The 112,651-nt window shown below is 63.6% G+C and carries 107 protein-coding genes, 1 tRNA gene and 4 pseudogenes (2 of these 112 only partly in view); 51 read left to right on the top strand and 61 right to left on the bottom strand.

The genetic code is table 11. The features are described from left to right. From uvrD to cfaB, 11 genes are all read left to right on the top strand, one after another. On the top strand, window positions 1-1,985 hold the 3' portion of the coding sequence (gene uvrD / locus BN1079_RS13385) for a DNA helicase II (protein WP_037025193.1). Its footprint begins 205 nt before the window's first position; the window shows 1,985 of its 2,190 coding nt (coding positions 206-2,190); its start codon lies off the left edge, out of view; its stop codon occupies window positions 1,983-1,985. A gap of 68 nt (window positions 1,986-2,053) precedes the next feature. Then, window positions 2,054-3,151, top strand: a complete 1,098-nt coding sequence (locus BN1079_RS13380) for a TRAP transporter substrate-binding protein (protein WP_037025190.1) — start codon at window positions 2,054-2,056, stop codon at window positions 3,149-3,151. A 113-nt stretch (window positions 3,152-3,264) separates the two neighbouring features. After that, window positions 3,265-4,113: a Tim44 domain-containing protein gene (locus BN1079_RS13375; protein ID WP_037025187.1), complete on the top strand. Its 849-nt coding sequence runs from the start codon at window positions 3,265-3,267 to the stop codon at window positions 4,111-4,113. A gap of 335 nt (window positions 4,114-4,448) precedes the next feature. After that, window positions 4,449-7,529 carry a formate dehydrogenase-N subunit alpha gene (gene fdnG / locus BN1079_RS13365; protein ID WP_139053061.1) on the top strand — a complete coding sequence of 1,027 codons (3,081 nt, stop codon included), beginning with the start codon at window positions 4,449-4,451 and terminating at the stop codon, window positions 7,527-7,529. Continuing rightward, window positions 7,529-8,452: a formate dehydrogenase subunit beta gene (fdxH, locus tag BN1079_RS13360; RefSeq protein WP_037025181.1), complete on the top strand. Its 924-nt coding sequence runs from the start codon at window positions 7,529-7,531 to the stop codon at window positions 8,450-8,452. The genes fdnG and fdxH overlap by 1 nt, the downstream gene beginning before the upstream one ends. A gap of 45 nt (window positions 8,453-8,497) precedes the next feature. Further along, a complete protein-coding gene (locus BN1079_RS13355) occupies window positions 8,498-9,127 on the top strand; it encodes a formate dehydrogenase subunit gamma (RefSeq protein WP_037025179.1) in 630 nt (209 codons plus the stop codon). Between the two features lie 204 nt (window positions 9,128-9,331). Next, window positions 9,332-10,255, top strand: coding sequence for a formate dehydrogenase accessory protein FdhE (gene fdhE, locus BN1079_RS13350; RefSeq protein ID WP_037025176.1), 924 nt, complete (start codon window positions 9,332-9,334; stop codon window positions 10,253-10,255). Between the two features lie 556 nt (window positions 10,256-10,811). After that, window positions 10,812-12,260, top strand: a complete 1,449-nt coding sequence (gene selA, locus BN1079_RS13345) for an L-seryl-tRNA(Sec) selenium transferase (protein WP_037025173.1) — start codon at window positions 10,812-10,814, stop codon at window positions 12,258-12,260. Continuing rightward, the gene (gene selB / locus BN1079_RS13340; RefSeq protein WP_037025171.1) at window positions 12,257-14,173 is read left to right on the top strand and encodes a selenocysteine-specific translation elongation factor; all 1,917 of its coding nucleotides are present in this window, start codon (window positions 12,257-12,259) and stop codon (window positions 14,171-14,173) included. Before selA ends, selB begins: the two co-directional genes overlap by 4 nt. A gap of 868 nt (window positions 14,174-15,041) precedes the next feature. Then, window positions 15,042-15,137 (top strand) — tRNA-Sec (locus BN1079_RS13330). A gap of 309 nt (window positions 15,138-15,446) precedes the next feature. Continuing rightward, complete coding sequence (cfaB, locus tag BN1079_RS13325) at window positions 15,447-16,628, top strand: C17 cyclopropane fatty acid synthase CfaB (RefSeq protein WP_037025167.1); 1,182 nt, start codon at window positions 15,447-15,449, stop codon at window positions 16,626-16,628. Between the two features lie 56 nt (window positions 16,629-16,684). Here cfaB and BN1079_RS13320 read toward each other — a convergent pair whose 3' ends face one another. After that, a complete protein-coding gene (locus BN1079_RS13320; RefSeq protein WP_037025165.1) occupies window positions 16,685-17,536 on the bottom strand; it encodes a universal stress protein in 852 nt (283 codons plus the stop codon). Between the two features lie 14 nt (window positions 17,537-17,550). Then, window positions 17,551-19,038 carry a SulP family inorganic anion transporter gene (locus BN1079_RS13315; RefSeq protein ID WP_037025163.1) on the bottom strand — a complete coding sequence of 496 codons (1,488 nt, stop codon included), beginning with the start codon at window positions 19,036-19,038 and terminating at the stop codon, window positions 17,551-17,553. Window positions 19,039-19,352: 314 nt separating this feature from the next. On the opposite strand from BN1079_RS13315, the gene BN1079_RS13310 reads away from it, so the two are divergent. Continuing rightward, window positions 19,353-21,140: an ATP-binding protein gene (locus tag BN1079_RS13310; RefSeq protein WP_037025161.1), complete on the top strand. Its 1,788-nt coding sequence runs from the start codon at window positions 19,353-19,355 to the stop codon at window positions 21,138-21,140. Next, window positions 21,137-22,489, top strand: coding sequence for a sigma-54-dependent transcriptional regulator (locus BN1079_RS13305; protein ID WP_037025158.1), 1,353 nt, complete (start codon window positions 21,137-21,139; stop codon window positions 22,487-22,489). Before BN1079_RS13310 ends, BN1079_RS13305 begins: the two co-directional genes overlap by 4 nt. Before the next feature lie 482 nt (window positions 22,490-22,971). On the opposite strand, the gene BN1079_RS13300 is transcribed toward BN1079_RS13305, so the two are convergent. The 3 genes from BN1079_RS13300 to BN1079_RS13290 form a co-directional block, all read right to left on the bottom strand. Further along, entirely contained in the window at window positions 22,972-24,210 is a 1,239-nt protein-coding gene (locus BN1079_RS13300) for an RNA polymerase sigma factor (protein ID WP_037025154.1), read from the bottom strand. Window position 24,211: 1 nt separating this feature from the next. Continuing rightward, a complete protein-coding gene (locus tag BN1079_RS13295) occupies window positions 24,212-24,568 on the bottom strand; it encodes a YciI family protein (RefSeq protein ID WP_037025152.1) in 357 nt (118 codons plus the stop codon). A 77-nt stretch (window positions 24,569-24,645) separates the two neighbouring features. Further along, a complete protein-coding gene (locus BN1079_RS13290; protein WP_037026960.1) occupies window positions 24,646-25,104 on the bottom strand; it encodes a YybH family protein in 459 nt (152 codons plus the stop codon). 222 nt (window positions 25,105-25,326) lie between these two features. On the opposite strand from BN1079_RS13290, the gene BN1079_RS13285 reads away from it, so the two are divergent. From BN1079_RS13285 to BN1079_RS13270, 4 genes are all read left to right on the top strand, one after another. Further along, complete coding sequence (locus BN1079_RS13285; RefSeq protein WP_037025150.1) at window positions 25,327-27,564, top strand: TonB-dependent receptor; 2,238 nt, start codon at window positions 25,327-25,329, stop codon at window positions 27,562-27,564. Then, window positions 27,564-28,691 (top strand): PepSY-associated TM helix domain-containing protein, encoded by a 1,128-nt coding sequence (locus BN1079_RS13280; RefSeq protein WP_037025148.1) that lies wholly within the window; start codon window positions 27,564-27,566, stop codon window positions 28,689-28,691. The genes BN1079_RS13285 and BN1079_RS13280 overlap by 1 nt, the downstream gene beginning before the upstream one ends. Next, entirely contained in the window at window positions 28,688-28,909 is a 222-nt protein-coding gene (locus tag BN1079_RS13275; RefSeq protein ID WP_037025146.1) for a hypothetical protein, read from the top strand. The genes BN1079_RS13280 and BN1079_RS13275 overlap by 4 nt, the downstream gene beginning before the upstream one ends. 145 nt (window positions 28,910-29,054) lie before the next feature. Beyond that, the gene (locus BN1079_RS13270; protein ID WP_414860267.1) at window positions 29,055-30,161 is read left to right on the top strand and encodes a lactonase family protein; all 1,107 of its coding nucleotides are present in this window, start codon (window positions 29,055-29,057) and stop codon (window positions 30,159-30,161) included. 6 nt (window positions 30,162-30,167) lie between these two features. Here BN1079_RS13270 and BN1079_RS13265 read toward each other — a convergent pair whose 3' ends face one another. The 12 genes from BN1079_RS13265 to flgB are packed head-to-tail and all read right to left on the bottom strand — an operon-like array spanning window position 30,168 to window position 40,622. Continuing rightward, window positions 30,168-31,199, bottom strand: a complete 1,032-nt coding sequence (locus BN1079_RS13265; protein WP_037025143.1) for a hypothetical protein — start codon at window positions 31,197-31,199, stop codon at window positions 30,168-30,170. Between the two features lie 15 nt (window positions 31,200-31,214). Then, a complete protein-coding gene (gene flgL, locus BN1079_RS13260; RefSeq protein WP_037025142.1) occupies window positions 31,215-32,123 on the bottom strand; it encodes a flagellar hook-associated protein FlgL in 909 nt (302 codons plus the stop codon). A 36-nt stretch (window positions 32,124-32,159) separates the two neighbouring features. Further along, window positions 32,160-33,539: a flagellar hook-associated protein FlgK gene (gene flgK / locus BN1079_RS13255; protein ID WP_037025140.1), complete on the bottom strand. Its 1,380-nt coding sequence runs from the start codon at window positions 33,537-33,539 to the stop codon at window positions 32,160-32,162. Next, window positions 33,536-34,561, bottom strand: coding sequence for a lytic transglycosylase domain-containing protein (locus tag BN1079_RS13250; RefSeq protein ID WP_037025138.1), 1,026 nt, complete (start codon window positions 34,559-34,561; stop codon window positions 33,536-33,538). Before BN1079_RS13250 ends, flgK begins: the two co-directional genes overlap by 4 nt. A 5-nt stretch (window positions 34,562-34,566) precedes the next feature. Continuing rightward, window positions 34,567-35,667: a flagellar basal body P-ring protein FlgI gene (locus tag BN1079_RS13245; RefSeq protein ID WP_037025137.1), complete on the bottom strand. Its 1,101-nt coding sequence runs from the start codon at window positions 35,665-35,667 to the stop codon at window positions 34,567-34,569. 24 nt (window positions 35,668-35,691) lie between these two features. Continuing rightward, a complete protein-coding gene (flgH, locus tag BN1079_RS13240; RefSeq protein ID WP_037025135.1) occupies window positions 35,692-36,357 on the bottom strand; it encodes a flagellar basal body L-ring protein FlgH in 666 nt (221 codons plus the stop codon). 5 nt (window positions 36,358-36,362) lie between these two features. Further along, window positions 36,363-37,148 (bottom strand): flagellar basal-body rod protein FlgG, encoded by a 786-nt coding sequence (flgG, locus tag BN1079_RS13235; RefSeq protein WP_037025134.1) that lies wholly within the window; start codon window positions 37,146-37,148, stop codon window positions 36,363-36,365. A 14-nt stretch (window positions 37,149-37,162) separates the two neighbouring features. Continuing rightward, entirely contained in the window at window positions 37,163-37,891 is a 729-nt protein-coding gene (gene flgF, locus BN1079_RS13230; RefSeq protein WP_037025130.1) for a flagellar basal-body rod protein FlgF, read from the bottom strand. A gap of 9 nt (window positions 37,892-37,900) precedes the next feature. Further along, complete coding sequence (gene flgE / locus BN1079_RS13225) at window positions 37,901-39,094, bottom strand: flagellar hook protein FlgE (protein WP_037025127.1); 1,194 nt, start codon at window positions 39,092-39,094, stop codon at window positions 37,901-37,903. A 50-nt stretch (window positions 39,095-39,144) separates the two neighbouring features. Continuing rightward, the gene (locus BN1079_RS13220; RefSeq protein ID WP_037025125.1) at window positions 39,145-39,825 is read right to left on the bottom strand and encodes a flagellar hook capping FlgD N-terminal domain-containing protein; all 681 of its coding nucleotides are present in this window, start codon (window positions 39,823-39,825) and stop codon (window positions 39,145-39,147) included. Next, window positions 39,825-40,253 (bottom strand): flagellar basal body rod protein FlgC, encoded by a 429-nt coding sequence (flgC, locus tag BN1079_RS13215; RefSeq protein ID WP_037025123.1) that lies wholly within the window; start codon window positions 40,251-40,253, stop codon window positions 39,825-39,827. Before flgC ends, BN1079_RS13220 begins: the two co-directional genes overlap by 1 nt. Before the next feature lie 3 nt (window positions 40,254-40,256). Continuing rightward, complete coding sequence (gene flgB, locus BN1079_RS13210; RefSeq protein ID WP_037025121.1) at window positions 40,257-40,622, bottom strand: flagellar basal body rod protein FlgB; 366 nt, start codon at window positions 40,620-40,622, stop codon at window positions 40,257-40,259. Window positions 40,623-40,920: 298 nt separating this feature from the next. On the opposite strand from flgB, the gene flgA reads away from it, so the two are divergent. The 4 genes from flgA (at window position 40,921) to BN1079_RS13190 (ending at window position 44,353) form a co-directional block, all read left to right on the top strand. After that, window positions 40,921-41,523, top strand: coding sequence for a flagellar basal body P-ring formation chaperone FlgA (gene flgA / locus BN1079_RS13205; protein ID WP_269450534.1), 603 nt, complete (start codon window positions 40,921-40,923; stop codon window positions 41,521-41,523). Between the two features lie 314 nt (window positions 41,524-41,837). Next, window positions 41,838-42,689, top strand: a complete 852-nt coding sequence (lafA, locus tag BN1079_RS13200) for a lateral flagellin LafA (RefSeq protein WP_037025119.1) — start codon at window positions 41,838-41,840, stop codon at window positions 42,687-42,689. A 291-nt stretch (window positions 42,690-42,980) separates the two neighbouring features. After that, window positions 42,981-43,871 carry a transcriptional regulator gene (locus BN1079_RS13195; RefSeq protein WP_037025118.1) on the top strand — a complete coding sequence of 297 codons (891 nt, stop codon included), beginning with the start codon at window positions 42,981-42,983 and terminating at the stop codon, window positions 43,869-43,871. Further along, window positions 43,868-44,353, top strand: a complete 486-nt coding sequence (locus BN1079_RS13190) for a hypothetical protein (protein WP_052114484.1) — start codon at window positions 43,868-43,870, stop codon at window positions 44,351-44,353. The genes BN1079_RS13195 and BN1079_RS13190 overlap by 4 nt, the downstream gene beginning before the upstream one ends. 22 nt (window positions 44,354-44,375) lie before the next feature. Here the strand turns inward: BN1079_RS13190 and BN1079_RS13185 are convergent, their stop codons facing one another. From BN1079_RS13185 to BN1079_RS13105, 17 genes are all read right to left on the bottom strand, one after another. After that, window positions 44,376-45,269, bottom strand: a complete 894-nt coding sequence (locus tag BN1079_RS13185) for an OmpA family protein (RefSeq protein ID WP_037025116.1) — start codon at window positions 45,267-45,269, stop codon at window positions 44,376-44,378. Then, window positions 45,266-46,138 carry a flagellar motor stator protein MotA gene (gene motA, locus BN1079_RS13180; RefSeq protein WP_037025115.1) on the bottom strand — a complete coding sequence of 291 codons (873 nt, stop codon included), beginning with the start codon at window positions 46,136-46,138 and terminating at the stop codon, window positions 45,266-45,268. The genes BN1079_RS13185 and motA overlap by 4 nt, the downstream gene beginning before the upstream one ends. Before the next feature lie 21 nt (window positions 46,139-46,159). Then, on the bottom strand, window positions 46,160-46,894 hold the full coding sequence (locus tag BN1079_RS13175) for a FliA/WhiG family RNA polymerase sigma factor (RefSeq protein ID WP_037025113.1): 735 nt from the start codon (window positions 46,892-46,894) through the stop codon (window positions 46,160-46,162). An 11-nt stretch (window positions 46,895-46,905) separates the two neighbouring features. Next, complete coding sequence (locus BN1079_RS13170; RefSeq protein ID WP_037025111.1) at window positions 46,906-47,364, bottom strand: flagellar basal body-associated FliL family protein; 459 nt, start codon at window positions 47,362-47,364, stop codon at window positions 46,906-46,908. 36 nt (window positions 47,365-47,400) lie between these two features. Further along, on the bottom strand, window positions 47,401-48,477 hold the full coding sequence (locus tag BN1079_RS17155; RefSeq protein WP_052114483.1) for a flagellar hook-length control protein FliK: 1,077 nt from the start codon (window positions 48,475-48,477) through the stop codon (window positions 47,401-47,403). A gap of 86 nt (window positions 48,478-48,563) precedes the next feature. Further along, window positions 48,564-48,887 (bottom strand): hypothetical protein, encoded by a 324-nt coding sequence (locus BN1079_RS13160; RefSeq protein ID WP_037025109.1) that lies wholly within the window; start codon window positions 48,885-48,887, stop codon window positions 48,564-48,566. Next, the gene (gene fliS / locus BN1079_RS13155) at window positions 48,871-49,269 is read right to left on the bottom strand and encodes a flagellar export chaperone FliS (protein ID WP_037025107.1); all 399 of its coding nucleotides are present in this window, start codon (window positions 49,267-49,269) and stop codon (window positions 48,871-48,873) included. Before fliS ends, BN1079_RS13160 begins: the two co-directional genes overlap by 17 nt. After that, window positions 49,269-50,612: a flagellar filament capping protein FliD gene (fliD, locus tag BN1079_RS13150; RefSeq protein WP_037025104.1), complete on the bottom strand. Its 1,344-nt coding sequence runs from the start codon at window positions 50,610-50,612 to the stop codon at window positions 49,269-49,271. The genes fliS and fliD overlap by 1 nt, the downstream gene beginning before the upstream one ends. 344 nt (window positions 50,613-50,956) lie before the next feature. Next, a complete protein-coding gene (gene flgN, locus BN1079_RS13145; protein ID WP_037025101.1) occupies window positions 50,957-51,397 on the bottom strand; it encodes a flagellar protein FlgN in 441 nt (146 codons plus the stop codon). After that, window positions 51,394-51,669 carry a flagellar biosynthesis anti-sigma factor FlgM gene (gene flgM, locus BN1079_RS13140; protein WP_037025099.1) on the bottom strand — a complete coding sequence of 92 codons (276 nt, stop codon included), beginning with the start codon at window positions 51,667-51,669 and terminating at the stop codon, window positions 51,394-51,396. The genes flgN and flgM overlap by 4 nt, the downstream gene beginning before the upstream one ends. A gap of 185 nt (window positions 51,670-51,854) precedes the next feature. Then, window positions 51,855-52,280: a flagellar FliJ family protein gene (locus BN1079_RS13135; protein WP_037025097.1), complete on the bottom strand. Its 426-nt coding sequence runs from the start codon at window positions 52,278-52,280 to the stop codon at window positions 51,855-51,857. Then, the gene (fliI, locus tag BN1079_RS13130) at window positions 52,277-53,608 is read right to left on the bottom strand and encodes a flagellar protein export ATPase FliI (protein WP_037025091.1); all 1,332 of its coding nucleotides are present in this window, start codon (window positions 53,606-53,608) and stop codon (window positions 52,277-52,279) included. The genes BN1079_RS13135 and fliI overlap by 4 nt, the downstream gene beginning before the upstream one ends. A gap of 1 nt (window position 53,609) precedes the next feature. Then, on the bottom strand, window positions 53,610-54,308 hold the full coding sequence (gene fliH / locus BN1079_RS13125; RefSeq protein ID WP_037025084.1) for a flagellar assembly protein FliH: 699 nt from the start codon (window positions 54,306-54,308) through the stop codon (window positions 53,610-53,612). 6 nt (window positions 54,309-54,314) lie between these two features. Further along, window positions 54,315-55,376 carry a FliG C-terminal domain-containing protein gene (locus tag BN1079_RS13120; RefSeq protein ID WP_037025078.1) on the bottom strand — a complete coding sequence of 354 codons (1,062 nt, stop codon included), beginning with the start codon at window positions 55,374-55,376 and terminating at the stop codon, window positions 54,315-54,317. Next, complete coding sequence (gene fliF, locus BN1079_RS13115; RefSeq protein ID WP_037025075.1) at window positions 55,348-57,012, bottom strand: flagellar basal-body MS-ring/collar protein FliF; 1,665 nt, start codon at window positions 57,010-57,012, stop codon at window positions 55,348-55,350. Before fliF ends, BN1079_RS13120 begins: the two co-directional genes overlap by 29 nt. A gap of 20 nt (window positions 57,013-57,032) precedes the next feature. Further along, the gene (locus BN1079_RS13110; protein WP_037025073.1) at window positions 57,033-57,353 is read right to left on the bottom strand and encodes a flagellar hook-basal body complex protein FliE; all 321 of its coding nucleotides are present in this window, start codon (window positions 57,351-57,353) and stop codon (window positions 57,033-57,035) included. Between the two features lie 19 nt (window positions 57,354-57,372). Continuing rightward, window positions 57,373-58,779, bottom strand: a complete 1,407-nt coding sequence (locus tag BN1079_RS13105; RefSeq protein WP_037025070.1) for a sigma-54 dependent transcriptional regulator — start codon at window positions 58,777-58,779, stop codon at window positions 57,373-57,375. A gap of 414 nt (window positions 58,780-59,193) precedes the next feature. On the opposite strand from BN1079_RS13105, the gene BN1079_RS13100 reads away from it, so the two are divergent. From BN1079_RS13100 to flhA, 7 genes are all read left to right on the top strand, one after another. Next, window positions 59,194-60,033 (top strand): FliM/FliN family flagellar motor switch protein, encoded by an 840-nt coding sequence (locus tag BN1079_RS13100; RefSeq protein WP_037025066.1) that lies wholly within the window; start codon window positions 59,194-59,196, stop codon window positions 60,031-60,033. Beyond that, window positions 60,030-60,398 (top strand): flagellar motor switch protein FliN, encoded by a 369-nt coding sequence (gene fliN / locus BN1079_RS13095; protein WP_037025059.1) that lies wholly within the window; start codon window positions 60,030-60,032, stop codon window positions 60,396-60,398. The genes BN1079_RS13100 and fliN overlap by 4 nt, the downstream gene beginning before the upstream one ends. Continuing rightward, window positions 60,395-61,150 carry a flagellar type III secretion system pore protein FliP gene (gene fliP / locus BN1079_RS13090; protein ID WP_037025054.1) on the top strand — a complete coding sequence of 252 codons (756 nt, stop codon included), beginning with the start codon at window positions 60,395-60,397 and terminating at the stop codon, window positions 61,148-61,150. Before fliN ends, fliP begins: the two co-directional genes overlap by 4 nt. 647 nt (window positions 61,151-61,797) lie before the next feature. Next, window positions 61,798-62,070, top strand: a complete 273-nt coding sequence (locus BN1079_RS13080) for a flagellar biosynthetic protein FliQ (protein WP_037025044.1) — start codon at window positions 61,798-61,800, stop codon at window positions 62,068-62,070. A 21-nt stretch (window positions 62,071-62,091) separates the two neighbouring features. Further along, on the top strand, window positions 62,092-62,871 hold the full coding sequence (gene fliR, locus BN1079_RS13075; RefSeq protein ID WP_037026953.1) for a flagellar biosynthetic protein FliR: 780 nt from the start codon (window positions 62,092-62,094) through the stop codon (window positions 62,869-62,871). Next, on the top strand, window positions 62,864-64,003 hold the full coding sequence (gene flhB / locus BN1079_RS13070; RefSeq protein WP_037025042.1) for a flagellar type III secretion system protein FlhB: 1,140 nt from the start codon (window positions 62,864-62,866) through the stop codon (window positions 64,001-64,003). Before fliR ends, flhB begins: the two co-directional genes overlap by 8 nt. Continuing rightward, window positions 64,000-66,096 carry a flagellar biosynthesis protein FlhA gene (flhA, locus tag BN1079_RS13065; RefSeq protein WP_037025041.1) on the top strand — a complete coding sequence of 699 codons (2,097 nt, stop codon included), beginning with the start codon at window positions 64,000-64,002 and terminating at the stop codon, window positions 66,094-66,096. The genes flhB and flhA overlap by 4 nt, the downstream gene beginning before the upstream one ends. 49 nt (window positions 66,097-66,145) lie before the next feature. Here flhA and BN1079_RS13060 read toward each other — a convergent pair whose 3' ends face one another. After that, on the bottom strand, window positions 66,146-66,478 hold the full coding sequence (locus BN1079_RS13060; RefSeq protein WP_037025040.1) for a PilZ domain-containing protein: 333 nt from the start codon (window positions 66,476-66,478) through the stop codon (window positions 66,146-66,148). Window positions 66,479-66,601: 123 nt separating this feature from the next. Further along, window positions 66,602-66,805, bottom strand: coding sequence for a hypothetical protein (locus BN1079_RS13055; RefSeq protein ID WP_037026951.1), 204 nt, complete (start codon window positions 66,803-66,805; stop codon window positions 66,602-66,604). Window positions 66,806-66,967: 162 nt separating this feature from the next. On the opposite strand from BN1079_RS13055, the gene BN1079_RS13050 reads away from it, so the two are divergent. Both BN1079_RS13050 and BN1079_RS13045 read left to right on the top strand, forming a co-directional pair. Next, window positions 66,968-68,380: an iron-containing redox enzyme family protein gene (locus tag BN1079_RS13050; RefSeq protein ID WP_037025039.1), complete on the top strand. Its 1,413-nt coding sequence runs from the start codon at window positions 66,968-66,970 to the stop codon at window positions 68,378-68,380. A gap of 24 nt (window positions 68,381-68,404) precedes the next feature. Beyond that, window positions 68,405-69,352, top strand: coding sequence for a methyltransferase (locus tag BN1079_RS13045; RefSeq protein WP_037025037.1), 948 nt, complete (start codon window positions 68,405-68,407; stop codon window positions 69,350-69,352). A 95-nt stretch (window positions 69,353-69,447) separates the two neighbouring features. On the opposite strand, the gene BN1079_RS13040 is transcribed toward BN1079_RS13045, so the two are convergent. The 4 genes from BN1079_RS13040 to BN1079_RS13025 form a co-directional block, all read right to left on the bottom strand. After that, window positions 69,448-70,380 carry an AEC family transporter gene (locus BN1079_RS13040; RefSeq protein WP_037025033.1) on the bottom strand — a complete coding sequence of 311 codons (933 nt, stop codon included), beginning with the start codon at window positions 70,378-70,380 and terminating at the stop codon, window positions 69,448-69,450. Window positions 70,381-70,569: 189 nt separating this feature from the next. After that, the gene (locus tag BN1079_RS13035) at window positions 70,570-71,088 is read right to left on the bottom strand and encodes a hypothetical protein (RefSeq protein WP_037025028.1); all 519 of its coding nucleotides are present in this window, start codon (window positions 71,086-71,088) and stop codon (window positions 70,570-70,572) included. 247 nt (window positions 71,089-71,335) lie between these two features. Further along, window positions 71,336-72,508 carry a zinc-dependent alcohol dehydrogenase gene (locus tag BN1079_RS13030; protein ID WP_037025023.1) on the bottom strand — a complete coding sequence of 391 codons (1,173 nt, stop codon included), beginning with the start codon at window positions 72,506-72,508 and terminating at the stop codon, window positions 71,336-71,338. 132 nt (window positions 72,509-72,640) lie between these two features. Further along, complete coding sequence (locus tag BN1079_RS13025) at window positions 72,641-73,501, bottom strand: NAD-dependent epimerase/dehydratase family protein (RefSeq protein ID WP_037025018.1); 861 nt, start codon at window positions 73,499-73,501, stop codon at window positions 72,641-72,643. 142 nt (window positions 73,502-73,643) lie between these two features. On the opposite strand from BN1079_RS13025, the gene BN1079_RS13020 reads away from it, so the two are divergent. The 3 genes from BN1079_RS13020 (at window position 73,644) to BN1079_RS13010 (ending at window position 78,294) form a co-directional block, all read left to right on the top strand. Next, entirely contained in the window at window positions 73,644-74,564 is a 921-nt protein-coding gene (locus tag BN1079_RS13020) for a hydrogen peroxide-inducible genes activator (RefSeq protein WP_037025013.1), read from the top strand. Window positions 74,565-74,568: 4 nt separating this feature from the next. Then, on the top strand, window positions 74,569-76,641 hold the full coding sequence (gene recG, locus BN1079_RS13015; protein ID WP_037025008.1) for an ATP-dependent DNA helicase RecG: 2,073 nt from the start codon (window positions 74,569-74,571) through the stop codon (window positions 76,639-76,641). A 249-nt stretch (window positions 76,642-76,890) separates the two neighbouring features. Then, window positions 76,891-78,294 (top strand): HDOD domain-containing protein, encoded by a 1,404-nt coding sequence (locus BN1079_RS13010; RefSeq protein ID WP_037025004.1) that lies wholly within the window; start codon window positions 76,891-76,893, stop codon window positions 78,292-78,294. Between the two features lie 62 nt (window positions 78,295-78,356). Here the strand turns inward: BN1079_RS13010 and BN1079_RS13005 are convergent, their stop codons facing one another. The 9 genes from BN1079_RS13005 to gspE all read right to left on the bottom strand — a co-directional run bounded on the left by BN1079_RS13005 (window position 78,357) and on the right by gspE (window position 86,090). Continuing rightward, window positions 78,357-78,872: a type II secretion system protein M gene (locus BN1079_RS13005; protein WP_037025002.1), complete on the bottom strand. Its 516-nt coding sequence runs from the start codon at window positions 78,870-78,872 to the stop codon at window positions 78,357-78,359. Beyond that, window positions 78,869-80,011, bottom strand: coding sequence for a type II secretion system protein GspL (gene gspL, locus BN1079_RS13000; RefSeq protein WP_037025000.1), 1,143 nt, complete (start codon window positions 80,009-80,011; stop codon window positions 78,869-78,871). The genes BN1079_RS13005 and gspL overlap by 4 nt, the downstream gene beginning before the upstream one ends. Before the next feature lie 3 nt (window positions 80,012-80,014). Further along, window positions 80,015-80,995 (bottom strand): type II secretion system minor pseudopilin GspK, encoded by a 981-nt coding sequence (gene gspK, locus BN1079_RS12995; protein WP_037024997.1) that lies wholly within the window; start codon window positions 80,993-80,995, stop codon window positions 80,015-80,017. Then, on the bottom strand, window positions 80,992-81,714 hold the full coding sequence (gspJ, locus tag BN1079_RS12990) for a type II secretion system minor pseudopilin GspJ (RefSeq protein WP_052114482.1): 723 nt from the start codon (window positions 81,712-81,714) through the stop codon (window positions 80,992-80,994). The genes gspK and gspJ overlap by 4 nt, the downstream gene beginning before the upstream one ends. Beyond that, the gene (gene gspI, locus BN1079_RS12985) at window positions 81,714-82,103 is read right to left on the bottom strand and encodes a type II secretion system minor pseudopilin GspI (RefSeq protein ID WP_037024994.1); all 390 of its coding nucleotides are present in this window, start codon (window positions 82,101-82,103) and stop codon (window positions 81,714-81,716) included. Before gspI ends, gspJ begins: the two co-directional genes overlap by 1 nt. After that, window positions 82,100-82,669 (bottom strand): type II secretion system minor pseudopilin GspH, encoded by a 570-nt coding sequence (gspH, locus tag BN1079_RS12980; RefSeq protein ID WP_037026947.1) that lies wholly within the window; start codon window positions 82,667-82,669, stop codon window positions 82,100-82,102. The genes gspI and gspH overlap by 4 nt, the downstream gene beginning before the upstream one ends. A gap of 6 nt (window positions 82,670-82,675) precedes the next feature. Further along, window positions 82,676-83,104 (bottom strand): type II secretion system major pseudopilin GspG, encoded by a 429-nt coding sequence (gene gspG / locus BN1079_RS12975; protein WP_037024991.1) that lies wholly within the window; start codon window positions 83,102-83,104, stop codon window positions 82,676-82,678. 3 nt (window positions 83,105-83,107) lie between these two features. Continuing rightward, window positions 83,108-84,322: a GspF family T2SS innner membrane protein variant XcpS gene (gene xcpS, locus BN1079_RS12970; protein ID WP_037024990.1), complete on the bottom strand. Its 1,215-nt coding sequence runs from the start codon at window positions 84,320-84,322 to the stop codon at window positions 83,108-83,110. A 175-nt stretch (window positions 84,323-84,497) separates the two neighbouring features. After that, the gene (gene gspE / locus BN1079_RS12960) at window positions 84,498-86,090 is read right to left on the bottom strand and encodes a type II secretion system ATPase GspE (RefSeq protein WP_052114481.1); all 1,593 of its coding nucleotides are present in this window, start codon (window positions 86,088-86,090) and stop codon (window positions 84,498-84,500) included. A gap of 525 nt (window positions 86,091-86,615) precedes the next feature. Between gspE and BN1079_RS12955 the strand changes: the two genes are divergently transcribed. The 9 genes from BN1079_RS12955 (at window position 86,616) to BN1079_RS12915 (ending at window position 93,585) form a co-directional block, all read left to right on the top strand. Beyond that, entirely contained in the window at window positions 86,616-87,737 is a 1,122-nt protein-coding gene (locus BN1079_RS12955) for a Re/Si-specific NAD(P)(+) transhydrogenase subunit alpha (RefSeq protein ID WP_037024988.1), read from the top strand. A gap of 13 nt (window positions 87,738-87,750) precedes the next feature. Then, window positions 87,751-88,068 carry an NAD(P) transhydrogenase subunit alpha part 2 gene (locus BN1079_RS12950; protein ID WP_037024986.1) on the top strand — a complete coding sequence of 106 codons (318 nt, stop codon included), beginning with the start codon at window positions 87,751-87,753 and terminating at the stop codon, window positions 88,066-88,068. Between the two features lie 3 nt (window positions 88,069-88,071). After that, a complete protein-coding gene (locus BN1079_RS12945; RefSeq protein ID WP_037024985.1) occupies window positions 88,072-89,508 on the top strand; it encodes an NAD(P)(+) transhydrogenase (Re/Si-specific) subunit beta in 1,437 nt (478 codons plus the stop codon). Between the two features lie 186 nt (window positions 89,509-89,694). After that, window positions 89,695-89,895, top strand: a complete 201-nt coding sequence (locus tag BN1079_RS12940) for a DUF1127 domain-containing protein (RefSeq protein WP_037024984.1) — start codon at window positions 89,695-89,697, stop codon at window positions 89,893-89,895. A 64-nt stretch (window positions 89,896-89,959) separates the two neighbouring features. Then, window positions 89,960-90,277 carry a DUF2388 domain-containing protein gene (locus tag BN1079_RS12935; RefSeq protein WP_037024983.1) on the top strand — a complete coding sequence of 106 codons (318 nt, stop codon included), beginning with the start codon at window positions 89,960-89,962 and terminating at the stop codon, window positions 90,275-90,277. Between the two features lie 80 nt (window positions 90,278-90,357). Continuing rightward, on the top strand, window positions 90,358-90,651 hold the full coding sequence (locus tag BN1079_RS12930; protein ID WP_037024982.1) for a DUF2388 domain-containing protein: 294 nt from the start codon (window positions 90,358-90,360) through the stop codon (window positions 90,649-90,651). A gap of 23 nt (window positions 90,652-90,674) precedes the next feature. Continuing rightward, window positions 90,675-90,992: a DUF2388 domain-containing protein gene (locus tag BN1079_RS12925; RefSeq protein WP_037024980.1), complete on the top strand. Its 318-nt coding sequence runs from the start codon at window positions 90,675-90,677 to the stop codon at window positions 90,990-90,992. Window positions 90,993-91,009: 17 nt separating this feature from the next. Beyond that, window positions 91,010-92,944 (top strand): DUF7844 domain-containing protein, encoded by a 1,935-nt coding sequence (locus tag BN1079_RS12920; protein WP_037024978.1) that lies wholly within the window; start codon window positions 91,010-91,012, stop codon window positions 92,942-92,944. A gap of 116 nt (window positions 92,945-93,060) precedes the next feature. Then, window positions 93,061-93,585, top strand: a complete 525-nt coding sequence (locus BN1079_RS12915) for a DUF3617 domain-containing protein (protein ID WP_037024976.1) — start codon at window positions 93,061-93,063, stop codon at window positions 93,583-93,585. A 33-nt stretch (window positions 93,586-93,618) separates the two neighbouring features. Here the strand turns inward: BN1079_RS12915 and BN1079_RS12910 are convergent, their stop codons facing one another. Next, window positions 93,619-93,972 (bottom strand): hypothetical protein, encoded by a 354-nt coding sequence (locus tag BN1079_RS12910; protein WP_037024974.1) that lies wholly within the window; start codon window positions 93,970-93,972, stop codon window positions 93,619-93,621. A 258-nt stretch (window positions 93,973-94,230) separates the two neighbouring features. Between BN1079_RS12910 and BN1079_RS12905 the strand changes: the two genes are divergently transcribed. Further along, window positions 94,231-95,211 (top strand): CobW family GTP-binding protein, encoded by a 981-nt coding sequence (locus BN1079_RS12905; protein WP_037024972.1) that lies wholly within the window; start codon window positions 94,231-94,233, stop codon window positions 95,209-95,211. 124 nt (window positions 95,212-95,335) lie between these two features. On the opposite strand, the gene BN1079_RS12900 is transcribed toward BN1079_RS12905, so the two are convergent. After that, the gene (locus tag BN1079_RS12900) at window positions 95,336-95,707 is read right to left on the bottom strand and encodes a DUF3301 domain-containing protein (RefSeq protein ID WP_037024970.1); all 372 of its coding nucleotides are present in this window, start codon (window positions 95,705-95,707) and stop codon (window positions 95,336-95,338) included. A gap of 126 nt (window positions 95,708-95,833) precedes the next feature. On the opposite strand from BN1079_RS12900, the gene BN1079_RS12895 reads away from it, so the two are divergent. Both BN1079_RS12895 and BN1079_RS12890 read left to right on the top strand, forming a co-directional pair. Then, the gene (locus tag BN1079_RS12895; protein ID WP_037024967.1) at window positions 95,834-96,244 is read left to right on the top strand and encodes an MbcA/ParS/Xre antitoxin family protein; all 411 of its coding nucleotides are present in this window, start codon (window positions 95,834-95,836) and stop codon (window positions 96,242-96,244) included. After that, the gene (locus tag BN1079_RS12890) at window positions 96,245-96,937 is read left to right on the top strand and encodes an RES family NAD+ phosphorylase (RefSeq protein ID WP_037024964.1); all 693 of its coding nucleotides are present in this window, start codon (window positions 96,245-96,247) and stop codon (window positions 96,935-96,937) included. 6 nt (window positions 96,938-96,943) lie between these two features. Here the strand turns inward: BN1079_RS12890 and BN1079_RS12885 are convergent, their stop codons facing one another. The 5 genes and pseudogenes from BN1079_RS12885 to cysT all read right to left on the bottom strand — a co-directional run bounded on the left by BN1079_RS12885 (window position 96,944) and on the right by cysT (window position 101,816). Next, window positions 96,944-97,351 carry an SMI1/KNR4 family protein gene (locus BN1079_RS12885; protein ID WP_037024963.1) on the bottom strand — a complete coding sequence of 136 codons (408 nt, stop codon included), beginning with the start codon at window positions 97,349-97,351 and terminating at the stop codon, window positions 96,944-96,946. A gap of 102 nt (window positions 97,352-97,453) precedes the next feature. Continuing rightward, complete coding sequence (locus tag BN1079_RS12880) at window positions 97,454-99,031, bottom strand: catalase (protein WP_037024961.1); 1,578 nt, start codon at window positions 99,029-99,031, stop codon at window positions 97,454-97,456. An 88-nt stretch (window positions 99,032-99,119) separates the two neighbouring features. Then, entirely contained in the window at window positions 99,120-100,109 is a 990-nt protein-coding gene (locus tag BN1079_RS12875) for a sulfate/molybdate ABC transporter ATP-binding protein (protein WP_037024958.1), read from the bottom strand. Between the two features lie 3 nt (window positions 100,110-100,112). Further along, window positions 100,113-100,988, bottom strand: coding sequence for a sulfate ABC transporter permease subunit CysW (gene cysW, locus BN1079_RS12870; RefSeq protein WP_037024956.1), 876 nt, complete (start codon window positions 100,986-100,988; stop codon window positions 100,113-100,115). A gap of 10 nt (window positions 100,989-100,998) precedes the next feature. After that, window positions 100,999-101,816 (bottom strand): annotated as a pseudogene (cysT, locus tag BN1079_RS12865) (sulfate ABC transporter permease subunit CysT). A gap of 97 nt (window positions 101,817-101,913) precedes the next feature. Here cysT and BN1079_RS12860 point away from each other — a divergent pair. Then, window positions 101,914-102,246 (top strand): annotated as a pseudogene (locus BN1079_RS12860) (ABC transporter permease); the annotation flags it as partial. 143 nt (window positions 102,247-102,389) lie between these two features. Here BN1079_RS12860 and BN1079_RS12855 read toward each other — a convergent pair. Together BN1079_RS12855 and BN1079_RS12850 are read right to left on the bottom strand one after the other, a co-directional pair. Further along, complete coding sequence (locus tag BN1079_RS12855) at window positions 102,390-103,679, bottom strand: HipA domain-containing protein (RefSeq protein WP_037024954.1); 1,290 nt, start codon at window positions 103,677-103,679, stop codon at window positions 102,390-102,392. Then, complete coding sequence (locus tag BN1079_RS12850) at window positions 103,676-103,927, bottom strand: helix-turn-helix domain-containing protein (RefSeq protein WP_037024953.1); 252 nt, start codon at window positions 103,925-103,927, stop codon at window positions 103,676-103,678. Before BN1079_RS12850 ends, BN1079_RS12855 begins: the two co-directional genes overlap by 4 nt. A 296-nt stretch (window positions 103,928-104,223) precedes the next feature. Between BN1079_RS12850 and BN1079_RS12845 the strand changes: the two are divergent. The 3 genes and pseudogenes from BN1079_RS12845 to epsC form a co-directional block, all read left to right on the top strand. Continuing rightward, window positions 104,224-104,403: pseudogene (locus BN1079_RS12845) on the top strand (MetQ/NlpA family ABC transporter substrate-binding protein); the annotation flags it as partial. 62 nt (window positions 104,404-104,465) lie between these two features. After that, the gene (locus tag BN1079_RS12840; protein ID WP_037024949.1) at window positions 104,466-105,656 is read left to right on the top strand and encodes a trans-sulfuration enzyme family protein; all 1,191 of its coding nucleotides are present in this window, start codon (window positions 104,466-104,468) and stop codon (window positions 105,654-105,656) included. Between the two features lie 168 nt (window positions 105,657-105,824). Continuing rightward, window positions 105,825-106,799 (top strand): serine O-acetyltransferase EpsC, encoded by a 975-nt coding sequence (gene epsC, locus BN1079_RS12835; RefSeq protein ID WP_052114480.1) that lies wholly within the window; start codon window positions 105,825-105,827, stop codon window positions 106,797-106,799. 40 nt (window positions 106,800-106,839) lie between these two features. On the opposite strand, the gene BN1079_RS12830 is transcribed toward epsC, so the two are convergent. Beyond that, window positions 106,840-108,162 carry an amidohydrolase gene (locus tag BN1079_RS12830; RefSeq protein ID WP_081950832.1) on the bottom strand — a complete coding sequence of 441 codons (1,323 nt, stop codon included), beginning with the start codon at window positions 108,160-108,162 and terminating at the stop codon, window positions 106,840-106,842. A gap of 196 nt (window positions 108,163-108,358) precedes the next feature. On the opposite strand from BN1079_RS12830, the gene BN1079_RS12825 reads away from it, so the two are divergent. Further along, window positions 108,359-109,603 carry an MFS transporter gene (locus BN1079_RS12825; protein ID WP_037024947.1) on the top strand — a complete coding sequence of 415 codons (1,245 nt, stop codon included), beginning with the start codon at window positions 108,359-108,361 and terminating at the stop codon, window positions 109,601-109,603. A gap of 94 nt (window positions 109,604-109,697) precedes the next feature. Here BN1079_RS12825 and BN1079_RS12820 read toward each other — a convergent pair whose 3' ends face one another. Then, on the bottom strand, window positions 109,698-110,636 hold the full coding sequence (locus BN1079_RS12820) for an aliphatic sulfonate ABC transporter substrate-binding protein (protein WP_037024945.1): 939 nt from the start codon (window positions 110,634-110,636) through the stop codon (window positions 109,698-109,700). A gap of 72 nt (window positions 110,637-110,708) precedes the next feature. Between BN1079_RS12820 and BN1079_RS12815 the strand changes: the two are divergent. Next, window positions 110,709-111,782, top strand: a pseudogene (locus tag BN1079_RS12815) (OprD family outer membrane porin); the annotation flags it as partial. 47 nt (window positions 111,783-111,829) lie between these two features. Here the strand turns inward: BN1079_RS12815 and BN1079_RS12810 are convergent. After that, window positions 111,830-112,651, bottom strand: partial view of a LysR family transcriptional regulator gene (locus BN1079_RS12810; RefSeq protein WP_037024944.1) — the 3' portion only. Its footprint extends 69 nt past the window's final position; the window shows 822 of its 891 coding nt (coding positions 70-891); the start codon falls outside the window, past its right edge — the gene reads right to left on this strand; its stop codon occupies window positions 111,830-111,832.

The raw sequence follows: 112,651 nt of genomic DNA, 5'->3' as shown, positions 1-112,651 counted from the left end.
CCGCGGAGATGCGCCAGCGCATCGAGCAGCTGCTGCAGGTCAATCCGCAGGGCATGTGGGTCGGCACCTTCCACGGCCTGGCGCACCGGCTGCTGCGTGCCCACTGGCAGGAAGCGAAGCTGGACCAGAACTTCCAGATCCTCGATTCCGACGACCAGCAGCGGCTGGTCAAGCGGGTGATCCGTGAGCTGGGCCTCGACGAGCAGCGCTGGCCGGCGCGACAGGCACAGTGGTGGATCAACGCGCAAAAGGATGAAGGTCTGCGCCCGCACAACATCCAGGCGGGCGGCGACCTGTTTCTCGCCACCCAGCTGAAGATCTACGAAGCCTACGAGCAGGCCTGTGCCCGCGCCGGGGTGATCGACTTCTCCGAGCTGCTGCTGCGCGCGCTGGATCTGTGGCGCAACCATCCGGGCCTGCTGGAGCACTATCAGCGACGCTTCCGCCACGTGCTGGTGGATGAATTCCAGGACACCAACGCCGTGCAGTACGCCTGGCTGCGCCTGCTGGCCAAGGGCGGCGAGAGCCTGATGGTGGTGGGCGACGACGACCAGTCAATTTACGGCTGGCGCGGCGCGCGGATCGAGAACCTGCAGCAGTTCAGCCAGGACTTCCCGGATGCCGAGACCATTCGTCTGGAGCAGAACTACCGCTCCACCGCCTGCATCCTCAAGGCCGCCAACGCGCTGATCGCCAACAACCAGGGCCGTCTCGGCAAGGAGCTCTGGACCTCCGGCTGCGAGGGCGAGCCGATTAGCCTCTACGCCGCCTTCAACGAGCACGACGAAGCGCGCTATGTGGTCGAGAGCATCGAGAAGGCCATCCGCGAAGGCATGAGCCGCAGTGAAATGGCCATCCTCTACCGCTCCAACGCCCAGTCGCGGGTGCTGGAGGAGGCCCTGCTGCGCGAGAAGATCCCCTACCGCATATACGGCGGACAGCGCTTCTTCGAGCGCGCCGAGATCAAGAACGCCATGGCCTACCTGCGCCTGATCCAGACCCGTCACAACGACGCGGCGCTGGAGCGGGTGATCAACCTGCCGGCCCGCGGCATTGGTGAAAAGACCGTCGAGGCGCTGCGCCAGCTGGCGCGCCAGGAGGAAATCTCACTCTGGGCGGCACTGCACCAGGCAGTCGGCACCAAGGTCGTCTCCGGACGTGCAGCCAGCGCGCTGAACGCCTTCGTCGAGCTGATCGATACCCTGGCGCTCAAGGTCGAAGGCATGCAGCTGCACAACATGGCGCAGCTGGTGATCGAACAGTCCGGGCTGCTCGCCTACCACCGTGACGAGAAAGGCGAAAAGGCCCAGGCACGGGTGGAAAACCTCGAAGAACTGGTCTCCGCCGCCCGCGCCTTCGACAACTTCAGCGACGAGCAGGAAGACGAGCAGACGCCGCTGGCGGCTTTCCTCGACCACGCCTCGCTGGAAGCCGGCGAACAGCAGGCCGGTGACCATGAAGACAGCGTGCAGCTGATGACGCTGCACAGCGCCAAGGGCCTGGAATTTCCGCTGGTGTTTTTGGTGGGCATGGAAGAAGGCCTGTTCCCGCACAAGATGAGCCTGGAGGAAGCCGGCCGCCTGGAAGAAGAGCGCCGCCTGGCCTACGTCGGTATCACTCGCGCGATGCAGCAGCTGGTGGTCACCTATGCCGAAACCCGCCGGCTTTACGGCAGCGAGACCTATAACAAGATCTCGCGCTTCGTCCGGGAAATCCCGCCGGCGCTGATTCAGGAAGTGCGCCTGAGCAACACGGTCAGCCGCTCGTTCAACAGCCGCGGCATGAGCGGCTCCTCGCTGTTCGACGGCGCCAACGTGCCGGATACGCCCTTCAATCTTGGGCAGCGCGTAAGCCACGCGCTGTTCGGCGAAGGCACCATCCTCAACTTCGAAGGTTCCGGCGCCCAGGCACGGGTGCAGGTGAATTTCGAGGACGAAGGCAGCAAGTGGCTGATGCTCAGTTACGCCAAGCTCGAAGTGTTGTAGGACCCAAGGCGGGTGCGCCCGCCTCATCTTCCAAACCAAGAACAAACGTCCAGGAAACCCAGAACCCCATGAAACGCCGCTATCTGCTCGCTGCCACCGCGCTGCTCGCCTCCCTCGGCCTTGCCGGCTGCAATGACGACAAACCCGAGACCACCAGCCAGCAGGCAGCCAGCGAACCGGCCAAGACCTACAACTGGAAAATGGTCACCGCCTGGCCGAAGAACTACCCGGGCCTTGGCACCTCCGCCGAACGCCTGGCCGAGCGCGTCACCACCATGAGCGGCGGTAGGCTGACCATCAAGGTCTATGCCGCCGGCGAACTGGTACCGGCCCTGGAAGTCTTCGATTCGGTTTCGCGCGGCACCGCCGAGCTGGGTCATGGCGCCGCCTATTACTGGAAGGGCAAGGTGCCCACCGCGCAGTTCTTCACCTCGGTGCCCTTCGGCCTGTCCGCCATCGAAATGAACGCCTGGCTGAGCAAGGGCGAGGGGCAGAAGTTCTGGGAGGAAGCCTACGCACCGCACGGCGTCAAACCCATGGTAGTGGGCAACAGCGGCATGCAGATGGGCGGCTGGTACAACAAGGAAATCAACAGCCTGGAGGACCTCAAGGGCCTGAAGATCCGCATGCCGGGCCTGGGTGGCGAAGTGCTAAGCCGGCTCGGTGCCACCAGCGTCAACCTGCCCGGCGGAGAAGTCTTCACCGCGCTGCAGACCGGCGCGATTGATGCCACCGACTGGGTCAGCCCTTACAACGACCTGGCTTTCGGCCTGCACAAGGCGGCGCGCTATTACTACTATCCCGGCTGGCAGGAACCCCAGGCGGTGCTGGAGCTGCTGGTCAACCAGAAGGCGTTCGACACCCTGCCGGAAGACCTGCAGGCGATCCTCACCGAGGCGACCCGCGCTGCCAGCCGCGACATGCTCGACGACTACACCTGGAACAACGCCCTGGCACTGGATCAGCTCAAGCAGCAGGGTGTGGAACTCAAGCGCTTCCCCGACGAAGTGCTGGCTGCCATGCGTGAGCAGTCCGAGCAGGTACTGGGCCAACTGGCCGAGCAGAGCGAACTCAACGGCCGCATCTGGGCCTCGATGAAGGCGTTCCAGGCCCAGGTCGAGCCGATGCACGAGATCTCCGAGAAGGAGCTCTACAACTGGCGCTGATCAGGGGACTACTGCCGTTTCGATAAGCAAAAGCCTGAAACATTTACCACTGGCGTTGTGTCGCACCCCTGTGCAACATGACGCGCGTACCTTCACCCACATGGGAACACTTAATGAAATCTGCGCTTAGCCTCTTCATGGCGCTGTGCCTCAGCCTGACTTTCGCGCTCGACGCCCATGCCAAGCGATTCGGCGGCGGCAAGAGTTTCGGCTCGGCGCCCAGCCACCAGACTCGCCAGGCAGCACCTCAGCAACGTAACGATGCCGCCCAGCAGCAAGCCGGTCGTCAGCAGCCTGCCGCCGCCAGCGGCGCTTCCCGCTGGCTCGGCCCGCTGGCCGGCCTGGCCGCTGGTGGTCTGCTGGCTTCGATGTTCATGGGCGATGGCTTCGAGGGCATCCAGTTCATGGATATCCTGATCTTCGGCCTGATCGCCTTCGTCGTTTTCCGCCTCCTGGCCGCACGCCGACGTCAGCAGCAGCCGGCCATGGCGGGTCATGGACCTGCGCCGATGCAGCGTGAAATGCCGCAGCAGCCGTCGATCTTCGGTGGCAGCGCCGCGCCAGTGGCCGCCGCGCCGGTAATCAATGCACCCGCCTGGTTCAACGAGCAGAGCTTTGTTGGCGCGGCACGCGAGCACTTCATGTCGCTGCAGCAGCACTGGGATGCCAACGAGATGGACAAGATCGCCGAGTTCGTCACCCCGCAACTGCTTGAATTCCTCAAGCGCGAGCGTGCCGAGATCGGTGATGCCTACCAGGCGACCTACATCGACGACCTGCAGATCCAGCTCGACGGCGTTGACGATAACGCCGAGAAGACCACCGCCACCCTGACTTTCAGCGGTGTGTCGAAGACCTCGCGCTTCGACCAGGGCGAAGTCTTTAGCGAAAGCTGGCGCATGGAGCGTCTGCAAGGCGAGAACCAGCCTTGGCTGGTGGCCGGTATCCGCCAGAACGCCTGATTCCTGCCGCTTTGTGCAAAATAGCCCGGACTTTAGTTCCGGGCTTTTTCGTAATGAGTAACAACCTAACCGGAAGGATTAATCCTTTCTCAGCCCAGCCCGTATACAATGTCCATCAAGCGAAGCGCCAAAAGCGCTTGCAGGCCGCTAAAAAACTACCGCGTTGGCAAGACGGCGTTCAAAGCAGCTTCAAGCGCATCAGCATACTGACTGCGCATCTATAGCTGTTTGACTCGCTGCCCGAACAGCTCTTGGCTGTGATTCCCCGACGCCGCATTGTCCTCGCCTAGCTTTTTAACGGCCTGTTCGTCTTAGCCTGATAATAGGAAGAAACGATGGACATGAACCGTCGCCAGTTCTTCAAGGTCTGCGGAGTGGGCCTTGGAGCGACCAGCATGGCGGCCTTGGGTATGGCGCCCGAGACCTCCTATGCCGAGTCGATACGGCATTTCAAACTGACCAACACCAAAGAAACCCGCAACACCTGCCCCTATTGCTCGGTAGGTTGCGGGCTGATCCTTTATAGCCGCGGAACCGGCGGCAAGAACGTCGATCAGCAGATCATCCACGTCGAGGGCGACTCGGATCATCCGGTCAACCGCGGCAGCCTGTGCCCCAAGGGCGCCGGCCTGCTGGACTTCATCAAGAGCCCCAACCGCCTGCAGCATCCGATGGTGCGCAAGCCCGGCGCCAGCGAGTGGACCCGCATTTCCTGGGACGAGGCGCTGGATCGCATCGCCCGCCTGATGAAAGAGGACCGCGACGCCAATTTCGTGCAGCAGAACGCCCTGGGCCAGACGGTCAACCGCTGGACCTCCGTGGGCTTCCTCGCTGCCTCGGCCGCGTCCAATGAAACCGGCTACCTGACCCACAAGGTGGTCCGCAACCTCGGCATCGTAGGATTCGACAACCAAGCACGTGTCTGACACGGCCCGACGGTGGCAAGTCTTGCCCCGACGTACGGCCGTGGCGCCATGACCAACACCTGGACGGATATCGGCAACGCCGACCTGGTCCTGGTAATGGGTGGCAACGCTGCTGAAGCACACCCCTGCGGTTTCCGCTGGGTGACCGAAGCCAAGTCCGAGAACAAGGCCCGGCTGATCGTGGTCGATCCACGCTTCACCCGTACTGCCTCGGTGGCCGACTATTACGCGCCCATTCGTACCGGCACCGATATCGCGTTCCTCGGTGGTTTGATCAACTACCTGATCGAGAACGACAAGATCCAGCACGAGTACGTGCGCAACTACACCGACGTGTCGTTTATCGTCAGCGAAGGCTACAGCTTCGAGGATGGCCTGTTCAGCGGCTACGACGCCGAGAAGCGTACCTACAGCGACAAATCCGGCTGGACCTACGAGCTGGACGAGGACGGCTACGCCAAGGTCGACCCCACCCTGCAGCATCCGCGCTGCGTGTTCCAGCTGATGAAGCAGCACTACAGCCGCTATACGCCGGAGCTGGCCAGCCAGATCTGCGGTACCCCGGTTGATCGCATGCTGAAGATCTGGGAAGAGATCGCCACCTGCTCGACTCCGGGCAAGACCATGACGATCCTCTACGCCCTGGGCTGGACCCAGCACTCGATCGGCGCACAGATCATCCGCACCGCGGCCATGGTCCAGCTGCTGCTGGGCAACGTCGGCATGCCGGGTGGTGGCGTCAACGCACTGCGTGGCCACTCCAACATCCAGGGTCTGACCGACCTCGGCCTGCTCTCCAACCTGCTGCCGGGCTACCTGACCCTGGGGCTGGATGCCGAGCAGGACTACGACACCTATATCGCCAAGCGCGCACCCAAGCCGCTGCGTCCGGGGCAGATGTCCTACTGGCAGAACTACGGCAAGTTCCACGTCAGCCTGATGAAGGCGTGGTATGGCCCGGCAGCACAGGCCGAGAACAACTGGTGCTTCGACTACCTGCCCAAGCTGGAATACGGCGGTGCCGGTTACGACGTGCTGCGCATGTTCGACATGATGTCGCGCGATGAAGTGACCGGCTATTTCTGCCAGGGCTTCAACCCGCTGGCGGCACTGCCGGACAAGAATCGCGTGGTCAAGGCGCTGGCCCGACTCAAGTGGCTGGTGGTGATGGACCCGCTGCAGACCGAAACCTCCGAGTTCTGGCGTAACGCCGGCGTTTACAACGACGTCGACACCGCGAGCATCCAGACCGAGGTGTTCAGCCTGCCGACCACCTGCTTCGCCGAGGAAGACGGTTCGCTGGTCAACAGTACCCGCTGGCTGCAGTGGCACTGGAAGGCTGCCGACGGCCCCGGAGAGTCGCGCCCCGACATCTGGATCATGTCCGGCCTGCATACCCGTCTGCGCGAGCTGTATCGCACCGAAGGCGGCGTCTTCCCCGACCCGATCCTCAACCTGCACTGGCCCTACAAGGTGGCCCACGAGCCCTCGGCCGAGGAGTTGGCCAAGGAGTTCAACGGTTACGCGGTCAGCGAAGTCACCGATGCCAACGGCAACCTGGTGGCTCGCCCCGGCCAGCAGCTGGCGGCCTTCAGCCAGCTGAAGGATGACGGCAGTACCGCTTCGGGCTGCTGGATCTTCTGCGGTTCCTGGACCGAGCAGGGCAACATGATGGCGCGGCGCGACAATAGCGACCCGTACCACATGAAGCAGCACCAGAACTGGGCCTTTTCCTGGCCGGCGAACCGCCGCATTCTCTACAACCGCGCCTCCGCCGACCCCCAGGGCAAGCCCTGGTCGGAACGCAAGAAGCTGGTCTGGTGGAATGCCGAGTCCAAGGGCTGGATCGGTACCGACGTGCCGGACTACAACGCCAGCCTCGACCCAGAAGCGGGGATGAACCCGTTCATCATGAACCCCGAAGGTGTGGCGCGCTTCTTTGCGGTGGACAAGATGGCCGAAGGCCCCTTCCCCGAGCATTACGAGCCGTTCGAAACGCCCATCGGCGTCAACCCGCTGCACCCGAAAAGCCGCAAGGTGGTCAGCAGCCCGGCCGCCCGTGTGTTCGATTCGGTGTGGGAAACACTCGGCACCGCCGAAGAGTTCCCCTATGCCGGTACCACCTACCGCCTGACCGAGCATTTCCACTTCTGGACCAAGCACTGCAAGCTGAACGCCATCGCTCAGCCCGAGCAGTTCGTCGAGATCGGTGAAGTGCTGGCCAAGGAAAAAGGCATCGTCGCCGGCGACCGTGTGCGGGTCAGCTCCAAGCGCGGCTTCCTGGAAGCGGTGGCGGTCGTCACCAAGCGCATCCGGCCGTTGCAGGTCAACGGGCAGGTGGTGCACCAGATCGGCATTCCGCTGCACTGGGGCTTCACCGGCGTGACCAAGCCCGGGTACATCGCCAACACCATGGTGCCCTTCATCGGCGACGGCAACACCCAAACGCCTGAGTCGAAGTCGTTCCTGGTCAACGTGGAGAAGGTGTAATGGCTACTCAAGACATCATTGCGCGCTCCGCAACCACCACGCCCGCCCCCTCGATCCGTCAGGTCGAGGAGGTGGCCAAGCTGATCGACGTGTCCAAGTGCATCGGCTGCAAGGCCTGCCAAGTCGCCTGCTCGGAATGGAACGAGCTGCGTGACGAGGTTGGCAGCAACCACGGCACCTACGACAACCCGATCGACCTGACCGCCGAAAGCTGGACGGTGATGCGCTTCACCGAGCACGAAAAGGCCGACGGTGATCTGGAATGGCTGATCCGCAAGGACGGCTGCATGCATTGCGCCGAGCCGGGCTGCCTCACGGCATGCCCGAGCCCTGGCGCCATCGTGAAGTACGCCAACGGCATCGTCGACTTCAACCAGGACAAGTGCATCGGCTGCGGCTATTGCGTCACCGGTTGCCCGTTCAACGTGCCGCGCATCTCCGAGAAGGACAAGAAGGCCTACAAGTGCACCCTGTGCAGCGACCGCGTAGCGGTGGGCATGGAGCCGGCCTGCGTGAAGACTTGCCCGACCAGCGCCATCGTGTTCGGCAGCAAGGACGACATGCAGCGCCACGCCGAGGAACGCATCGAGGACCTGAAGTCGCGCGGCTATGAGAACGCCGGTCTCTACGACCCCGATGGTGTCGGCGGCACCCACGTAATGTACGTGCTGCACCACGCCGACAAGCCTTCGCTGTACTCGGGCCTGCCTGACCAGCCGGCCATCAGCCCGATGGTCAGCCTGTGGAAAGGCATCACCAAACCCCTGGCCCTGCTGGCCATGGGTGCGGCGGTACTGGGCGGCTTCTTCCACTACATGCGGGTTGGCCCGCAACGCGTCGAAGAAGAGGACGAGCAGCCGGCCAAGCCGGTGGTTCATCAACAGGATCCGGCGGTGAAAACCTTCGATCCCAAGCAGCCCTGAGGCATACCGGCCCCGTTCGCGCGGGGCCGGTCGAGGACCATCGACATGAAGAAAGATGAAATCCAGCGTTACAACGCCAACGAGCGCAGCAACCATTGGGCCGTGGCGATCCTGTTCATCCTGGCGGGTCTGTCCGGCCTGGCGCTGTTCCATCCGGCGCTGTTCTGGCTGAGCAACCTGTTCGGCGGCGGCCCTTGGACGCGCATCCTGCACCCGTTCCTGGGCGTGGCGATGTTCGTGTTGTTCCTTGGCCTGGTATTCCGCTTCTGGAGCGCCAACTACTTCTCCGGTAACGATCGGCTGTGGCTGAAGAATATCGGCAAGGTGATGCGCAATCAGGAAGACGGCGTACCGCCCATCGGCAAGTACAACCCCGGTCAGAAGCTGCTGTTCTGGGCGCTGCTGGCGAGCATGTTGGTGCTGATGGTGTCCGGTATCGTCATCTGGCGTGAGTACTTCAGCCACCTGTTCGGTATCGACGTCATCCGCCTGGCTGCTCTAGCGCACGCCTTCGCCGCCTTCGTGCTGGTGACGGCAATCATCGTCCACGTCTACGCGGCGATCTGGATCAAGGGCTCCTTCGGCGCCATGGTATCCGGCAAGGTTAGCCACCGTTGGGCGCGCAAGCACCACGAGCTCTGGTACCGTGAGGTCACCGACCGCAAGCAGGACTGATTGAGCCTATTGCAGCCACAATTCGAGCGCGACTAAGAACCTTCAGGCGCTAGCGAGCTAGAGTCCTACAAGGCAAAAGCAGGCGAGCCAGCGGAGTTTGCTGTAGCAAATGAGCATGGCGAGCCTGCTTTTAACACCGTAGGCCGAGGCACAGCAGCTCTTGAGCAGGTTCTGGTCGCGCTCTTTCATTCAGGAGGCCAATACATGGCTGACAGACTTATGGAGCCGGAGCAGATCAGCGCTTCGGCCATCACCCCGCCCTACAGCGATCTGCCTCCCGCTCGCCTGTTCGCCCTGCGCGCCGAGCGCCTGGAAGCACTGGCAGACAAACATCCCATGGGCGACTACCTGCGCCTGATGGCAGACCTGTGCAAGGTGCAGCAGCAGCTGCTGGACCAACCGCCGGCCTCGCTGCTGCCGACGCCGGAGCGCCTGGCCCAGGCCAGCACTCACAAGATGCCGCCACTGGCCATCGACAGTCTGGTACGAGAGGACGGCTGGCAGCCCTTCCTCGATGCGCTGCTGGACCGGGTCGAGGCGCCCAACGAAGCCGTTCGCAAGGCGCTGGAGAGCCTGCGCCAGGCCGATGTCGAGCAGCGCCGCGGCTGGGCCGTGAGCCTGCTGGACGGCGACTACTCGGCACTCGACGCCGCCGTGGTGCCGTTTCTCGGCGCCGCCCTGCAGGCCGCCTGGAGCCAGGCTCTGCTGGCCCTGCCGGAAGGCAGCGTGAGCGACATCGGCAGCGGCGCCCATTGCCCGTGCTGCGGCTCGCCGGCCATGACCGGGGTGATTCGCCATCGCGGCAAGCAGCAAGGTCTGCGCTACCTGGTCTGTTCGCTGTGCGCCTGCGAATGGCATTTTGTGCGGGTCAAGTGCGTGCATTGCGACTCCAGCAAGGACCTGCACTACGCCAGCCTGGAGAGCGACCGCCACGCCCCGGACAAGGCGCCGATCCGCGCCGAGTGCTGCCCGGGCTGCAACAGCTACTTCAAGCTGCTCTACTTGGAGTCCGACCCGGACGCCGAAGGTCTTTCCGCCGATCTCGCCAGCCTCGCGCTGGACCTGCGCATGGATCAGGAAGGCTACCACCGCCAGGCGCCCAACCTGCTGCTGGCACCGGGCGGCTGAAACAAATGTAGGGTGGATAACGCGAAGCTTATCCACCGTTTTTCGGAGATCGGCCACAACGCGTCGAGAACGCTTCGCGGTTTTCCACCCTACGCCGAACCAAAGTGGGAGCGGGCATGCCGCGAATGGACCTGCAGAGCCGCGGAAGACTTCACCGGCCTGGCCCGTTCCATATGGCCTGGCCGACCGCACCGCCTCGGCAACCGGCTTCAACCACGGTTCGTAGGGTGGATAACGCGAAGCTTATCCACCTGTGTGCTCCGAACATCGCGCAGCAACAGCCGAACTTCGGCACACCAAGCGAATCGGATCACTTCGCCGGACACGCGGAACACCAAAACATGTTGTAGAGCGGGCCATGCCCGCGAACAACCTGCGGTGCCACGGAACTCACGGCCATGGCCGTTCCCACATGGCCCGGCCAACGCACTGCCTTAGGCGCCAGCTTCAATAACTTTCTTCGAGATCGCGTAAATGTGTTCCAGGAGCGTTCCCCTTGCGGCAACCCGCTTCGCTCCGGGAAACTGCCCGGTCTAAACCTGCACGGGAGTCCTGCATGACCAGTCAAGCTGCCGAGGTTCGGCGCTCTTCCCTCCGTCTGCCTTCCATCGACCGCCTGCTGCGCAGCCCCGCCTGCGGGCCGTTGCTGGATCGCTATGGCCGTGAAGCCGTGCTCGGTACCCTGCGCGAACTGCTCGATGAACTGCGTGAACCCGCCCGCCTCGGCCAGCTCAGCGCGCCCGAGTTGAGCGAAGAGGTGCTGGCCGGCCGTGCCGGCGAACGCCTGGCCAACCAGCATCGAAGCCGCGTGCGCCGTGTCTTCAACCTCACCGGCACGGTGCTGCACACCAATCTTGGCCGCGCACTGCTGCCGGACGAAGCCATCGACGCCATCACCCTCGCCGCGCGCTATCCGCTGAACCTGGAATTCGACCTGGCCACCGGCAAACGCGGCGACCGCGACGACCTTATCGAAGGGCTGATCCGCGAACTCACCGGCGCCGAAGCCGTCACCGTGGTCAACAACAACGCCGCCGCCGTGCTGCTGGCGCTCAACAGCCTCGGCGCACGCAAGGAAGGCATCATCTCCCGCGGCGAGCTGATCGAGATCGGCGGTGCCTTCCGCATCCCCGACATCATGGCCCGCGCCGGCGTGAAGCTGCATGAAGTGGGCACCACCAACCGCACCCACGCCAAAGACTACGAAGCGGCGATCAACCCGCGCTCGGGCCTGCTGATGCGTGTACACACCAGCAACTACAGCGTGCAGGGCTTTACCAAGAGCGTCGCCACCGCGGAGCTGGCGGCCATTGCCCATGAGCACGGCCTGCCGTTACTCGAAGATCTCGGCAGCGGCAGCCTGGTGGACCTCTCGCGCTGGGGCCTGCCCAAGGAGCCCACCGTACAGGAAGCGCTGCGCGACGGCGCCGATATCGTCACCTTCAGCGGCGACAAGCTGCTCGGCGGCCCCCAGTCTGGGCTGATCGTCGGCCACAAGGACCTGATCGCGAAGATCAAGAAGAACCCGCTCAAGCGCGCCCTGCGCGTGGACAAGCTCACCCTGGCCGCGCTGGAAGCTGTACTCAACCTCTATCGCGACCCCGACCGCCTGGCCGAGCGCCTGACCAGCCTGCGCCTGCTCAGCCGTCCGCAGCAGGATATCCGCCTGCAGGCCAAGCGCGTCGCCCCGGCGCTGGCGGCGGTGCTCGATGAGAGCTGGCAGGTGTGCGTCAGCGACGCCCTGGGCATGATCGGCAGCGGCGCCCAACCCGTCGCGCGGCTGCCCAGTGCTGCCCTGTGCATTCGCCCGCAACAACCCAAGCGCCTGCGCGGGCGTAGCCTGCGCAGGCTGGAAGAAGCCCTGCGCGGCCTGCCAATCCCAGTGCTTGGCCGCATTGCCGAAGACGCGCTCTGGCTGGACCTGCGCCAGCTCGACGACGAAGCGGGTTTTCTCGCCCAGCTACCCCAACTGCAACAGGCTCTTCAACAGGAGCAGGCACCATGATCGTCGGCACCGCCGGCCACATCGACCACGGCAAGACCGCCCTGCTCAAGGCCCTCACCGGCCAGCAGGGCGACCGCCGCCGCGAAGAGCGCGAACGCGGCATCACCATCGACCTCGGCTACGCCTATGCGGACCTCGGCGACGGCAGCCTGACCGGCTTTATCGACGTGCCGGGTCACGAGCGCTTCGTCCACAACATGCTGGCTGGCGCCAGCGGTATCGACTGCATGCTGCTGGTGGTCGCCGCCGATGACGGCGTAATGCCGCAAACCCGCGAACACCTGGCCATCGTCGAACTGCTGGGTATTCGCCGGGCGCTGGTGGCGCTGACCAAGATCGACCGCGTCGAGCCGGCCCGCGTCGAAGAGGTACGCCAGCAGATCGAGGCACTGTTGCAGCCCGGGCCACTGGCGGGTTCGACGATCTTCCCGGTATCGGCCATCGAAGGGCTGGGCATCGAAGCGCTGCGCCAGGCCCTGCTCGATCAGGCCGCACACATCGATGCTCGCAGCGACAGCGGCTATTTCCGCCTGGCCATCGACCGTGCCTTTAGCGTCACCGGCGCCGGCGTGGTGGTTACCGGCACCGCCTTCGCCGGGCGCGTACAGGTGGGCGACGAACTCACGCTGTCGCCCCTCGGCCGTCGCGTGCGCGTACGCGGCCTGCACGCGCAGAATCGCGAGGCCAACGAGGCACATGCCGGCCAGCGGGTCGCGCTCAACCTCGCCGGCGAGCGCCTGGCCGTGGAGCAGATCAACCGCGGTGACTGGCTGCTGTCGCCGGCCCTGCAAGGCGCTACGCGCCGCATCGATATCGAATTCACCCTGCTCGCCAGCGAGGCCCGCGCCCTCAAGCATTGGACGCCCGTACATATTCACCTCGGCGCACAGGACGTCACTGGGCGCATCGCCCTGCTGGAAGGCGAATTCGTCGCGCCCGGCGGCCAGGTGCATGCCCAGCTGCAACTCAACGCCCCGCTGCATGCCGTTCACGGCGACCGCGTGGTGCTGCGCGACCAATCCGCGCAACGCACCCTGGGCGGCGGTCGCGTGCTCGATCCCTTCGCTCCGCCACGCAACCGCCACCGCCAGGCGCGGCTTGCGCAACTGCGTGCGCTGGCGGGCGAAACGCTGGAAGAGGTGCTTCCGCAGCTATTGCCCAGCGCCGTCAATGGCGTGGAACCGACGCACCTGGAGCGCCAGTTCAACCGCCCCCGACTGACTTGGCAACTGCCGGAAAGCGCCGTGGAGATCAGCACTCGCCAGGGCACGCGGCTGTTCGAGCGCCCCTACTGGGAGCATCTGGCCCAGAGCCTGATACCCGCGCTGCAACGCTTCCACGAGGAACAACCCGACGAACTCGGCCCCGACCGCGACCGCCTGCGCCGCTACGCCCTGCCCGAGCTGGAACGCCCGGTATTTATCGCGCTGCTGGAACAGGCGCTGGCCGAAGGCACCGTGCACGCCAGCGGCCCATGGCTACACCTGCCCGAACATCGAGTGCGCCTGAGCGATGAGGAAGAAGGGCTAAAGGCCCGGCTCTGGCCGCTGCTCGAAACCGGCGGCTACAACCCGCCCTGGGTGCGCGATATGGCCAAGGAGCTGAGCATCGGCGAAGACCAGCTACGCCATCTGCTACGCAAACTGGCCCGCCTCGGCGCGCTGCAACAGGTGGTGAAAGACCTTTTCTATACCGAAGCCACCACCCGCGAGTTGGCCAGCCTGTTGATAGAAATCGAACGCGAAGCCGGCATGATCCGCGCCACCACCTTCCGCGACCGCATCGGTCTTGGCCGCAAGCGCAGTATCCAGCTGCTGGAACACTTCGACCGCATCGGCCTCACCCGCCGCTTTGGCAATGAACGGAAGATCAGGGCGGATAGCGCGCTGGCCGTTGAAGCCGAGCTAAGGTAGGCTGCTGCCCACGAGTTGAAAGACCGTATTGAGAAGTCGGAAGGCCTATAAAGCTTCAAGCATTACTGCATATTGAAAAGCCCTGATTTATCAGGGCGTTTTGATTTATAGCTCTAATCCCTATGACTCAAGCCTAAATTGATTCGCGAGCGATTCATTAAGTCTTCAATAAAACTCAGTTTCGCAAATTTAAATTAACGCTCGATTTACAGTTTCTGCGCGCAATGCTCCCTTCCCCGCCTGGGCAAAAGTCGCTGATCCGTCGCTCTTTGCCTACAACTACAATTTCTTTTTGCCGGGTTGGGATCGCTACGGCCGGCTCCGGGATTACCCGAGTCGCCGGAACGATATTGGTCGCCCCCTGGGGAACGTAGTTCTTGTCGTTGAATACTGTTTGCTTGGGTGGTGCGTCTGTCGTAGCAGCTTGGGGCTGGGGTGTTTGCGGCTGAGGCGTTGCACCTCTCGCGGCTACTTCCTCTACTACCCTGTCCCAATCCTTGGTCGCTGCTGGCTCCGCTCGCGTGATTTCGGTAATGGGGGCTGGCTTGGGCTGGGTGCGTTTTTCAACAATGCTCTGCGTGGTGCTTTTGAGGAATGCTGAGCCTGCGACCTGTAGCGCCCCTAGCACGATGACCGTACCGATGATTCCGGGGATCACCCAAGTAACTGCACTCCGTTTCCGGCGGTACGTCCTGATGTACTCCGGAGCATCGCTCCAATCAGCCTTCATATTTCTCTCCCTGCTTGCCCTTCGGGCCTAACGGCATCCAGAACACCCGCCGGACGTGCTAGCCTATGCGCCGCTCGGGCCTGCAACACATCCCATACCCGAGCCCTTTCTTGCTGGAGTCATCCGCAAAATCTATATGGAAGGCAATCGCAGCCGGTGCTGCGGCCGGGCTTCAAACCCGGTTGGGGGCGGCAGCCGCTCCTGGGTGAGTTCGACTCTCACTGCCTTCCGCCAATTCGCTTCCGTTTGGTTTTTCACTCCGTGACCTGACCAGAGAGTAGCCCGCCCGCACGATGAAACCAAGGCAATTGGCCATTGCGTTGCTTCTGATCAAGCGCGGCCTGCTAGGAACCTCAGCAACTCCTTAGGGCACCTTCCGCGCGGCTCCTAAGTCCTACACGTCGCTCTCGACGCGGACCGCTATTGTCCCGGCCACCTCGCACTTCTCTATCAGTCCCATAGAAAGAAAATATCGTGCCTTGGGTCTATGGTCTTGGAATGTTGGTCTAGGGTTTGTTTGGTACCAAAAAAAGGAGATCAGGCATGCTGGCATCCCTGTTACCCGCGTTGCGTGAGTTATCACTGCCCTTGCGTCTGCAGCTTTGGGACGGCAAGGCGGTCGATCTCGGCCCGTCGCCCACGGTGACGTTGGCGATCAACGATCCGCAGATGGTGGCCGACCTTGCCCACCCCAGCCTCGATCTGCTGGGTTCTGCCTATGTCGAAGGGCGGTTGGATCTTCATGGGCCACTGGCTGAGGTGATCCGTATCGGTGATGAGCTGAGCCGCGCGCTGGGGCGGGACAAGGGTGCAGCGCCACAGCGCGAGGCCCATGACAAGAGCACGGACGCCGAGGCCATTTCCTATCATTACGACCTTTCCAACGATTTCTATCAGCTGTGGCTGGACCGCGACATGGTCTATTCCTGCGCCTATTACGAGACGGGCAACGAGGATCTGGACCAAGCGCAGCAGGCCAAGCTGCGTCACCTGTGCCGCAAGCTGCGGCTCAAGCCAGGCGAGCGATTGCTGGACGTCGGCTGCGGCTGGGGTGGGCTGGCGCGTTTTGCGGCCCGGGAGTTCGGTGTGGAGGTGTTCGGCATCACGCTAAGCCGCGAGCAGCTCAAGCTTGGCCGCGAGCGCGTTGCGGCCGAAGGCCTGACGGGGCAGGTGCAGCTGGAGCTGATGGATTACCGCGACCTGCCTCGGGATGGCCAGTTCGACAAAGTGGTCAGCGTCGGCATGTTCGAGCACGTCGGCCACGCCAATCTACCGCTGTATTGCCAGCAACTGTCGGCCGTGGTGCGTCCAGGCGGGCTGGTGATGAACCATGGCATCACCTCCCGGCATATCGACGGCCGGCCAGTAGGCCATGGCGCCGGCGAGTTCATCGACCGCTATGTATTCCCCCACGGTGAGCTGCCGCATCTGGTGCAGATCGGTGCGTGCATAAGCGAGTCGGGGCTGGAGATCGTCGATGTGGAGAGCCTGCGCCTGCACTATGCGCGCACGCTGGATTTCTGGAGCCAGCGCCTTGAGGCCAATCTGGACAAGGCTCGGGAACTGGTCCCGGAACGCGCGTTGCGCATCTGGCGTGTGTATCTGGCGGGCTGCGCCTATGGCTTCCGTAACAACTGGATCAATCTGCACCAGATTCTGGCGAGCAAGCCCCACGAAGACGGCTCCCATGAGCTGCCCTGGTCGCGCGCCGATCTGTATCGCTAATCAATGGAAGACCGCTGCAGCGGCTCAAGCCGCGCAGCGGGTCGTTTTGAGCAGACTCAGCGCAATAGCAGCAGCGGAGTGCTGACCGAGTTCAGCATCTTGGTGGTGATGCTGCCAACGAAGAACTGGCGAATCCGCGTGTGCCCGTAGGCCCCCATAACCAGCAGCTCGATGGCGTGTTCAGTCTGGTAGGCGCGCAGCTTGGCTTCGACATCCCCTTCGAGAACCGCCACACGCACTTCGAAGCCAACCGCAGACAGTTTGTCGCGGGCCGAGTCCAGCGCTGCGCGGGCCTCGTACGTATCGTTACTGACCGTCACCAGATGGATCGGAATGCCCTTGAGCAACGGGCTGGCGGCCAGCATATCGATGCCCTTGCGCGCGGTGTCGCTGGCATCGAAGGCAAACATGGCCGTGGTCGGCGGAAGGAAACTGGCCGGGGTGACCAGGATGGGGCGATGCAGGGTGCGGATTACATTTTCCAGGTTGCTGCCGATCAACCGGGCGTCGTCGCTACTGTCCTCGCCCTGCTTGCCGATCACCAGCAGGCGGATTTCAGACTCCAGTTCGCGCAGGCTACCCACCAGATTGCCGTGGCGTTGACGCAGCTCCGGCTCGGGCGCGCCTGCATCGATGACGCGCTGCCGGGCCGCATCGAGCAGCATGCGACCCTCTTCCAGCGCCAGCTTGTTGCGTTTTTCATCCAGCGCGGCGAGTTCTTCCAGCAGGAATTCGCGACTGCCCAGGCCGATGATGCCGCTGAAGTCGCCGGATAGCGGGTAGCGCTGCTGGTCCAGCACATGCAGCAGGCTCAACGGCGATCCCAGGCGCAGCGTGGCCCAGGCCGCGCAATCGCAGACGGCAGAGGCCTGCGGAGATCCATCGATACATGCAAATACCTGGGTCATAGCACTCTCCTGCCTCAATGGCTCATGAGTTTGTCCACGGCCTCGGGTTTGTCGTGCACTCCGAAGCGATCGACGATGGTTGCACTGGCCTGGTTCAGCCCCAGCACCTGGACCTCGGTGCCTTCGCGGCGAAACTTGAGCACTACCTTGTCCAGCGCCGAGACAGCGGTGATGTCCCAGAAGTGCGCTTGGGTCAGATCGATGGTAACCCTGGCGACGGCCTCCTTGAAATCGAACGAGGCCGCAAACTTGTCAGCCGAGCTGAAGAACACCTGGCCGGCCACCTTATAGGTGCGGTGCTGAGCCTCGGTATCCAGCTGCGAGTCGATGCGCAGGTAATGCCCAACCTTGTTGGCGAAGAACAGCGCCGCCAGCAGCACGCCGGCCAGCACGCCAAAGGCCAGGTTATGGGTGAAGACCACCACGACCACGGTCACCACCATGACGATATTGGTCGAGAGCGGGTAGTGCTTGAGGTTGCGGATCGAGTCCCAGCTGAAGGTGCCGATGGACACCATGATCATCACCGCCACCAGCGCGGCCATGGGGATCTGGCCGACCCAGTCGCTGAGGAAGACCACCATCAACAGCAGCACCACGCCGGCGATCAGCGTCGACAGCCGGGTACGGCCGCCGGATTTCACGTTGATCACCGACTGCCCGATCATCGCGCAGCCGGCCATGCCGCCGAACAGCCCGGAAACGATATTGGCCACGCCCTGGCCCTTGCACTCGCGGTTCTTGTCGCTGGGGGTGTCGGTCAGCTCGTCGACGATGGTGGCGGTCATCAGCGATTCCAGCAGGCCGACCACCGCCAGCGCGGCGGAGTACGGGAAGATGATCGCCAGGGTCTCGAAGGTCAGCGGTACTTCGGGCCAGAGGAAGATCGGCAGCGTGTCCGGCAGCTCGCCCATGTCACCGACGGTGCGGATATCCAGTCCGAAGTAGATCGCCACGGCCGTCATCGACAGGATGCACACCAGCGGCGAAGGAATTACCCGGCCGATCTTCGGCACGTAGGGAAACAGGTAGATGATGCCCAGCCCCGCCGCCGTCATCACGTAGACGTGCCAGGTGACGTTGGTCAGCTCCGGCAGCTGCGCCATAAAGATCAGGATCGCCAGGGCGTTGACGAAACCGGTGACCACCGAGCGCGAGACGAAGCGCATCAGCGAGCCCAGCCGCAAGTAACCGGCGCCGATCTGCAGTACGCCGCAGAGCAACGTCGCCGCCAGCAGATATTGCAGGCCGTGCTCGCGAACCAGCGTGACCATCAACAAGGCCATGGCCCCGGTGGCGGCGGAGATCATGCCCGGACGGCCGCCGGTAAAGGCGATCACCACGGCGATGCAGAAGGACGCGTAGAGACCGACCCGCGGGTCGACCCCGGCGATGATGGAGAAGGCGATCGCCTCGGGAATCAGCGCCAGCGCTACCACCAGGCCGGAAAGGACGTCGCCACGGATATTGGCGAACCAGTTCTGTTTGATCGAATGCAACATTGGGGGACCTTGAAAAACGAACGGCAGCCGCAACCGGGGCGGGCTCAGCCGGGGGCGGCGGAGGATAGCCGAACGCAGCGTCGTCCGCGATTCCGCCCGGCCAGTGGGAGCTGGCCATGCCCGCGAATAAGGCCAGCCCCACTGCAGAGGCTTTCACGGGCATGGCCCGTTCCCACAGAAAAGCGCGCAGGCCACCGCTCCGGTCTCACGATCCCTTCGGATGCCGCCCTTGTACTCAACTACTTCGTTACTCGGGCGAACATCGATCATCCGGTTCTGGCTTAACATAGCTGCACCCATAAGAAGAGGCTCCCATGCCCGCCCTCGCCCATCGCCATCGCCATCGCGTTGTCATGATCGTAGTGCTGATTCTCGGCGGCCTGCTGCTGAGCATGTATTGGGCCGGGCGACTGGCCGAGCAGCGCGTCTGGCTCGAACGCAGCCAGGAAGCCGGCGGGCAGCTGGAGCTTTACGCCCAGGCGATCCACACCCAGGTCGAACGCTTCCGCTCGGTGCCGGCGCTGCTGGCACTGGACAGCGATATTCGTGACCTGCTGGAAAACCCCGATGACGCGCAGCTGCGCCACCGCCTCAATCATCGGCTGGAACAGCAGAACCAGGCCGCCGGCTCTTCGGTGCTGTACCTGATCGACCTGAACGGCGAAACCCTGGCCGCCAGCAACTGGAGCGAGTGGAGCAGTTTCGTTGGCAGCAACTACGGTTTTCGGCCCTATTTTCAGGATGCCCTGGCCCAGGATACCGGGCGCTACTTCGCCGTGGGCGTGACCACTGGGATTCCCGGCTACTTCCTTTCCAGTTCGGTGAAGAACGCTGCCGGCCAAACCCTCGGCGTGCTGGTGGTCAAGCTTGAACTGGAGGACATGCAACGCGAGTGGATCAACCAGCCGGGCATCCTGCTGATCACCGACGCGCTGGATATCGTCATCCTCAGCAACCGCCCGGCCTGGCGCTTCCGCCATTTGCAACCGCTCAGCGAAGAGGTGCGCCACAGCCTGGTCGCCGCCCGCCGCTACGCCGAGCAAACGTTGCAGCCGCTGCACAGCAAGCCGCTGCAACGCGTTGCCGAGAACAGCGAGCGCCGTCAGGTTGATGGCCCGGACGGTCGCCAGACTTACTTCTGGCAGCGCCTGCCGCTACCCGAAGAGAACTGGACGCTGCACCTGCTGCAGGAACCGCAGCAGGTTGCGGCGAGCATCCGCAGCTACCGGCTGGCCGCAGCGGGTGTGTGGATGACCCTGGCCTTTCTGCTGCTCTATCTGGCTCAGCGGCGCAAGACACGGCGGGTCGAGCAGCGCAGCCGCAACCAGCTGGAGCGCCTGGTGGAGGAGCGCACCCGCGAGTTGCAAACCGCCCAGGACGGCCTCGTCCACGCGGCGCGCATGGCGGCGCTGGGGCAGATGTCCGCCGCCCTGGCCCATGAGATCAACCAGCCGCTGACAGCCCTGCGCATGCAGCTGGCCAGCCAGCGGCTGTTGCTCGACAGCGGCCGTAGCGAGGCGGTACGCGAGGGCCTGGCCCAGGTCGAAGGGTTGATCGAGCGCATGGCCGCGCTGACCAGCCACCTGAAAACCTTTGCCCGCAAGAACCCCGCCGGGCTGCCCCAGCGAGTACGCCTGGACGATGTGGTGGAGCAGGCACTGCAACTGCTCGGCCCGCGCATTCGCAACGAGAACGTGGCCATCGTGCGGCAAATACCCGGCGAAGCCTGGGTCAGTGGCGATGCGATCCGCCTCGAGCAGGTGCTGATCAATCTGCTCAACAATGCGCTGGATGCCATGCACGACAGCCCGGTGCGCGAGCTGCGCATCCTCTGCCGGGAAGAAGCCGGCACCTGGCGCCTGAGCGTGGCCGACAGTGGCGGCGGCATCGCCCGCGAACATCTGGATCAGGTTTTCGAGCCTTTCTTCACCACCAAGCCGGTTGGTCAGGGCCTCGGGCTGGGGCTGGCGGTGTCCTATGGCATCCTGCGAGACCTTGGCGGCAGCCTGGCGGTGCGCAACGATGCGCAGGGCGCGGTCTTCGAGTTGACGCTGCCAGCAGCGGAAAAACCCCGAACCGACAACAGCAGGAGCGACGCATGAGCGATCTGGTCATCTTTATCGACGACGAAGCGGCGATCCGTCAGGCGGTGCAACAGTGGCTGGAACTCTCCGGCTTCCGTGTACGGACCTGCGCCAGTGCGCGGGAGGCGCTGGGTCTGATCGACCGCGACTTCGCCGGGGTGCTGATCAGCGACGTGCGCATGCCGGATATGGACGGCCTAGCCCTGCTGGAGCAGGTGGTGGCGCTGGACCCCGAGCTGCCGCTGATCATGGTCACCGGACATGGCGACGTGCCCATGGCGGTGCAGGCGCTGCGCCAGGGCGCCTATGACTTTATCGAGAAGCCCTTCACGGCCGAGCGCCTGCTGGACAGCGTGCGCCGCGCCCAGGACAAGCGCCGGCTGGTCTGCGAAAACCGCCAGCTGCGCGAGCAGTTCACCCGCAAGGGCCGCATCGAATCCATGCTGCTGGGCGTTTCCCGCGCAGTAGACAACCTGCGCCGGCAGGTGCTGGAACTGGCCGGCACCGACGTCAACGTACTGATTCGCGGCGACACCGGCAGCGGCAAGGAGCAGGTAGCCCGCTGCCTGCACGATTTCAGCCCGCGGGCGCGCCATCCATTCGTGGCGCTGAACTGCGCGGCCATCCCCGAAACCATCTTCGAAAGCGAGCTGTTCGGCCACGAAAGCGGCGCCTTCACCGGCGCCCAGGGCAAGCGCATCGGGCGCATCGAGCATGCCCATGGCGGCACGCTGTTCCTCGATGAAATCGAAAGCATGCCGCTGGCCCAGCAGGTCAAGCTGCTGCGCGTGCTGCAGGAAAAGACCCTGGAACGCCTGGGCTCCAACCGCAGCATCGAGGTCGATCTGCGGGTGATCAGCGCGGCCAAACCGGACCTGCTGGAAGAGGTACGCGGCGGACGTTTCCGCGAAGACCTGCTGTACCGCCTGAACGTTGCCGAACTGCATATCCCGCCATTGCGCGAGCGCCGCGAGGACATCCCCCTACTGTTCGAACATTTCTCCAGCCAGGCCGCTCAACGCCATGGCCGTGAACCCTTGCCGGTCGGCCCCGGCGAACTGGCGCAGCTGCTGGCCCATGACTGGCCGGGCAACGTGCGCGAGCTGATCAACGCCGCCGAGCGCCACGCCCTTGGCCTCACCACGCCGGCCACCAGCGCCCCACTGAACACTGGCGGCACCTCGCTGGCCGAGCAGATGGAGGCTTTCGAGGCCCAGTGTCTGCACCATGCCCTGCAGCAGTGCAAAGGCAATATCAGTGACGTGATGAACCTGCTGCAGCTGCCACGCCGCACCCTCAACGAAAAAATGCAGCGCCACGGCCTGAGTCGCAGCGATTACCTGCCGGCAGGCAGCACGGACAGCTGATGGTGGGACGGGGTGAATCAGCAGGACGCGTGCGATTCATAAGCCCGCGCAGGCCCTTGGCCTGCTTTTCGCCGCGAGGTCGCGGCTCCCACGGGCGCGGTATGTGCTGACTGCCTTTGTAAGAGCCCCTACCGCGGAGCGAAGCTTTTGGGCTTGTTGGCGAGCTCACGCCTGCATTCGCCGCGTGGGCGCGGCTCCCACCATTTGGTGCGGAACCATCAGGCAACCACAGCACTGCTCTTCGTGGGAGCCCCGACCTCGGGGCGAAGCTTTTCGGCCTTGCTGGCAGGCTGGCGCCTGCATCGATCGCGGCGGCGTGGCTCCCACCATTTGGTGCGGGAACCATCAGGCAACCACAGCACTGCTCTTCGTGGGAGCCCCGACCTCGGGGCGAAGCTTTTCGGCCTTGCTGGCAGGCTGGCGCCTGCATTCGTCGCGGCGGCGTGGCTCCCCTCGATAGCCATCAAAGCCACCGCCTAGATTCACTCCAACTCTTCCAGCCGCCGCTGCAGAAAGCGTCGCTCCGGTTCCAGTCGCACCAGCTGCAGCGCCGCGCGGTAGGCTTCGCGGGCCTCGGTGATGCGTCCCAGCCGCCGCAGCAGATCGGCACGGGCGGCGTGGCTCAGGTGGTAGTCGTGCAGGTCGCCGCGGGCCAGCAGCTCGTCCACCAGTTCCAGACCCGCCGCCGGGCCGTCGCGCATGGCCACGGCCACCGCACGATTCAGCTCCACCACCGGCGACGGGCTCAGGCCCAGTAACACGTCATAAAGCCGGACGATCTGCGCCCAATCGGTCTGCTCTGCGCTCTCGACCTCGGCATGCACGGCGACGATCGCCGCCTGCAGGGCATAGGCGCCGGGGGCAGGGCTGGTCAGAGCGCGACGCACCAGCTGCAAGCCCTCGTCGATTTGCCGTCGATCCCAGACACTGCGGTCCTGCTCTTCCAGCCGCACCAGATCGCCGGCCGCATCAGTGCGCGCCGCACGACGCGCGTCATGCAGCAGCATCAGCGCCAGCAGGCCCATCACCTCGGCATCGGGCAATAGCTCCAGCAGCAGCCGACCAAGACGGATCGCCTCCGCGCTCAGATCGGCCCGAGTCAGCGCAGGCCCCGCCGAAGCCGAATAGCCCTCGTTGAACACCAGGTAGATCACCCGCAATACGCTGTCGAGCCGCGCCGGCAGCTCCTCGCGCTCCGGGACGCGATAAGAAATGTGCGCATCGCGGATGCGCGCCTTGGCCCGCACGATGCGCTGGGCGATGGTGGCCGGCGCGGCAAGAAAGGCCCGGGCGATCTCCTCGGTGGTCAAGTCGCAGACCGCACGCAGGGTCAGCGCCACCCGCGCGTCGGCCGGCAATGCCGGATGGCAGCAGGTGAAGATCAGCCGCAAACGATCGTCTTCCACCTCGTCGAGCTCCGTTTTATCCGCCTCGCCCTCCAGCTGCTCGGCCAGCAGCCGCAGCGAGGCATCGAACCGCGCACGTCGGCGCAGGGCATCGATGGCCTTGAAACGCCCGGCAGAAACCAGCCAGGCGCGCGGATTGCCTGGCACGCCCTCGCGGGGCCACTGCTGCAGCGCCGCGGCGAAGGCGTCGTGCAAGGCCTCCTCGGCGCGATCGAAATCACCGAGCAGGCGAATCAGCGTCGCCAGCACCCGGCGAGATTCGGCGCGGTAGACCGCCTCGACCGCTGCTGCTGCGGATTGCCCGCCGTAATACATGTCAGCGCTGCGGCAGCTGGCGCAACGGGCGCACCTCGACGCTGCCGAGCGTCGCCGGCGGGATCTTCGCGGCAATGGCCTCGGCTTCGGCCTGATCGCCCGCTTCGATCAAATAGAAGCCGGCCAGTTGTTCCCGGGTTTCGGCGAAAGGCCCGTCGACCGTCGTCGCAACACCATCGCGAACCCTCACCGTACGCGCTGTGCGCACCGGCTGCAGCGGCTCGCCGGCCAGCATATGGCCGCTGGCGCGCAGCTCTTCGCCACACGCCAGGCAGCGTGCAACCAGCGCCTGCCACTGCTCGTCACTCATTTCATCGACACGTTGCTCGTCGTAGTAGATCAAGCACAGGTATTTCATGACACACTCCGTCTGCCAACCATGCAAAGAAGCTAGCAGCCGGGGGACAAGGGTGCGTCAACCGGCGACGAATACCCTCAGCCAGTCCGTTGCTGGTCGGCCGATGGCTCCTGCGACATGCAGACCTGGCCGGTTTCCATATCGAACGGCATGGAAAAGTGCTCGTGGACCACCTTCCAGTCACCATCGCGCCTGGCCCAGACCCGAGTGCCGCGCATCCAGGCAGTTTGCATCACACCTTCGGCATTGGGCCCGCCGCAGTGGTTGAGCGTGCGGCTGTAGGCCATGTCACCGCTGACTGTCACGTGCAGATCGTGGGTTTCGAAGAAGCCATCGCCCTGGCAAAACTCGAAACAGCGCTGCCAGTGGGCCCGGTATTCGTCTCGCCCTTTGAACTGCAGGGCGCCGACCGCATCGAAAGCCACCAGATCATCGGCGTACTGATTCATGATCTGGTCCAGATCCTTGGCCTTGGTATCGCGCTCGAAGGCGTCGTGAAGTTCGCGAATTCGTTGTTCGTCGTGTGTCATGTCCATCTCCGCTCTGGTGATTGGGGGCATGAACTGGTCGAACAGCGGGAGCACGGATCGACAGCCGTGGAAAATTTTTTATGCGCTCCAGCGAAAGGACTGCGCACTGATTGATGCTGAATACTGTTGCGAATTATTATCACTCCACTATTCTCTTTGCTCTGATGCCATGCCGTTCAGTCTCAACGGCATGCCCCTGCTCAGACCACCAGCCCAATCAGGCCCACCATGACCATCCTTCGCCTCCCTCGTAAAACAGGTGCTGTCTCCGTCCTGCTGCCCGCCTGCCTTGTCGCTGGCTTCGCCGGCACCCCGGCCTTGGCGCAGCAACCAGTCGATAACCAGCAAGAACAGACCAGTCAATCTGGCGAGCCGCTCGAACTGCCGACCACCGAGGTAGTCGCCAGCGCCGATGCCTCGGCCGGCGGGCTGACCGAACCCTATGTTGGCGAGCAGGTGGCGCGTGGTGGCCGGGTCGGCATCCTTGGCAACCAGGACTATATGGATACGCCGTTCACCTCCACGGCCTATACCTCGCAGCTGATCCAGGATCAGCAGGCACGCAGCGTCTCCGATGTGCTGCAGAACGACCCCTCGGTGCGCGTGGCCCGCGGCTTCGGAAATTTCCAGGAGCTGTATGTGGTGCGCGGCTTTCCGGTGTTCTCCGACGATATTTCCTATAACGGCCTTTACGGCCTGCTGCCGCGCCAGTACGTAGCCTCGGAGTTTATCGAGCGGGTCGAAGTGTTCCGCGGCGCCAACACCTTCCTCAATGGCGCAGCACCAGGCGGCAGCGGCATAGGCGGGGCGATCAATATCCTGCCCAAGCGCGCGCCCAACGAGCCGCTGAGTCGCCTGAGCCTAGGCGCCGAGGACGGCGGCCAAGGCATGGTCGCCGCCGATATAGCCCGTCGCTTCGGTGAGGAACAGCGCTTCGGGATGCGCCTGAACGCCGCCAAGCGCGACGGCGACACCAACGTCGACGATGAAAAACGCACCCTCGACATGTTCGGCCTGGGCCTGGACTACCAGGGAGACAACTTCCGCATCTCCGCCGACATCGGCCATCAGTACCACTACCTCGACCAGCCCAGGCCCAGCGTTTACCTTCGCTTCGTCGACCCGATCATTCCCAGCACACCGGACGCAGAAGACAGCTTCGCCCAACCCTGGACCTACTCGAAGGAGAAGCAGACCTTTGGCACCTTCCGCGCCGAATACGATTTCTCCGACTCGGTCACCGGCTGGCTGGCCGCCGGCGTACGCGAAGGTGAGGAGGACAATCGCCTGGCCGTGCCGACCTACAACGGCGCCGGCCAGACCAGCACCTCGATGTTCGAGAACGTCCGGGAGGATGATGTCTGGACCGCTGAATTCGGCCTGCGCGGCCGCTTTCAAACCGGAGCAGTCAGCCATCAATGGGTGACCTCGGCAGCCATCTTCAATTCAGAGGAGCGCAACGCCTACGCCACCTCGGCAGCGTTCGCCGGCAATCTCTACACTCCCATCGACGTAGAGCGCCCGCCTTATGCAGCAGACGGAAGTGGCGGCTCATTGTCCGACCCAGGCCTCATCAATCGCACCCGGACCCAGAGCCTCGCCATCGCCGACACTCTGGGCTTTATGGATGATCGCTTGCTGGTCACCCTGGGCATGCGTCGTCAAGGCTTCGACGTTCGTGGCTACGATTACAACAGCAGCGACCGCACCTCTTCGTACAAGCGCTACGAGAACACCCCGGTGGCCGGCGTGGTGTATCGCCTGACCGACGAGGTCTCGCTCTACGCCAACTACATCGAAGGCCTGGTCAAGGGCGACATTGCTCCGGCGCAAAGCGGGACCACACCGATCGTCAACGCAGGCGAGGTACTGTCGCCCTACGTGGCCGAGCAGATCGAAGCCGGCATCAAGTACGACGGCGGAGTCGTCGGCGGCAGCCTGGCCGTGTTCACCACCGACAGGCCGTTCAGCACCGTCGAGAACGGCGTGTTCGGCGAAGGTGGCGAGCAGCGTAACCGCGGTATCGAGCTGTCGGTATTCGGCGAGCCGCTATACGGCGTGCGGCTACTGGGCGGCGTGACGCTGCTCGATGCCGAGCTGACCAAGACCCAGGACGGCCTCGACGAAGGCAATCGCGCCATTGGTGTACCCCGCACCCAGGCAAACCTTGGCGGCGAGTGGGATATACCTGGTATCGACGGACTGACCCTAACCAGCCGCGTCATCTACACCAGCAGCCAGTACGCTGCCTTGGACAATAACGTGGAAATACCCTCCTGGACGCGCCTGGATCTGGGCGCACGCTACCGCATGGTGATCGACGACCACGACGTGACCATCCGCGCACGCCTCGACAACGCAACAGGCCGAGACTACTGGGCCTCGACCGGTGGCTACCCAGGCCAGAACTACCTCGTCCTCGGCGCCCCTCGCACGCTATCCCTCAGCGCCACGGTCGATTTCTGATGCAGGCAAGCACGCTTCGCAGCTGGAGCTGGATCCACAAGTGGTCCAGCCTCGTCTGCACCCTCTTCATCCTGATGCTGTGCCTGACCGGCCTGCCGCTGATCTTCTCCCACGAGATCGAGCACCTGACCGGCAGCGAGATCGAGGCGCCGCCAATGCCGGAGGGCACGCCTCATATCTCCGTGGATCAAGTGGCGGCCGAAGCGGTGCGTGCCTACCCGGGTTTGGTGCCGCTGTACTTCTTCGCCGAAGAGGACGCACCGGATCTCTGGTACGTAAAGCTCGACACCCGCGTCGACACCGACGAAAGCGAGTCGCTGCTGATTCTCTCCGACGCGCGTACCGCAGCAGTGGTGGGCGTGCCGGATTTCGACGAAGGCTTTATGAGCGTGATGTACCGCCTGCACGTGGATCTTTATGCAGGGCTCGCGGGCAAGCTGTTCCTGGGTTTCATGGGGTTGCTGCTGATTGTCGCCATCGTATCCGGCGTGGTGCTCTACGCGCCCTTTATGCGCAAGCTCGGCTTTGCCGAAGTGCGTCGCGAGCGCGCCCCGCGCACGCGCTGGCTGGACCTGCACAACCTGCTCGGCATCGTCACCCTGGTGTGGGCGCTGGCGGTGGGCTTTACCGGGGTGATCAATACCTGGGCAGACCTGATCTTCAAGGGCTGGCAGGCCGAGCAGGTCGCCGCGCTGCAGGCCGGCAATACCCGCGTGCTGCTGGCCGCCGATGCCGAAGGCGTGCCGCCGGCCGACGGCACCATCCAGACCGCCATGGATCGGGTAATGGCCGCAGCGCCGGATATGGCGGTGGCAATGATCGCTTGGCCCGGCACCCTGCGCGCCACGCCCGAGCATGTGGCAGTGATTCTCGGTGGCGACACGCCGCTGACCTCGCGCCTGACCCAGGCGCTGCTGGTGGACCCGGTGTCCGGTGAGGTTCTCGAAGCCAGCGCCCGTCCCTGGTACGTCACTGCGCTGCAACTGTCCGAGCCGCTGCATTTCGGCGACTACGGTGGCCTGCCGCTGAAAGTGCTCTGGGCGCTGCTGGATATCCTCACCATCGTCGTACTGGGTAGCGGTTTGTACCTGTGGCTCAAGCGAGGCGCGACCGAGGCCCGGTCATGATTCGCCTGTGGCTGTGGCCCGTGATCATCGCTCTGCTGTCGGCCCTTGGCCTGATCGCCGGGCTGGTTTCCGACGGTGCGGGCGACTGGCTGAGCTGGACTGTGCTGGCGGTGCCGGTAGTGATCGGCTGCCATGGTCTGACACGTGGCCGGGCAGCGAAGCAGACACTCGATGCGCCCAGTGCGCGCACGGCCGACCGCAGCGGTGGCATGCGCTGAATCGATGGGCCGGATCAATGCGTGCCAGCTGCGGTCATAGCCTGCACGACCGTCGTGGAGACCCCGCATGCGCCATCACAGCCTGCTCAACCGCGTGGCGCTCGCCGCGACCCTGGCCTTCAGCACCACGGGAGCCGCACTCGCCATGCCACAAGTTCTGATCGGCAGTTACACCCACGACAGCGACCGCGCGGGCATCTATCGCCTGCACTTCGACCCTGAAAAGGGCCGGCTGAATCCGCAGCCGCTGCAGGTCGTGGAAAGCGCCAACCCCTCATGGCTGCTGCTGGACCTGCAGAACGGCCGCGTCTTTGCTGCGAACGAGAACGGCCCTGGCCAGCCGGACCCCGTAGGTCGAGTCAGCGCGTTCAGCCTTGATCCGGCAAGCGGCGAGCTGTCGCCACTGGGGCGGCAGATCAGCCTGGGCGACGAGCCGACACACCTGAGCCTCAGCCATGACGGCCGCAATCTGTTCGTTTCCAACTATGGCTCACGGCCGAACCCCGGCGGCAGTCTGGCAGTCATGCCGGTTGGCGAGGACGGCGCCTTGCAACCGGTGACCCAACTGGCCACGCATAAAGCCAGCGAGGTGAACCCCAACCGGCAGAAATCTGCGCATGTGCATTCGGCCGTGCTGTCACCGGACGGCAAAAGGCTGTTCGTCAGCGATCTGGGCGCGGACCGAATATTTGCCTATCGCTATGACCCGAGCAATGCAGAGCGCCCGCTGTCACCGGCCGAACCGGCCAGCATCGAACTGCCGCCCGGCAGCGGCCCCCGGCACCTGGTGTTCAGCCCTGATGGCAGCCAGGCCTACGCCACGCTGGAGCTGAGCGCCCAGGTCGCGCGCTTCGATCATGTGGACGGCACGCTGGTGCAACGGCAACTGATGGATCTGGCCGAGGGCGGCGATACCGCGCCGCATTCCCCCGGCGCGATTCACCCCTCGGCAGATGGTCGCTTCCTCTATGTCAGCGACCGCGCCGAGACCAACCGCATCGTGGTTTACGCCATCGAGGAAAACGGCAGCCTGCGCGAAATCCAGCGGCGCGACAGCGAAGGCCGCGAGCCGCGCGAGTTCGCCATCGACCCCAGCGGCCGCTTCATGCTGATCGCCAATCAGAAAAGTGATGCGCTGGTGCTGTTGCAACGCGACCCCGACAGCGGCCTGCTGGGCGAAACCCTGCAAACCCTGCCGATCGCTAAACCCTCGGATGTGAAGTTTATTGACCGCAGCTCTGAGGTGCCCTGAGCAACCTCAGGACAACAGGCTGACCACCGCAAAGCGGCTGATGGTGGCTTGGGCGACCACCGTCTGGGTAACCGCGGCGTAGCTGGAGGGGCTGCGCTGCATCAGGTTGAATACCGAGCGCGAGAAGTCCATGGCCCACTGCTTTTCATCGGCATTGGCCTGGCGCGCGAGGAACTCGCGGATTTCCTGTTGGCGATTGCTCAGCTGCTCGCGCAGCGCAGTGACCTTTTCCAGGCCCGCCACCACGGAGTCCAGCAGTCGCCGCAGCTCACGGAAGGAGTCGAGCTGCAGCTCCTTGGGAAAGCTCAGCAACTGCTCATCCTGGCTCGGCAGATGGACGTACTTGCCCTGGGGAAACAGCTTGCCCTCGCCCTGCACCGCCAGCTGCGGTTTGAGCTGCTGCCAGTCGGCTTCGCGAGCGGAAAACGACAGCCGACCGTTGTGATCCAGTTCAGCCCGAATGCCGGCCTGGCCCAGGCTGCCATTGAAGCGGCGCAGGATCTGCTCATCGCTCATCTGGTCGTCAAGCACCACCGCCACCGGCTCGGCCAGCTTGCGACCGCCGCTGAACAGCAGGGTCTCGGCGCCCGATTGACGGATCTGCTCCAGCGACTCCAGCCCCTGCAGGCTGAAGCGGCTGCGCACCGGCTCGGTCAGACGCAGCTTGAAGTTGGCGTCCAGCGAGTTGGCGGAACGTTTGCTGCGCTCCTTGAGTAGCGCGTCAATCTCTTTCACGGCCTGCTGAATGACTTCCTCGCCATTGGGCGGCGGCGAGCTGAGCTGGCGGCTCAGGTTCAGCTTGAGTTGCGACAGGCGGGTCTGCAAATCACCGAGATAGTTGTCGGCCGACTGCATGGACGACAGCTGCTGGTTGAGTTGCAGGCTGAAGCTGGTGCTTTTGCTGGTGGGCGTCTCGGTAGCCGCGACTTCGCTCGGTAAACCGACACGCAATGGCGCAGGCGTAGCGCGCGTCGTGACCTCACGCCGCTCCTGCGGGTTGATCGAAGTTACACCCGGTAGCTGTCTACCTATCTTCATTCACGCTACCTCGGGTCAGAGCATGCCGAACAGCGACAACCCGTTGATCTTCAAATAAGTCTTCTGTGTCGCCTGCAGCGAAAGCTGATAGTTGTTCAGGTCGATGCTGGCCGTCGCGTAGTCCAGCTGGGACAGCTCGCCTTCGATCTTCTGGTTGACCAGCGAAACGTCTTCGTTGCTGCTGGACAGCAGAGTCAGGGTGTTCTGCCGCCCGCCCAGTTCGGTAACCGCACCCAGCAGGCGCCCGTGGGTGATGTCGAGGCTGGTCAGGGTGTCGGTAATGTCGGTGCGCAGCTGGGGATCGCCGGCATCCAGACCCGGCGCCTTGAGCTTCTCTACCAGCGCATGCAGGTCGTTGAGCATCTTAACATCGACACCGAAGACATGTTCGGCCGTGACGTTTTCGTCCACCAGCACGCCGTTGGCCACGGCGGCCTGGCGGTACTGGTCATTGCCGGTGAGCTTGTAGGCACCCTGGTCGAAGGTGATGGCCGGACGGTTGCTGAGCGTCCCGGAGAACAGGTAGCGGCCTTCCTCGTCGCGCACGTTGGCGAAGCTGAGGATGGTCTGTTCCAGGCTTTCCAGCTCGTTGGCGATGGCCGCCAGGTCTTCGCTGGTGTTGCTGCCATTGGCCGCCCACAACAGCATGTCGCGCACGTTGAGCATGGTGTCAGAAGCGGCCTTGAGGTTGCCCTCCTGCTTGGACAGATTGCCCGAGACGTTGGCGATATTGGTGCGGTATTGGGACAGACTGGCCTCCTCGCGCTGGATACGCAGCACGCGCACCGCGGAGATCGGGTCGTCCGAGGGCAGCAGCATGCGCTCGCCGGTGGCCATCTGTTGCATCAGCTTGCCGAGCTTCTCGGAGCTGGTGTTCATCGAGCCGTGCATCATGGCGGTGATCTGGGCGTTGGAGATGCGCATCGTGTCTTACTCGTCAGTCAAAACGGCGTGGCCGCTTCAGAACATCGCCAGTACGGCGTTGAACAGATCGTTGGAGGTGCTGATGACCTTCATGTTGGCCTGGTAGGCCTGCTCGTAAGCCATGAGGTTGACGGCTTCTTCGTCCAGGTTCACCGCACTGGCGCTGTCGCGCTGGGCCTGGGCCTGATCGGATACCGTTTGCGCGGCGCTGAGATCCGCCTGGTTCTGGCGGCTGGTGCTGGCCACACGGCCGACCAGGCCTGCGTAGGCATCGTTGAGCGGAACCTCGCTGCCGGCCACGTTGACCTTGGCCGACTTGAGCTCCAGCAGCGCCAGCAGGTTCTGGTTGTTGCCAACCTCGCCAGTGCCGGACTGGCCATCGGAGGAAAATGCCAGCTCTTCGGGGGACAGATCGTTGACCATCAGCATGCCGCTGATGCTGTTTTGGTTATGGGCAAAGAGTGGCTCGCCGCTCTCGCCTTTGAGGTCGTAACCGGCGGCGAGGGTGTCGTTGACCATCTTCGCCAAGGCGCCGGCCATATCGTGCAGGTCCTGCTGCGCCGGACGCAGTGCGCCGTTCTCCATGTCGTACAGGCTGCCAAGGGCGCCGCCCATGCCGTCCTGATTCAACGGGAAGGTGGTCTTGGCGAAGACCAGCGTCATTTCCTGTACGCCGGCGACGTTTTCATTGATCTTTAATTGCCCGGCGGTGATGCCTGCCACCAGCGGCTGGCCGTTGGCCAGGGATACGTCAAGGGTGCCATCGGGCGCTTCTTGGACGCGAATGCCGGCGTACTGGCTGAGTTCCTTGACCATGTTCTCGCGGTAATCGCGCAAGGTCGCGGTATCGCGGCCGGTGGTTTCCATTTCGCGGATTTGCTTATTGAGCTCGGCAATGTTGCCGGACAGCCCGTTGATCTCGCTGGTCATCGCCACGCGCTGGCCCTTGAGGGCGTTGAGCTGGGTGCCGATGTTGTTGTTCAGGCCGTTGAAGCGCTGCGCCAACTGTTTGGCTTCACCGATGATCTGCTGACGCAGGGCGATGGATTCCGGCGTCGAGCTGGCTTCGCTGAGCGCGGCGAAGAAGTTGTCCAGGCCGACGCTGACGCTGGAGCCTTCGCTGTCGATCAGGCCTTCAAGCGCCGTCAGGTACTGCTGGTTGGTGCTGAAGTAGCTCTTGTCGGTGCCTGCACGCCACAGCTGCTGGTTGTGAAAGTCGCTGGAGAGCCGGCGGATGCTGGTCACCTGAACGCCGCCGCCGATGCTGGTCGCGGTCTGCCCGCTGAGCGAGTGCTGCTCGGGCGTCAGGCGGCTGAAGCCGGGCGTGTTGACGTTGGCGATGTTCTGCCCGGTCGCCGTCAGGGCGATCTGCGTGGCGCGAACGCCGCTATAGCCAATTTGACCAAGAATACTCACGACACGACTTCCTTCGGCTCGATCCGAATCGGTTGCGCAAACGCCACGGAGAGGTGGCGCACACCGACGACATTGCGCTGCTCTGAGGTTAAGGCGACCGTCTCAACGCCGGACTTAAGCGCCGGCTGCGGCGGGTTGGCCACCGGCACCAGCTGCGCACGGGGTTCGCTCGGGCGCGGTGCGGCAGCGCTCAGGTCGTTGAGGATGTTGCGGGTGTAGTTGCGGGTTTCCGCATAGGGGATCTTCTGCACCCAGGCCCCGGTGCCGATCTCGCCCTTGCGCGGGTCCCCATGGCTCTTGAGCCACTCGTCGACCTTGCCGGGGCCGGCGTTGTAGGCAGCCAGGGCCAGCGCTTCGTGACCGTCGTAGCGTTCGAGCATCTTGCTCAGGTAGGCGCTGCCCAGGCGCTTGTTGTAGTCCGCGTCCGTGGTCAGCCGCGCCTCGCTGAAGGGCAGGCCGAGCTCTGCGGCCATATCTCGCGCGGTGCCCGGCATCAACTGCATCAGGCCGCGCGCGCCCTTGGGCGACACGGCAGCGATATTTCCCGCGGACTCATGTTTGATGACGCTCTCGACCAGCGACTTGAAGCCGGCCTTGCCGCTTTCCCAGGCGCTGTCCAGGGCATCCACGCCGCGCTGCCAGGTGCCGCGCAACGCATGCAGTCCACCGCCTTGCAGGCCGACGTGCCCCGCCAGCGCCGTTGGTGCTGGCGCTGTGCCTGAGGCCTCACCGCTGAGCTGTTGCACCAGCATGTCGGCGATACCGGTCTGACGCTTGCTCGCCATGGTCTCGGCCAGCACCTCGTCGTAGAAGTCGCGCATGGTGTCCAGCTCGCGGCTACGCATGGGATTGCCGGCACCGAGCACATCGCTGGCCTTGCGCATCTGCTTGAGGATCTGCTGCAGGAACATCGCCTCGAACTGCTCGGCAACGTCCTCCAACTGCTGCCGCCGCGCGGCGGTCGGGCCGTCCGGGCGATTGCGCAGGTTATTCAGGTGCTGAGGTAGGGAAACGATGCTCATCTTGATTACATCACTATCAATTCAGCGTTCAGCGCACCGGCCCGTTCCAGGGACTGCAGGATGCTCATTACGTCATCAGGCGTGGCGCCGAGACTGTTGATGGTGTTGATGATGCTTTCCAGGCTGGCGCCTTCCGGCCACTTGAACATGGCTTTGCGGTCCTGCTCGATGGCGACATCCGACTGCGGCGTGACCACGGTCTGGCCACGCGAGAAGGCGCCGGGCTGGCTCACCTGCGGGTTCTCGCTGATGGTCACGGTAAGGTTGCCGTGGGCCACCGCCGCAGCCTTGACCCGCACACCCTCGCCGACCACCACGGTGCCGGTGCGGCTGTTGAACACCACCTTCGGCTTGGTACGGCCCTCCTCCACCTCGAGCCGCTCCAGCATGGCCATAAAGCTCATGCGCTGGGTGCTGGTGACCGGCGCGCGCACCGAAACCTTGGTGGCGTTGAGCGCCGTCGCGGTGCCTTTGCCGAATACGTCGTCGATGGCATCGACCACCCGGGTGACGGTCTGGAAGCTCGGCTGGCGCACGTTGAGCATCACATCCGGGCGCTGGGCGAAGTCGCTGGGGATCATCCGCTCGACCGTCGCGCCATTGGGAATCAGGCCGCTGTTGGACGTGTTGATGGCGATCCGCGAGCCGCTGGCGCCCTCGGCATTGACGCCACCGATGACCACCGCGCCCTGAGCCAGGGCATAAGTCTCGCCGTCCACCCCTTGCAACGGCGTCATCAGCAACTGGCCGCCGCGCAGGCTTTTGGCATCGCCCAGGGAAGACACGGTGACGTCGATGCTCTGACCCGCGCTGTAGGACGGCGGGACCATGGCCGTGACGGTCACCGCGGCGACGTTCTTCAGCTTGGGATCGACGTTCGGCGGCAGGTTTACGCCGAACTGCTTGATCATGTTGACCACCGACTGGTTGGTGAACTTGACCTGGTTCTTGTCGCCCGTGCCGTCCAGGCCGACCACCAGGCCGTAGCCCACCAGCTGGTTGCCGCGGATGCCTTCGATATCCACCAGATCCATCAGCGGCACGGCCTGCGCCGGCACCTGCCAGCACAGGGCGCAGGCGGCGAAAAACAGCTTGAGGGATCGCATCGGGTTAGTCATTTCAGCTATCGCTTAAAGGGGGAACAGCGGCGAGGTGAAGAAGCGCGTCAGCCAGCCGGCCGAGTTGCTGTCGTTGAGCACACCGCGCCCGGCATAGGAGATCTTGGCGTTGGCCACGCTCTGCGAGGACACCTGGTTGTAGCGATTGATGTCGTCGACGCGCACCAGCCCGGCCAGGCGAATGAACTCATCACCCTGGTTCAGGCGCAGGGTCTTTTCGCCCTTGATCAGCAGCGTGCCGTTGGGCAGCACGCGATGCACGGTGACGGCGATGGAGCCGCGCAGGGTGTTCTGCTGCGAACTCTTGGCCGAGCCACTGAAGTCGCGCTCGCCGCTGGCGGAGGTTTCGACGTCCGGGTAGCGCTTGCCGAGTACGGTCGGGATGCCAATGCCGATGCTCGATTCCTTGCCGAAACTGGTGCCTGCGCTCTTGCTCGACTGGGTCGATTCGTCGAGCACCACGGTAAGAATGTCGCCGACACGCACCGCACGATTGTCGCTGACCAGCGAGCCGCCATAGCCGGAACGGAACAGGCCGCCACCGCTGACGGGCGGCAGGCTGTAGTCCAGCTCCAACGGCTCGAACTCGCTGGAATCCTCTTCCGGCAGCAACTCGTTGAAGCTGGCGCAGCCGCCCAGCAAGGCGACCAGTAGAAGCAGGATCGGGGTGCGCATCATCGGCCTCAAACGGTCTGGTTGAGGAACTGCTGCATGCCGGATGCCGCATCGAGCACCTTGGCATTGGCCTCGTAGGCGCGCTGCACGGCAATCATCGCCACCATGGCCTCGACCACCTGCACGTTGGAGCCTTCCAGCACGCCCTGCTTGAGCTGCCCCAGGCCTTCTTCGCCCGCCACACCTTCCACCGGCTCGCCACTGGAGACGGTTTCGCGGTAGAGGTTGCCACCCAGGGCTTCCAGGCCGCCCGGGTTGGTGAAGTTGACCAGGGTGATCTGGCCCAGCTCCGAAGGCAGGGTGTCGCCAGCCAGCACCGCGGTGACGATGCCGTCGGCGCCTACGGTAAAGCCGGTGCTGCCCTGCGGCACTTCTATGGGCGGGTTCAGCGGCAGGCCCTGAGCGTTGACCATCATGCCTTCGGCATTGAGCTGGAACTGGCCGTTCTCGGTGTAGAGGATGTCGCCGTTGGGCGCTTCCACCTGAAAGAAGCCGCGCCCGACAATCGCCAGGTCCATCGGCTGGCCGGTGGTCTGCATGCTGCCTTCGGTGAATACCTTCTGAGTGCCGGCGACACGCACGCCGCTGCCCAGCTGGATGCCGGAGGGCACGGTGTTGATCTCATCAGCCTGGGCGCCGGGCTGCTTCTCGATGGTGTAGAACAGGTCCTCGAAAACCGCGCGGTCACTCTTGAAGCCGTTGGTGTTCACGTTCGCCAGGTTGTTGGCGATGGTCGCCATGGCGGTGTCCTGGGCGGCCAGACCGGTTTTGCTGACCCAAAGTGCGGAACTCATGCGTTATCTCCCGATCAGCTGCCGCGGATCATCTGGTTGCCGGCGTTGGAAAGATCCTCGGCGGCTTTCATCATTTTCACCTGGGTTTCGAACAGGCGGTTGAGGCTCATGGTGGCCACCAGCTCTTCGATGGCCGAGACGTTGCTCGACTCCAGGAAGCCGCTGGCCAGACGCACGTCTTCGCTGGGCACGGCGGGCTCGCCATTGCGGGTTACCAGCAGGCCGGCGTCGTTCTTCATAAGGTCGGCCGCGGCGACATCCACCAGGCGGATACGGTCGACTTCGGCCATCAGCCAGTCACCGGGCGCCATGATCGATACGGTGCCGTCATTGCCGATTTCCACCCGGTCATGCTCGGGCAGCTCGATAGGACCGTTCTCGCCCATGACCGCGCGGCCGTTGAGCGTCAGGCGCCCCTCGGAATCGATCTGCATGCTGCCCTGACGGGTATAGGCCTCGCCCTCGCCGTCCTGCAGGACGATCAGGCCGGTGCCCTTGACGGCGAAATCCAGCTCGCGGCCGGTGGCCATAAGCGGACCGGCAGTCAAGTTGACGCCGTTGTTCTGGACCACCGCCATGTGCCGGCTGTCGTAGCCGTAACCCTCGACAGCCACCGCCTGGGCGCGCTCCATATCGGCGCGAAAGCCGGGCGTGTTGACGTTGGCCAGGTTGTTCGAGCGCACCGTCAGCGACATCATCGTGCGGCTGGCGGCGGTCATTGCCGTGTATCCCAAACGATCCATGGATCAGCCTCAAATAGCGTTGAACAGAACCTGAGTCAGTTCTTTGTTGGTGGAGATGACCTGGGTGTTGGCCTGGTAGTTACGCTGGCCTTCCATCAGGCCCACCAGCTGCTGGGTGAGGTCGACGTTGGAGCTTTCCAGCGCACCGGAGGCCAGGCTGCCGTACTGGCCGACGCCGGGCGCACCCAGCATGGCCGCGCCGGAGGCTGCGGTTTCGGTCCAGGCGGTGCCGCTGATGTTCTTCAGGCCCTCGGCGTTGACGAAGCTGGCCAATACCACCTGGCCCTGCAGCAGGCGCTCGCCGTTGGAGTAAGTGGCGTAGACGCGGCCATCCTTCTCGACGCTCATGCCGGTCTGCTCGCCCGCCGCGTAGCCGGTGGCCCGGTTGCCGGTAACGCTGAATTCGGAGCCGTACTGGCTGGTGCCGGTGTAGTCGAGCTGGATGTTGAGAGTCGCGACATCAGTGCCGAGAGTCGCAGTCAGTGCAGGGCCAAGCGGAGTAGTCAGCGAGCCGCTTGTATCGAATGCCAGCTTCGCCGGAGTTCCCAAGTCGTTGCCGTCGACAAAGTAGTGCGCGGTCCAGCTGTTATCCAGCGGAGCGGCGTCTTTGACGAAATACTGCGTCAGGGTGTGTTCCTTGCCCTGGGAGTCGAACAGCTTGGTGGTGTAGGTGGAGTTGTAGCTATCGGCTACCAGCGGATCAAAGCCCACGGCCGGCACCTCCTGGTTCGCATCCAGGTTGGCGACGAAGCTCAGCGCGTCGGTGGCCTTGGCCGGCAGTCCACCGGATTTGAGCTGCAGGTCGCTGACGGTACCGGTCTGCAGGTTGCCGGTGGCATCGGCCGGATAGCCCTGCAGGCGCTGGCCGAGGCTGTTGGTCAGGAAGCTGTCCTTATCGGTACCGAACACGCCGGCACGGGTGTAGGAAACATCGCCATTGCTGGCGCGGGTGACGAAGAAACCGCCACCGGAAATCGCCAGGTCGAGGCTGCGGTTGGTGGTGGTCAGCGCGCCGCCCTGGCTGATGCTCTGGGTGGTGCCGGTGACTTCCACGCCCATGGCCTGAGATTCGGCATAGAGGCTGCCGAAATCGGTACGCGAGGACTTGAAGCCGACAGTGCCGGAGTTGGCGATGTTGTTGCCGATGGTGTTGAGTTGCTGGTTGACGGCGGACAGGCCGGTCAGGGCGATGTTGAAGCTCATGGGCTGATCTCGATGCAATAAGTTGAAAAGGGGCTGACGAGCAACAAGGCTCAGCCGCCGAGCAGGCCGACTTCGGTCTGGGCGAACTCAAGAATGTTGTAGAAGGGCACAGAGCCAACGCCCTGCACCTGCAGTACCGGGCCCTCAGCGCTGACGCGGACGTTGCTGACTTCACCGGCCACTTCCACCCGCGGGAACTCGCCGTTTTCCGTCTCGATGCTGACGCTGTACTGGCCGTCGCGCAGGCCGTGCTTGGCCGGGTCGATCACAAAGGGCACCTTGCCGGCGGATTGGCCGCCCAGCTCGATGCGGGTCTGGGTACCGTTGGAATCGGTCAGCAACAGCGCGGTACGGGTCGAGGCGTGGGCCAGCTCGAACTGGCCGTTGACGGCCTGGCCGCCGAGATCCAGCGACTCCACCGCCACGCTCACCTGCTGGCCGACCAGGCCGGCAGCGGTCAACGTCTGCAGGTTGTCGGTCAGCACCAGGTTGCTCTGCATCAGGCTGGACATGTTCTCCATGCTCTTGACCTGCGACATCGCCGAGTACTGGTTGAGAAACTCGGTGCTGTCCACCGGCTTGGTCGGATCCTGGTTCTTGATCTGCGCGACCATCAGGCTGATGAAGTTGTTCTCCATGGTCGCGGCATCGCTGATGTTCACCGCCCGCTTGACCTGGTCGATGGAGTTGCCTTCCAGGCTGCTATCCATCACGGAACCAACAGTCGCCATCAGACTTCTCCCAGGCGCAGCAGGCTCTGCTGCATGCTTTTCACGCGATTGAGCACCTCGACGCCGGTCTCGAAGCTACGGGTGGCCGACATCATGTCAGTCATCTCTTCGATCTGGTTGATATCGGGGTAGTAGACGTAGCCTTGGGCATTGGCCAGCGGATTGCCCGGCTCGTAGCGGCGCTTGGGCTCTGCTTCCGAGGTGACCACATCGAGCACCTGCACATGGGCGCCGCCCATGCCGACGCCACGGGTCAGCGAATTGTTTTCGTACACCGCGGCGAACATCGGCTTGCGCGCCTGATAGACATCCGCCGGGTTGGCAGCGGCCGAGTCGGTGTTGGCCAGGTTGCTGGCCACGGTGTTGAGACGCACGGTCTGCGCGTTCATCGACGAGCCGGCGATGCGGTAGATGGAATCGAACGACATGGCTTAACGGCCCTCGATGGCTTGCTTCAGGCCCCGAAACTTCATGGTGATGAAGGTCAGGCTGGTCTGGAAATCCATGGAGTTGCGCGCAAACTGCGCCTGCTCGGTGGACAGCTCGACGGTATTGCCGTCCTGCGAGGCTTGGCTCGGCACGCGAAACAGCAGGCGCGGGTCAGTCCCGGCGACGCTCGCGCGCGGCGAGCTGGCGCTGTCCAGCCGCTGCATCTCCTTGCTGAAGTCGATATCCCGCGCCTGGAAGCCGGGGGTGGTTTCGTTGGCCAGGTTCGCCGCGAGAATCTCGCTGCGCTGCATGCGCAGACCCAGGGCGCGCTCGTGAACGCCCAGTGCCTCATCAATCCGTATACTCATTCCGTTACCCTGTGCAGCCGGGGCAGGCTGAACACAGCCCACCGCTTTGCAGGTGTTCTGCAGAAAACGTGCCGAAGCCAGATATAAAGGTAAGTAATTGATTTATATAGAAACAATTGGATCAGGCGGCCGACAAACTAGGCACCGGCTTCCGCCTGTCAAAGGGCGCACGAGCGGAAGCGGAAAAGGTCTTTCCGCCTGGCTCGTCGCTTCACTACTGCTGCTGACGCTACCCACCCAGGCTCAGGCGGACGCCACCAGCCAGATCCGACAAGCGGCGGAAAACCACTTGCGCACGATGCTCGAACAACAGGCCCAGCGTCAGGGCTGGCAAGGCATGCAACTGCGTTACGAAATCAACATACCGACGAGCGCCGCCAATCAGCCCGCCTGCCCGGCCGCACCGCAGGTTCAGGCTATCGGCGACGCACCCTCCGCCATGGAGCGCCAACAACTGCAGGTCCGCTGCACCGAAGCGCCCGGCTGGTCAGTGAATGCCACCGGGCAAGCGCATGTGTTCCTGCCGGCCGTCCACGCCGAAGGCCTGATCGACCGAGGCCAGACCCTGACTGCCGGCGACCTCAAGCTGCAACGCATCAATATCGCCAAGGCGCGCCGCGGGTATTACAACCACCTCGACGAAGTGATCGGCCTGACCGCCAAGCGCCGCATCCGCGCCGGCCAGACCCTCACCCCAGCGCTGCTTGCGCAAAGCATGGCGGTCCGACGCGGCCAACCGGTAAAGATCATCGCCAGCCACGAAGGCATCGAAGCCACCACTTCCGGCGAAGCCCTGGCCGACGGCCAGCCCGGTGACGTCATCCGTGTACGCAATGTAAGAAGCGAGAAGGTGATCGATGCGAAGGTGGTAGAGGCAGGCGTAGTGACCAGCACCTTCTAAGCTAAAAGCCTTTAGGTAGTGTGGATTCCCTACCCGGTTGCGACTCCGCATCAAAACACTACATAGATACCAGCCACCCCAACCAGTGGGAGCCGCGCCCCCGCGGCGAAAGCGGCCTCACCGACAACCCAAGCCTAAAAAGACTTCGCAGGTTCAGCGGAACAGCCCAAGGAATACGCGCTCGGCACGCTCTCAGAAAGAAATCTAAAATTTTTTGACGTCAGGATTTAATCCTTCGCAAAGAGCTGTCGCCTTACCCCTTCAGCAGGCAGTCAAGCCAGCTCCTACAGCCACTTAGCACGAAGGAATTCATCATGGCCCTGTCCATTCATACCAACTACTCCAGCCTCATCGCCAACACCAACCTGAACAAGACCAACAACGCCCTGTCGGTCAACCAGCAGCGCCTGAGCACCGGTCTGCGCATCAACTCCGCAGCAGACGACGCTGCCGGCCTGCAGATCGCGACTCGACTGAACGCGCAAAGCCGCGGCATGGCTGTCGCTTCGCGGAACTCGCAGGACGCCATTTCGATGATGCAAACTGCTGAAGGTGCGTTGAACGAATATACCGATATCGTTCAGCGCATGAAGGATCTGGCGCTGCAAGCAGCTAACGGCACGAACGGTACTAATGAATACACCGCTCTTGACGCAGAGTTCTCGGCGTTGAAGCTGGAACTGAAGAATATCGAAGATAACACCGCGTACGGAGCAGGTACAAAACTGCTAACTGGCGGCAAATTCGCGGCTGCGATCACTTTCCAAATCGGCACAGCCGCCGCCGACGATCTGGAAATGGACGTATCCGCTGACGTTACGGCTTTGACAGGTGCTGCCAGTGGTTCCACCCAAGCCGGAATCGCCGCTGGCATCGGCGACCAAACGAAAGCAAACACTGCAGTAGACCAGCTTGACACGCTGCTCGGGACTGTCGGCACACTCCGTGGCAAATTCGGTGCAAACATCAACCGTCTGAACCACACCATCAACAACCTGGCAAACATGCGCGATAACACCGAGATGGGCCGCGGCCGGATCATGGACGCCGACTTCGCTGTGGAAAGCGCCAACATGAGCAAGAACTCCATGCTTATGCAGTCCGGCATCTCCATGCTCAAGCAAGCCGGCCAGATGCCAGGCATGGTCATGGGCCTGCTGGGCTAAGCAACACGCAGTACCCGCCAGTCGCAATGACTGGCCTCGAAAAGCCCCGACTGGTTCGGGGCTTTTTCGTTTAAGTCCTCACAAAACAACCACTTAGAAAAGCCCATTCGTTCAGATGGGGCGACGCTTGCGGCCGCTCCGCTGATCGTTTTGCGTCACTTCGTGGCCGCTCGGTCGGATTTTCTGGTTCTTGGTCTTGTAAGTTCAAAAAAACGACGCCAATATGCCGCCGATCTACTGCCTACTCCGTCACATCGCGACAGGCTATCCAGCTGACACTAACAGGCGCTCATGACCTCATCTCTGCCCTCTCCGGCCCCCGATGCCTTCATCTGCCCTCTGCTGAAAACCGGTCGCAATGGCTGCTCAGCTCGATTCGATCATGCGCTCTACCAGCTGGAGCTGAGCCACGCAGATGGCAGCCTGAAAAAGGTGGATCTGGGTTTTTCCGGCAGCCGGGTGCTTGAGCGCCTACTGTTGGCGCCGGGCGAAGTGGTATCCCGCGAGGAGCTGATGAGCTACGCCTGGGCAAACCGGGTGGTTGGTCAAGGTAGCCTTAGCCAGCAGATCTACACCCTGCGCCAGCTCTTGTTCGACGGGCGCAACCAGATCATTCAGACCTTGCCCCGCCGCGGCTATCTGTTTAACCCGCAGTACTTGCAGTACTTGCAAGATGACGAGCCGACTCCGCTTGCGCTCGTTCCGCCCGCACCTGCGACAGAGCCAGCGGTCACTACCAGACCACCTGTGACAGAACGACCTGCTCCGGAACCTGGGCCTGCAAGCCATCCGATCCCAGCGATTCAATCCAACCGCTCACGGACGGGGCTATGGCTGACCGGCATCGTGCTGGTGTTGCTGACAGGATTGGGACTTTTGGGCATGCAACTGGCGACGCTTTCGCAGGAGCCGTTTTTCACTCACCAGCGTCAGGTGGGCGGAGTGGAGGTGCTGTATGTGGAAGGCAGCCAACGTCTGCTGGACTCCCTGATTTCCGAGACCGAGGCGGTAGTCAAAAAGCTGAGCACGTTGGTCGACAAGCCGGCTCAGCTGATCGTCAACTTGTCTCCCGGCTTCTATGAAATTCACTGCTTACGAGGTGAGGACGCTAACTGGCTGAAGATTCACAAGGACCAGATCCGCAGCGTCACCGGTGAATTTCTTCAAGGGTGTCTGCAATGAACAGGCGGACCGCACGCCATCCGCTGAGCAGGTATCTGTCGGGCGTCGGTCTTATCTCGATCTTGCTGCTGGTTTCCACTGCCATAAGCAGCCACGCCGACAGTCCCCTGTCCCCCGAAGACGGCCGTTACCGCTCCAGCGGACAGGTGCTGCTGGGCGACGGCAGCATCACTGCCATCAGCCAGAGCCTGGTTCTGGAGAAGGACCGTTTCCAGTCGCTGACTCGCAGCTCGGCTGTAACCATTGAAGTCACCGGCAGAGTAGAACGGACTGCCTTTGGGCGCATCCGCTTGCTGGTCGACGAGCGCCATGTCAGCGGACTCGACGAAGAAGAGCTCGACGACGAGCTGGCGTTCAACCTGCTCTACGGTCGCCATCGAACTTCACAGGTCAACCTCAAGCCGGTCGGCGGCTGCCTGTACGGCATAGAGACGCGCAAGACCTATTGCCGGGACGATCACCAGCTGCCTGAAAAACCCTGACAGCCTCGTCAGACACGGCGGCCTAAAGGGTCTCGCCGTGATAAGTGGCACCACTCTCGGAAACCCGCGCATGCCCGTAGCTGTCACCAAATAGCTCCTTGTACAGCGCCTCGGCCGAGGTGGTCAGCAGCAGGATTTCTACCCGGCGATTGGCACCGTTCTGCGGATCTTCCGGGCGCAACGGCATGACATCCGCCTGCGCCGTCACCTGCAGCACCGAGTCTGAAGCCATGCCGGCGTCCACCAGGGCCTGCCGTGCCCGCAGCGCGCGATCACCGGAGAGGTTCCAGTTGTTGTAACCGTTCTGCTGGCGATAGGCGGTGGCGTCGGTATGGCCGCTGATGATCAGCTTGTTGTCCACTTTCACCAATACGCCTGCCAGCACGCCGAGCAGCTTGCGAAAGTGCGGATTGAGGGTGGCGCTGCCGCGCTCGAACATAAAGCGTTGCTGGTCGTCCTTGATCAGAATGCGCAGGCCCTGGGGCACCACCTCCACTTCCAGGTTGGCCAGGGCGTCCACTTCGCTGGCGACCTCGCGCATCAGCTCGGCAAGCGTCTTCAGCTCCTCGGGCGAGCCATAGCGCTGGCTAACATCCGCTTCGGCCCGCTCCTTGCGTTCTTGACGCGGAGCCGGGCGGATCGGGATGCCGTCCAGCTCCAGCGGCGAAGTGCTGGTGCCGTCGAATATGCCGGCACCGCCGTCCACCAGCGGATTGCTTTCCTGATCACCGTAGGACGGGTTGGACAACTCCATTCGCGGCTGAACGATCCACAGCACCATGAACAGCGCCATCATGGCCAGGGTGAAGTCGGCGAAGGCCACCTTCCAGGCGCCGCCGTGAGCCTCTTCATGGCCCTTCTTGCTGCGCCTTCGAATGATGACTTCGCGCTCGCCGCCCTTGTCCCGGTTCTTCATGCGGCGTCCCTTTCTTCCTCGTACTGGTTGACCCAGACTTCGAGCTGCCGGAAAGCCGGTTTGACGTCCTGCTCAATCAGCTTGCGCCCGGCATCCACCGCCAGCAGCGTCGGCTTGCCGGCCAGGTGCGCGACCAGCGTGGTGCGCACGCACTCGAGTGCGGACAGCTCGGTCTTGATGCGCTGACTCATGGAGTTGGAAAGCGGCTCGGCCAGGCAATAGCAGAAGAAGATGCCGAGAAAGGTGCCGACCAAGGCCGCTGCCACATGGGCGCCGACTTCTGCGATCGAACCGCCGATGCTGCCCATGGTGATGATGATGCCCATGATCGCCGCCAGTATGCCGAAGCCCGGCATCGCCTCACCGACCTTGTGCAGCGAGCGCGCCGGCTGCAGCAACGTGTGCTCCATGGCCTCCAGCTCCTGCTCGAGAAAGCCTTCGAGCTCATGGGCGGTGATTTTGCCCATGGCCATCAGACGGAAGTTGTCGGCGATAAAGGCCATCAGGTTCTTTTCCTGCAGGATCAGCGGATAGCGCACGAACAGGTCGCTCTCCTCCGGCTCTTCGATGTGCGCATCGAGTGCCTTCAGCCCGCCTATGTCGACCATCTCCAGCAACTCGTAGAGCAGCATCAGCAGCTGGCGCTGGAATTCCTCGCCACGGCGCTGGTAGACGAAGACACCGCGGATCTGCGAGAGCATTTCCATCAGCACTTCCTTGGGATTGCCCACGATAAGGCTGCCGATGGCGGCACCGAAGATGATGATCACCTCTGCCGGCTGCCAGAGCACGCGCATGTCGCCATTGGCCATGGCGTAGCCGCCCAGCACGGCGCCAATGATGATGAATGCACCTAATACTTTCTGCATGACGTTACTGACTTCTCGGGGTTAAGGGTTCGTAGACCCTAGAAAGCGACAGGCCTTGCCGATCGCCTGCTTGCTCAATTGACAGACCCTGGCATCGCTGACTTCCAGCACCAGGGCGATTTCCTTCAGGCTCAGCTCATGCTGGTAATACAGCGTCAGCACCAGGCGCTCGCGCTCATCCAGCCGGGCCAGCGCCTGCTCCAGCAGACGCTCCTTTATCAGCCGCTCCTCGAACAGCTCGGCGGTATCCGGGAAATGCTCATGGCCGCTCTGCAACAGCTCGTCGAGGCTTTCAATGGCCTCCGAGGAGTCCGCCAGGAGAAAATCCTGATAGTCCTTTTCAGAGAGGCCGGCGTACGCCTTGATCTCGTCGTCGCTGGGCTCCTGACCGAGCTGTCGCGTGAGTTCGCGGATCGCGTCGCGGACCTTGTGCGCCTGCTGCCGAACCTGCCGCGGGCGCCAGTCCTGGCGGCGCAGCTCATCGAGAATCGCCCCACGGATACGCAGCGCGGCGAACTTGCCGAACTGTTCGTCCGGCTCACCGTAGCGGCGCAATCCTTCAAGCAGCCCCATCAGCCCGATCTGCTCCATATCCTCGCGGTCGAGCACCTGGTTGGCCTGCAACGACAGTTGCCGGACGATGCGCTTGACCAGCGGCAGGTACTGCATCATCCAGCGCTGCTCAAGCGCCGGCGCGAATACCGTAGGCGCCGCTGGCGTGGAGCCGTAGTAGTCGATGGGGCAAGGAGCACTCATGGCGCAGCCGTTTACTGCACGAGCAGCTTGTTGACCAGCACATGCTCGAAGGGCACGGCGGCGTTCTTGCTGGCAAAGTCTTCGAACAGCACAAGCTCCAGACGCTGTTGCAACTCGGCGATCTGCATGCCGCGCAGCTCCTCGAACGGCAGCGCCGACAGGTAGGCCACCACCGAGTTGCGCACGATGGGTTCTGCCTGCTCGAACTGCTTGGGTTTGTCGGAGGCCTGCGCCTGCAGCGCAAGATCAAGCACGAAGTAGTGCTCACGACCGTCACCACGCACGCTGACGATGATCTTCTCCACCGGGAAGAACTCGTACTGCAGAGGCTTGGCCGGACGCGCCTGCTGACCGTCGCCGGCCACGGCTCCAGCCTCGGGCTTGACCAGCCAGTAGGTCGCCCCGACGCCACCGGCGACGGTGACGACGTTGAGCAGCAGCATCAGAAGTACGAGACGGGAGGTCGACATAACACACTCACAATTGGCTAATTAGGTTGATACCGGTCAAACCGTGATCAGGACATCCCGGGCGCGCTCGGCGGCGCGGCTGTCCTGCTGTTCCTGTTCCAGGGTTCGGGCTGCCAGCGGCAGCTCTTCGGCGGCCAGCGCAGCACGCTGGCGCTGTTGCCCTTGCTGGCCGCCGCTGTCGGCGCCCACCTGCACGTTGACCTGGACGAAATGCTGGCTGACCAGCTCCTGGCGCAAGCGGTCACTGGTCTGCTGCAGCAGGCGCGCCACATCGGCGTTTACTGCAGTCAGCTGGACGTTGAGCCGCCCCGATTCATGGCTTAGCAGGATCTCCAAACTGCCCAGCTCCGGCGGGTCCAGGCGGATGGTGGCGCTCTGGATCTTCTGCTGCAGCTGCATGCCTACGTTTTCCCGTAGGGCGTGGAGCATCTGCTCGCCCCATCTGGCTTCCGGTGCCTGCAGTTTCAGCGCACGCTCGAGGGCCTGGGGTTGCGTTGTCTGCAGCCGCTCGGCAGCCGTCAGCGGCCCCTCAGGCGTTTCAACAGCGGCCAACAGTGACTCGGCAGACAGCGAGGCCTGGGTGTCCAGCGCCAGGGGCCCTTGCGGCGTCAGGCCGAGCGACTGCGCCTGAACCGGGCCGTACTGCATGTGGGCGGGTGCGCGCGTCAGCTCGCCCGAGTTCGCGCTCGGCACGGGGCCGGCCTCAGCGGCTCTGGCTTGCCATTGCGCATCGAGCAAGGCCTCTTGCGATTCCGTCTGCCGGGTTGCCGGGTTTGCCCCGGACAGAGGCGGCAGCGGGTTCGACGGCCAGCCAGCACGCTCGCCCATCTCATCGACCTCGGTGGCCGATACCGGCTGAAGCATCACCGACAGGGTGTCGCCCTGCGCCGCATCGCGCGCCTCGATCTCGGCCAGTTGCTGTTCGATGATTTCCAGCAGACCCAGCTCGTCGAGCTCCCCTGCTTCGCCGGTTACCGGCTGCGCACCAGGCAGTGCGGCTGCGTCTGGCAGCACCTCCGGCGACAGCTGTATCGGCTGGCCGTTGAGCTGCACTGCGCTGTCGTCGGCAGCCGACTGCATGCGCTCGCCGAAACCGGGCCCGGCATTGCTCATCTGCGCTCCGGAAACGGAACGGGCGACAGCGGGTGGTGCAGACTCAGCACCCGCAGCGGCGCCACGTATGGATGTAGGCAGCTGGATCATCGCAGGTCTCCGACTTGGAACATGTCGATCCGCTGGTAGGCGGCGCGCCCTTCGGCGTATTCGAGGTGATTCAGCAGCAGCAGGCGCAGGCGTTCGCATTCGTCCGCGCAGGCTTGCAGCCCCTGGCCATGCAACTGCTTCAACAGCTGCTTGGCGGCGAGCGTCGACTCGTCGAGTGCACCGCGCTGCGCCAGGGCCTCGAGGCACTGGCGTACGGAGGCGTCCACCGTGGCGACCGCCGTCCAGTCATTGTTCTGCAAGGCCTGCTGCAGCTGCGCGTGCAGCTCCAGCAGGCGCTCACGGTCACTTACGGGCGGCACTGACGCCCTCCCAGCCTTCACGCAGCACGCCGAGCAGGTTGACCACTTCATCCAGGCCTTCCAGCGACAGCGATACGCTGACGTCGGAAAGGCGGTAGATGCAGTATTCGTAGAGACGCGCCAAACCCTGCACCACCTCACCACCGTTCTCGTCGTCGAGCGCGCCGTTGAGGCCGTTGAGGATATTCATGCACTTCTCGAGGGACTGGCCCTTCTGCTGATAGCGCTTGTGCTCGATATGGCCGCGGGCGCGGGCCAGCTCGTCGAGCAGCCCGTCCATCAGCACCAGCACCAGTTCGTAAGGCGAAGCGGAGGCGGCGCGGGCTTCAAGGTCTACCGAGCGATAGCTGTCGTAACTTTCGTTGGGGTGATAGCTGTTCATTAGAACAATCCGTTAGCTTGAGCTTGCGACGTGTTTGGCATCGAGAACATTCCGCTGGTCTGCTCCATGCTCTGCATGGTCTGCATCATGGTGGTGAACTGCTTCAGGTAGCGGGCGTAGTGGGTGTCGTACTGCTGCTGGAGATTTTCGAACTGCTCGTCGATACGGCGCAGGCTCATGTCCAGCGTGTCCATGCGGTTTTTCAGCATGCCGTTGGTGCTGCTGGTGTAGCTGGCGACGGTCTTGTCGATGCTGTCGAGCAGGTTGTCCTTGCCGGTAAACAGCGCCTCGAAGCCCTCGGGATTGGCAGCCACCGCAGCCTCGAAGCGCTTGGTATCAATGGTCAGCTTGCCGTTGCGATCGGCGCTGATGCCGAAGTTGATCAGGCTAGTGCCGCCGAAGTCGGTACGCAGCAGGCCGTTCAGGCGGCTCTCGATGGAGCGGATGCTGGAGTCGCCGGCCAGGGTGCCGCGCTTGCCGCTTTCACCGCCGCTGGCGGTCAGGGAGTCGAAGCTGCCCATCAGGGTGTTGAAGGCGTCAACGAAGGATTGCGCTTTGCCCTGGGTGCCGGCTTTATCCTGTGCGATGTCGATGGTCAGCGGCGTGTCGCCTGTGCCATGCGCCTTGGTGAAGGTCATGCTGACGCCGTCGACGACATTGGCGAAGGTATTGCTTGTGCTGGTCAGCTTGATTCCGTTCGCATCGCGTCCGAGGTAAACCTCCGCGTCCGCCGCGCTGGACAGGCGTACCGGAGTTGCAACGGCAGCTTCGACGGCCGCATTACCCGCGGCGCTCAGGCTGATGGCTTTGTTAGCGCCAGTTTCTTCGCTGGTCAGCACCAGATTGACAGAGCCCTCACTGCGCACCAGCGTGGCCTGGACGCCCTTGTTATCAGCAGCGCTATTGATCGCCTTGGCAAGATCGTCGAGCGTGGTGATGCCCGTCATCTTAACTTCGAACGAAGCGCCGCCCTGCCCGATGGTCAAGGTGCCGGCGCCAGTCAGACTTTCATCCTTCAGGCCTTGCAGCGCCAACTGATCCTTGCTGGCCAGCTGCTTGACGAAGAAATCGTAACTACCCGCCTGCGCCGAGGTGCCTACCGTAGCGGTGGCATAACCTTCCTGGCTCATCGTTGCGCTGTTGGTCAGCATGCTGGTGGTGCTGCTGTTGAGCTTGGTGATGGCCGACTTGAATGTGGTCAACGAGCTGCGCAGCGAGCCGAGCGCGTCGCGCTGGGCCTTGTAGTTGGATTCGTTGCGGTTGAGCCGGTCCAGCGAAGATTGAACTTCGTAGGTCGCCAGCTGCGTCGACATCTGTTGTGCGTAATTCGAATCTATTGCCATTACCGTCCCCTCTTGGTGCTCATGGAGCAATTTGGATGCCAGGTCGCCGAAGCCCGTATTACGGGCGTTTCAGCGGACGGCATACAGAAAAAAGACTTCCGCAACGCGACATGACCGGGAAACGGGGAAACACCGTTTCCGCCTGCGACGATGGCGGAACTACGCTCTATAAAGGCGACAGCAGGCAGGTGCCGGTTAAGGATGCGAAGGAAGGATTGGTTCGCTGTGGCGCAATAAGCCGTTGCTGACCCATTCGATGGATGCGGCTCTGCTGGTCAGGAGGCGGGACTCCGCCTGAAAGGAATCACCACGGGCGACCCCAGCCGCCCAGACGAACGCCCTGCTCAATAAGCTTGCGGGGAATAGAGCTGAGCGTCCTGGCTGCCAGCGAGCAGCTGTTGCAGGATTTCATGGTGCATGGCGAGCAGCTTGCCGTTGCGCTCGTTCAGCTGTTGGCACTCAGCGGCCAGCTCGCCGACCTGCTGCCAATGCCGACGCAGGGACTCGCCGCGTTCGCCCGAGCTCCCAGCCAGCAGGCGCTGCATGCCGGCCGCAGTGGTTTCCTGGCCGAAGGCGGCCAGCACCTTGCTGCGCCGCGCCGCACGCGCGCTCAGCGCTTCGATACGGCTGCCGATCAGTACATTGGTACGGTCGATCTCGGGCACATCGTGCTTCAGCAGATGGCCGTACATCTCTTGCATCAACTCGCGCAGGCTCAGGTAGTCACTGCAGTCCTGCTGCAGATCGTCATCGACCACGGCGAGCAGTTTTTCCCGCTGGCTCACGCATCGTTTCCACGGTGATAGCTGAGCATGCTGCTTGCCAGCTCGCCTACGTCAGTGCTGATCTCACCGCGCTGCAGGGCTTGCTTGATCGCCGCAACGCGGTCCAGATCGACCTCCGGCATGGCGCGCAGGGCATCGTGCATCTGCTCCAGTGGCAGGGCTTCCTGGCGAGCGACTGCCGGTTGAGCAGTCGGGCGTGCAGCAGGCTGGCGAGCGGAGGACAGCTCGCTGGGCGTAACGGAGGCGGGCTTGAAGTGCCGGCTGATTTCCATGATTTCGTTCCAACTCGGTGGTTACTGCTGATAAGCGACCGCTCGGGCGGATTATTTAAATCTTTTTTCAAAGTGAGCGACAGGCGGGCCGTTTTGTCGCGATACGTGCCGGCTTAGGGGTGAGGGGCAAGGCTGAGCCGACTTAAAATCATACTCGCCACACTCCCTCGGCCCACTTGCCCCACCTAAGCAATCCGATTGCGCCACCAGCTCTGCGCCGCCAGGCCATCCTGAAGCTTCTGCTCCTGCGCCATCAGCTGTTGCTGCCACTGCTGCATCTTGGCGTCGATCACGTGCTCGACCACCTTTTCACTGCGCATCGCCTGCAACAGTTCCTGCTGGATACGCGCCAGTGCCTGCTCGGCCACCGCCAGTTCGCGGCGCTGCAGTTCCACCATCTTGTAGAGCGTGCTCTTGTAGCGCTGCTGGTTGTCGCGCTGCAGCGGCGTGTTAGCCGGTACGGAAAATCCGCACAGGCGGCCCAGACCGGTGATGTTGTTGCGGTAACGCTGGCAGAGGTTCTGCTGATACTGAACCTGCCCAAGCATCTGCTTGACCCGGTTGCCGCGCAGGCTGGCCAGGCGCGTGAGCGTTTCGATCTGCTGTTTCATGGCGTTTTAAGAATGTTCTGCAGGATGGTCAGGCTGGTTTCCAGCTCCGCCGCCTCGCCCACTTCCTGGCGCAGAAAGCGCTCGATGGTCGGGGCGAGTTTCACCGCTCGGTCGGTCTTGGGGTCCGCGCCGGGGCTGTAGCCGCCCAGCGGGATAAGCTCCTTGATCTTCTCGTAGGTGCTGTAGAAATCCTTCAGCTGACGCGCCGCGCCCAGGTGCGGCGGCTGGCCGACCTGGCTCATGCAGCGGCTGACCGAGGCGCAGACGTCGATAGCTGGGTAATGGCCGGCGTCGGCCAGGCGCCGCGACAACACGATATGGCCGTCGAGAATCGCCCGCGCGCAATCGACGATGGGGTCCTGCTGGTCGTCACCCTCGGCCAGCACGGTATAGAGCGCACTGAGGCTGCCGTTGTCGTTGGCGCCATTGCCAGCGCTTTCCACCAGTTCCGGCAGCATGCCGAACACGGAGGGCGGATAGCCCTTGGTCGCCGGCGGCTCGCCCAGCGCCAGAGCGATTTCGCGCTGAGCCATGGCGTAGCGGGTCAGCGAGTCCACCAGCAGCAGCACATCGTTGCCCTGGTCGCGAAAATAGGCGGCGATGCTGTGGCACAGCTCGGTGGCCTTGAGCCGCATCAGCGGCGATTCGTTGGCCGGTGCCACCACCACCACGGCCTTCTTCAGGCCCTCCTCACCGAGGGAGTGCAACAGGAATTCCTGCACTTCGCGGCCACGTTCGCCGATCAGGCCGACCACCACCACATCGGCCTTGGTCTGCCGGGTGATCATCCCCAGCAGCACGCTCTTGCCGACGCCGGAGCCGGCGAACAGGCCGACCCGCTGGCCCTTGCCCAGGGTCAGGGTGGCATTGATCGCGCGCACGCCAACGTCCAGCGGCTCGCTGACCGGCTTGCGCTTGAGCGGATGCACCGATGGCAGCTCGGCCGGCAACGGATCGCGCCCGCTGAGTTTGCCCAGATCGTCCAGCGGCTCGCCGAGACCGTTGAGCACACGCCCCAGCCAGGATTCGTCGATATGCAGTTTGGCGTCGTCGGGGGCCGGAAATACGCGGGAGCCTGCGGTCAGGCCCACCGGCTTCTTGAAGGGCATCAGATAGGTGATGTCGCGGTTGAAACCCACCACCTGGGCTTCCAGCATGCTGCCGTCGCCCTGCTCCACATAGCAGCGCTGGCCGGTCATGCGCTGCAGGCCAAGGCTCTCCAGCAGCATGCCGGAGACCCGCACCAGCCGGCCGCTGACCTTGGCCAGCTGCACGGTATCGAGCGAGCGCAGCGCTTCGTCGAGGCGGAAGCTTTCACGCAGGGACATCTCAGGCTTCTGCCTTGATGTGCTCGGCCAGCGTGTCCATGCAGGAATCCAGGCGCTGCTGGCAGCCGATATCGGCTTCGGCCTGAGCGGTCACCACCCGGCACTCGCCCAGGGCCAGCTTTTCGTCGGGCACCAGGCGCCAGGCAGCCGCACGCTCGGGTGCCAGCTCCCTGATACGGGCACATTCCTCAGGGTTGAGCAGGATGCGCACGTCTTCCTGATCATCCGGCATGGCCGCCAGCGCCTCTTCGGCGAGGGTCAGCAACTGCGTCGGATGCAGCGTCAGCTCACAGCGGATCACCTGCTTGGAGACCTTCTGCACCAGCTCCAGAAGCTGCTCCCGCCGGGCCTGCTCGAAATCCTGACGGAACCGCTCGAAGCGTTCGACCAGCTGGTCCAGCGGCTGCGCAGCCTGTTCGAACGCCTTCAGGCCCTGGACACGCCCCTCTTCGCGGCCGATGGCCTTGCCGTCTTCGATGCCGCGCTCGAAGCCTTCGCGATGGCCGGCTTCACGGCCCTGCTCCAGGCCCTGTTCGTAGCCCTTGTCGATGCCTTCCTGAAAGCCCTCGGCAACAGCACGCTGCAGCGCAGCCGGATCGCCGGCCAGCACCTCGTCGCCTTGCGCCGCCGGCCGGACCCGCGGCGGAAAACGGTACGGGCGCCAGGAACGGCCTTCACCCTTGATGATCTTGATGCTCATCGGCGCTTACTCGACCGTCTGTTCGCGGAACAACTGAACCTGCAGGTCGCCGTCGGCAGACATTTCACGGACCACGGCCATGATGTCCTTGCGCACCTGCTCGACCCGCGACAGCGGCACCGGCCCCTGGCGTCGGTTGATCGACTCCATCTGCTGCGCCTGACGCTTGGGCATCGCACTCTGGATGGCGCGCACCAGCTCCGGCTCGGCACCCTTGAGCGCCACCACCCATTCTTCCAGCGGAATCACTTCCAGCAGGGTCTGCAGCACGTCCTGGTTCTGCCGCGAAAGGATGAAGAAGTCATACATTTCATCCTCGATCTTGGTCACCAGCTCCTCGTTGTGCGCGCGCAGCAGCTCGAACATCTGGTCACGGTTGCCCTTGAAGCGGTTCATGATGTCCGCCGCCTGCTTCACGCCGCGCACCTGCGAGCCCTGGCTCGAGAGCACCTTGAGGCTGCGGTCGATCAGCTGTTCCAGTTCGGCGATCACATCGCTGTTGACCTCATTGAGGTTGGCGATGCGGTAGAGCAATTCATCCTGACGTTCGACCGGCATGCATTCGAGCACGTCGGTGGCCATGCCCGGCGGCAGGAAGGCGAGGAACACCGCCTGCATCTGCGCGTGCTCCTTGGCGATCAGCGCGGCGAACTGCTTGGGATCGAGCCATTCCATCTTGGCCATCTTGGCGCGGATTTCCTCGCCGTAGATGGAATCCAGCAGCGAGCGGGTGATATCGCCGCCCAGCGCCTTGCCGAGCATGCCGGCCAGATAGGTGCGTGACGCGCCCTTGATGCTGCTCTGCTCTTTGTAGTCGTCAAAGAAGCGGCTGATCACGTCGGAAACCATCGGCTGCTTGACGTTGGACAGACGCGCCATGGCCTGGCTGATGCTGATAATTTCTTCGCGGGAGAAGTTGCGCAGTATGCCCGCGGAAATTTCATCGCCCATGCTCAGCATGAGGATTGCCGCCTGTTCCAGCGAGCTCACCGAGCGCAACTGCGACGGGCGCGCCTTGGCTGCCTTGCCGGTAGTCGGCTCAGCTGGCTGAGTTGAGGTCTCTTTCATTGCGGCCTATCCAATGCTTGATGACTTCCGAAACGCGCTCCGGGTCGTTCTTGGCGAGCATTTGCAAATGCTCGATCTGCAATTCCAGGCCCGAGCCCGGGGCCGGCAGGCGTATTTCCGAGAGCGGATTAAGCTCGCCGAAGATATGCACGCCATCGGCGCTGGCCCGCGGCGCGGCCAATGCCGCACGGGCCTCGGCTTCGATACGGGCCGGTGCCAGTGCACCTTGCGCCGCCAGCGCCTCGGGCTCCGCCGGCTCGTCGCGCTGGGTCAGATTGCGCACGGCAGGACGGACCACGATCAGCAGCAACAGCAGTGCAATCACCCCGGCGAGGATCAGCTTGGCCAGCGCATGTACCTGGCTGTCGCTCCACCAGGGCAGCTGGTCGGCGCTGGCGTCCACCGCGGCAAAGGGCAGCACGCTAAGCGTCAGCAGATCACCCCGTGCCTCCTTCAGGCCCACGGCGCTGCTCACCATGGCTTCCAGCTCGGCACGAGCCTCGGCGCTCCAGCCACCTTCGGGCGCGGCATCGGCGTTCAGCACCACTGCCACGCTCTGCTGGCGCAGGGCGAAGCCGGCGTGCTTCACATGGACCACGCTCTGGTCGTAGTCCAGCTGGCGAGTCGATTCCTCGCGGATGGAGGTGGCGCCCTTGTTCTCGGTGTCCTCCGGCTGCGCTTCACCCTCGGCCGGCGGCGCCACCGGGCGGTTGGCCAGCGAACCGGGAATACCCAGGGCCAGCTGATCCAGCGCGCTTTCGTTGCTCAGCACTTCGCGGCGCAGACGCGGCGTGTCACCGAACGACTGGAAGGTTTCTTCCTTCTGGCTGAAGTCGATGTCGGCCGCGACGCTGATGCGGTAATTGCCGCGGCCCAGCACCGGTGCCAGCACTTCTTCGATATTGGCCACGGCCTTGCTCTGGTAGTCCTCGACGGCCTGCCAGTTCTGCGCCGGACCACCGCCGACATTCAGGCCACGCGAGAGCAACGCGCCGTACTGATCGACCACGCCGACATCTTCGGGCTTGAGGTTGGGCACGCTGCCGGAAACCAGATTGACGATGGCGGCGACCTGCTCGGTCGCCAGCCGGTAACCCGGTTCCAGCTGCAGCATCACCGACGCCTTGCTCGGTGAGCGCTTGCTGATCACGAAGGAGCTGTTCTCCTCCTGCGCCAGATGCACCCGCGCGTGCTGCACGCCCTTGAGCGACATCACGGTGCGCGCCAGTTCGCCTTCCAGGCTGCGCTTTAAGCGCACGTCCTGGACGAACTGGCTGGTGCCCAGGGGCTCTTCCTTGTCGAACAGCTCGTAGCCGGCCGGCAGCGCCACTTTCACGCCCTTGGCGGCAAGCAGCATGCGGGTTTTCGATAGCTGGCTCTCTTCCACCAGGATCTGGCCACTCTGCGGATGAACGCGGTAGCGAACGCCCTCAGCGTCGAGCACCTGCATCACTTCGGCGGCAGGGAAGGCCTCACCCGCACCGTGCAAGGGGCGATAGGACGCGCCGTCGCGCCAGAGATAGAAGACCACGGCCACGGCCAGCGCGGCAGCGATCACCGCCATGCCGGCGAGGGTCACCCGCGGGTCGAGTTGAAGGCCACCGGCGGGCAGCTTGCTTTTTAGTTTCTGCAGCACGTTTTAGCTCTCACGCCGGATCAAAGCGGCATTCTCATGACGTCGTCGAACGCCGTGGTCAGTTTGTTGCGCACCTGCAGCAGCGCGGAAAACGACACGCTGGCTTTCTGGCTGTCGAGCATCGCGCCGACCAGGTCATCGCTCTTGCCGCTGTCGACTGCAGCCATGGAGGCACTGGCCTGATGCTGCTGGGCGTCCACCGAGCGCATGGCGGCCATGAACAAGCCTCCGGCGTCGGGCGCTGCCTGGCGCGCCGGCTGGATCGCCGGGCTCCCGGCGACCTCCGCGAGCTGCTGCATCCGGCCCAGCATGTCCTGCTGCACCTGCGTGATTGAACTCATTGGTGGTTTCCTTCGATGTTCAGAAATTCAGCTCGATGCCCTGCTCGCGCATGGCATTGAGGCGGTAGCGCAACGCGCGCGAGGTCATGCCCAGGCTGGCGGCAGCCTTGGTCTTGTGCCCGTCGAACTTGCGAATGGTGTCGATCACATGCTGGTACTCGGCCCACTTGCCGCTGGCGCGCAAGGCGGCCTTGCCACCTTCAGCCAGCAGCGCTGCGGGCTTCTCCTGCGGCTGTTCGGCCATCGGCGCGACGGCCAGCCCGAGATCCTGAGGCTGGATAAACAGCCCGTTACGCATCACCAGGGCACGCTGTACGGTGTTTTCCAGCTCGCGGGCGTTGCCCGGCCAATCGTGTTGCAACAGCGCGCGGCAGGCTTCGGCGGTGAGCAGATCCTGGTCTGCGTCCTGCGGTGCGTACTTGGCGATAAAGCGCCGGGCCAGAGGCAACACGTCTTCCTTGCGCTCGCGCAGCGGGATGATGTGCAGCGGCAGCACGTCGAGGCGGAACATCAGGTCGGAGCGGAAGCGCCCTTCGGCCACTTCCAGCTGCAGGTCGCGGTTGGTGGCGGCGATGATGCGAACGTTGAGCCTGATCTCCCTGCGCCCGCCGAGGCGCTCGACGCGCTGCTCCTGCAGCACGCGCAGCAGCTTGGCCTGCAGTGCCAGGGGCAGTTCGCCGATTTCGTCGAGCAGCAAGGTGCCGCCATTGGCCAGCTCGAACTTGCCCGGCTGCGCCGTAACCGCTCCGGTGAAGGCGCCCTTTTCATGGCCGAACAGGATCGACTCAAGCATCTGCTCGGGAATCGCCGCGCAGTTCACCGCAATAAAAGGCGCATCGGCGTCGGCCGAAAAGCGATGGATGTAGCGAGCCATCAGCTCCTTGCCGGTGCCCGTTTCGCCGGTGATCAGAATTGGTGCGCGGGTCAGCGATACACGCTGGGCCATCGCCAGCAGGCGGCGACCGCCCTGGGAGCAGGAGACGAAACTTTCCTGCGCGGCATTGGCATATTCCTGGCGACGCAACAGGGCGCTGAGCTGGCTCTCGCTGAACGGCGACAAGAGATAGTCGACGCATCCCAGCTCAAGCAGGGTCGCGGCCTTTTCCTGGTCCGCGTACTGCACCACCGGGATTACGGTAATGGTGCTTGCACGTCGTATCAGTGCGCCAACCTGTTTATATAGGTCCTGATCTGGAATACCGGCAATCAATACAAAGACCAGCGCCGCATCTTTCAGCGCAGTCTTATCCAGCTCATCGAAGCCTGCATAAGCGAAGACATCACAACCTTCTTTACGCAGGCCGGCGCGAAGAAGTTCGCCGCAGGCTTCGGCCTTGTTCCCGACCATGAGAATTTTCTTTGGCGCCGGCATCTGAGCGAATCGCTCTTCGTATGAATAGTCCATCGCATTTGTGAAACTGTTCATGTGACCACCTTGCCGTCGACGCTCCCTGCTCTTGGCGAAAGCGCCACGCCGGATTTCGCAAAAATAATTTAATTTCTCGGGAACTTCCGTCGCTCTGCCTGTCTAACTGGCCGGAACTCTACGAGCCACAAGGACTGCCTACCCGAAAACTGCGCGCACGCTACCAACCCCGTCTCAGAACTGCCCAATCAGTTCCTCTTAAAATAAATCAGTAACTTTCAGAGGGTCTCAAAAGAGATCATTTGATATCTCTTGATTTAATGTCCGCTCGCGCCCATGCCTAGACTGGCGGCACGCTAGAGCCGTGCCTGCGTCTTCGCAGTCGTCATATCGCCCTGGCCAAACTGAATTCCGCTTTTATTCAGCGCCTCGGGTTTTTCCGGACGCGCAAGAACCAGGACACTCCGTTCAAACATGTCTGGCAATTCAAAAGTCCACCATGGCGTGCCTGCCAAAAGCCTGACTGTTCTGAAGCCGCAGAAACTTGGGCGCCATCACCACAAGATTCCTCAGTTCATTAAGGAAACTACCAACAAGAATCCGCGCTTGATGGCGGATTACTTTTTGCGCAACTACCGAATCAGCCTGGAACTGTGCAAGGTCGAGGTACAGGAAGCGACCAACAAGACGCCCGACTGTATATACCGCTCGCCCATGGGCAAAGTTGGTTTCTCCATTGACCGCGCGCTGCTTACCGAAGCACTCGAGTGCTATTACGGTGGCACCATAGTGCCCAGTCAGGACACTCCGCCAATAAGCACGTCCGAACAGCGGATGCGTAATCGCCTGGGTCTGGACCTGACTTATATATTCGCTCGCGCACTGTTGGCCGGTGACACCTTTGGCGAGCTGGAGCGCTACGAAAACGATTACGAAGAGACCAGCTGGGAATACGTGGCCGAGTTCGAATACATCAGCCACCTCACTGAAAGCCGCTCTTCGATCTTCATCCATCTGGATACCGAACTGGTCGATGAGCTCACCAGCCATCTGGCCGGGCCGCCGCCCGAGCGCCTGAACGGCAACCCGCTCGACCATATCAAGCACCTGCCGGTGCGCCTGGATTGCGTGGTCGCCTCGGTGCAGTTGCCGCTGTCGCAAGTGCTCGGCCTGCAGCTCAATGACATTCTCATGGTGCGCCCACTGGACCGCTACGAGGTGCGCATCAACCAGCAGAAGCTCTTCCGGGGCACAGTCTTCGAAGAAGACGGCGCCCTGTTCCTCACTTCACTTGAAAGCGTGCAATCCCAATGACCGGCCAACTGTCCGACAACGAATTCGAGAACCTTATCAATGAAGGCGAGCTGAGCCTGGAGGCCGAGCAGCCAGCCGCAGAGCCCGTGCCGCAGCTACCTTCGCCCCGCCAGGACATGAGCTTCTTCGGCAAGATCCCGGTGAACGTCACCCTGGAAGTGGCCTCGGCGGAAATCTCGCTGAAAGAGCTGATGGAGTGCGACACCAGCAGCGTCATCGTGCTCGATAAACTGGCCGGCGAGCCGCTGGACGTTAAAGTCAACGGCACCCACTTCGGCAAGGCCGAAGTGGTGGTGATGAATGGCAATTACGGCCTGCGCATCGTTGAACTGTCGGGCACCAGCCTGGACGCGCTGACTCAATGAAACTGAGTCGCGGCCTGGCGCTGCTGTGCCTGTTGCTGGCCAGTCTGTTCCCCCTGATGACCCAGGCCGCGGGCGGCGAGATCACCCTGTTCAATTTGAACGATACCGAGAACGGCCAGGAATTCAGCGTCAAGCTGCAGATCCTGATCCTGATGACATTGCTCGGCTTCCTGCCGGCGATGTTGATGATGATGACCTGCTTCACCCGCTTCATCATCGTCCTGGCCATCCTGCGCCAGGCCATCGGCCTGCAGCAGAGCCCGCCGAATCAGGTGCTGATCGGCATCGCGCTGATCATCACGCTGCTGGTGATGCGCCCGGTGTGGCAGGAGATTCACGACACCGCGTTCGAACCCTTCCAGAACGACGAAATCAGCCTGGAACAGGCGTTGGACCTCAGCAAAACCAGCCTCTCGGGCTTCATGCTGGCGCAGACCAACAAGACCTCGCTGGAAACCATGGTGGCCCTGGCCGGCGAGGAAATCCCGGAGAAACTGGAAGAGCTGGACTTCTCCCTGCTGCTGCCGGCGTTCGTCCTTAGCGAGCTGAAGACGGCCTTCCAGCTGGGCTTCATGATCTTCGTTCCCTTCCTGGTGATCGACCTGGTGGTGGCCAGCGTGCTGATGGCGATGGGCATGATGATGCTGTCGCCGATGATGATTTCGCTGCCCTTCAAGCTGATGGTGTTTGTCCTGGTGGATGGCTGGGTGCTGTTGATGGGCACGCTGACTACCAGTATTCAGCCGTTTTAGGTGGCGGGGATGGAAGCGATAGCCATGCGCCCCACCTGTAGGAGCGAGCTTGCTCGCGAAGCTTTGCTGGCACGGCCTTCAGATTGCACTTTTACCGGCGCGTCACCTGTTTCCGTTTACGTAGGGTGGAAAACTGCGAAGCATTTTCCACCGCAGTCAACGCGGCCATCGAACCTTGCTCGGCAAGATCGGTGGGTAAGCTTCGCGTTACCCACCCTACGTCTTATCCACACAAATGCTTTGCTGCACGGCCCCGCAGACGCCACCAAACCGCCCCTTTCAGAATGCCGAACGGAGTCCGTGTGGAGGGGAGCGAGCGGCATGGATGCCGCGAGAGGCGTAAAGGGCCATGGATGGCCCTTGTACGCCGCCCCCCGGAACGCGGATGGAGTGAGGGAAGTCGAGCGCAGCGAGACCCGGATGCAGGGGCAAGACTTTTTGGTTCATTTGGGCGGGGCCGGCCATCCGGCGACTGCCAAAAGGGACTCGCCCAGCAGGGCGAAACCAATGCTTCAGCCAATCCCGATAACGAGCCATAACCACGAAGCCCGAAGCCGAAAAGCTTCGCGAGCAAGCTCGCTCCTACGACAGCAGAAGCACGCCGTGACGTTCAGCGGCGGGCACGCACTCACCTGCCAGGTGCCCCAATGCTAACCCCCGACGCCGCCGTCCATTTCATCTCCAACGCCATCCACGTCATCGTCCTGGTGGTCTGCGTGCTGGTGGTGCCGAGCCTGCTCGGCGGCCTGCTGATCAGCATTTTCCAGGCCGCCACCCAGATCAACGAACAGATGCTCAGCTTCCTCCCGCGTCTGCTGATCACCCTGGGCATGCTGATGTTCGCCGGGCACTGGATCCTGCGCACCCTGAGCGATCTGTTCATCGAAACCTTCCGCCAGGCCGGGCGGATGGTTGGCTGAGCCATGGGCAACGAACCCATCATGCAGGCCGGTCAGTACCTGCAATCGCTGCTCGCCTACTGGTGGCCCTTCTGCCGGATCATGGCCGTGTTCGCCCTGGCGCCGCTGTTCAGCCACAAGTCATTCAGCGTGCGTGTGCGGGTACTGTTGGCCATGGCGCTGACGGTGGTGCTAACCGCCTCTCTGCCGGCCGCGCCGGTGCTCGATCCGCTGTCGCTCAAGGGCATTCTCACCACCATCGAGCAGATCGCCATGGGTCTGTTGCTGGGCGTGGCGCTATCCCTGGTGTTCACCGCGTTCGCGCTGATCGGCGATATCGTCTCGACCCAGCTGGGCCTGGCCATGGCGGTGTTCAACGACCCCATGAACGGCGTGTCCTCGTCGTCCATCGTCTATCAGGTGTACTTCATCCTGCTGGCGCTGCTGTTCTTCGCCACCGACGGCCATCTGGTGACGGTCACCATCCTCTACCAGAGCTTCGTCTACTGGCCGATCGGCAGCGGCATCCATTTCGATGGTCTGCAGACCATCGCCTGGTCGCTGAGCTGGGTGATTTCCGCCGCGCTGCTGATCGCCCTGCCCATCGTCTTCTGCATGACCCTGGTGCAGTTCTGCTTTGGCCTGCTCAACCGCATTTCACCGGCGATGAACCTGTTCTCCCTGGGCTTTCCCATGGCGATCATCGCCGGCCTGACGCTGATCTACCTGACCCTGCCGAACCTTTCGGAAGCCTATCTGCACCTGACCCGCGAGCTGCTGGGCAACATCGGCGAAATCCTGCGGAGCGGCCGCGATGTCTGAGCAGAACAGCAGTCAGGACAAAACAGAAGAAGCCTCCGAACAGAAGCTCAAGAAGAGCCGTGACGATGGCCAGGTCACCCGCTCCAAGGACGTCGCCACCACGGTCTCGCTGCTGGCGACGCTGCTGGTGCTCAAGTTCACCATCGGCTGGTTCTTCGACGGCATCCAGCAGTCGTTCAGCTACTCGTACATCAACTTTCACCAAACCGAGATGGGCCTCGACGATCTGAAGCTGATCCTGACCCACAACCTGGTGGTGTTCATCAGCGTGCTGCTGCCATTGCTGATCACCTCGGTGTGCGTGGTCGCCTTCGCCCTGGTGCCGGGCGGCTGGGTGTTCGCCTCGAAGAACTTTGCGCCGAAGCTGAGCAAGCTCAACCCGATCACCGGCCTCGGGCGGATGGTCGGCGCGCAGAACTGGACCGAGCTGCTCAAGTCGCTGCTGAAGATCGCCGCGCTGCTGGGCGTGGCCGTCGGCCAGCTGTACTACGCCGCACCGCAACTGATCGCGCTGCAGCGCACCGACATCACCAACGCCATCGGCAGCGCCTTCTCGCTGACCTTCAACCTGGCCATCACGCTGCTGTTGGTGTTCGTGCTGTTCTCGCTGATCGATATCCCGCTGCAGCGCTTCTTCTTCCTGAAAAAAATGCGCATGACCAAGCAGGAGCGCAAGGAAGAGCACAAGAACCAGGAAGGCCGCCCCGAGGTGAAGGCGCGCATCAAGCAGCTGCAGCGCCAGTTGTCCCAGCGCCAGATCAGCCGAGTGATCAAGGATGCCGACGTGGTGATCGTCAACCCGACGCACTACGCGGTGGCCCTGAAATACGATCCGAAGAAGGCCGAGACGCCTTTCGTCATCGCCCGCGGCGTTGATGAAACCGCCCTGTACATGCGCAAGCTGGCCCAGGCCAAGGGGCTGGAGGTGGTCGAGCTGCCACCACTGGCCCGCGCCATCTACTTCAGCACCCAGGTCAACCAGCAGATTCCCGCACCACTCTACACCGCGGTGGCCCACGTGCTGACCTACGTCCTGCAGCTCAAGGCCTGGAGGCAGGGCCGCCGCGCCCAGCCCAGGCTGCCGAGCGATATCCACATTCCCGAAGAACTGTTCAACCGAGCCCGAGCATGAACCTGATTCAGAAACTGACGCCCACCTTCAGCAGCGGGCGGATAGGGATTCCGCTGGTCATTCTGTCGATCCTGGCAATGATCATCCTGCCGCTGCCACCGCAGCTGCTGGACGTGCTGTTCACCTTCAATATCTCCATGGCGATCCTGGTACTGCTGGTCAGCGTGTCGGCACGCAGGCCGCTGGACTTCTCGCTGTTCCCCACAGTGATCCTGATCACCACGCTGCTGCGTCTATGCCTGAACGTGGCGTCGACGCGGGTGGTGCTGCTGGAGGGTCATACCGGTACGGGCGCCGCGGGCAAGGTGATCGAAGCCTTCGGCGAGGTGGTGATCGGCGGCAACTTTATTGTCGGTCTGGTGGTGTTCGTGATCCTGATGATCGTCAACTTCATCGTCATCACCAAGGGCGGCGAGCGCATCTCGGAAGTCACCGCGCGCTTCACCCTGGACGCCCTGCCGGGCAAGCAGATGGCCATCGACGCCGACCTCAACGCCGGCCTGTTGACCAACGAAGAAGCCAAGAACCGGCGCCAGGAAGTGGCCAAGGAAGCCGATTTCTACGGCGCCATGGACGGTGCATCGAAGTTCGTTCGAGGCGATGCCATCGCCGGCATCCTGATCCTGCTGATCAACCTGTTCGGCGGTTTCGCCATCGGTGTGTTCGTCCATGACCTGGGTGCGGCCGAATCCTTCAAGCAGTACGCCCTGCTCACCATCGGCGACGGCCTGGTGGCACAGATTCCGGCGCTGCTGCTGGCTACCGCAGCGGCGATCATCATCACCCGGAACAACGAATCCAGCGACATCACCAGCCAGGTTCAGCGGCAGATGCTGGCCAAGCCGTCTTCGCTGTACACCGTGGCCGGCATCCTTTTCGTTATCGGCCTGGTACCGGGCATGCCGCACCTGGCCTTTATCGGCTTCGCCGCACTGATGGGCTTTATCGGCTGGCGAGTCTCGCTGCACGAGCCGCCCGCGGACGGCGCAGACCTCAAGGAAATCCAGGCCATCGGCCAGGCCATGGACAAGGAGCGCGCGCAGAGCCTGGCCTGGGAAGACATTCCGCTGGTCGAGCGCCTGTCGATCTCCCTGGGCTACAAGCTGGTCGGGCTGGTCAACGAAGCTTCCGGTGCGCCGCTGCCGGCGCGGGTACGTGGAGTGCGTCAGACCTTGTCCGAACACCTGGGCTTTCTGCTGCCGGAGGTGCAGATCCGCGACAGCCTGCGGTTGAAGCCTTCGCAGTACGACATCTACATCAACGGCGAGAAGATCGACGGCGCCGAGTTGCACGCCGACCGCCTGATGGCCATCCCTTCGCCAGAGCTGTATGGCGAGATCGACGGCATTCTCGGCACCGATCCGGCCTATCGCATGCAGGTGGTTTGGATCCAGCCGCAGGACAAGTCGCGCGCGCTGAACCTGGGTTACCAGGTCATCGATTGCGCCAGCGTGGTCGCCACGCACCTGAACAAGGTGGTGCGCGAGCATCTGCCGGACCTGTTCAAGCACGATGACGTCGAGCATCTGATGCAGCGCCTGACGGTGCAGGCACCGAAGCTGGCCGACAGCCTCAAGGGCGCGCTGACCTACACCCAGCAGATGCGCGTATACCGCCAGTTGCTGCAGGAAGAGGTACCGCTGCGAGATATCGAAACCATCGCCAGCACCCTGCTGGAATGCAGCGAGACCACCAAGGACCCGGTGCTGCTGGCCGCCGACGTGCGTTTCGCCCTGCGCCGCAGCATCGTCTCGATGATCGCCGGCGATCGTCGTGAGCTGGCGGTGTTCGTGCTGGAAAACGCGCTGGAAAATACGCTGCTTAACGCTCTGGCCATCGCCCAGCAGGCCGGTCAGGTCAGCCTGGACAACATCCCGGTGGAACCCAGCTTGCTCAACCAGCTGCAGAACAGCATGCCGGTGGTGAAGGAAAAGCTGCGCAAGGACGGCCACCCACCGATCCTCACCGTGATGCCGCAGTTGCGCCCGCTGCTGGCGCGCTACGCCCGGGTGTTCAGTCCGGGCCTGCACGTGCTGTCGCAGAACGAGATTCCCGACCGGGTCGGAGTCAACATCCTCGGCACTCTGGGCTAACGCAATTCGGCGCTGCGGGCCGAGCGCGATGTCCAGCTCGGGCTATGGCTCAGCGCCGTCTGGGCAGCAGTTGCGCGACCAGGTCGTTGAAGGCCTGGCTCGGCTGGTCCAGGGAAAAGCCGACTTCGTAGGTGTCACGTCGCCGGCCGCGGCGCACCCAGCGGCAGGTTACCTCTACCGGTACCTGGTAAAGAATGTCCCGGTGGTCGGGCACGTGCAGGCAAAGCGAGTAGCTGGTCCCTTCGTTCAGCGGCTGGCTGACGAGCAGCCCCAGGCCGCCGATCGACAGGTCCGTGACATGCCCAAGGGGCGTTTCGCTGCCGGCCTCGGTCACTTCGATTCGCCCCAGATTGCGGGACGTCAGGCGGCTGTGTTGGCGCATATCCGTACCTCTGGCTAGAGAAATGGCCGCCCACACGCAGAGCGCGGTTCCGCTCAGGCGCACGGGCAGAGTTCCCTGGTACAAGACGACCGGATTTCCCCATGGGTTAAGCCGATAAGCCCGCTATCGCTCGGGGGACTGCTTGCCGCGCTGGCGGTCCCGCTGCGCATCCTCCTCGCTGACTTCGTCGGCCATACCGGACGGCACGTTATAGGCCCCACCGGGCACATCGTGGCGGTCACCACCGGCAGCTTCGCCCTGGCTCGGGCCACGCCGACGTTCAGGACGCTCCTCGTGGGTTTCTTTGGCGGAATCTTGCTTGTTCATGCGGCCTCCCATTCAAGATGCGGGCACGGCGTGCCCCTCCTGTTTAGGAAGGCTGGCTTACGGAGAAGTTGCAGTGTCCATTCAGCGGGCCACCTGAACTTATCCGTACGACAGGCGGCCAATATCCGTACTGGGGCTTTCCCACTGCCGCGTGTACGAATTATGCAATTGACCAGAAGTCTTCCAGCCGACGTTCGACCTGTTTCGCTCATGGAGCCAACCGCGTCGAGGGATCTATATTTCACCCTGCTCGAAGAGCCGGACCGCGATGCCGCGCGTCGCAGCGCAGTGGAGTATCTGAGCAGCCAATTGGAGGCAGCTGCGGGCTTGCCCTGCGACCTTCCCGAAGATCCGGCTGGGCTCGGCGAGTGGCTGACCGGCCACACCGAGAAGATCGGCCTGCAGTACCAAGCCTATCTGGACAGCCGCCGTGCCGGTGCGCCGCGCCGCTACTTCTCCAGCAAGGCCCATGCGCTGCATTTTCTGCGCGGCGTGGCGCCGACCAAGCTGGTCGACGGCGCCTGGCTTTACGGGCTGCTGCAGCGCTGGGATGAACCGCGCTTTCAGGGCTTGATCCAGACCTATCTGGAGGAACTGGGCGAAGGCCTGCCGGAAAAGAATCACGTGGTGCTTTACCGCAAACTGCTGGCCAGCCAGGGTTGTGACGACTGGCAGAGCCTGGACGATGAGCACTTCGTGCAGGGCGCGATCCAGCTGGCCCTGGCCGAGGCTGCCGAGCAGTTTCTGCCCGAAGTCATTGGCTTCAACCTCGGTTACGAGCAACTGCCACTGCACCTGCTGATCACCTCCTACGAGCTGACCGAGCTGGGCATCGACCCCTACTATTTCACCCTCCACGTCACCGTCGATAACGCCGACAACGGGCACGCGAAGAAAGCCGTGCAGAGCCTTCTGGACGCCTGGCCCCAGGTGGGCGACAGCGCCGAGTTCTATCGCCGGGTCGCCAACGGTTATCGGCTCAACGAGCTGGGTGCCAGCACCCTGTCGGTAATCGGCGGTTTCGATATCGAGCAGGAAGTGCAGCGTGTTTTCGAAAAGAAGGCCGCCGTAGGGCAATTCGTGCATTCCGACTACTGCCGCTTCGAGGGCCGCACGGTAAACCAGTGGCTGGCCGCGCCGGAACTGATCGGCCAGTTCCTGGAAGTGATGCAGCAGCGCGGCTGGATCAAGCGCAACCAGGACCCGCAAGCCAGCCGTTTCTGGCAGTTGATCACCGGCGAGCAGGCACCGATGTTCGGCGTGTTCAGTGAGCATGAGCAGCAGCTGATCCATGACTGGATCGCGGGAGACTGGCTCGCCGAACAACAGACGACACGCGGCAAACCGAACCTGCGGCTCGCCCAGCGTCGGCAGACCGAGCAGGCACGCGAAAAACCGGCAGGTCCTGCGGACAACGACTTCGATCAGGAAGCGCGCCTGCTGCTACAGCAACTGGCGCAGCTTCCCAACCGCGCGGCACGCATGCGCCATTTGCTGCCATTGCTGTCACCAGCGCGGCATCACAGCAATGCCGGCCTGCACGCCACGCGGCTGTTCAACGGACTCTTCAACTGAAGGCGATCTACGCCAGGGAACTTCATGACCTCTGAACAGGCCCAGGACAAGGCACTGCTGCACTTGGCGCAGTCACTGCGCGAGCGCGGCTACCATTTCATCACCCCCACTCCGCTGACCCATGCCAGGGTCAACCAGCGGCCGGAAAATGCGCTGGCCGACAACCTGCAAGACGTGTTCGGCTGGAGCCGCCCCTTTCAGCGCGAGTTGCTGCCGCCATCGCTCTTCAGCCTGATGGAGCAAGCCGCGGTACTGGAAAGCTGCGGTTCACGCTGGCGCAGTCGGGTAAGGCTGTCGAGCCTGGATGGGCAGCTGTTCATTCACTCGGCCTTTCCCACGGAGGCAGCGGATGCGGTGTTCTTCGGCCCCGACACCTATCGCTTCGCCAGTGCCTTGCAGGCGCACCTGAACTGTCACCCAGGCACCATCACCCGCGCCGTGGATATCGGCTGCGGCTCAGGCGCCGGGGCGATACTCACGGCGCTGGCCAGGCCGCAAGCCGAGGTACTGGCAGTGGACATCAATCCTGCCGCCTTGCGCCTTACCCGCGTCAACGCCGCCCTGGCCGAAGCGGAAAACCTGCACGCCCAGCATAGCGACCTGCTCAAGAATGTACCGGGCGAATTCGATCTGATCCTGGCCAACCCACCGTACCTGATCGATCCGAGCGAACGTGCCTACCGTCATGGCGGCGGCCCATTGGGCGCCGGGCTGTCGCTGGCCATTCTGGAAAGCGCAATCACCCGCCTGGCCCCCTGCGGCAGCCTGCTGCTCTACACCGGCGTGGCGATGGTGAACAACCAGGACCCGTTCCGCCGCGAAGTCGAGCAGCGCTTGGAAGGCCGCGAACTGCAGTGGCGCTATCGGGAAGTGGACCCGGACGTGTTCGGCGAAGAGCTGCTTGAAGGCGCCTACACCCGCTGCGACCGCATCGCGGCTGTGGTGCTGGAAGTGACGCGGCTTGGGTGCTGACTTGCCTGCCGCGTGGATAAGCCTTCGGCGTTATCCACCCTACATCGCCAGCGTAGGGTGGAAAACCGCGAAGCGTTTTCCACGCGTGCCAATGCCTACACCGGCATCAAATACAGGCAGACCGACAACGTAATCAGCGACCCCAGGGTCGAAAGCAACACCACCCTCGACACCCGCGAACCCTCACGCCCGTAGAACTCGGCCAGCATATACGGGCCGGTGCCTGTGGGCAGCGCGCTCAGCAGCAGCGCGGAGTAGACCCATAGCGGCTCCAGCTCGAATACCAGCGCGGCGAAATACCAGGTCAGCGCCGGCTGCACGATCAGCTTCAGCAACACCAGCGGCCATACCCCGCGCACCGGGCCGCTGGGCTGCGGCTGGGCGAGAAACAGCCCGAGCGACACCAGCGCACAGGGTGCTGCCGCAGCGCCGAGCAGATCAAGCAAGGTCTTGATCCCGCTCGGCAGCTCAAGCCCGCCGACCGCCCACAGGGCACCCAGCACCGGCGCAAGCACCAGCGGGTTCCCGGCCAGCGCGCGGCTGACCTTGGCCAGCGTCTTGCCGAAATCCTGACCAGCGTGCAGCCCCGTCTCGACACAGGCCAAAGCAAGGGCGAACAGCACGCAGACCACCACCAGCGTGGCCACCAGCGCCGGCTGCAGGGCCGCATCACCGAGAATCAGCAGGCACAGCGGAAACCCGACATAGCCGGTGTTGGCATAGGAAGCGCCAAGCGCATCGAGGCTGGCGTCCACCAGCGGCTGCTTTTGCAGCAGGCGGTAGAACAGAGTGAAAGAAAATACGCCGAGGCAACCGATGGAAAAGGCGGCGATAAAGCCCGGCTGCCAGACCTCGGACCAGGTGGAAGTGGCAGTGATCTTGAACAGCAACGCCGGCAATCCCAGCCAGACGACGAAGCGATTGAGCTCTGATGCGCCCGCCGGTCCCATACGCCCAGTACGACGACAGAGATAGCCAAGAAAGATCAGCGCAAAGACGGGCAGGACGACGTTGATGACCGAGGACATGGAATCTCAACTGCTGGCATAAGCGACGCCGCGCACCGGGGGAAGCGTGAGCGACCGAAACGGCCGCCCACCTTAGCAAAAAAACCGGCGATCACGTCCACCAGGTTTCTCTGTCCTGGCAAATGCCGGAAAGCTTCGCGCCGAGGCTTTCACTGTTGCAGCGATGTGGCCACTGAGGTCGGTTCCCCGCTAATGCAATTGGGGTGAATACCCGTTGGGCTCGGCGCGGGCGGCGGCGAACTCGGCCTCGACGATGCCCCGCACTTGCGCAGATCCCTTGGGAAAGCCGCTGCGGTCGCTGTAATCCCATTCAGTAGTGGGTACTTGCTCGGCTTCCAGCGCTTTGGCGCAACCGATATCGACGGCCGTGACGCCAGCCACCGCGCCCAAGGCAATCGCCGCGTTCACCGGCTCGCGGCCATGCTCAACGCTCCAGCCGAGGCAGGCCAGATCCAGCGCATCGCCACCGACACGGCCATAAATCCAGGGCTTGGGGTTGTCGGCCATAAGAATGCCGACCCCGGTAACGATCTCCCGCACGCCGCAGGCGCGGATCATGGCTTCGCTGCCCTGAATCCCGATAAATCGCGACACCTGCCGCGGCGCCAGCAACTGCACGACGCCCAGGCCGATGCTGAACCAGCCAAGGCCGCGAGCCACCGAGCGGGCCGAGTGATTGGTACGAGTAACTTGACGTGGAATGCTCATGAAATTTTCCTCGCTCGGTAGGCGGTGATACGTGGGAATCGTCACTCACAGACCTTGAGAAAACGTAGCGAGCGAAGGTCAGGAAAGGCGCAACGACCAGCTGGAGTACAGCCGAAGGCTGGCCCGAAGGGCGAACGCAGCGAGTCAAAACAGGCAACAAAGCGGAGATTACGAGCTGTAAATGAGCATTTTGAGCCTGTTTTTAACGCAGCCTGACCGAGCGCAGTAGTTTTCACAGGGGCTGCCGTTAGGGTTTGAGAATCACTTTGATACAACCGTCATGCTTGTCGCGGAACGTTTTGTACATCTCCGGCCCCTGCTCAAGGCTGACGCTGTGGGTAATGACGAAGCTTGGATCGATTTGCCCTTCCTGAATGCGTTTGAGCAGGTCATCCGTCCAGCGATTGACGTGGGTCTGGCCCATACGGAACGTGAGGCCCTTGTTCATCGCGGCGCCAAAAGGAATCTTGTCGATCAGCCCGCCGTAAACGCCCGGAATTGAAATGATTCCGGCCGGACGGCAGACGTAGATCATCTCGCGCAGCACATGCGGACGATCCGTCTCCAGCATCATTGCCTGCTTGGCGCGGTCGTACATGGAGTCGATGGAGCGCGAGGCATGGGCCTCCATGCCCACCGAATCGATGCACTTCTCCGGTCCCTTGCCGCGGGTCAGTTCGCCAAGGCGTTCGAGTACGCTCTCGTCGTCAAAATTGATGGTGATGGCGCCGCCCGCACGGGCCATGGATAGGCGCTCCGGCACGTTATCGATACAGATCACCTGCTCGGCGCCCATCATGATCGCGCTGCGCACGGCGAACTGGCCGACAGGGCCTGCGCCCCATACCGCCACGGTGTCGGTCGGCTGGATATCGCACTGCGCCGCGGCCTGCCAACCGGTCGGCAGGATGTCGCCGAGAAACAGCACTTGCTCGTCGGTCAGGCCGTTGGGAATCACCACCGGGCCGACATCGGCATAGGGCACGCGCACATATTCGGCCTGGCCGCCGGCATAGCCACCGGTGAGATGGCTGTAGCCGAACAGGCCGGCCGTGGTGTGGCCGAACATCTTCGCCGCGATATCCTTGTTGCGATTGGTGCGCTCGCATACCGAAAAATTGCCACGCCGGCACTGGTCGCACTCACCGCAGACGATGGTGAAGGGCACCACCACGCGGTCGCCGACCTTGAGCTTCTTGTTCGCCGAGCCGACCTCCATCACCTCGCCCATGAACTCGTGGCCCATGATGTCGCCGTGTTTCATGCCCGGCATAAAGCCGTCGTACAAATGCAGATCCGAGCCGCAGATGGCACAGGAACTGACCTTGATGATGGCGTCGCGCGGGTCTTCGATGGTGGGGTCGGGGACGTGGTTGTCGCAGCGGATATCGTGCTTGCCATGCCAGCGAAGCGCTCTCATAAGGGATCTCCTGGTCGGGTGGATTCGCCGCCTGGTGTTGTCCCTTTGCTCGCTGCTCCTCTGCCGGTCGGCGCTAGTTTTTAGTAACCAGCGCCCCGCCAGAGTGCCCAATTACCGACGGGCTGCATGGGCTCAGCTCTTGCGCTGCCCCACCGAGTCATAGCCATCGCGATAGCTGGGATAGCGTGGCGCCCAGCCCAAGGCTCTGGCGCGGGCGTTGCTGCAGCGCTTGCTGCCGGCGCGGCGGGTCATGGTCTGCTCGGCCCACTGTGTCACGCCCAGTCGCTCGCGCAGCCAGTCGACCACCTCGTGCAACGGTGCCGGGTCGTCGTCCACGCCCAGATAGCAGTCTTCCAGCGGCGTGCCACGCAAATCCGCCTGCAGCAGAACCGCCAGCAAGCCGGCGGCATCGTCGCGGTGGATGCGGTTGCTGTACTGCGGCGGCTCGCGGTCGACACGCAGCCCGGCGCGTATCTGATTCTGCAGCCAAGGCCGCGACGGATCGTAAAGACCGGCCAGGCGCACCAGGGTAGTCGGCAGGCCACTGTTCAGCGCCTGCTGCTCGGCCTCCAGCATCATCTGGCCGGTGAAGCCGGTGGGTTCGGTTGGCGAGCGTTCGTCGATCCACTCCCCCTGGTTCTGGCCATATACGCCGGTACTGGACAGAAACAGCAGACGCTTCGGAGCTTGGCCGCGCTGCTGCAGCCAACCCAACATATTGCGCAGTCCCTCTATATAGGCCTGGCGATAGCCGGTTTCATCATGCTGACTGGCGGACGCGGCATAGACCAGATAGCCCAGCTGGCCATTTGGCCAACTGCGGGGGCATTGGGTAGAGAGCAGATCACCCGCTACCGGCAGGATCGGTACCGGCAATCCTGCCGCCTCGCGGCGCAAGCCATAGACCGTCCAGCCGACCCGACTCAACAACAGCCCGAGACGGCTGCCTACATCGCCGCAGCCGGCGATCATTACCGAAGGACGCGTATTCATCAGGGTTGCTCCATCAACAGGGGTTTCGCCTGAAACAGTGTACGCCGCCAGGTTTTCGTGCGCGTAGAACTTAGGATCTGCTGCCAGTTGGTTCAATAACAAGCAAAGGCTATGCTAACGGGCACTCCGATGGATACTCGCTATGACACTGACCGAACTGCGCTATATCGTGACCCTTGCACAGGAACAGCATTTTGGCCGCGCTGCCGAGCGTTGCCATGTCAGCCAGCCGACTCTGTCGGTCGGCGTAAAGAAGCTCGAGGACGAGCTGGGTGTACTGATTTTCGAGCGCACCAAGAGCGCAGTTCGCCTGACGCCGGTAGGCGAAGGAATCGTCACCCAGGCGCAGAAGGTCCTGGAGCAGGCACAGAGCATTCGCGAGCTGGCCCAGGCGGGCAAGAACCAGCTGGCCGCACCGCTCAAGGTCGGTGCCATCTATACCGTCGGCCCCTATATGTTCCCGCACCTGATTCCGCAGCTGCACCGCGTGGCGCCGGACATGCCGCTGTATATCGAAGAGAACTTCACCCATGTGTTGCGCGACAAGCTGCGCACCGGCGAGCTGGACGCGATCATCATCGCACTGCCCTTCCAGGAAGCCGACGTACTGACCAAACCGCTCTACGACGAGCCCTTCTATGTGCTGATGCCGGCCAACCACCCGTGGTCGAAGAAGGAAACCATCGACTCCAGCATGCTCAATGACAAAAGCCTGCTGCTGCTCGGCGAAGGCCACTGCTTCCGTGATCAGGTGCTGGAAGCCTGCCCGACCACGCGCAAGGGCGAGGCACCGAGCCACACCACGGTCGAATCCTCGTCGCTGGAAACCATCCGCCACATGGTCGCCTCGGGCCTCGGCGTGTCGATCCTGCCGCTGTCGGCAGTAGAGAGTCATCATTATTCCTCCGGCGTGCTGGATATCCGCCCGCTGACGCCGCCGGTGCCGTTCCGCACCGTGGCCATCGCCTGGCGCGCCAGCTTCCCGCGACCCAAGGCCATCGAGGTCCTGGCCGACTCCATCCGTCTGTGTTCGGTGGGCAAACCCCCGGTTGCGAAAGACTGAACAGGTGAGCGAGCTGGCTGTAGTTCCGGTCACGGCGCTCAAGGGCGTCGGTGCAGCGCTGGCCGAAAAGCTTGCGAAGGTCGGCCTGGAAACCCTGCAAGACATCCTCTTCCACCTGCCGTTGCGCTACCAGGATCGCACCCGCGTGGTACCGATCGGTTCGCTGCGTCCAGGCCAGGATGCGGTGATCGAAGGCGTCGTGGCCGGCGCCGATGTCGTCATGGGTCGCCGACGCAGCCTGCTGGTGCGCCTGCAGGACGGCAGCGGCACCCTCAGCCTGCGCTTCTATCACTTCAGCAACGCGCAGAAGGAAGCCATGAAGCGCGGCACCCAGCTGCGCTGCTACGGCGAAGCCCGCCCCGGCGCCTCGGGCCTGGAAATCTACCATCCCGAATACCGCGCCCTGACTGGCGATCCGGCCCCTGTCGAGCAGACCCTGACGCCCATCTACCCGACCACCGAAGGCCTGACCCAGCAACGCCTGCGCAACCTCAGCGAACAGGCACTGGCTCGCCTTGGCCCGCACAGCCTGCCGGACTGGCTGCCGCCGGAGCTGGCCCGCGACTACCGCCTCGCCGCACTGGACCAGGCGATCCGCTACCTGCATCGACCGCCGCCGGATGCCGACCTGGAAGAACTCGCCGAAGGCCGCCACTGGGCGCAGCATCGCCTGGCCTTCGAGGAACTGCTGACCCATCAGCTGTCGCTGCAGCGCCTGCGTGAGAGCGTGCGCGCCCAGCAGGCGCCGCAGCTGCCGGTGGCCCGCAGCCTGCCGCAGCGCTATCTGCAGAATCTCGGCTTCCAGCCCACCGGCGCGCAGCAGCGGGTCGGCGCCGAGATCGCCTATGACCTGTCCCAGCCCGAGCCCATGCTGCGCCTGGTGCAAGGCGACGTTGGCGCCGGCAAGACGGTGGTGGCCGCCCTGGCCGCATTACAGGCGCTGGAAGCCGGCTATCAGGTGGCGCTGATGGCGCCCACCGAGATTCTCGCCGAGCAGCACTTCATCACCTTCTGCAAATGGCTCGAACCTTTGGGCATCGAAGTCGCCTGGCTGGCCGGCAAGCTCAAGGGCAAGGCGCGCACCGCAGCTCTGGAAAAAATTGCCGCAGGTTGCCCGATGGTGGTGGGCACCCATGCGCTGTTTCAGGATGAGGTGCAGTTCAGTCGCCTGGCCCTGGTGATCATCGACGAGCAGCACCGCTTCGGCGTCCAACAGCGACTCGCGCTCCGGCAGAAAGGCATCGACGGCCGGCTTTGCCCGCACCAGCTGATCATGACCGCCACGCCGATCCCGCGGACCCTGGCCATGAGCGCCTACGCCGACCTCGACACCTCGATCCTCGACGAGCTGCCGCCCGGCCGCACGCCGGTCAACACTCTGGTCATTGCCGACAGTCGCCGCCTGGAAGTGATCGAGCGGGTGCGTGCCGCCTGCAGCGAAGGACGCCAGGCCTATTGGGTCTGCACCCTGATCGAAGAATCGGAAGAACTCACCTGCCAGGCCGCCGAAACCACCTTCGAGGATCTTTCGGCCGCCCTCGGCGGGCTCAATGTCGGCCTGATCCATGGCCGCATGAAACCGGCCGAGAAGGCCGCGGTGATGCAGGAATTCAAGGAGGGCAGGCTGCAACTGCTGGTCGCCACCACGGTGATCGAAGTCGGTGTGGACGTGCCCAACGCCAGCCTGATGATCATCGAAAACCCCGAACGCCTGGGCCTGGCTCAGCTGCATCAGCTGCGCGGGCGGGTCGGACGTGGCAGCGCCGCCAGCCACTGCGTGCTGCTCTACCACCCACCGCTGTCGCAGATCGGCCGCGAGCGCCTGGCGATCATGCGCGACACCAATGACGGCTTCGTCATCGCCGAAAAGGACCTGGAACTGCGCGGCCCTGGCGAGATGCTCGGCACTCGCCAGACCGGCCTGCTGCAATTCAAGGTGGCGGACCTGATGCGCGATGCCGACCTGCTGCCGTCCGTACGCGACGCCGCCCAGGAACTGCTGGCTCACTGGCCCCAACACGTCAGCCCGCTGCTGGAACGCTGGCTGCGTCACGGGCAGCAATACGGGCAGGTCTGATTAGCCGTTGTGGGCGGAAGATCGAGGTCGGGATCGTGCCGAATACCGACCCTCGCGATGGATTTCGCCTTCGTCTAATACCCGCTACGCCTTGCCACCGATATCTATGTCCTCAGCTGCCAAACTGGCCCGACACAACCGAGGCCACAACTACTCTAAAACCGGCCGGCACGCGACCGTCTGTCATGACAGGTTTCTTGTCCGCCGGCTTCGCTATACTGCGGCAGATATCGATTATGGGGTCCGCACATGAGCATTGCTGTCGATGACGGGTCAAATCCCGTTCTGCCTTTCCTGATCGAAAAGCTGCTGAAAGACCTCGATCTGGGTTACCGGACGTTGACCGATAACCCAGATTTGAATCCGGCGCAGCGGGTCCAGGCAGTGTTGCTCGATGACGCTGTCGGTGCGTTGCTGGTGCTGTTTCCCCGCGATCACTTGCTGGACCTGGCGCGCCTGACGGAGCTGACCGGGCGTGAGCTGTCGGCGGTAAAGCCCGAGCGTCTGGAACGCATGCTGGCGCGACACGAGCTACAGCAGTTGCCAGGCCTGCCGCCGCTGACCAGTTCGCCCTGCCTGTATCAGGATTGCCTGTTGCAGCAACCTGAGCTGTTGCTTGAAAGCGGCCAGCCGGGGTTGCTGTTGGCGATGACCAGCAAGGACTTCAAGACCCTGCTGAGCAAGGCCAGCGCCGGTCACTTCAGCGTTCCCTTGAGCGGCATCCGCCCCAACCTCGACCGCCCCCACGACGACCGCGCCGAAATCACCCAGGCGGTGCAGAGCTTCACCGCACGCCGGATCCAGCAGCGTCTGGAGGAAACCATCGCGATTCCACCCTTGGCGCAGACGGCCCAGAAGATCATCAAGCTGAGGGTCAACCCCGATGCCACGGTGGACGACATCACCGGCGTGGTGGAAACCGACCCGGCGCTGGCGGCACAGGTGGTCAGCTGGGCGGCTTCGCCGTACTACGCGGCGCCCGGCAGGATCCGCTCGGTAGAGGACGCCATAGTCCGCGTGCTGGGCTTCGATCTGGTGATCAACCTGGCTCTGGGCCTTGCCCTGGGCAAGAGCATGAACCTGCCCAAGGACCACCCTCAGCACGCGACGCCTTACTGGCAACAGGCGATCTATACCGCAGCGGTAATCGAAGGTCTGAACCGCGCCATTCCACGCACCGAGCGCCCGGAAGCCGGTATCAGCTACCTGGCCGGCCTGTTGCACAACTTCGGCTATCTGGTGCTGGCGCATGTGTTCCCGCCGCACTTTTCGCTGATCTGCCGGCATCTAGAGGTCAACCCGCACCTGCACCACAGCCTGATCGAGCAGCATCTGTTGGGCATCACCCGCGAGCAGATCGGCGCCTGGCTGATGCGCTACTGGGGCATGCCCGAGGAACTTTCGACGGCCCTGCGCTTCCAGCACGACCCGAATTACCGGGGCGAGCATGCCGGTCACGCCAACCTGGTCTGCCTGGCGGTACGCCTGCTGCGCAATCGCGGTATCGGCTCTGGGCCTTATGAGGAAGTGCCTCAGGAGCTGTTCGACCGCCTCAGCCTGACCCGCGAAAAAGCCAGCGAAGTGGTGGGCCGGGTGATCGATGCCGAAGCCGCCCTACGGGCTCTGGCGCAGCAATTCGGCCAGACGCACTGACAGCCGTGGGAGCGGGCCCGCGAGGCTTGCACTCGCGGACCCGCTCCCACGGATTTCGCTGTTCAGCCAGCCCCGGCTCGCAAGCTCGCCCGCGCGTTGACCCGGCCCTCCCCGGCCCGGCCCAAGCTGACCTCAGCCAGCGTTGCGCCGGCTGCCTGCAACTCGTCGAACCAGCGCAGCAGCTCGGCATGGGAAACATTCGGCAGCGTCAACTGCAAGCTGCCATCGCCACTGCTGTCGAAGCTCTCGATGACCAGGCCATGTTGCTGTGCCGTAGCGGTCACCAATCCCTGCAACTCTTCAGACGCCAGAATCACCGGGCTGCTACCGGACATCTGCCGGGCCAACTCGGTGTTCTGCTCCAGATAGGCGTACAGCTCGCGCTCCTGCTGGAAATAGGCCTTGGCCTCGCTTACCCGCTGCTGCGCCGGCTGCCAGAGCAGCAGATAGAGCAGCGTCACCAGAACAAATGCCGCAAGCACTGCCAGCGAGCGTTGCTCTCGTGGCTGCAAGGCTTGCCAGCGTGCCCACAGTGGCGACTGCATCAGCTGCGCACGTATGCGTTGTGCTGCTTTCATCCCTGACCTCCCATGACAACACGGGCGCTCACCGTCTCACCGTCACGGCTGGCGGAGCCCATCTGGACCGGTTGCCCGCTCCTGGCCAGACGCAGACGCAGCTGTTCCAGCGCGGCGAAGTCACTGGCCCGGACCTGCAGGGCCAGATCGCCACGGCTCTGGCTGTAGTCCAGCTGGTCGATGGTCACCGGCATGCCCTCGCTGATGGCTAGCGCGACCTCATCGAGCATGCGCATGAATTGCCCCGAGTCGCCGGCACTCTGGCCGATATGCGCGGCGAACTGCGCCCGCAGATTGACGATGCGCTGGTCCTCGGGAAACAGCTCGGTATAGAGCGCGCGGCTGGCATCGGCATAGCGTTCGCCCTGACGCTCCAGCGACCATGCCTGGATCAGGTTGAACAACAGCTGCACCACCAGCACCAAGACCAGCACCGCGGCTACCGGCTTCCATTGCGCCAGCCCACTGGTGCCGCTGCGCACCGCGAATTCGCCCTGTGCAAGGTTCAGCGCCCATGGCCGGCCAACGGCGAGAAAGCCATAGGGATCGTCCAGCTGCTGGTAGGTTTCCAGCTGCCCGGGAGCCACCTCCAGGGTGCCGTGACCATGTCGCGGGGCTGCACAGTGAGGCGCCAGTTCCACCCAGCGCTCGCTTTCGAACACCAGCCGCGCCTCGGCGCTGCCGCCCAGCAGCGCACGGTTGCCGATGAACAGCACCTGGCTACCTTCGCGCGGCAGCAGATCGGCATCCACATGGATGGCGACGACATTCAGGCCCAGCGCCTGCAAATCCTCCAGCCAGTCGGCCAGCAACTGACGGTTGATGGCGATAACCCGCACGCGTCCATCTTCCAGCTCATCGCCGTGGGTCAGGTGCAGCTCATCGACGTTTTCCGCCAGCAGCTCTTCCACCGCATAGGCAAGCGCCTGGGCGACCCAGCGGGCCTTCCGGGTCGGCAGATTGACGGCAAAACAGCTACAGCGCTCCACCGGCAGTATCAGCGTCAGCGTCGGCGGTGCTTGCTCTGAAATCTCTGCCAGCGTCATACAGCCTGCCTCGCCCTCGCGCGGCAGCCAGTACGCACGCGTCTCGGCCGTGAGGCGAGCACCGCAATCGTCGGGCAGGAACAGGCAAGCCATCGGCTATCGATCTCCATCATCGGTTTGACGAGGCAGCCTCGGCGGCTGTCCCAGATTGCGCTGCAGCACTCGCACCTCACCCTCGCCTTCTCGCTGCAACAGGCTCACCAGCGCCAGGCGCCGGTCGCCCAGGCGCACCTCGCTGATGGCCTGGAAATACTGACTGGTCACCGCCAGGCGGGGGTTTTGCAGTTGGACAGCGGTAAACGCCGGTTGCGCCATAAAGGTCGCCACATCGCGAAACCCTTCGCTGCCGCGGGCCTGCACCAGGGCCTCGGCAGCACCGATGCTGAGGTTGTCTGCCAGGCTGGACAACACCAGCGCACCCGCAGTATTGACGTTCAGCGGAGTGCCTGCCGGCAACACGCTGACATGGGGCGCCAGACGCTGAAAATCCTCGTCACGCATGCCCAGCAGCAACCGCAGCTCGGAGATGTCTTCCAGGCTTCGGCCAGAGGTGCGATAGGGCGGGTCGAGTAGCAGATAGGCATTGTCTTCGGCACCTGTTTCGCCGCTGGGCTGCTGATCCCGATCAAGCCAATCGAGCAGGCGCTCGGCATAGGGTTCGGTGATTTCCAGGCGTTGCAGCAGTCGGCTGAACTGCGCCTGGGCGGCCTCATTAGGCAGGCCGTCCTGAACCAGACTGTTGAGGTTGAAACGCCCGCTCAAATCCTCGATGCGCAGCTGGATTTGCCCCTGGCCGTCATCCAGATCATAGACGGGTTGTGGCCGCGCCCAGGCTTCGCCCAGGTGATCCACTGGCGGTTGCGCGCCAGTTCCGGCCGCTTGCGCGTCGCGACGCAGGATCGACTGCGCCAGCGCCTCGCCACCCAGCGCGTAGTGCCAGGCCTGGCGCACCTGCAGCTGATTGCTGGTGGCGCGGATGGACAGCTGCTGGCGCGCGATCATGCTGGCGCAGACCACGGTGACCAGCGCCACCACCAGCAGCACGGTAATCAGCGCAACGCCACGTTCCGCCCTCATGGTTGCGGCTCCGGCGTGGGCGCCTGGCCTTGGCCAGCCGCCTCGCCATCCGGGTTCTCTACCGGCTGGAAGAACGCTGGCGGCGCCGCATTTTCCGGCAGGCGCAACAGACGGCTGATATTGCCGAAGCGCGGGTGCTCGAAGGACACCTCGACCGCCGCGGGCAGACTTCGAGCCTGCTGTTCGGGATCGCTGCGGCCAAAAGAGAACGGCGGCCACTCCTCATGCCAGACGTTGTCGCCGTCCAGATAACGCAGGCGCCATTCGGATATCCCCTGCAGTACCCGCTGTACACGCGGCAGGCTTTCGATGTCGCGGTCGAGCACCACCCAATAGAGCCGCTCCAGGTTGTCGCCGCTAAGCCGCCAGCGCACCCGCTGCAGATTGGCCCGAGGCAAGCCGGTGGGGTTGCGCCAGCCGCTGCGGGTCAGCTCGAAGGCTACGCTTTCCTCGGTGCTGGCCAGCTGGCCGATAAAGGCGTTGCTCTCATCGCCATAGCCGTCACGAATGGGGCGCGGCACGGCCTGGAGCAGATCCCGTTCCAGGCTCCAGAGTGCCCGCCCGAGCTCGCGCAACTGCGCTTCCTGGGCACGCACCACCTCGTCGCTGCGCAGCACCGCTTCGAGCATGCGATAGGTGGCCAGGCCCAGCAGCGCAAACAGCGCAATGGCGATCAGCAGTTCAAGCAGGGTGAAGCCAGTCTGGGCACGACGCATCATCAGAAAGCCGTCCCGATAAAGCCGCTGAGGCTGGTCAGCGCACGCTCGGCAATCGGCTCGCGTGAGCTGGCAGGCTCCACAGGCGCGACCCACACGGTGACACGCAGCAAGCCGGGCGTGCCGCTGGTCTCGACGGCGCTAAGCGTTTGCCATTGGCGCCCACCGAATACCAGCTCACGCTCCTCGCGGCCAATGGCCGGAGGCGGTTGCTGCAATTGCAGTTCGGTGAGGCGGTTATCGGCAATCCAGCCGGCCAGGGTCAGGCTTTCCAAGCGGCCGGCATTGGCCACGCTGCGGCCGGCGGCAGTCAGCACCACCGCGGCGACCAGGGCGAAGATGGCCAGCGCCACCATCACCTCAAGCAGGGTGAAGCCACGCGCCTGCTTCATCGGCGCGCATCCAGCGGTTCGGCGCGAGGCATGCGGAAACCGTCGCTGCTGACCTGCCAGCCTCCCTCAGCGGTCCGCGAATCAAGGATGCGCAGGGTAAAAGGCGACAGCTCGCCACTGGATAGCAACAGCAGCTGCGGCTCCAACCGGGGCTCATCGCGACGCTCGCGATCCCCCTCGCGGGACAGGCCGGGGTTATCGTCTTCGCGTTTGACTGGCGCCACCAGCCGCAACGGCGTGCCATCGAGCTCAAGCTCAAGACGCATCCATTCGGGCACCTTGTGAGCCTGGCGCCGATCGCTTTCCAGCCAGCGCCCGCGGGCTTCCTCGTAGTGCAACAGCCGATAACCCTGAGGCTCGATCAGCATTCCGTATTCGCGGCTGTCGAGCACCGCTTCATCAACCATCAGGCCAAGCAGGCTCGCCAGCCGCTGGGCTTCATCGCGGACTTCCCGAGACGAACCGGAGCCGCCCGTGGCCAGTACTGCCAGGCCCACCAGCCCGCCGAGAATGACGATCACCACCAGCAGCTCGACCAGGGTGAAGCCAGCCCGCCGCGATCGCAGCACGGCTTACAGATCCCAGTTGCCGATATCCGCGTTCAGGTCGTTACCGCCCTGCTTACCATCAGCGCCCAGCGAGTAGAGATCGAACGGGCCCTGGGTGCCTGGCGACAGGTACTGGTAATCGTTGCCCCAGGGATCCTTGGGTACGCGCTTGAGGTAGCCGTCGCGGTTCCAGTTGCGCGGCTGCGGGCTGCCACTGGGCTTCTCCACCAGCGCATTGAGGCCCTGCTGGGTGCTGGGGTAGTTGAAGTTGTCCAGCTTGTACATATCCAGCGCCGCGGCAATGGCCTTGATATCGCCCTTGGCTACGGTGACCTTGGCCTGATCCGGGCGGTTCATCACCTGTGGCACCACCAGTGCAGCCAGGATGCCCAGAATCACCACCACCACCATGATTTCAATGAGCGTAAAGCCCCTCTGTTTCTTCGTCGTCATCGCTTACCCCACCAATTGGTTGAGAGAAAGAATCGGCAGCAGGATGGCCAGTACGATGACCAGTACCACTGCCCCCATAAACACCAGCATGAACGGCTCGAACAGCCCGACCAGCAGTGAAATCTGTGCGGCCAGATCGTTTTCCTGATTGCGGGCGGTGCGCGACAGCATCTGATCCAGCTCACCGGACTTTTCCCCGCTGGCGATCATGTGCAGCATCATCGGAGGAAACTCTCCGGTGGCGTCCAGCGCGCGAGTCAGACTGCCGCCCTCGCGCACGCGCTGCGCCGCTTCGACCACCCGCTCGCGAATGCGCAGGTTGCCGATCACCGCGGCGGCAATGCCCAGAGCGTCCACCAGCGGCACGCCGCTGCGGGTGAGAATTGCCAGGGTTGAGGCGAAGCGCGCGGTATTGGTTGCCCTTGTCAGCCGCCCGACCAGCGGAATACGCAGAATGAACGCGTGCCAGCGACGCTTGAGGTTTTCGTCACGCAGGGCCAGCCGCATGCCCACACCCGCCACGACGATGCCCAGCAACATCAGCCAACCCCAGCGCTGCACCGCCTCGCTGGTGGCAATCAGGCCGACGGTCAGGCCCGGAAGTTCCTGACCGGTGTTGACGAAGACCTTGACCACATCCGGCACTACATAGCCGAGCAGCAGCACCACGATGGCCAGCGAGGCCACCAGCAGGATCACCGGGTACAGCAGCGCCAGCTGAATCTTCTGCCGCGACTGCTGACGCTGATCGGTGTAATCGGCGAGCTGATCGAGCACCAGCCCCAGATGTCCGGCGTGCTCGCCTGCAGCAACCGTGGCGCGATAAAGCTCGGGAAACGCCGATGGGTATTCGCGCAGGGCTGCCGCCAGGCTGTGGCCCTCCATCACCCGAGCACGCACCGCCAGCAACATCGACTTGATCCGCTGCGAACTGGCCTGGGCGGCGGTGGCACGCAGCGCTTCCTCAATGGGCAATGCGGCCTGCACCAGCGTTGCCAGCTGGCGGGTAACCAGTGCCAGGTCGCGGGCCGACAGACCGCGGCCGAAACTGAAGCCGCCCGTGCCGCTGTCTTCCCTGGAGCGCGCCTGCTTGACCTCCAGCGGCGACCATTGCTTGTCGCGCAACAGCTGCCGGGCCTGGCGCGGGCTGTCCGCCTCGATCAGGCCCTTCTGCTGGCGCCCGCGCGGATCCAGCGCGACGTACTCGAAGGCGGCCATCAGACGCTGACCATACGCTGGCGTGGCAGAGCGCCTACCGTGGGAGCGCCGCCCCCGGCGCGAAGCTTGTGCCGTTTGAGCAGCCTCGAGCCCGCCTTCGCCGCGAGGGCGCGGCTCCGACGATGGCTGGGCGGAACATTGCTTCGAGCGGCTTCAGCCGCAAACAGCAGCGAGCTCATCGGTCCGTGCTCCGGCGGTCACGAGCGGTACCCCGGCGATCACCGCCCTGCCTGCGATCCCCCTGCCCGGAGCGGCGCTCGGCGCTGGTGACACGCAGCACCTCCTCGATGGTGGTCACGCCTTCCCGGACCTTGCGCAGTCCGTCTTCGCGAATGCTCGGGCCCAGTTCACGGGCGTGGCGCAGCATGTCCTGCTCGGTGGCGCGGGTATGAATCATGCTGCGCAGGGTGTCGTCGAACAGCACCAGTTCGTAGATGCCGGTACGCCCGCGATAGCCCAGCTGGCGGCAGCTGTCACAGCCCTCGGCGTGGTACAGCGTCGGCGCCTCGCTGGGGTCGACGCCGAACAGCGCACATTCGGCGGCATCGGCGACATAGGCGCGCTTGCAGTCATCGCAAAGCACCCGCACCAACCGCTGGGCCAGCACACCAAGCAGCGACGAGGAAATCAGGAAGGGCTCGACGCCCATGTCCACCAGCCGGGTCACCGCGCCGATGGCGCTGTTGGTGTGCAGCGTCGACAGCACCAGGTGGCCGGTAAGCGAGGCCTGCACCGCCATGTCGGCAGTTTCCTGGTCGCGGATCTCGCCGACCATCACCACATCCGGGTCCTGGCGCAGGATGGCGCGCAGGCCGCGGGCGAAGGTCATGTCCACCTTGGTGTTGACCTGGGTCTGGCCGATGCCTTCGAGGTTGTATTCGATGGGATCTTCAACGGTGAGGATGTTGCGCGTGCGGTCGTTGAGCGTGGTCAGGCTGGCGTACAGCGTGGTGGTCTTGCCCGAGCCGGTGGGGCCGGTCACCAGAATGATCCCGTGGGGGCGCTTGACCGCCTGCTCCATGCGCTGGCGGTCGCGCTCGCTCATGCCCAGATGCTGCAGGGTCAGCCTCCCGGCCTGCTTGTCGAGCAGGCGCAGCACCACCCGCTCGCCATTGGCCGACGGCAGCGTCGACACCCGGATATCCACCTCGCGACCGCCCACCCGCAGGGAAATCCGCCCATCCTGGGGCACGCGCTTCTCGGCGATATCCAGCCGCGCCATGACCTTGATCCGCGACACCAGCAACGCCGCCAGCTCGCGCTTGGGCTGCACCACCTCGCGCAGAATGCCGTCCACGCGAAAGCGGATCACCAGGCGCTTCTCGAAGGTTTCGACATGGATGTCCGAGGCGCTTTCCTTGATCGCTTCGCCCAACAGCGCGTTGATCAGGCGGATGATTGGCGCATCGTCTTCCTGCTCCAGCAGATCCTCGGTCTGTTCGATCTGGTCGGCCAGGCTGTTGAGGTCCATGCCCTCGCCCAGGCCTTCGACCATCTGCATCGTCGCCGACGAATCATGCTGATAGGCGGCAGCCAGAGCCTGGTCGAAGTCGGCCTCGGCCAACCACTGCACCGGCAGCGGCCCACCGACCACCCGCTGCGCCTCCTGTACCGCGGTCAGCGCTGCGCCTTCACGCAGACCCAGACAGGGTTTTCCGCCTGCCTCCAGCAAAATCACACCGTGCCGCCGGGCAAAGGCGAAAGGCAGGCGTCGACGTACCGGTTCATCCAGTACGGGCGGTAATTCGTTCAGGTTCATTTCGGCCATGAGAGCCGTCCCCAACAGCCAAACAATCGAAGTTCGCCGGCACACGCGGCGGCGGCGTCAATGGTTTTGGACTACAAGGATTGAACGACATTCGCCGTTTGCCGGTTTTTTACTTCCGACAGTCGCAGCCGCCAGTAGAACCGGCACCAAGGTCGGTATTGAACAACGCTCCAGACGAATACCGCTTGCCTGGCATGCCCTGCATTCTTCGCCGCGCCATTTTCACAGGCGGTCAAGCACACTTTTCAGCGGCCTTTGAATGACTCGCTGAAGCCCAGCGTCGTCGGGACTTTCATTGGCCAGAAGCAGTCACCCGGTCAGATTCTGGTTAAAAAAACATCTTCAGCACTGATTAAAACAGTTGTTTGATTTTTCCAGCGCTTGCAGAATGCGCCGCCGCGTCCGGCGAATTTCGCCGTAAATGCGCGGTTAGGCGCTGTATCCGCCGTTTTCAGCGGCCAAACGTATCACCAGCGAACCGTCACGCCGGGCCGCTGGCCACGATTACGCAGGAGAACAAGAACAATGCTCATTGGTGTTCCTCTCGAAACCCGCCCTGGCGAAACGCGGGTTGCCGCTACGCCGGAAACCGTCAAGAAACTCGTTGCCCAAGGTCACCAGGTCATTGTGCAGAGCGGTGCCGGTATGCAGTCCAGCGTGCCGGACGGTGCCTACGAGGCAGCTGGCGCGACCATCGTCGAGGCCGCGGCGACCTTCGCAGCAAACATCGTGCTGAAGGTAAACGCACCGAACGAAACCGAGCTGGCGCAGATGCAGCCGGGTACCGTGCTGATCGGCATGCTCAACCCCTTCGATAACGCCAATATCGCCCGCATGGCCGAGCGCGGCATCACTGCGTTCGCCCTGGAAGCCGCGCCGCGTACCTCCCGCGCGCAGAGCCTGGATGTGCTGTCGTCCCAGGCCAACATCGCCGGCTACAAGGCGGTGATGATCGCGGCCAACCAGTATCCGCGCTTCATGCCCATGCTGATGACCGCAGCCGGCACGGTGAAGGCTGCACGCGTGCTGATCCTCGGGGCCGGCGTCGCCGGATTGCAGGCCATTGCCACGGCCAAGCGCCTGGGCGCAGTGGTGGAAGCCTCCGATGTGCGCCCGGCGGTAAAGGAGCAGATCGAGTCGCTTGGCGCCAAATTCGTCGATGTTCCCTGCGAAACTGAAGAGGAACGCGAGTGCGCCGAAGGTGTTGGCGGCTATGCCCGACCCATGCCGCAATCCTGGATGGAGCGCCAGGCCAAGGCCGTCCATGAGCGCGCCAAGCAGGCCGACATCATCATCACCACAGCGCTGATCCCCGGTCGCAAGGCGCCCGTGCTGTTGCAAGAAGCCACCGTCGCCGAGATGAAGCCCGGCTCGGTGATCGTCGACCTGGCCGCAGCCCAGGGCGGCAACTGCCCGCTGACCGTCGCCGACCAGGTGGTGATCAGCCACGGCGTCACCCTTGTCGGCTACAGCAACCTGGCCACCCTGGTGCCGGCGGATGCTTCAGCGCTCTACGCGCGCAACCTGCTGGATTTCCTCAAGCTGGTCATCGACAAGGACGGTCAGTTCCAGCTCAACCTCGAAGACGACATCGTCGCCGCGTGCCTGATGTGCCGCGACGGCCAGGTCGTGCGGACCAACGGTTAAGGGAGACGCGAACATGGATCTGATTTCGGACGGCATCTACAACCTGATCATCTTCGTGCTGGCGATCTACGTCGGCTACCACGTGGTCTGGAACGTCACCCCTGCGCTGCACACACCGCTGATGGCGGTCACCAACGCCATTTCCGCGATCGTCATCGTCGGCGCCATGCTGGCCGCCGCGCTGACCGTCACCCCGCTGGGCAAGGTCATGGGCACCCTGGCTGTGGCGCTGGCGGCGGTCAACGTCTTCGGTGGCTTCCTGGTTACCCGGCGCATGCTGGAAATGTTCAAGAAGAAGGACCGCAGCGCGGCCAAGGCAGAGGGCAAGTAAGCCATGAGCATGAACCTCATCACCCTTCTCTACCTCGTCGCTTCGGTGTTCTTCATCCAGGCGCTCAAGGGGCTGTCACACCCGACCACGTCGCGGCGCGGCAACCTGTTCGGCATGCTCGGCATGGCCATCGCCGTGCTCACCACGGTCGGGCTGATCTTCAAGCTGGGCAGCGAACTGGCCACCACCGGCATCGGCTACGTGATCGTCGGCCTGCTGATCGGCGGCAGCGTCGGCACCGTCATGGCCAAGCGCGTCGAAATGACCAAGATGCCCGAGTTGGTGGCCTTCATGCACAGCATGATCGGCCTGGCCGCGGTCTTCATCGCAATCGCCGCGGTGGTCGAGCCGCAGTCGCTGGGCATCGTCGCCGGCATGGCCGACCCGATTCCCTCCGGTAACCGCCTGGAGCTGTTCCTCGGTGCGGCCATCGGCGCCATCACCTTCTCCGGTTCGGTGATCGCCTTCGGCAAGCTGTCGGGCAAATACAAGTTCCGCCTGTTCCAGGGCGCGCCGGTGGTGTTCAAGGGCCAGCACATGGTCAACCTGGCGGTGGGTCTGGCAATCCTCGGCCTGGGCCTGGTCTACACCTTCACCGGCAATATCACCGCGTTCGCCATTCTGGTGGCACTGGCCTTCGTCATCGGCGTGCTGATCATCATCCCCATCGGCGGTGCGGACATGCCGGTGGTGGTGTCGATGCTCAACAGCTACTCCGGCTGGGCGGCAGCGGGTATCGGCTTCTCGCTGAACAACTCGATGCTGATCATCGCCGGTTCGCTGGTCGGTTCTTCCGGTGCGATCCTCTCCTACATCATGTGCAAGGCGATGAACCGCTCGTTCTTCAACGTCATCCTCGGTGGCTTTGGTGCCACTGCCGATGCCGGCGGCCCGGCGGGTGCCCAGGAAGCGCGCTCGGTGAAATCCGGCTCCAGCGATGATGCCGCGTTCCTGCTGACCAACGCCGACACCGTGATCATCGTCCCCGGCTACGGCCTGGCGGTGGCCCGTGCGCAACACGCACTGATGGAGCTGGCCGAAAAGCTGACCCACATGGGCGTGACCGTGAAGTACGCCATCCACCCGGTGGCCGGACGCATGCCGGGCCACATGAACGTGCTGCTGGCCGAGGCCGAGGTGCCCTACGAGCAGGTGTTCGAGATGGAGGACATCAACTCCGAGTTCGGCCAGGCCGACGTGGTACTGGTGCTGGGCGCCAACGACGTGGTCAACCCGGCGGCCAAGACCGATCCGAACTCGCCGATCGCCGGCATGCCGATCCTGGAGGCGTACAAGGCCAAGACCGTCATCGTCAACAAGCGCTCCATGGCCAGCGGTTATGCCGGCCTGGATAACGAACTGTTCTACATGGACAAGACCATGATGGTCTTCGGCGACGCCAAGAAAGTCGTCGAGGACATGGTCAAGGCTGTGGAATAAGCCGTTCGGGCGTCCCTGCTCAAGCGTGGACGCCCGTCGCTACAGTTTCTTCCGTATCGGGCAGTACAGTTCCTTTCCGTGCACAACTGAACCGGCACAATTCTTCAACGCTGTGACTGTATGGGCCAAGCGCCCTTTTGCGACCCTGTGTGTCCACTGACCCGGCATCGCCGGAAGGAAGGCATCATGGATCGCGCCCTACCCCGCATCCGCTCCAGGCGCACTCCGCGCTACTCACTGCTACAGCTGTGGCAACTGCTGCGCCTATGGCAAACGCGCGCCCGAACGCGCCGCCAACTTGCCAGCCTCGATGATCGCCTGCTGGCCGACGCAGGCATCAGCCCGGGCGAGCGCATGGAAGAACTGCGCAAACCCTTCTGGCGCTGACAGGCGAAACAGCAGGCCTTATCCTGCACGCCCTTTTCTTAACGGGCCGTACCGGAGAAACACCATGTCGAAACGCCTGCTGATTTTGCTTGCATCCGCCACCCTGCTAGCCGGTACTGCTTCGGCATCCAGCTTCCTTGCCACTACCGATACGCTGGGTGCCTCGCTGGCCAATACCGTCGAGGGCACGTCCGACCTGACTTCCTCCATCGGTGACAACAAGCTGGTGCGTGATGCCCGTGACGACGCCGCTTCGTTCGTCGCCAGCAACGGCATGCAAAAAGGCGCACAGCTGGAAGCGGCCCTGCGTCATATCCGCTCTCAGTCACCTGCCCTTGAAGCCAGCGACCTTGAGCTGGCCCGAGCGATCCTCAGCCTGTAAAACCTCGCAAAAGGGTGTGCTGGCCCTGGTGCCAGCATTTCGCTAGCCTTTGCGCCAATTTTTTAAGCGGTAGGATTGGCATGCGACGACTCACCCTTGCAACTGCACTCTGCTGTGCCTGTGGCTTTGCCCAGGCCTTTGACGCCACCCTGGGTGGCGTCGTGGCTTCCAGCTATGTCACCAGCCAACTGACCAGCCTGCCCTTCGAGAACAAGCTGATCGTCGATGCGCGGGACGAAGCGGCCAGCTTCGTTGCCAGTGCCGGCCAGCTCCACGGCGCACGCCTGGAAGCGGCCTTGCGCTGGATGCGTGAGCAACAACCGGAACTCGTGGCCAGTGATCTGGAACTGGCTGAAGCCATTCTCGTCCAATAACCGCCATTGCCGTGAAGCCCATCATGTACAAGAGACTTACCACCGCTGCGCTGACCGCCCTGCTCGCTTGCTCCGCCCAGGCGCAAACGCTGGTTGCCACCAGCAATATCGTCATCAACGCGGTGGATCGCAGCGTCAATTTCACCTCGGACGTGACCAGCCGCATCAGCGGCATGAAGCTCGTTCTCGATGCCCGCGACGAGGCCGCCAGCTTCGTTGCCAGTGCCGGTGATATTCGCGGCGCGCGCCTGGAAGCGGCCTTCGACGCCCTACGCGCCGAATTTGCCGATGCCCGCCAGGCAGACGATTTGGCCCTGGCCAAGACCATCCTCGCTCTGTGAGATCTGCCTGTGCCTGGATGCTGGCGGCGCTGGTCAGCCTCGCCGGTCCGGCCAGCGCCGCTCTGAGCCTTTCGCTCGACCAACAACCGCTGCAACCGGCCGAACACGCCGCCAGCCAGGCGCTGCTTGATGAAGCCCTGGCTGCATTGCCCCCGCGCATGCTGCAGCAGCTGGACCGCCAGGTGCGCGTGCGTTGGAGTACCCGCCTGCCCCACCAGGCCTACGGGCGCGCCGGCGGCAACCTGATCGAACTGAATCGACGACTGTTGCCATCACTTACCGACGGCTCCGCCGCTCGCCAGCGCACTGACCGGGTCCATGGCACCGTGCGCCAGGAATTGCTGGCCACGCTGATTCACGAACTGACGCACCTCTACGATCGCGCCCGCCTGTGGTCGCCGGCAGAGCGCAGCCACCAGGCCTTCTGCCGCCAGCGCGCCGCCAGCCTCGGCCTGATCGGCCTGCCGGAAGCCTGCCGCGGGCAGACCCAGCGACGCTTCACCCTGAGCGATGACCCCTATCTGCTGGACATTGCCGGCTGGCCACAGCGGGTCGGCAGCCGCGGTGAGCGCGAACGGCACAACGCCCAGGTGGCGCGCAGCCCTGACACTTACGAGCTGACCAGCCCGCTGGAGTTTGTCGCGGTCAACCTGGAGTACTTTCTCCTCGACCCTAGCTATGCGTGCCGCCGGCCTTCGCTGCACCGCTACTTTCGCGAGCACTTCGGCTGGCAGCCGGCCAAGGCTGAGCAGTGCGCCGACGGCTACCCGATTCTCAACGCCGGCGGCGACTTCGGCCGTACGCCACTGCTGCGCCTCGACCCCAAACGCGTCTACGAGGTGGACTACCTGTTCGCCGAAGCCAACGACGCCTGGGTCAGCCGCTGGGGCCACAGCATGCTGCGGCTGGTGATCTGTGCACCGGAGCGCACGCCCGGTCCCGATTGCCGGCTGGATTTGGATCACCATCTGGTGCTGTCCTTCCGGGCTTTTGTCGGCGACGTACAGCTGTCCAGCTGGGACGGCCTGACCGGTGCCTATCCCTCGCGCCTGTTCGTACTGCCGCTGGGCCAGGTGATTGATGAATACACCAAGGTTGAGCTGCGCAGCCTGGCCTCGATTCCGCTGAAACTTGAGCGACGCGAGATCGAGATGCTGGTCGAGCGCAGCGCCGAGCTGCATTGGAGTTACGACGGCGACTATTACTTTCTTTCCAACAACTGCGCGGTGGAGACCCTCAAGCTGCTGCGCAGCGGCACCCGCAGGGAGGAGCTGACGGCCCTCGACAGCATCCTGCCCAACGGCCTGCTGGGGATGCTGATCAACCGCAATCTGGCCAACGCCAGCGTGCTCGACGATCCGCGCGAGGCGCTGCGCCTGGGTTATCGCTTCGACTCCTACCGCGACCGCTATCAGGCGATGTTCAACGTCCTGCAGGAACGCCTCGGCCTGCCGCAGCAGACCGTGGAACAGTGGCTGGAACTGACAGCCAGCGAACGCCAGCCGTGGATAACCCGGGCCGATCTACGGGCCAGCGCAGCCATGCTGCTGGTGGAACAGGCCGCACTGCGCCAGCAATTGCTGCTGGCCCAGGAAGAACTGAAGAAGCGCTACCTCAGTGGGCGCGAGCGCGGTGATGCGAGCCTGGCCAAAGCCGATGGTGCACTGCAGCAGATCCTCGCCAACAGTGGTTACCTGAGCCGCCCCGCCGAGCTGCTGAATGACGAAGGCTATGGTTTGCCGCAAGCCGGTGAGTGGCTGCGTCTGGAAGAACAGAGCGATCAGCGCCAGGCCCAGCTCAATCAGCTCAGCGGCGAACTGGAGCGGGAAGTACGGCTGCTGCTGAACGACGAGCGCCGCCTGGAGCTGGAAAGCATCGAGCGCAACCTCGAACAGATCGGCCAGCACTTGCGCCAGCTGCACAAGGCCGAGGGCGGGCTGGAGCTGCGCTAGGCTTCGCTGGCAACACGGATCGGACACAGGACTGGAGGGTCAAACCGTATCCCGGAAGCACGCTGCTTCAGGTGCATCTATTCTCCAGCGTTACAACCCTCTACTCGGAGCCGTCCATGAATCGCCTGCTGACTGCCCTCGCTTTCACCGCCCTATTCTTTTCTCTTTCCGCCCAGGCCGCGCCCATTCAGCCCGGTCTCTGGGAGTTCTCCAGCCGCAATGTCGAGGTTGATGGCCAAGAGATGCCGGGCATGAACGAGATGCTCGAACAGCTGCAGAACCTGCCTCCTGAACAGCGGAAAATGATGGAGGACATGCTTGCCGCCCAAGGCGTGCAGCTGGGCGGTCAGGGTGTGCGCATCTGCCTGAGCGAGGCGCAGGTGAACGCCGAGGCGCTGCCCTTCAGCGATCAGCCGGACTGTACCCAGGAAATCACCGAGCGCAGCGAGCGCCGTTGGAAGTTCAGCTTCAGCTGCCCGGAAGCCAGCGGCCAGGGCGAAACCCGCTTTATCAGCGAGCGCGAATTCGTCAGCGTGTTGGAAACCAGTTACAGCGTTGGCGGCGAGCAAGGCAGCAGTCGCATGGAATCCCATGCGCGCTGGATTGGCGAGGATTGCGGCACACTGAAGCCTGCGAAATAGGCGAGCTTCGGGTTCCACGTGGAACCCCGCTTGTCAGTCGTCTGCCTGCCATTGGCCGTTGCTGTTCAGCTCACACGCCGGCTGCAGGTATCGCGCATCGCTGGCCACACCGTAATAGTGGATATCCTGCCGATAGCTGAAGTTGGATGCCTCAGCGTTGCGACAGATACCAAAGGCACCGCTGGGGCACTGCTCGACAAACTCCACTCGGACTTCCTGCCCGGCCAATTGGGGTTGGCAGTAACCGCTGCGAAACAGCTCAGTGGGGATGTTGATATTGTCCTGGCAGACTTTGACTTCCACACCGGCCCCGCTGCTGGTCACAATGCAGGCCTCAGCCAGGGCCTGCCCGGTTGCCAACAGCATGCAAAGCGCCAACAGTCGCATCGATCATCCCCTTGAGGGCCCTCTAGGATGTGTACGAAAAGTCGTCGAGCGAAGGTCAGGCGAGGCAAAAACGGGTGAGGAAGCGGAGTTTACGAGCTGTAAATGAGCATTCCGAACCCGTTTTTAACGAAGCATCACCGAGCGCAGGCACTGTTCGTACAGAGCCTAAAACGTAGGCGCCATTGAAAGGGCGCCAATCTAGCATGGTCGTGGCTGTCGCCAGCGCCTTTATTTCACGTTTTAATCAACCTGACTCAGATGCTCGAACAGATCCCCACCCACCTGATCGCCGGCCCGCTGGGAGCCGGCAAGACTAGCCTGATTCAGGCGCTGCTGGGGCAAAAACCCGCCGGCGAACGCTGGGCCGTTTTGATCAACGAGTTTGGCCAGATCGGCCTGGATTCAGCCCTGCTACATCGCGACGACAGCGGCATCAGCTTTGCCGAAGTGGCGGGCGGCTGCCTGTGCTGTGTCAACGGCGTGCCCTTTCAGATCGGTTTGAGCCGGCTGCTGCGCAAGGCCAGGCCGGACCGCCTGCTGATCGAGCCTTCCGGGCTTGGCCACCCCAAGCAACTGCTGCAGCAGCTACGTCAGCCGCCTTGGGATCAGGTGCTCGCCCTGCAACCCAGCGTGGTGGTACTGGACGCCGCCGCCCTGGCCAGAGACGAAGCGCTTCCACCACAGCAACAGGACGTTGCCGAGCAGGCCGGGCTTCTGGTACTGAACAAAAGCGAGACACTGGATGCCGAGGCGCGAGAGCAGCTGACGCAACGCCTCCCGCAACGGCCGATTTGCTGGACCCAGCAAGGCCGGCTCGACCTCAGCCGCTTACCGCAGACTGAAACTCGCGCTTGCGCAGCAGCAGCGGAGGCACCGCTGCTACCTTCAGGCAGCACGCCGCCCGCCACGCTCTGGCTGGACCCGCTACAGCCGATCACTCAGGTCCATGCGGCTGCCGAAGGCTGGAGCATCGGTTGGCGCTGGCACCCGTGCCGACGCTTCGACCTTAATCAGGTAGCCCGGTGGCTGGCGACGCTGCCCTGGAAGCGGGCCAAGCTGGTGCTGCATGGAACCAAAAATTGGGTTTCGGCGAACGCGCTGGACGGCGCAGCGCTGGAGTTTCGCGCGAGCGAATGGCGTCGTGATTCACGCCTGGAGCTGATCTTTGCCGAGGCCCAGGATCAGGAGGCCCTAACGCTCGGCCTGCGCCGCTGTCTGGTCGAAGCCGCTCCTCAGTAGAATGGCGCCCACAAGCCTTGGCGGCGGCCTCGGTCCTTGAGCAAAAAGCAGGGTAGGCGGACAAGTCCGCACCATAATGAGGCCGGCGCAGAGGCACGCGTAGGCCGAAGCCCAGCCTTGGAGTTCAGCGGCGCCAATCGTCCATCTGGATCACCCGGCCCTGCTCCGGTTCTTTCGGCTCCGGGAACGGATGTGCATCCGTCTGGATAGGCCCCGCGCGCATGCCGAACATGTGGATACGGCCCTGGTGTCGCTGCTCCCCCGTCACGGTGAACTCGAAGCTGTACTCTCGGGCCAAACGCCGCTGGCCTCGCGCATCACGTACCACCGCCATGCGGCGAAACGCAACATTACCGTCAAGCAGCTCGATATCCATCTTCTTGCAATAGGCCTTTACGGCCAGCAATGCGCGCTCGCGAACGCCATGGGAATGCCAGAGCCAGGCGGCGGCCGCGAGGAACAGTAGAAACAGAGTTAGATTGCCCAGTGTCAGCATGGGTTAAGAGCTCATCGAAACAGGCGAGCAGCTTAACAGGCACGGAGGAAAATCCACCCCGCAGGTTGTACAAGTAGCCATATCTTCCCATAATGGAGACAAAGCTACATGTTATGGAGATAAAGCATGCAACCGGTCCTGAAATATTCGGACGAAGCACAGCTTGCCGATGAGGATGGTCGCCGTGTTCTGGCGCGCGTAGTCACCGCGCTGTTCGATCGCTGGAAGCTGGACACCGAAGTGCAGATGCAGCTGCTGGGCATGAGCCCCAAGAGCCGCAAGCTGCTGCCACGTTATCGCAACGGCGAACAGGCGCTGCCCGGCAGCCGCGACAACCTCGACCGCGCCGGCTACCTGCTGGGCATCCACAAGGGTTTGCGCCTGCTGTTCCCGGAAGACGAGGAGCTGAGGTTCTCATGGGTACACAGGCGCAATCTCGCCCTTGAGGGCGCTACGCCGCTGGAAGTAATGGTGCGCGACGGGCTGATCGGCATTGCCCGGGTCGCCCGCCTGGTCGATTTCCAGCGAGGCCGCTAAATGGCCTTGCTCGATACCACCTGCGATTTCTCGGCACCGGTGTTTCGCAATATCGTCTCGCTGCGGGTTTCGCAGAACCTGTTCGACGATCTGATTCCCGACAGCCGCGGCCAGCAGGCTGCGATCGCCGCTGAGATGCGGGTGCGCAGCGCCGGCCCTGGAGTAATCGAGCGCGGGCTGGCCTACAGCGAAGCCATCGGTTATCCGTTCGAGGCGGACACCAGTGTCGCCAGTCGCTATGGCGACGGCAGCATCCGCGTCTGGTATGGCGCGCTCGACGAGGACACCGCGCTGGCGGAAACCTGTTACCACCAGATACAGATGCTGCGTGAAATCGAAGGCGTGGACCGCGTGGTGACCCGTTACCGCAAAGTCTGGCAGATCCAGGCCAGCGGTCTGTTTATCGACCTGCGCGGCAAGCTGGAAGAATTTCCGGCGCTGGTCGGCGATGACTACGCCTGGCCACAATCCATCGGCAAACGCCTGGCCCATGAAGGTCTGCCCGGGCTGCTCTACCCCTCGGCGCGTTGGCTCGGCGACTGCCTGGCAACCTTCCGCGCCACACCCCTCAGTCACCCTGTGCAGTTGTACGACCTGACCTACCACATCGACCCGGTCGCTGGTCATGTGGATATCGAGCGTGAACCCGGCAAGCCGATGCGACGACTGCGGCTGGATCAACTACGCCGCTGAAACGCTTCAACTCTCCAGCCAGACATCCCGCACCCAGTGCCACACCGACTCCCAGCTTTCGTTGGTCATCTCGTGGGTGTCGCCGTCGAACAGCATGACTTCGCCTTCCAGATCGACCACGTAGAAGTCGTTGCCGTCCTGGCAGATGGGCAACAGGTCGCGCTCGACGCCGGCATCCCAGGCCAGTGCCGCGACTTCCGGCAGGTAGGTGTGCGATTGCGGGTCGGTGGCGGTGACGGGTTCCAGCCGGCCGTAGACCACGTCGCTGACCAGCAGAAGAAATTCACGCAGGCCGTAGGGCAGATTGATAAACAACTCTTCCTCGACCTCCACCAGACGCTCGTCGTCCGGCAGTTCCAGTGGCACCGGAACCGGCTCGTTGAGTTCGCGCAGCTGTTCGATCACCTCTTCCATACGGCCCCCGTTTACGCCAAGAAAGCGCGTTTTATACAAGCCCGGACGCGGGCGAACCAGCCCCGCGTCGCTTTTATCGGACGTATGTCGGAAAGCAGCCGGTCAGGAACGCGCCGGCCCTTCCGCCTGGCCACTGGTATAGGTGGGGCGGTCGCCATCGGCACCTGGTGCCGGCCGGTTCTCCAGCGGTGGCAATGCCTTGGCTTTTTCCAGATCGACGCCCACACCCTCGGCCAGGCGGCGGCCGTAATCTTCGTCGCAATGCCAGAAGTGCCAGATCATGCGCAGCTGGATGTTTTCCGGGCACTGCTTGAGGTCGTCGGTGATATTGGCGATCAGGTCCTCGCGTTCCCAATCCTCGAACGTGCGGTAGCGCTCACCCGCCTGCTGGTAGTCGCTGCGCGTGCGAGTGGTCTGGTAGCGGCCCAGATGCCCTTCGACCCACTGGTGATAGTCACGGGCCGGCTTGGGCGCCTCGCGCAGGCCGTTCTGCGAGCTGGGCTCGTAGTTGACGTGGGGGTTTTCGCCGCCGTTGTCGACATAGAAGGCCATCTGGCCGTCACGCTGGTTGGTGGCGACCGGCGACTTGGCGGCGTTGATCGGCAGCTGTAGGTAGTTCGGCCCGACCCGGTAGCGCTGGGTGTCGGAGTAGGACAGGGTCCGGCCCTGGAGCATCTTGTCGTCGGAGAAGTCGATGCCGTCCACCAGCACGCCGGTGCCGAAGGCCGCCTGCTCCACTTCGGCGAAGAAATTCGAGGGGTTGCGGTCCAGCACCAGCCGGCCCACCGGCAGCAGCGGGAACTGGTCTTCCGGCCAGCGCTTGGTGTCGTCCAGCGGATCGAAGTCCAGCTCGTCATGGGGATCGTCGGACATGATCTGCACGCACATTTCCCATTCGGGGAAGTCACCGCGGTCAATCGCATCGTAAAGGTCGCGCGTGGCGTGGCCGACGTCGTGCTTCTGGATCTCCGCCGCCTGCTCGCTGGTGAGGTTCTTCACCCCCAGCTTGGGCTCGAAGGAGAACTTGCAGAGCACCGCCTCGCCCTGGTCGTTGACCAGCTTGTAGGTATTCACGCTCGAACCCTGCATGTGTCGGTAGTCGGCGGGAATGCCCCAGGGGCTCTTGACCCAGGTGACCATGTGCAGCGCCTCGGGGTGGTGCTGGACGAAGTCGTAGAAACGCCAGGCCTCCTGGCGGTTGGAGATGGGGTCCGGCTTGAAGGCGTGGATCATGTCGGGGAACTTGATCGCATCGCGGATGAAGAACACCTTGAGGTTGTTGCCCACCAGGTCCCAGTTGCCGTCCTCGGTATAGAACTTGATGGCGAACCCGCGGGGGTCGCGCGCCGTCTCGGGGGACTCCTTGGCGCCGATTACCGTGGAGAAGCGCAGGAACACCGGGGTGCGCACGCCGGCCTTGGTCAGCACCTTGGCACGGGTGTATTTGCTGGCATCTTCATCGCCGATCTTGCCGTAGGCTTCGAACCAGCCGTGGGCCGCGGTGCCACGTGCATGCACCACGCGCTCGGGGATGCGCTCGCGGTCGAAGTGCGTGAGCTTTTCGATGAAGGGATAGTTCTCCAGCGTGGCCGGCCCGCGCTCGCCGACCGAGCGCAGGCTCTGGTTGTCCTGGACCGGATGGCCCTGACGGTTGGTGAGTATTCGTTGCTCATCGTTCATGGCTAACCCCTTTTTGGACAGGTGTAAGAGGTTGGGTAGCCGATCAGCGCCGATGGTTCACCTTGGGTTGGGTCCGCTGGGCAGAAACTCAGCCCAGCGCACGCGCGTGCTGCTCCAATGGACGAAAATACAGCGTCTCACCACGATGGGTGCCTTGCAGGCTGGCGTGGTCGTTGGCGACTTCCACCTCGATTGGCTCCGCCTGGTTGGCGACGCGCAAGGTAACGCGCGTGGTCGCACCCAGCGGCCGGATATCGCGCACCTCACCCACCTGATACTCGGGTACCAGCACCCGGCTCAGCACCACCTCGTGCGGACGGAACAGCACCGAACGCTCGCCGTCCAGTTGCAGGCGGTTGGCATCGCCCAAGAAGTGGTAGACGAAGTCGCTGGCCGGGTTCTGGTAGACCTCCGCCGGCGTGCCGATCTGCTCGATCACGCCCTTGTTCATCACCACGATGCGGTCGGCCACTTCCATCGCCTCTTCCTGGTCGTGGGTGACGAACACGCTGGTCAGATGCACATCCTCGTGCAGCCGCGCCAGCCAACGGCGCAGCTCCTTGCGCACCTTGGCGTCCAGCGCGCCGAAGGGCTCATCCAGCAGCAATACCTTGGGTTCCACCGCCAGCGCACGGGCCAGAGCGATACGCTGACGCTGACCGCCAGAGAGCTGCTCGGGGTAGCGGTCGGCGAGCCAATCCAATTGCACCAGACCCAGCAATTCATGAACCTTTTGCGCAATCACTGCTTCGCTCGGACGCTGCTTTCGGGGCTTCATGCGCAGGCCGAAGGCAACGTTGTCGAACACCGTCATGTGGCGGAACAGTGCGTAGTGCTGGAAGACGAAGCCGACGTTGCGGTCGCGCACGTCGTGGCTCGACACATCCTCGCCGTGGAACACGATGCTGCCGGTGTCCGGCGTTTCCAGACCGGCGATGATGCGCAGCAGGCTGGTCTTGCCGCAGCCGGACGGGCCGAGCAGCGCCACCAGCTCTCCGCTCTGGATGTTGAGGTTAATGTTATTCAGTGCCTGGAACTGGCCGAAGCGCTTGTTGACGTTGCTAATCTCGATCGACATGAATCATTCCTCGGCGGTGGCCTTCAGGCGGTTGATACGCGACTCGCTCCACTGCTTGAGCAGCAGGATCACCAGCGCCAACGCCAGCAGCAGGCTGGCCACGCTGAACGCGGCGACATGGTTGTATTCGTTGTAGAGAATCTCGACGTGCAGCGGCAGGGTGTTGGTCAGCCCGCGGATATGCCCGGACACCACCGACACCGCGCCGAATTCCCCCATCGCCCGCGCAGTACAGAGCACCACGCCATAGACCAGGCCCCATTTGATGTTCGGCAGAGTGATGTGCCAAAACATCTGCCAGCCACTGGCGCCGAGCAGCCGCGCAGCCTCCTCCTCCGTGGTGCCCTGCTCCTGCATCAGCGGGATCAGTTCACGGGCGACAAAGGGTACGGTGACGAACAGTGTGGCCAACACAATGCCCGGCACGGCAAAGATGATCTGGATGTCGCGATCGCTTAGCCATTCACCGAAGTAGCCCTGGGCCCCGAACAGCAGGACGTAGATCAGGCCGGCGATCACTGGCGACACCGAGAATGGCAGGTCGATCAGCGTGACCAGGATGCTCTTGCCGCGAAACTCGTACTTGCTTACGCACCAGGCGGCGGCGACCCCAAATACCAGATTGAGCGGCACCGAGATGCCCACGGCGATCAGCGTCAGTTTCAGCGCGGCGATGGCGTCGGGCTCGAAGATGGCTTCGAAGAAGGTGCCGAAACCGAGCTTCAGCGCCTCACTGACGACAATCACCAGCGGCAGCAGCAGGAACAGCGCGAACACCAGCCAGGCGGAAATGATCAGCAACCGGCGCCCGAGGGCGTTGCCGCGACGCGCGGCATTGGCGGAGGTGCTGGCCGTCGCGGTCAGCGATATAGAAGACATGACGACCTCCTCAAGGGTGCGAGATGCGGCGCTGCAGCAGATTGATCAGCAGCAGCAGGATGAAGGACACCACCAGCATCAGCACGCCGATGGCCGTGGCGCCGGCATAGTCGTACTGGTCCAGCTTGACCATGATCAGCAGCGGCAGGATCTCGGTTTTCATCGGCATGTTGCCGGCAATGAAGATCACCGAGCCGTACTCGCCGACACCGCGGGCGAAGGCCAACGCAAAGCCGGTCAGCCAGGCCGGCAGCAGCGCCGGCAGCAGTACGTGGCGCGCACCTGCAGCGGGCGGGCACCCAGGCAGGCCGCGGCCTCTTCGACTTCGCGGGGAATGTCGGCCAGCACCGGCTGCAGCGTACGCACCACGAACGGCAGGGTGACGAAGGTCAGCGCCAAGGTGATGCCCAGCGGGCTGTAGGCGATCTTGAAACCCATCGCCGTGGCCCATTGGCCGACCAGGCCATTGGGGGCGTAGAGCGCGGTCAGGGCGATGCCGGCGACGGCGGTCGACAGCGCGAACGGCAGATCAATCATCGCCTCGATGACCTTGCGGCCGGGGAAGGTGTAGCGCACCAGCACCCATGCCAGCAGGGTGCCGATAATGCCGTTGAGCACCGCCGCGACAAAGGCGGTGCCGAAGCTGAGCTTGAGCGCCGCCAGCACGCGCGGCGCGCTGATGATGGAGATGAACTGGTCCCAGGTCAGCTCGGTGGTCTTGAGAAACAGCGCACCCAGGGGAATCAGCACTAACAGGCTGAGGTACACCAGGGTGTAACCCAGCGTCAGCCCGAAGCCGGGTATGACGGAGGAGGATCGGCTAGACATTGGTTGAGGCTCTGTCTGGTGGAGGATGGAGGCCGACTCGTAGGGTGGAAGTCGCCTTTTACTTCCACCACCGACGCCCTGCGGGGTCGATGGTGGATCCTCGGGGGTGAAGCAGCTCGACCCGCGCTGGCTGCAACTGACCCGCAGCCTCAGCGCCACGCGCTGGGAAACCCTGAGCCGGGTCATCGTGCCCGGCGTGCTGGGGCATGTGCTGACCGGCGTGCGCCTGGCCATCGGCATCCTCTGGATCGTGCTGGTGCCCTGCGAAATGCTCGGCGTCAGCGCGGGCCTGGGCTATTACATCCTCGACACCCGCGACCGCCTGGCCTACTCCGAACTGAGGGCCATGGTGCTGCTGATCGGTGTACTGGGCTTCCTGCTCGACGCCGCTGCGCGCTGGCTCTACAGCCGCTGGACTCACGCGCGCTAGGTTCCTGGCGCGCTTCTGCAGGCGCCAGCTTGCTGGCGATTGAGCGTGCCCACGCTAGCGCAGGGGCATGCTCTTCTTCATGTTCCGGCTGATGAACTTCCGGCGCCGCCACCTTGCCAAGGGCTGGCTGACTCAATGGCAACTCAGGATTCGAGGCGCTGCGCCTGCTCCACCACCAGAGCCCGAATCGCCCGCAGGCAACGCATTTCTCCGGCAAAGGTGGCGCGCAGCTCCGGGCGCTCCGCGGCCAGTTCGACATTCTCCCGTTCCGCTTCTGCCAGCAGCACATCCGCTTGCTCGACGATGCGCCCGCGTATCCGCTCCAGTTGCGAATCGGCCGATGAGCGTTTGATCCCGAGAGCTTCGGCAGCATCCAGCAGGCGCTGACGGTCGATACGGGCCAGGTGTGCTTCGCCGAGGATCGGCCAGGCCAGTGTCGTCGCATGCGGCCAGCGCTGCTGGTCGAAGGCGCGAGTTTCATAGACGGCCGTGCAGAGCAGGTCGTAGAAAGGCGCCAGTTGCTGCCCGCGCCCGGTCACCAGAAAGCTCAGGTTCTTCAGGTGAGCATCGGTATTGCCGACCAGCACGTTGAATACCAGCCAGCCAAACAGCCTCGTCCGGGCAACGGCGGATGAGGTGGTGAGACGCAGCAATTCCACCAGACGTTCGATGCTGCCGGCCTGATATTTGAAGTTCCGGTCCAGGCCCAGCATCTGGCAGGCGTCGATGCTATGCAGGCGTTGCCAGGTCGCGCCCTGTTGCTGTCGGTCGAAACGCTCGATCAGGTACACCGGTTGCGGCACGTAGCGGCGGCTGACCGCGGGCACGGCCAGGCCGACGCGAGCGGCGAGACGCATGGTGAACCACTCGTTGATCACCGAATGGGCAAAGTCCTGCTCAGGATGATCCGGCTTGAGGATATGGGTGGAAGGCCAGGCGCCTAGCGGTTCGTATAGCGCGCCCTGATCGAGCACCACGGCCAGCTTGTGCTGGGCACCGGCCAGAGACATGCGCTTGTGCGCCTCATGGGTCAGCGGCAGGCGCGGCATGGCCTCGATGCGGCGCGACAGGTCGGCGTCGCCCAGCGGATGCAGACCGCCTTGCGGCTGGCGCTGCCCGGGTGGCAGCAGGGTCAGCGAGCCGGCAGACTCGGCGCCGTAATGGGCCAGCAGGGCAAAGGCATCGTTGGCATCCAGGCGGGCATCGCCGGCCAGCAGCTGGCGCTGGCCTTCCTCGGGCAGCAGGTTGTCGAAATACCACTGCACCGGACGCTGGCTACTGCCGTCCACCACCAGTCGGTTCTGTCGTGCAAGCGTGGGACAAAGATCGTACTCGTCCCAGTCGTCGGCATAGCGGAAGCTCCAAATGCCGTTGTCATCGTACAGGTGCCCGACCAGGCGCTGGCCAATCCAGGCTTGCAATTCGCGCTTCATACGTCGCGCTCATCCGGCAGAGCATGCACCTCGTCCGGCAGGTCAACGATCAAGCGCAGACCGAGACCGTCGAGCACTTGGAACAGCTTGCCCCACTGCACACTCTCGCTGCCGCGCTCAACCTTGCCGAGAAAGTTTTCACTAACCCCGATGCTGCCTGCGGCATCGTCCTGGCGGATGTTCTGGGCCTTGCGGGCGAGGCGAACGAGGCTGCCCAGCTCGGAGGCATTTTTAAGAGTGACTTGCATGGCTAATCCTCATGATCGTGAGGAATTTGCCATGCAGATACTGTTTAAGCAAGTAAATCCTCATGATCGTAAGGATTTGCCATTGTGGCCTCATCCAATGGCTATGAATCCTCACAACCGTGAGGATTTTCGATAGTTTGCGGTGATTGATGAAGGTTGGTCGCGTGGTGATCCTTAATACCGGGGCCGGCATCAAGTATCCGGACACGGTGCGGGTGGAAGTTCCGCTGCTGCAACCGGGTGATCGGCTGCCGCGCTGAAATCGTTTGAATCAGGGGTCGGCAAGTGTCGACCCTCCCAAAGAGGATGCGCTGGTCATAGAAGGCAGCGATTCGCCCTACGTCAATTATCTGGTCGCGCGGCCGGACAACCGCGATAGCGCCGCGATCAAGAAACTGGCCGAAGCCTTGACCAGCCCGGAGGTGAAGGCCTTCATCGAGCAGAAGTACTCGGGTGCCGTACTCCCGGCCTTCTGATAGTTTCGCGTGGCGGCAGCGCTCGCCTTGCAGCCGCGCTCATCAACTCACAGGGGTCCAGCATGTCAGCCTCCCGCCCAGGGGTTTCCACCCGTGCCGTTCATAGCGGCAATGCCATCGACCACAAGATGGTCACGCGACCCAAGAGCCTGCCGATCTACGAAAGCTCGGTGTTCGTCTACGACTCGCTGGAGCAGGTGGATGACTACCTCGCCGGCAATCCCGACAACTATATGTACACCCGCCTGGGCAATCCCAACTCTGCCGCGCTGGAAGCCTTGATCCGCGACCTGGAAGGCGGCGAGGCGGCGTTGTTCTCCGCCTCCGGCATGGCCGCCATCAGCGCGGCGCTGCTCGGGCGCCTGAGCGCCGGCGATCACCTGGTGGCCAGCCGCGAGCTGTACGGCACCACGCAAAGCCTGATCGAGAAGGAGCTGAGCCGCTTCGGCATCGGTTCCACGCTGGTGGATATTGGCGACCTGGCGGCGGTGGAAGCGGCGATTACCCCGGCTACGCGGTTGATCTACACCGAAACCGCGTCCAACCCGCTGGTGCGAGTCAGCGATGTTCCCGCCCTGGCCAAACTGGACCGGGCCCGCGGGGTCAAGCTGCTGGTGGACAACACCTTCCTCTCGCCGGCGCTCTACCAGCCACTGGCCGACGGCGCCGACCTGGTGCTGCACAGCACCACCAAATACCTCAACGGTCATAGCGACGCCACCGGCGGCATCCTCGTCGGCGATGCCGAATGGGTGGCCCAGGCGCGGCGCTTCCAGACCAACGCTGGCGGCAGCGCCAGCCCCTTCGAAGCCTGGCTGACCTTCCGCGGCGCCAAGACCCTGGCCCTGCGCATGCGCGCGCACTCGGCCAACGCCCAGCAACTGGCCGAAGCGCTGCAGGCGCACCCGCGCGTGGCCGCCGTGCACTACCCCGGCCTGCCCTCGCACCCGGATCATGAGCTGGCCCAGCGGCTCTTCGCCAAAGGTTGCTCGGGGATGCTCGCCTTCACCCTCCATGGCGGCCTGACCGAAGTCGATCAGCTTATCCGCAGGCTCAAGCACACCGTGTTTGCGCCATCGCTGGCCGGTGTCGCCAGCAGCATCACCCACCCGGGGAAAACCTCGCACCGCATGCTGTCCCACGACGTACTGAGCGAGTTGGCCATTTATGACGGCACCATTCGGGTGTCGGTGGGGATAGAGGATGGCGACGACATCGTCGCGGATTTCGTGCAGGCGCTAGACAGCCTCTGACGCGCACGATCATTTGCCCTTGCGCCGCGCCCAGGTATCGAATGCCTGGGCTTGGCGTTGCTAAACTGCGCTACGACCATGTTGCCGAGGCAGGCCGGGCCGAAGCGCTTTTTCCTTCGTATGGCTTGCGCGCCGGTACCTGCAGACGGCCTTTTCCAAGGAGTTCCCATGTCCGACAAGCTCGACGGCCAGCCCCAAGGTCGAGATGAATGCAGTAAAACCGGCGCCTCCGAGCCGGTGAGCTGGCAACTGGAGCAGATCGTTGGCGAGTTGCGCGCCGCGCGTACCGAATGGCGCGCCAATACCGGCCGTGCACGCGACCTGGGCAGCCGTGAACTGCCGTCACGGCAGGCGCTGGAATGCATCTTCTCCGAACTGAGCGGCGCGCTGTTTCCCATGCGCCTGGGGCCGAGCAACCTCAGCCTTGAAAGCGAAGACTTCTACGTCGGCCATACTCTGAACAATGCATTGAACAGCCTGCTCGGCCAGGTGCGGCTGGAGCTGCGCTATGCCGCCCGGCAGCGCGGCGAACCTGAAGACGGCAGTGATGCCGATGCCGTGCGTATCGTCCGCGACTTCGCTGCGGCCCTGCCACAGATTCGCCGGCTGCTGGACAGCGACGTCACCGCCGCCTATGCCGGCGATCCGGCGGCACGCAGCGTCGACGAAGTGCTGCTGTGCTACCCCGGCATTCTTGCGGTGATTCACCACCGCCTGGCCCATCACTTGTACAGCGCCGGCCTGCCGCTGCTGGCGCGGATCGGCTCGGAAATCGCCCATTCGGCCACCGGCATCGACATCCACCCCGGTGCGCAGATCGGCCACAGCTTTTTTATCGACCACGGCACCGGTGTGGTCATCGGCGAGACGGCGATCATCGGCAACCGGGTGCGCATCTACCAGGCCGTAACCCTCGGCGCCAAACGCTTCACCGCCGATGAAACCGGCCAGTTGCACAAGGGCCGCGCACGCCACCCCATCGTCGAGGACGACGTGGTGATCTATGCCGGCGCGACCATCCTCGGCCGCATCACCATCGGCCAGGGTTCCACCATCGGCGGCAATGTCTGGCTGACGCGCAGCATCCCGCCGGGCAGCAACATCACCCAGGCGAGTCTGCAGCATCAGGTGAAGAGCGAGTGAGGGGCACGCCAGGCTCAGCCTGGCGTGCGTTATCCGGCGATCAGTTGGCGCTCGAAAGGTAATCGACCACCATGGTCGCCATGGCCCGCGTCCCCACCACCAGCGCCGCCTCGTCGACGAAGAACTCGGGATTGTGGTTCGGCGCTGCCTTGGCCGGGTCCTGGCCTTCCGGCGTGATGCCGAGGAACACGTAGAGGCCCGGCACCTGCTGGGCGAAGAACGAAAAGTCCTCCGCCGCGCCTGGCAGTTCGGCGACCGCCACCTTGCCGTCGGCGGCGCGCTCCAGCGCGGGCGCCATACGCTCGACGAGTTCGGCGTCGTTCACCGTGGTGCTGTACATCGGCTCGATCGAAACATCGGCGCTGGCGCCCGTACTTTCAGCAATCTTCGTCGCGCTGAGTTTCAGGTCGTCGCGCACCTGGTTGCGCACGCCTTCGTCGTAGGTGCGAATGGTGCCGGTCATTTCCACGGACTCCGGAACGATGTTCGGCCCGCTGCCGCCATTGATGGTGCCGATGGTGACCACCGCCGGCGATACCGGCAGGTTGGCCTTGCGGCTGACCACGGTCTGGATGCCGCCGATCACCTGGGCCGAAGTGACGATGGGGTCGACCGTGTTCCAGGGCATGCCGCCATGGCCCTGACTGCCGGTGATGCGAATATTCAGCATGTCGCTGGCTGCAGTGGTGGAGCCGGTACGCCAGCTGATCTGCCCGGACGGTCCCGGCATCACGTGCATGGCGAAAATCGCGTCGGGTTTGAGGGTTTCGAACAGCCCCTCCTCCAACATCTTCTTGGCACCCCAGCTGGCGCCAGGGCCGGGCTGAACCAGGCTGGAGCCTTCCTCGGCCGGCTGGAAGATGAACATGACCGTGCCTTCGAGCTGATCCTTCAGCCCGGCAAGCACCTCCGCGGTGGCCATCAGCATGGCGGTGTGCGCGTCATGGCCGCAGGCATGCATCACATCCACCTCGGTGCCGTGATAGGTGCCCTTGGCCTGGGAGGCGAATGGCAGACCGGCCGGTTCCTTGACCGGCAAGGCATCCATATCGGCGCGCAGGGCGACGGTGCGCCCAGGCTTGGCACCTTTGAGAATACCGACGACGCCGGTGCGGGCGATGCCGGTTTTGACTTCCAGGCCCAGCGACCGCAGGTGATCAGCCACCAGTTTCGCGGTGCGGGTTTCCTGCTCGCCGAGCTCCGGATGCTGGTGGATGTCGCGGCGCCATTCGATCAGCTTCGATTCGATCGCCGCGGCGTCTGCGCGCACCTGTTGTTCAAGCGGGGAATTGGCATGGGCGCCGACGCTGAACAGCAGTCCTGCCATCAGCGCCAGCGGGAGTGGGTTGAGTGCAAACTTCATGTCGGGGTCCTGTTCAATCAAGAATTGATCAATGTTAGCGGTCTCGCTATCAGGAATAGACCCGTAAACGCCGTGTACATGCCACCGGATATGACGAAACGCTTTACCTTCGGTCAGCATTTGTCTGATAGCGGGCCACTCCAGTAGATTGCCCCGCCTTCGCCTTTTCACCAGGGCGGCTGCCTGGAAATTCGTCATGTCTACGTCCAACACTTCCGCAGTACCCGCGTCCGTCTACCGCCAGCCGGGCTTTCTGCCATTTCTGGTAAGCCGCGTGCTGGCCATGTTCGCGGTGCAGATTCTGGCCGTGGTGGTGGCCTGGCAGGTGTACGACATGACCCGCGATCCGCTGTCGCTGGCCTACGTCGGCCTGGCCCAGTTCATCCCCATGCTGTTGCTGCTGATGCCGGCGGGCGATCTGATCGACCGCTACGACCGCAAGCGCATCCTGAGCCTTAGCTGGGCGCTGGAAGCGGCCTGCGCGGCAGCATTGCTATGGCTTTCAGTGAGTGGCGGAGAGGTCACCAGTTTCTACATTGTGCTGGTGTTTTACGGCTGCGCTCGGGCGTTCACCGGGCCGGCGCTGTCGAGCCTGCTGCCGCAGATCGTGCCGCGGGACAAGCTGGCCGCCGCGATTGCCGCCAACAGCATGATCGTGCGCGGCTCGACCATCGCCGGGCCGGTATTCGGCGGCGGCCTGTATGCGCTGGGCGGCGGCGGGCTGACCTACGCCGCCTGTCTGCTGTTCTTCCTCGCCGGCATCCTGCTGCTGCGGCGGGTGCCGGTACTTTATGCGGAAAAGATGCAGGCCCTGGAGGCCACGGCCTGGCAGCGCTTTACCGCCGGGATTCACTTTATCCGCTCACGGCCGATTATCCTCGGCACCATCTCGCTGGACCTGTTTGCCGTGCTGCTCGGCGGCGTCATCGCGCTGCTGCCGATCTATGCCCAGGAAGTACTGGAAGTCGGTCCCACCGGCCTCGGCGCGCTGCGCAGCGCCATGGCGCTCGGCGAAGTGATGGTGGGCTTCTACCTGAGTACCCGGCCATTCAACCGCCGGGTGGGCATGACCATGTTTATCGCGGTGGCGATCTTCGGCGTGGCCAACCTGGTGTTCGCCCTGTCCAGCCTGTTCTGGCTGTCGTTCGCGGCGCTGTTCGTGGCCGGTGGCGCGGACATGGTGAGCGTGTACATCCGCTCATCGCTGGTCCAGTTCTCCACCCCGGATGCCATGCGCGGGCGGGTCAACGCGGTGAACATGCTGTTTATCGGCTCATCCAACGAGCTGGGCGAATTCCGCGCCGGCACCAGTGCCGCCTGGTTCGGCACCGTTCCGGCCGCGGTGATCGGCGGCCTGTGTACCTTGGGCGTCACCGGCGGCTGGATGCTGGCGTTCAAGAGCCTGCGTAGGGTGGATCGCTTCGAGGATGCGGCGTCCTAAGCGGCTGTCAGGTCAGCTTTAGAGCGCCCTACGACTGCCGAACGCGGCTCGAACAGCGGTTTCCCGGCCAGGGTCGCCAGACGCTCTACTGCGGTCATTGGGCCGTCTCCGGCTTCCACAGCACCACGTCGCTGGCGTCGATGCGCTTGGGCAGCAGCCCCTCGTTGAAGAAGGCGTCGGCGATCTTCTGCTGCTCGACCAGGCTTTCAGGCTTCACGGCTCGAACGTCATAGCTGCGACGCTGATTGGCCTGCTCGACGATCTGCGGCGCCAGGTTGCCCCACAGCGGACCGAGCTGCTCGGCGGCTTCGCGGGGATGGGTGCGCAGCCACTCACCCGCTTTTACCAGCTCGTTGAATACGCTTTGCAGCACCTGCGGATGCGCCTCGGCGAACGCGGCGCTGGTCAGGTAATAGCGCTGGTAATCGGCCAGACCGGTGCCATCGGCGAGCGTGCGCGTCGGCAATTGCTGCTGGGCGCTGCTGAGAAAGGGTTCCCAGGCGACCCAGGCATCCACCTTGCGGTTCTCGAAGGCGGCACGACCGTCAGCCGGTGCAAGGTAGGCGGCATCGATATCGCTGAACTTCAGCCCGGCATCGGCCAGTGCGCTGAGCAGCAGATAGTGATTGCCCGCCGCGCGGGTCACGGCGACCTTTTTGCCTTTGAGTTCGGCGACGCTGGAGAGCGGCGAATCCTGGTGGACGATGATCGCCTGCGCAGTCGGCGAAGGCGCCTCGGTGGCGAAATAGGCCAGCCTGGCGCCGGCAGCCTGGGCGAACACCGGTACAGTGTCGGCGACGTCGGCGGACAGATCGATATTGCCAACATTCAGCGCTTCGAGCAGAGGCTGGCCATTGGGAAATTCGTGCCAGCTGATTTTCACGTCGTGTGGCGCCAGCGCGCTTTCCAGGGTGCCTTTGGCCTTGAGCAGGCTGATCAGCGTGGAAGATTTCTGGTAGCCGATACGCAGCTGCGTGGCCGCCTCCACAAGTGGAGCGCCAAGCAGACCGGTGGCGAGAAAGAGGGACAGCAGGGCGCCGCATGCGTGGCTGGCACGTTGTTATCGAGAGCTGCCATGTCTATCACCCGTAAACCGCGCAATCGCGCTGACAAGGATGGCCAGGAGCGCACTCCCGGCGCACTGTTCCCGCTGGAAAGCGACGGCAGCGCAGTTAACGACTACAGCAAGGCCGGCGTAACTGCCAAGGCACGTATTTCCAAGACCGAACTGCGTGTGGGTACCCTGCTACCCAAGCTGCCGGTGGTGACCTACAACGACGGACGCCTACTGCCGCAACTGTTCGAGGGTGGCCAGATTACCTCCAAGGAAATCGACGGCCTGACGTTGACCGCCGGCCAGCTGGAGCACACCAAGACTCGTAGTTCCACTGATGACATCAGCCTACGCATCGCTGGCGCAGCGCGTCCCAGCGGCACCCCGGTAGGCAGCCCGCTGGCCGACACCAACAAGTTCTACTTCGCCGGTGGCGACTACAAGCTCACCAAGGACCTGACCGCGCAGTACTACTACGGCAACCTGGAAGAGTTCTACAAGCAGCACTTCCTCGGCCTGGTGCATAACTATGCCCTTGGCGGCGGCAACCTGAAAACCGACCTGCGCTACTTCCACAGCGACGCCGACGGCAAGAACGGCAGCGCATCCGGTCGTGCCGAAGGCTACCGCAGCAGCGGCTACTACGGCGGTGGCGTTACTACCGGCGAAGTCGACAACCAAACCTGGAGCGCCCTGTTCACCTACAGCCACAGCGGCCACGAGCTGAGCGCCGGCTACCAGCAGGTTGAAGGCGACAGCGCCTTCCCGTTCCTCAATCAGGGTGACGGCTCCACCGCCTACCTGATCACCGACCGCCAGATCGGCAAGTTCCTCAATGCTGGCGAGCGCACCTGGCTGGCCGGTTACGGCTATGACTTCGCCAAACTGGGCATGCCGGGCCTGAAGGCCTCGGTGGTGTACCTGTCGGGCGACAATATCGACAGCGCCCAGGGTGATCGCAAGGAGTGGGAACGCGACTTCCGCCTCGACTATGTGCTGCAGGAAGGCACCTTCAAGGGTCTGGGCTTCTCCTGGCGCAACGCCAGCATTCGCAGCAATGTGACCAATACTTCCGACCAGGACGAAAACCGTCTGATTGTCAGCTACAGCCTGCCCCTGCTTTAAGCTTCAAGACGCTTAAAGGAAGGCCAGCCACCCGGCTGGCCTTCTGCTTATTGCCCACCCACTTCTACCCGCAACCACTCAGCCAAACGCTCCGCGCGTCGATCTACACGACGTGCCGGTACCCATAACGCCAGCCGCGCCGGAGTTTCGACGAACCCCCATGGCGCCAGCAGGCGGCCCGCCGCCAGGTCATCGGCGACCAGCTGTTGCGGGGCAATGGCTACACCCAGCCCGGCCAGCGCTGCTTCCAGCAGAAAGTACAGGTGCTCGAAACCCTGCCCCAGCTGCAGCTCCGAAGGCTCCAGCCCCTTGCCTCGCGCCCAGCTCGGCCAGGCCTGCGGGCGCGACGCCGTGTGCAGCAGCGGCTCGCCCAGCAGTGCGGCGGGCGCCGAACCACGCCACGCTTCAGCGTTCGGGTGATACGGACTCAGCACCGGGCCGACGCTTTCCACGGCCAGTTCGAACACCCGCATATCCTCCGGCCATGGCGGCTCGGCATACCACAGCGTGGCATCCAGCCCGGCACGACGGGGATCCAACTCGCCCTCACTGGCTGACAGCTGCAGGCGCAGGTCGGGCAGTTCGCGGTTGAGCCGGTCCAGACGCGGAATAAACCATCGCGCCAGCAGACTGCCCGGACAGCCCAACACGAACGGCGCCTCGGCGGTCTGTCGCTGCAACTCGGCGCAAGTGCTGCGCAGGCGCTCGAACGCCTCGACAGCGGCGTCACGCAGGCGCATGCCAGAATCGGTGAGTTTTACGCCGCGCCCTTCTTTTTCCAGCAACGCAACGCCCAGCGCATCCTCCAGACTTTTTAGCTGGCGACTGATGGCACCATGGGTGACATGTAGCTCGGCAGCCGCCTGTTT

This window comes from Pseudomonas saudiphocaensis (assembly GCF_000756775.1).
Lineage (GTDB): Bacteria > Pseudomonadota > Gammaproteobacteria > Pseudomonadales > Pseudomonadaceae > Stutzerimonas > Stutzerimonas saudiphocaensis.
Note: the sequence above shows the minus strand (reverse complement) of the source record. Positions and strands in the feature narration are given on the sequence as shown.

Coding starts and splice junctions, on each gene's coding strand:
- BN1079_RS12895 (WP_037024967.1), top strand. CDS start 95,834: ATGCAACCGGTCCTGAAATATTCGGACGAAGCACAGCTTGCCGATGAG.
- BN1079_RS12910 (WP_037024974.1), bottom strand. CDS start 93,972: ATGCGACTGTTGGCGCTTTGCATGCTGTTGGCAACCGGGCAGGCCCTG.
- BN1079_RS12955 (WP_037024988.1), top strand. CDS start 86,616: ATGCTCATTGGTGTTCCTCTCGAAACCCGCCCTGGCGAAACGCGGGTT.
- BN1079_RS13310 (WP_037025161.1), top strand. CDS start 19,353: ATGCCCGCCCTCGCCCATCGCCATCGCCATCGCGTTGTCATGATCGTA.
- BN1079_RS13135 (WP_037025097.1), bottom strand. CDS start 52,280: ATGAAACAGCAGATCGAAACGCTCACGCGCCTGGCCAGCCTGCGCGGC.
- BN1079_RS12890 (WP_037024964.1), top strand. CDS start 96,245: ATGGCCTTGCTCGATACCACCTGCGATTTCTCGGCACCGGTGTTTCGC.
- BN1079_RS12950 (WP_037024986.1), top strand. CDS start 87,751: ATGGATCTGATTTCGGACGGCATCTACAACCTGATCATCTTCGTGCTG.
- BN1079_RS12885 (WP_037024963.1), bottom strand. CDS start 97,351: ATGGAAGAGGTGATCGAACAGCTGCGCGAACTCAACGAGCCGGTTCCG.
- flgG (WP_037025134.1), bottom strand. CDS start 37,148: ATGAGTTCCGCACTTTGGGTCAGCAAAACCGGTCTGGCCGCCCAGGAC.
- BN1079_RS12840 (WP_037024949.1), top strand. CDS start 104,466: ATGTCAGCCTCCCGCCCAGGGGTTTCCACCCGTGCCGTTCATAGCGGC.
- BN1079_RS13100 (WP_037025066.1), top strand. CDS start 59,194: ATGTCTGGCAATTCAAAAGTCCACCATGGCGTGCCTGCCAAAAGCCTG.
- BN1079_RS13025 (WP_037025018.1), bottom strand. CDS start 73,501: ATGAATACGCGTCCTTCGGTAATGATCGCCGGCTGCGGCGATGTAGGC.
- flgC (WP_037025123.1), bottom strand. CDS start 40,253: ATGTCGTTCGATTCCATCTACCGCATCGCCGGCTCGTCGATGAACGCG.
- BN1079_RS13190 (WP_052114484.1), top strand. CDS start 43,868: ATGAACAGGCGGACCGCACGCCATCCGCTGAGCAGGTATCTGTCGGGC.
- BN1079_RS13120 (WP_037025078.1), bottom strand. CDS start 55,376: ATGAAAGAGACCTCAACTCAGCCAGCTGAGCCGACTACCGGCAAGGCA.
- gspL (WP_037025000.1), bottom strand. CDS start 80,011: ATGGCTTGCCTGTTCCTGCCCGACGATTGCGGTGCTCGCCTCACGGCC.
- fliI (WP_037025091.1), bottom strand. CDS start 53,608: ATGTCCCTGCGTGAAAGCTTCCGCCTCGACGAAGCGCTGCGCTCGCTC.
- BN1079_RS13055 (WP_037026951.1), bottom strand. CDS start 66,805: ATGAACAAGCAAGATTCCGCCAAAGAAACCCACGAGGAGCGTCCTGAA.
- fliR (WP_037026953.1), top strand. CDS start 62,092: ATGCAGGCCGGTCAGTACCTGCAATCGCTGCTCGCCTACTGGTGGCCC.
- BN1079_RS12875 (WP_037024958.1), bottom strand. CDS start 100,109: ATGTCGATCGAGATTAGCAACGTCAACAAGCGCTTCGGCCAGTTCCAG.
- BN1079_RS12830 (WP_081950832.1), bottom strand. CDS start 108,162: ATGAAGTTTGCACTCAACCCACTCCCGCTGGCGCTGATGGCAGGACTG.
- BN1079_RS17155 (WP_052114483.1), bottom strand. CDS start 48,477: ATGAGCAATGCCGGGCCCGGTTTCGGCGAGCGCATGCAGTCGGCTGCC.
- flgL (WP_037025142.1), bottom strand. CDS start 32,123: ATGCGCATCTCCAACGCCCAGATCACCGCCATGATGCACGGCTCGATG.
- BN1079_RS13315 (WP_037025163.1), bottom strand. CDS start 19,038: ATGTTGCATTCGATCAAACAGAACTGGTTCGCCAATATCCGTGGCGAC.
- BN1079_RS13355 (WP_037025179.1), top strand. CDS start 8,498: ATGAAGAAAGATGAAATCCAGCGTTACAACGCCAACGAGCGCAGCAAC.
- BN1079_RS13185 (WP_037025116.1), bottom strand. CDS start 45,269: ATGAAGAACCGGGACAAGGGCGGCGAGCGCGAAGTCATCATTCGAAGG.
- BN1079_RS12825 (WP_037024947.1), top strand. CDS start 108,359: ATGTCTACGTCCAACACTTCCGCAGTACCCGCGTCCGTCTACCGCCAG.
- BN1079_RS13080 (WP_037025044.1), top strand. CDS start 61,798: ATGCTAACCCCCGACGCCGCCGTCCATTTCATCTCCAACGCCATCCAC.
- BN1079_RS13295 (WP_037025152.1), bottom strand. CDS start 24,568: ATGAAATACCTGTGCTTGATCTACTACGACGAGCAACGTGTCGATGAA.
- BN1079_RS12945 (WP_037024985.1), top strand. CDS start 88,072: ATGAGCATGAACCTCATCACCCTTCTCTACCTCGTCGCTTCGGTGTTC.
- BN1079_RS12915 (WP_037024976.1), top strand. CDS start 93,061: ATGAATCGCCTGCTGACTGCCCTCGCTTTCACCGCCCTATTCTTTTCT.
- BN1079_RS13380 (WP_037025190.1), top strand. CDS start 2,054: ATGAAACGCCGCTATCTGCTCGCTGCCACCGCGCTGCTCGCCTCCCTC.
- BN1079_RS13265 (WP_037025143.1), bottom strand. CDS start 31,199: ATGAAGATAGGTAGACAGCTACCGGGTGTAACTTCGATCAACCCGCAG.
- BN1079_RS12930 (WP_037024982.1), top strand. CDS start 90,358: ATGCGACGACTCACCCTTGCAACTGCACTCTGCTGTGCCTGTGGCTTT.
- cfaB (WP_037025167.1), top strand. CDS start 15,447: ATGCTGGCATCCCTGTTACCCGCGTTGCGTGAGTTATCACTGCCCTTG.
- BN1079_RS13040 (WP_037025033.1), bottom strand. CDS start 70,380: ATGTCCTCGGTCATCAACGTCGTCCTGCCCGTCTTTGCGCTGATCTTT.
- epsC (WP_052114480.1), top strand. CDS start 105,825: ATGTCCGACAAGCTCGACGGCCAGCCCCAAGGTCGAGATGAATGCAGT.
- fliH (WP_037025084.1), bottom strand. CDS start 54,308: ATGAGCATCAAGATCATCAAGGGTGAAGGCCGTTCCTGGCGCCCGTAC.
- BN1079_RS13050 (WP_037025039.1), top strand. CDS start 66,968: ATGCAATTGACCAGAAGTCTTCCAGCCGACGTTCGACCTGTTTCGCTC.
- selA (WP_037025173.1), top strand. CDS start 10,812: ATGACCAGTCAAGCTGCCGAGGTTCGGCGCTCTTCCCTCCGTCTGCCT.
- cysW (WP_037024956.1), bottom strand. CDS start 100,988: ATGTCTTCTATATCGCTGACCGCGACGGCCAGCACCTCCGCCAATGCC.
- BN1079_RS13305 (WP_037025158.1), top strand. CDS start 21,137: ATGAGCGATCTGGTCATCTTTATCGACGACGAAGCGGCGATCCGTCAG.
- BN1079_RS12920 (WP_037024978.1), top strand. CDS start 91,010: ATGCTGGCGGCGCTGGTCAGCCTCGCCGGTCCGGCCAGCGCCGCTCTG.
- flgH (WP_037025135.1), bottom strand. CDS start 36,357: ATGATGCGCACCCCGATCCTGCTTCTACTGGTCGCCTTGCTGGGCGGC.
- gspK (WP_037024997.1), bottom strand. CDS start 80,995: ATGAGGGCGGAACGTGGCGTTGCGCTGATTACCGTGCTGCTGGTGGTG.
- flhA (WP_037025041.1), top strand. CDS start 64,000: ATGAACCTGATTCAGAAACTGACGCCCACCTTCAGCAGCGGGCGGATA.
- BN1079_RS12900 (WP_037024970.1), bottom strand. CDS start 95,707: ATGCTGACACTGGGCAATCTAACTCTGTTTCTACTGTTCCTCGCGGCC.
- flgE (WP_037025127.1), bottom strand. CDS start 39,094: ATGAGCTTCAACATCGCCCTGACCGGCCTGTCCGCCGTCAACCAGCAA.
- BN1079_RS13270 (WP_414860267.1), top strand. CDS start 29,055: ATGCCACAAGTTCTGATCGGCAGTTACACCCACGACAGCGACCGCGCG.
- BN1079_RS13220 (WP_037025125.1), bottom strand. CDS start 39,825: ATGGCGACTGTTGGTTCCGTGATGGATAGCAGCCTGGAAGGCAACTCC.
- gspJ (WP_052114482.1), bottom strand. CDS start 81,714: ATGATGCGTCGTGCCCAGACTGGCTTCACCCTGCTTGAACTGCTGATC.
- BN1079_RS13290 (WP_037026960.1), bottom strand. CDS start 25,104: ATGGACATGACACACGACGAACAACGAATTCGCGAACTTCACGACGCC.
- fliS (WP_037025107.1), bottom strand. CDS start 49,269: ATGAACAGCTATCACCCCAACGAAAGTTACGACAGCTATCGCTCGGTA.
- BN1079_RS13250 (WP_037025138.1), bottom strand. CDS start 34,561: ATGAGCATCGTTTCCCTACCTCAGCACCTGAATAACCTGCGCAATCGC.
- BN1079_RS13375 (WP_037025187.1), top strand. CDS start 3,265: ATGAAATCTGCGCTTAGCCTCTTCATGGCGCTGTGCCTCAGCCTGACT.
- BN1079_RS13105 (WP_037025070.1), bottom strand. CDS start 58,779: ATGAACAGTTTCACAAATGCGATGGACTATTCATACGAAGAGCGATTC.
- BN1079_RS12880 (WP_037024961.1), bottom strand. CDS start 99,031: ATGAACGATGAGCAACGAATACTCACCAACCGTCAGGGCCATCCGGTC.
- gspE (WP_052114481.1), bottom strand. CDS start 86,090: ATGGCCGAAATGAACCTGAACGAATTACCGCCCGTACTGGATGAACCG.
- flgM (WP_037025099.1), bottom strand. CDS start 51,669: ATGGAAATCAGCCGGCACTTCAAGCCCGCCTCCGTTACGCCCAGCGAG.
- BN1079_RS13045 (WP_037025037.1), top strand. CDS start 68,405: ATGACCTCTGAACAGGCCCAGGACAAGGCACTGCTGCACTTGGCGCAG.
- flgA (WP_269450534.1), top strand. CDS start 40,921: ATGCTCGAACAACAGGCCCAGCGTCAGGGCTGGCAAGGCATGCAACTG.
- fliD (WP_037025104.1), bottom strand. CDS start 50,612: ATGGCAATAGATTCGAATTACGCACAACAGATGTCGACGCAGCTGGCG.
- BN1079_RS13060 (WP_037025040.1), bottom strand. CDS start 66,478: ATGCGCCAACACAGCCGCCTGACGTCCCGCAATCTGGGGCGAATCGAA.
- BN1079_RS13035 (WP_037025028.1), bottom strand. CDS start 71,088: ATGAGCATTCCACGTCAAGTTACTCGTACCAATCACTCGGCCCGCTCG.
- BN1079_RS13245 (WP_037025137.1), bottom strand. CDS start 35,667: ATGCGATCCCTCAAGCTGTTTTTCGCCGCCTGCGCCCTGTGCTGGCAG.
- flhB (WP_037025042.1), top strand. CDS start 62,864: ATGTCTGAGCAGAACAGCAGTCAGGACAAAACAGAAGAAGCCTCCGAA.
- fdxH (WP_037025181.1), top strand. CDS start 7,529: ATGGCTACTCAAGACATCATTGCGCGCTCCGCAACCACCACGCCCGCC.
- BN1079_RS12850 (WP_037024953.1), bottom strand. CDS start 103,927: ATGCAAGTCACTCTTAAAAATGCCTCCGAGCTGGGCAGCCTCGTTCGC.
- BN1079_RS13285 (WP_037025150.1), top strand. CDS start 25,327: ATGACCATCCTTCGCCTCCCTCGTAAAACAGGTGCTGTCTCCGTCCTG.
- selB (WP_037025171.1), top strand. CDS start 12,257: ATGATCGTCGGCACCGCCGGCCACATCGACCACGGCAAGACCGCCCTG.
- BN1079_RS12935 (WP_037024983.1), top strand. CDS start 89,960: ATGTCGAAACGCCTGCTGATTTTGCTTGCATCCGCCACCCTGCTAGCC.
- BN1079_RS13020 (WP_037025013.1), top strand. CDS start 73,644: ATGACACTGACCGAACTGCGCTATATCGTGACCCTTGCACAGGAACAG.
- BN1079_RS12905 (WP_037024972.1), top strand. CDS start 94,231: ATGCTCGAACAGATCCCCACCCACCTGATCGCCGGCCCGCTGGGAGCC.
- BN1079_RS13320 (WP_037025165.1), bottom strand. CDS start 17,536: ATGACCCAGGTATTTGCATGTATCGATGGATCTCCGCAGGCCTCTGCC.
- BN1079_RS13170 (WP_037025111.1), bottom strand. CDS start 47,364: ATGTCGACCTCCCGTCTCGTACTTCTGATGCTGCTGCTCAACGTCGTC.
- fliN (WP_037025059.1), top strand. CDS start 60,030: ATGACCGGCCAACTGTCCGACAACGAATTCGAGAACCTTATCAATGAA.
- BN1079_RS13005 (WP_037025002.1), bottom strand. CDS start 78,872: ATGAAAGCAGCACAACGCATACGTGCGCAGCTGATGCAGTCGCCACTG.
- lafA (WP_037025119.1), top strand. CDS start 41,838: ATGGCCCTGTCCATTCATACCAACTACTCCAGCCTCATCGCCAACACC.
- xcpS (WP_037024990.1), bottom strand. CDS start 84,322: ATGGCCGCCTTCGAGTACGTCGCGCTGGATCCGCGCGGGCGCCAGCAG.
- BN1079_RS13300 (WP_037025154.1), bottom strand. CDS start 24,210: ATGTATTACGGCGGGCAATCCGCAGCAGCAGCGGTCGAGGCGGTCTAC.
- motA (WP_037025115.1), bottom strand. CDS start 46,138: ATGCAGAAAGTATTAGGTGCATTCATCATCATTGGCGCCGTGCTGGGC.
- flgB (WP_037025121.1), bottom strand. CDS start 40,622: ATGAGTATACGGATTGATGAGGCACTGGGCGTTCACGAGCGCGCCCTG.
- gspI (WP_037024994.1), bottom strand. CDS start 82,103: ATGAAGCAGGCGCGTGGCTTCACCCTGCTTGAGGTGATGGTGGCGCTG.
- gspG (WP_037024991.1), bottom strand. CDS start 83,104: ATGACGACGAAGAAACAGAGGGGCTTTACGCTCATTGAAATCATGGTG.
- BN1079_RS12940 (WP_037024984.1), top strand. CDS start 89,695: ATGGATCGCGCCCTACCCCGCATCCGCTCCAGGCGCACTCCGCGCTAC.
- BN1079_RS13030 (WP_037025023.1), bottom strand. CDS start 72,508: ATGAGAGCGCTTCGCTGGCATGGCAAGCACGATATCCGCTGCGACAAC.
- BN1079_RS13280 (WP_037025148.1), top strand. CDS start 27,564: ATGCAGGCAAGCACGCTTCGCAGCTGGAGCTGGATCCACAAGTGGTCC.
- BN1079_RS12925 (WP_037024980.1), top strand. CDS start 90,675: ATGTACAAGAGACTTACCACCGCTGCGCTGACCGCCCTGCTCGCTTGC.
- BN1079_RS13110 (WP_037025073.1), bottom strand. CDS start 57,353: ATGAGTTCAATCACGCAGGTGCAGCAGGACATGCTGGGCCGGATGCAG.
- BN1079_RS13195 (WP_037025118.1), top strand. CDS start 42,981: ATGACCTCATCTCTGCCCTCTCCGGCCCCCGATGCCTTCATCTGCCCT.
- BN1079_RS13175 (WP_037025113.1), bottom strand. CDS start 46,894: ATGAGTGCTCCTTGCCCCATCGACTACTACGGCTCCACGCCAGCGGCG.
- BN1079_RS13275 (WP_037025146.1), top strand. CDS start 28,688: ATGATTCGCCTGTGGCTGTGGCCCGTGATCATCGCTCTGCTGTCGGCC.
- BN1079_RS13010 (WP_037025004.1), top strand. CDS start 76,891: ATGAGCATTGCTGTCGATGACGGGTCAAATCCCGTTCTGCCTTTCCTG.
- fdhE (WP_037025176.1), top strand. CDS start 9,332: ATGGCTGACAGACTTATGGAGCCGGAGCAGATCAGCGCTTCGGCCATC.
- flgF (WP_037025130.1), bottom strand. CDS start 37,891: ATGGATCGTTTGGGATACACGGCAATGACCGCCGCCAGCCGCACGATG.
- fliP (WP_037025054.1), top strand. CDS start 60,395: ATGAAACTGAGTCGCGGCCTGGCGCTGCTGTGCCTGTTGCTGGCCAGT.
- BN1079_RS12855 (WP_037024954.1), bottom strand. CDS start 103,679: ATGAAGCGCGAATTGCAAGCCTGGATTGGCCAGCGCCTGGTCGGGCAC.